The 112,416-nt window shown below is 69.3% G+C and carries 112 protein-coding genes and 2 tRNA genes (2 of these 114 cut by a window edge); 70 read left to right on the top strand and 44 right to left on the bottom strand.

The genetic code is table 11. The annotated features are described in order from the left end of the window. Positions 1–320 carry the 5' portion of a hypothetical protein gene (locus M3195_RS10825; protein WP_251587338.1) on the bottom strand. The gene continues 25 nt to the left of window position 1, outside the view, so only the first 320 of its 345 coding nucleotides appear in the window; its start codon is at positions 318–320; the stop codon falls past the left edge of the window. 165 nt (positions 321–485) lie between these two features. Between M3195_RS10825 and M3195_RS10830 the strand changes: the two genes are divergently transcribed. From M3195_RS10830 to M3195_RS10850, 5 genes are all read left to right on the top strand, one after another. Next, positions 486–2,294 carry an ATP-binding cassette domain-containing protein gene (locus M3195_RS10830; protein ID WP_251587341.1) on the top strand — a complete coding sequence of 603 codons (1,809 nt, stop codon included), beginning with the start codon at positions 486–488 and terminating at the stop codon, positions 2,292–2,294. A 58-nt stretch (positions 2,295–2,352) separates the two neighbouring features. After that, complete coding sequence (locus M3195_RS10835) at positions 2,353–4,164, top strand: Na+/H+ antiporter (protein WP_251587342.1); 1,812 nt, start codon at positions 2,353–2,355, stop codon at positions 4,162–4,164. A 102-nt stretch (positions 4,165–4,266) separates the two neighbouring features. After that, positions 4,267–5,175, top strand: a complete 909-nt coding sequence (locus tag M3195_RS10840) for a MetQ/NlpA family ABC transporter substrate-binding protein (RefSeq protein WP_251587349.1) — start codon at positions 4,267–4,269, stop codon at positions 5,173–5,175. 106 nt (positions 5,176–5,281) lie between these two features. Then, entirely contained in the window at positions 5,282–6,325 is a 1,044-nt protein-coding gene (locus M3195_RS10845; RefSeq protein WP_251587588.1) for a methionine ABC transporter ATP-binding protein, read from the top strand. After that, positions 6,325–6,984, top strand: a complete 660-nt coding sequence (locus M3195_RS10850) for a methionine ABC transporter permease (RefSeq protein WP_251587351.1) — start codon at positions 6,325–6,327, stop codon at positions 6,982–6,984. The genes M3195_RS10845 and M3195_RS10850 overlap by 1 nt, the downstream gene beginning before the upstream one ends. On the opposite strand, the gene M3195_RS10855 is transcribed toward M3195_RS10850, so the two are convergent. Continuing rightward, the gene (locus tag M3195_RS10855; RefSeq protein ID WP_251587353.1) at positions 6,971–7,918 is read right to left on the bottom strand and encodes a pseudouridine synthase; all 948 of its coding nucleotides are present in this window, start codon (positions 7,916–7,918) and stop codon (positions 6,971–6,973) included. The two genes, M3195_RS10850 and M3195_RS10855, sit on opposite strands and share 14 nt — an antisense overlap. 10 nt (positions 7,919–7,928) lie before the next feature. Then, positions 7,929–8,864: a GlxA family transcriptional regulator gene (locus tag M3195_RS10860; protein ID WP_251587355.1), complete on the bottom strand. Its 936-nt coding sequence runs from the start codon at positions 8,862–8,864 to the stop codon at positions 7,929–7,931. Positions 8,865–8,971: 107 nt separating this feature from the next. On the opposite strand from M3195_RS10860, the gene M3195_RS10865 reads away from it, so the two are divergent. Then, positions 8,972–9,913, top strand: a complete 942-nt coding sequence (locus tag M3195_RS10865) for an NADP-dependent oxidoreductase (protein ID WP_251587357.1) — start codon at positions 8,972–8,974, stop codon at positions 9,911–9,913. Between the two features lie 48 nt (positions 9,914–9,961). Here M3195_RS10865 and M3195_RS10870 read toward each other — a convergent pair whose 3' ends face one another. Further along, positions 9,962–10,456: a MarR family winged helix-turn-helix transcriptional regulator gene (locus M3195_RS10870; protein ID WP_251587361.1), complete on the bottom strand. Its 495-nt coding sequence runs from the start codon at positions 10,454–10,456 to the stop codon at positions 9,962–9,964. Between the two features lie 90 nt (positions 10,457–10,546). Here M3195_RS10870 and M3195_RS10875 point away from each other — a divergent pair. The 6 genes from M3195_RS10875 (at position 10,547) to M3195_RS10900 (ending at position 16,132) form a co-directional block, all read left to right on the top strand. Beyond that, a tRNA-Gln gene (locus tag M3195_RS10875) sits at positions 10,547–10,618 on the top strand. Position 10,619: 1 nt separating this feature from the next. Next, a complete protein-coding gene (gene glmU / locus M3195_RS10880) occupies positions 10,620–12,047 on the top strand; it encodes a bifunctional UDP-N-acetylglucosamine diphosphorylase/glucosamine-1-phosphate N-acetyltransferase GlmU (RefSeq protein WP_251587362.1) in 1,428 nt (475 codons plus the stop codon). Positions 12,048–12,055: 8 nt separating this feature from the next. Next, the gene (locus M3195_RS10885) at positions 12,056–13,090 is read left to right on the top strand and encodes a ribose-phosphate diphosphokinase (protein ID WP_251587363.1); all 1,035 of its coding nucleotides are present in this window, start codon (positions 12,056–12,058) and stop codon (positions 13,088–13,090) included. Between the two features lie 95 nt (positions 13,091–13,185). Beyond that, on the top strand, positions 13,186–13,641 hold the full coding sequence (locus M3195_RS10890) for an FMN-binding protein (RefSeq protein WP_251587365.1): 456 nt from the start codon (positions 13,186–13,188) through the stop codon (positions 13,639–13,641). 15 nt (positions 13,642–13,656) lie between these two features. Next, the gene (locus M3195_RS10895; RefSeq protein ID WP_251587366.1) at positions 13,657–14,514 is read left to right on the top strand and encodes an FAD:protein FMN transferase; all 858 of its coding nucleotides are present in this window, start codon (positions 13,657–13,659) and stop codon (positions 14,512–14,514) included. A gap of 43 nt (positions 14,515–14,557) precedes the next feature. Next, a complete protein-coding gene (locus M3195_RS10900) occupies positions 14,558–16,132 on the top strand; it encodes a flavodoxin reductase (protein WP_251587367.1) in 1,575 nt (524 codons plus the stop codon). A 6-nt stretch (positions 16,133–16,138) separates the two neighbouring features. Here M3195_RS10900 and M3195_RS10905 read toward each other — a convergent pair whose 3' ends face one another. The 4 genes from M3195_RS10905 to M3195_RS16955 all read right to left on the bottom strand — a co-directional run bounded on the left by M3195_RS10905 (position 16,139) and on the right by M3195_RS16955 (position 20,153). Next, complete coding sequence (locus M3195_RS10905; protein ID WP_251587589.1) at positions 16,139–17,605, bottom strand: ATP-binding protein; 1,467 nt, start codon at positions 17,603–17,605, stop codon at positions 16,139–16,141. Between the two features lie 47 nt (positions 17,606–17,652). After that, positions 17,653–18,381 carry a response regulator transcription factor gene (locus M3195_RS10910; protein ID WP_251587368.1) on the bottom strand — a complete coding sequence of 243 codons (729 nt, stop codon included), beginning with the start codon at positions 18,379–18,381 and terminating at the stop codon, positions 17,653–17,655. Between the two features lie 112 nt (positions 18,382–18,493). Beyond that, entirely contained in the window at positions 18,494–19,948 is a 1,455-nt protein-coding gene (gene gndA, locus M3195_RS10915) for an NADP-dependent phosphogluconate dehydrogenase (RefSeq protein WP_308211583.1), read from the bottom strand. Positions 19,949–20,027: 79 nt separating this feature from the next. Further along, positions 20,028–20,153: a hypothetical protein gene (locus M3195_RS16955; RefSeq protein ID WP_256999418.1), complete on the bottom strand. Its 126-nt coding sequence runs from the start codon at positions 20,151–20,153 to the stop codon at positions 20,028–20,030. 218 nt (positions 20,154–20,371) lie between these two features. Here M3195_RS16955 and M3195_RS10920 point away from each other — a divergent pair, with 218 nt between their 5' ends. Together M3195_RS10920 and pth are read left to right on the top strand one after the other, a co-directional pair. Further along, on the top strand, positions 20,372–20,995 hold the full coding sequence (locus tag M3195_RS10920; RefSeq protein ID WP_251587369.1) for a 50S ribosomal protein L25/general stress protein Ctc: 624 nt from the start codon (positions 20,372–20,374) through the stop codon (positions 20,993–20,995). A 99-nt stretch (positions 20,996–21,094) separates the two neighbouring features. Continuing rightward, positions 21,095–21,676, top strand: a complete 582-nt coding sequence (gene pth / locus M3195_RS10925; RefSeq protein WP_251587375.1) for an aminoacyl-tRNA hydrolase — start codon at positions 21,095–21,097, stop codon at positions 21,674–21,676. 119 nt (positions 21,677–21,795) lie between these two features. Here pth and M3195_RS10930 read toward each other — a convergent pair whose 3' ends face one another. The 8 genes from M3195_RS10930 to sdhC all read right to left on the bottom strand — a co-directional run bounded on the left by M3195_RS10930 (position 21,796) and on the right by sdhC (position 29,274). After that, complete coding sequence (locus M3195_RS10930; protein WP_251587610.1) at positions 21,796–22,524, bottom strand: hypothetical protein; 729 nt, start codon at positions 22,522–22,524, stop codon at positions 21,796–21,798. 49 nt (positions 22,525–22,573) lie between these two features. Further along, positions 22,574–23,578, bottom strand: coding sequence for a tryptophan--tRNA ligase (gene trpS, locus M3195_RS10935; protein WP_308211584.1), 1,005 nt, complete (start codon positions 23,576–23,578; stop codon positions 22,574–22,576). Positions 23,579–23,614: 36 nt separating this feature from the next. Further along, positions 23,615–24,454, bottom strand: a complete 840-nt coding sequence (locus tag M3195_RS10940; protein ID WP_251587378.1) for an exodeoxyribonuclease III — start codon at positions 24,452–24,454, stop codon at positions 23,615–23,617. Between the two features lie 10 nt (positions 24,455–24,464). Continuing rightward, a complete protein-coding gene (locus M3195_RS10945; protein WP_251587380.1) occupies positions 24,465–25,679 on the bottom strand; it encodes a YihY/virulence factor BrkB family protein in 1,215 nt (404 codons plus the stop codon). An 86-nt stretch (positions 25,680–25,765) separates the two neighbouring features. Then, positions 25,766–26,533: a succinate dehydrogenase iron-sulfur subunit gene (locus M3195_RS10950; RefSeq protein ID WP_096713726.1), complete on the bottom strand. Its 768-nt coding sequence runs from the start codon at positions 26,531–26,533 to the stop codon at positions 25,766–25,768. Positions 26,534–26,535: 2 nt separating this feature from the next. Beyond that, positions 26,536–28,362, bottom strand: coding sequence for a succinate dehydrogenase flavoprotein subunit (gene sdhA / locus M3195_RS10955; protein WP_251587387.1), 1,827 nt, complete (start codon positions 28,360–28,362; stop codon positions 26,536–26,538). A 34-nt stretch (positions 28,363–28,396) separates the two neighbouring features. Continuing rightward, positions 28,397–28,840: a succinate dehydrogenase hydrophobic membrane anchor subunit gene (locus tag M3195_RS10960; protein ID WP_251587388.1), complete on the bottom strand. Its 444-nt coding sequence runs from the start codon at positions 28,838–28,840 to the stop codon at positions 28,397–28,399. Beyond that, the gene (sdhC, locus tag M3195_RS10965) at positions 28,840–29,274 is read right to left on the bottom strand and encodes a succinate dehydrogenase, cytochrome b556 subunit (RefSeq protein ID WP_096713723.1); all 435 of its coding nucleotides are present in this window, start codon (positions 29,272–29,274) and stop codon (positions 28,840–28,842) included. The genes M3195_RS10960 and sdhC overlap by 1 nt, the downstream gene beginning before the upstream one ends. Positions 29,275–29,468: 194 nt before the next feature. On the opposite strand from sdhC, the gene M3195_RS10970 reads away from it, so the two are divergent. The 9 genes from M3195_RS10970 (at position 29,469) to M3195_RS11010 (ending at position 40,157) form a co-directional block, all read left to right on the top strand. After that, positions 29,469–30,626, top strand: coding sequence for a mannose-1-phosphate guanylyltransferase (locus M3195_RS10970; RefSeq protein WP_285885860.1), 1,158 nt, complete (start codon positions 29,469–29,471; stop codon positions 30,624–30,626). 155 nt (positions 30,627–30,781) lie between these two features. Continuing rightward, a complete protein-coding gene (locus tag M3195_RS10975; RefSeq protein ID WP_251587395.1) occupies positions 30,782–31,894 on the top strand; it encodes a BMP family lipoprotein in 1,113 nt (370 codons plus the stop codon). Between the two features lie 138 nt (positions 31,895–32,032). Continuing rightward, positions 32,033–33,547, top strand: coding sequence for an ABC transporter ATP-binding protein (locus M3195_RS10980; protein WP_251587396.1), 1,515 nt, complete (start codon positions 32,033–32,035; stop codon positions 33,545–33,547). After that, positions 33,544–34,854, top strand: a complete 1,311-nt coding sequence (locus M3195_RS10985) for an ABC transporter permease (RefSeq protein ID WP_251587397.1) — start codon at positions 33,544–33,546, stop codon at positions 34,852–34,854. The genes M3195_RS10980 and M3195_RS10985 overlap by 4 nt, the downstream gene beginning before the upstream one ends. Then, positions 34,854–36,137: an ABC transporter permease gene (locus M3195_RS10990; protein WP_251587594.1), complete on the top strand. Its 1,284-nt coding sequence runs from the start codon at positions 34,854–34,856 to the stop codon at positions 36,135–36,137. The genes M3195_RS10985 and M3195_RS10990 overlap by 1 nt, the downstream gene beginning before the upstream one ends. A 22-nt stretch (positions 36,138–36,159) precedes the next feature. Beyond that, positions 36,160–36,558, top strand: a complete 399-nt coding sequence (locus M3195_RS10995) for a cytidine deaminase (RefSeq protein ID WP_251587398.1) — start codon at positions 36,160–36,162, stop codon at positions 36,556–36,558. Next, positions 36,555–37,847 (top strand): thymidine phosphorylase, encoded by a 1,293-nt coding sequence (locus M3195_RS11000; protein ID WP_251587403.1) that lies wholly within the window; start codon positions 36,555–36,557, stop codon positions 37,845–37,847. Before M3195_RS10995 ends, M3195_RS11000 begins: the two co-directional genes overlap by 4 nt. A gap of 69 nt (positions 37,848–37,916) precedes the next feature. After that, positions 37,917–39,032 carry an adenosine deaminase gene (locus M3195_RS11005; RefSeq protein WP_251587405.1) on the top strand — a complete coding sequence of 372 codons (1,116 nt, stop codon included), beginning with the start codon at positions 37,917–37,919 and terminating at the stop codon, positions 39,030–39,032. 18 nt (positions 39,033–39,050) lie between these two features. Beyond that, the gene (locus tag M3195_RS11010) at positions 39,051–40,157 is read left to right on the top strand and encodes a polysaccharide deacetylase family protein (RefSeq protein ID WP_251587409.1); all 1,107 of its coding nucleotides are present in this window, start codon (positions 39,051–39,053) and stop codon (positions 40,155–40,157) included. 22 nt (positions 40,158–40,179) lie between these two features. On the opposite strand, the gene M3195_RS11015 is transcribed toward M3195_RS11010, so the two are convergent. The 7 genes from M3195_RS11015 to M3195_RS11045 all read right to left on the bottom strand — a co-directional run bounded on the left by M3195_RS11015 (position 40,180) and on the right by M3195_RS11045 (position 46,618). Continuing rightward, entirely contained in the window at positions 40,180–40,926 is a 747-nt protein-coding gene (locus tag M3195_RS11015; protein ID WP_251587410.1) for an alpha/beta hydrolase, read from the bottom strand. Between the two features lie 121 nt (positions 40,927–41,047). Next, the gene (locus M3195_RS11020) at positions 41,048–42,205 is read right to left on the bottom strand and encodes a mannitol-1-phosphate 5-dehydrogenase (RefSeq protein ID WP_251587596.1); all 1,158 of its coding nucleotides are present in this window, start codon (positions 42,203–42,205) and stop codon (positions 41,048–41,050) included. Between the two features lie 14 nt (positions 42,206–42,219). Continuing rightward, the gene (locus tag M3195_RS11025) at positions 42,220–42,651 is read right to left on the bottom strand and encodes a PTS sugar transporter subunit IIA (protein ID WP_096713714.1); all 432 of its coding nucleotides are present in this window, start codon (positions 42,649–42,651) and stop codon (positions 42,220–42,222) included. A 73-nt stretch (positions 42,652–42,724) separates the two neighbouring features. Further along, complete coding sequence (locus M3195_RS11030; RefSeq protein ID WP_251587411.1) at positions 42,725–44,353, bottom strand: PTS mannitol transporter subunit IICB; 1,629 nt, start codon at positions 44,351–44,353, stop codon at positions 42,725–42,727. Continuing rightward, complete coding sequence (gene ptsP / locus M3195_RS11035; RefSeq protein ID WP_251587413.1) at positions 44,350–46,032, bottom strand: phosphoenolpyruvate--protein phosphotransferase; 1,683 nt, start codon at positions 46,030–46,032, stop codon at positions 44,350–44,352. The genes M3195_RS11030 and ptsP overlap by 4 nt, the downstream gene beginning before the upstream one ends. After that, complete coding sequence (locus M3195_RS11040) at positions 46,029–46,307, bottom strand: HPr family phosphocarrier protein (RefSeq protein ID WP_251587415.1); 279 nt, start codon at positions 46,305–46,307, stop codon at positions 46,029–46,031. Before M3195_RS11040 ends, ptsP begins: the two co-directional genes overlap by 4 nt. Further along, positions 46,304–46,618 (bottom strand): PTS sugar transporter subunit IIB, encoded by a 315-nt coding sequence (locus M3195_RS11045; RefSeq protein ID WP_251587417.1) that lies wholly within the window; start codon positions 46,616–46,618, stop codon positions 46,304–46,306. Before M3195_RS11045 ends, M3195_RS11040 begins: the two co-directional genes overlap by 4 nt. A gap of 164 nt (positions 46,619–46,782) precedes the next feature. On the opposite strand from M3195_RS11045, the gene M3195_RS11050 reads away from it, so the two are divergent. Beyond that, a complete protein-coding gene (locus tag M3195_RS11050; protein WP_251587424.1) occupies positions 46,783–48,705 on the top strand; it encodes a BglG family transcription antiterminator in 1,923 nt (640 codons plus the stop codon). Between the two features lie 24 nt (positions 48,706–48,729). Here M3195_RS11050 and M3195_RS11055 read toward each other — a convergent pair whose 3' ends face one another. The 3 genes from M3195_RS11055 to M3195_RS11065 are packed head-to-tail and all read right to left on the bottom strand — an operon-like array spanning position 48,730 to position 51,500. Continuing rightward, on the bottom strand, positions 48,730–48,993 hold the full coding sequence (locus M3195_RS11055) for an HPr family phosphocarrier protein (protein WP_251587425.1): 264 nt from the start codon (positions 48,991–48,993) through the stop codon (positions 48,730–48,732). A 6-nt stretch (positions 48,994–48,999) separates the two neighbouring features. Continuing rightward, the gene (locus M3195_RS11060) at positions 49,000–50,670 is read right to left on the bottom strand and encodes a phospho-sugar mutase (protein ID WP_251587426.1); all 1,671 of its coding nucleotides are present in this window, start codon (positions 50,668–50,670) and stop codon (positions 49,000–49,002) included. After that, positions 50,667–51,500 (bottom strand): purine-nucleoside phosphorylase, encoded by an 834-nt coding sequence (locus tag M3195_RS11065; protein WP_251587427.1) that lies wholly within the window; start codon positions 51,498–51,500, stop codon positions 50,667–50,669. The genes M3195_RS11060 and M3195_RS11065 overlap by 4 nt, the downstream gene beginning before the upstream one ends. Before the next feature lie 48 nt (positions 51,501–51,548). Here M3195_RS11065 and M3195_RS11070 point away from each other — a divergent pair, with 48 nt between their 5' ends. Continuing rightward, the gene (locus M3195_RS11070; RefSeq protein WP_251587428.1) at positions 51,549–53,003 is read left to right on the top strand and encodes an NAD(P)H-quinone dehydrogenase; all 1,455 of its coding nucleotides are present in this window, start codon (positions 51,549–51,551) and stop codon (positions 53,001–53,003) included. Between the two features lie 65 nt (positions 53,004–53,068). On the opposite strand, the gene M3195_RS11075 is transcribed toward M3195_RS11070, so the two are convergent. After that, entirely contained in the window at positions 53,069–54,835 is a 1,767-nt protein-coding gene (locus M3195_RS11075; RefSeq protein WP_251587429.1) for an acetyl/propionyl/methylcrotonyl-CoA carboxylase subunit alpha, read from the bottom strand. Positions 54,836–54,913: 78 nt separating this feature from the next. Continuing rightward, the gene (locus M3195_RS11080) at positions 54,914–55,552 is read right to left on the bottom strand and encodes a Maf family protein (RefSeq protein WP_251587602.1); all 639 of its coding nucleotides are present in this window, start codon (positions 55,550–55,552) and stop codon (positions 54,914–54,916) included. Between the two features lie 23 nt (positions 55,553–55,575). Here M3195_RS11080 and M3195_RS11085 point away from each other — a divergent pair, with 23 nt between their 5' ends. The 5 genes from M3195_RS11085 (at position 55,576) to M3195_RS11105 (ending at position 61,238) form a co-directional block, all read left to right on the top strand. After that, positions 55,576–56,805 carry a class I SAM-dependent RNA methyltransferase gene (locus tag M3195_RS11085; protein WP_251587431.1) on the top strand — a complete coding sequence of 410 codons (1,230 nt, stop codon included), beginning with the start codon at positions 55,576–55,578 and terminating at the stop codon, positions 56,803–56,805. A 42-nt stretch (positions 56,806–56,847) separates the two neighbouring features. Then, positions 56,848–57,510: a response regulator transcription factor gene (locus M3195_RS11090; RefSeq protein ID WP_251587433.1), complete on the top strand. Its 663-nt coding sequence runs from the start codon at positions 56,848–56,850 to the stop codon at positions 57,508–57,510. Next, a complete protein-coding gene (locus M3195_RS11095) occupies positions 57,500–58,732 on the top strand; it encodes a sensor histidine kinase (RefSeq protein ID WP_251587435.1) in 1,233 nt (410 codons plus the stop codon). Before M3195_RS11090 ends, M3195_RS11095 begins: the two co-directional genes overlap by 11 nt. Next, positions 58,729–59,736 carry a hypothetical protein gene (locus tag M3195_RS11100; RefSeq protein ID WP_251587437.1) on the top strand — a complete coding sequence of 336 codons (1,008 nt, stop codon included), beginning with the start codon at positions 58,729–58,731 and terminating at the stop codon, positions 59,734–59,736. The genes M3195_RS11095 and M3195_RS11100 overlap by 4 nt, the downstream gene beginning before the upstream one ends. A gap of 269 nt (positions 59,737–60,005) precedes the next feature. Beyond that, positions 60,006–61,238, top strand: coding sequence for an ROK family transcriptional regulator (locus M3195_RS11105; protein ID WP_251587439.1), 1,233 nt, complete (start codon positions 60,006–60,008; stop codon positions 61,236–61,238). 181 nt (positions 61,239–61,419) lie between these two features. Here the strand turns inward: M3195_RS11105 and M3195_RS11110 are convergent, their stop codons facing one another. From M3195_RS11110 to M3195_RS11130, 5 genes are all read right to left on the bottom strand, one after another. Continuing rightward, positions 61,420–61,662: an acyl-CoA carboxylase subunit epsilon gene (locus M3195_RS11110; protein WP_251587440.1), complete on the bottom strand. Its 243-nt coding sequence runs from the start codon at positions 61,660–61,662 to the stop codon at positions 61,420–61,422. Continuing rightward, positions 61,659–63,248: an acyl-CoA carboxylase subunit beta gene (locus M3195_RS11115; RefSeq protein WP_374209320.1), complete on the bottom strand. Its 1,590-nt coding sequence runs from the start codon at positions 63,246–63,248 to the stop codon at positions 61,659–61,661. The genes M3195_RS11110 and M3195_RS11115 overlap by 4 nt, the downstream gene beginning before the upstream one ends. A gap of 116 nt (positions 63,249–63,364) precedes the next feature. Beyond that, the gene (locus M3195_RS11120; protein WP_251587442.1) at positions 63,365–64,342 is read right to left on the bottom strand and encodes a hypothetical protein; all 978 of its coding nucleotides are present in this window, start codon (positions 64,340–64,342) and stop codon (positions 63,365–63,367) included. A gap of 86 nt (positions 64,343–64,428) precedes the next feature. Beyond that, a complete protein-coding gene (locus M3195_RS11125; protein ID WP_251587443.1) occupies positions 64,429–65,121 on the bottom strand; it encodes a phosphocholine cytidylyltransferase family protein in 693 nt (230 codons plus the stop codon). A gap of 276 nt (positions 65,122–65,397) precedes the next feature. Then, the gene (locus M3195_RS11130; protein WP_251587444.1) at positions 65,398–65,898 is read right to left on the bottom strand and encodes a hypothetical protein; all 501 of its coding nucleotides are present in this window, start codon (positions 65,896–65,898) and stop codon (positions 65,398–65,400) included. Between the two features lie 103 nt (positions 65,899–66,001). Here M3195_RS11130 and M3195_RS17115 point away from each other — a divergent pair, with 103 nt between their 5' ends. From M3195_RS17115 to M3195_RS11145, 3 genes are read left to right on the top strand one after another with little or no spacing between them, the layout of a single operon-like run. Next, entirely contained in the window at positions 66,002–67,225 is a 1,224-nt protein-coding gene (locus M3195_RS17115; protein ID WP_251587451.1) for an ABC transporter ATP-binding protein, read from the top strand. Next, the gene (locus M3195_RS11140) at positions 67,201–68,766 is read left to right on the top strand and encodes a hypothetical protein (RefSeq protein WP_251587453.1); all 1,566 of its coding nucleotides are present in this window, start codon (positions 67,201–67,203) and stop codon (positions 68,764–68,766) included. Before M3195_RS17115 ends, M3195_RS11140 begins: the two co-directional genes overlap by 25 nt. Positions 68,767–68,806: 40 nt before the next feature. Then, on the top strand, positions 68,807–69,073 hold the full coding sequence (locus M3195_RS11145; protein ID WP_028503536.1) for a DUF3039 domain-containing protein: 267 nt from the start codon (positions 68,807–68,809) through the stop codon (positions 69,071–69,073). A 9-nt stretch (positions 69,074–69,082) separates the two neighbouring features. Here M3195_RS11145 and M3195_RS11150 read toward each other — a convergent pair whose 3' ends face one another. Further along, on the bottom strand, positions 69,083–70,408 hold the full coding sequence (locus M3195_RS11150) for a nicotinate phosphoribosyltransferase (protein ID WP_251587457.1): 1,326 nt from the start codon (positions 70,406–70,408) through the stop codon (positions 69,083–69,085). A 71-nt stretch (positions 70,409–70,479) separates the two neighbouring features. On the opposite strand from M3195_RS11150, the gene murI reads away from it, so the two are divergent. From murI to M3195_RS11175, 5 genes are all read left to right on the top strand, one after another. Beyond that, the gene (murI, locus tag M3195_RS11155) at positions 70,480–71,307 is read left to right on the top strand and encodes a glutamate racemase (RefSeq protein ID WP_251587459.1); all 828 of its coding nucleotides are present in this window, start codon (positions 70,480–70,482) and stop codon (positions 71,305–71,307) included. Between the two features lie 57 nt (positions 71,308–71,364). Then, complete coding sequence (gene rph, locus M3195_RS11160; RefSeq protein WP_251587461.1) at positions 71,365–72,099, top strand: ribonuclease PH; 735 nt, start codon at positions 71,365–71,367, stop codon at positions 72,097–72,099. Beyond that, on the top strand, positions 72,099–72,692 hold the full coding sequence (rdgB, locus tag M3195_RS11165) for an RdgB/HAM1 family non-canonical purine NTP pyrophosphatase (protein WP_251587467.1): 594 nt from the start codon (positions 72,099–72,101) through the stop codon (positions 72,690–72,692). The genes rph and rdgB overlap by 1 nt, the downstream gene beginning before the upstream one ends. A 61-nt stretch (positions 72,693–72,753) precedes the next feature. Then, complete coding sequence (locus M3195_RS11170) at positions 72,754–73,329, top strand: dihydrofolate reductase family protein (protein ID WP_251587468.1); 576 nt, start codon at positions 72,754–72,756, stop codon at positions 73,327–73,329. A 92-nt stretch (positions 73,330–73,421) separates the two neighbouring features. Then, positions 73,422–74,342 carry a cation diffusion facilitator family transporter gene (locus tag M3195_RS11175; protein WP_251587469.1) on the top strand — a complete coding sequence of 307 codons (921 nt, stop codon included), beginning with the start codon at positions 73,422–73,424 and terminating at the stop codon, positions 74,340–74,342. Between the two features lie 6 nt (positions 74,343–74,348). Here the strand turns inward: M3195_RS11175 and ligD are convergent, their stop codons facing one another. Continuing rightward, positions 74,349–76,313, bottom strand: a complete 1,965-nt coding sequence (gene ligD / locus M3195_RS11180; protein WP_251587473.1) for a non-homologous end-joining DNA ligase — start codon at positions 76,311–76,313, stop codon at positions 74,349–74,351. Positions 76,314–76,371: 58 nt separating this feature from the next. On the opposite strand from ligD, the gene ku reads away from it, so the two are divergent. Then, complete coding sequence (gene ku, locus M3195_RS11185; RefSeq protein ID WP_251587481.1) at positions 76,372–77,241, top strand: non-homologous end joining protein Ku; 870 nt, start codon at positions 76,372–76,374, stop codon at positions 77,239–77,241. A 19-nt stretch (positions 77,242–77,260) separates the two neighbouring features. On the opposite strand, the gene M3195_RS11190 is transcribed toward ku, so the two are convergent. Both M3195_RS11190 and M3195_RS11195 read right to left on the bottom strand, forming a co-directional pair. Beyond that, positions 77,261–78,031, bottom strand: coding sequence for a DedA family protein (locus M3195_RS11190; protein WP_251587483.1), 771 nt, complete (start codon positions 78,029–78,031; stop codon positions 77,261–77,263). A 66-nt stretch (positions 78,032–78,097) separates the two neighbouring features. Continuing rightward, positions 78,098–78,179 (bottom strand) — tRNA-Leu (locus M3195_RS11195). A gap of 119 nt (positions 78,180–78,298) precedes the next feature. On the opposite strand from M3195_RS11195, the gene M3195_RS11200 reads away from it, so the two are divergent. Genes M3195_RS11200 through M3195_RS11230 form a run of 7 tightly spaced genes read left to right on the top strand, consistent with a single transcriptional unit; the run spans position 78,299 to position 82,737 of the window. After that, a complete protein-coding gene (locus tag M3195_RS11200; protein WP_251587485.1) occupies positions 78,299–79,486 on the top strand; it encodes a CpaF family protein in 1,188 nt (395 codons plus the stop codon). Then, a complete protein-coding gene (locus M3195_RS11205; RefSeq protein ID WP_251587492.1) occupies positions 79,483–80,343 on the top strand; it encodes a type II secretion system F family protein in 861 nt (286 codons plus the stop codon). The genes M3195_RS11200 and M3195_RS11205 overlap by 4 nt, the downstream gene beginning before the upstream one ends. After that, positions 80,340–81,278: a type II secretion system F family protein gene (locus M3195_RS11210; RefSeq protein WP_251587495.1), complete on the top strand. Its 939-nt coding sequence runs from the start codon at positions 80,340–80,342 to the stop codon at positions 81,276–81,278. The genes M3195_RS11205 and M3195_RS11210 overlap by 4 nt, the downstream gene beginning before the upstream one ends. A gap of 21 nt (positions 81,279–81,299) precedes the next feature. Continuing rightward, positions 81,300–81,497: a hypothetical protein gene (locus M3195_RS11215; RefSeq protein WP_251587497.1), complete on the top strand. Its 198-nt coding sequence runs from the start codon at positions 81,300–81,302 to the stop codon at positions 81,495–81,497. 13 nt (positions 81,498–81,510) lie between these two features. Further along, complete coding sequence (locus tag M3195_RS11220) at positions 81,511–81,906, top strand: TadE/TadG family type IV pilus assembly protein (RefSeq protein ID WP_251587499.1); 396 nt, start codon at positions 81,511–81,513, stop codon at positions 81,904–81,906. Further along, complete coding sequence (locus tag M3195_RS11225; RefSeq protein ID WP_251587501.1) at positions 81,896–82,330, top strand: TadE family protein; 435 nt, start codon at positions 81,896–81,898, stop codon at positions 82,328–82,330. Before M3195_RS11220 ends, M3195_RS11225 begins: the two co-directional genes overlap by 11 nt. Beyond that, positions 82,327–82,737, top strand: coding sequence for a hypothetical protein (locus M3195_RS11230; RefSeq protein WP_251587503.1), 411 nt, complete (start codon positions 82,327–82,329; stop codon positions 82,735–82,737). The genes M3195_RS11225 and M3195_RS11230 overlap by 4 nt, the downstream gene beginning before the upstream one ends. An 82-nt stretch (positions 82,738–82,819) precedes the next feature. Here M3195_RS11230 and M3195_RS11235 read toward each other — a convergent pair whose 3' ends face one another. Then, on the bottom strand, positions 82,820–83,371 hold the full coding sequence (locus M3195_RS11235) for an NUDIX hydrolase (RefSeq protein WP_251587506.1): 552 nt from the start codon (positions 83,369–83,371) through the stop codon (positions 82,820–82,822). Next, positions 83,368–84,597 (bottom strand): MFS transporter, encoded by a 1,230-nt coding sequence (locus tag M3195_RS11240; protein WP_251587603.1) that lies wholly within the window; start codon positions 84,595–84,597, stop codon positions 83,368–83,370. Before M3195_RS11240 ends, M3195_RS11235 begins: the two co-directional genes overlap by 4 nt. A 108-nt stretch (positions 84,598–84,705) precedes the next feature. On the opposite strand from M3195_RS11240, the gene prfB reads away from it, so the two are divergent. Next, positions 84,706–85,815 carry a peptide chain release factor 2 gene (gene prfB / locus M3195_RS11245; protein ID WP_251587508.1) on the top strand — a complete coding sequence of 370 codons (1,110 nt, stop codon included), beginning with the start codon at positions 84,706–84,708 and terminating at the stop codon, positions 85,813–85,815. Between the two features lie 74 nt (positions 85,816–85,889). Here the strand turns inward: prfB and M3195_RS11250 are convergent, their stop codons facing one another. After that, on the bottom strand, positions 85,890–87,299 hold the full coding sequence (locus M3195_RS11250; protein ID WP_251587510.1) for a DUF2510 domain-containing protein: 1,410 nt from the start codon (positions 87,297–87,299) through the stop codon (positions 85,890–85,892). Positions 87,300–87,455: 156 nt separating this feature from the next. On the opposite strand from M3195_RS11250, the gene ftsE reads away from it, so the two are divergent. The 3 genes from ftsE (at position 87,456) to smpB (ending at position 89,986) form a co-directional block, all read left to right on the top strand. Next, positions 87,456–88,523, top strand: coding sequence for a cell division ATP-binding protein FtsE (ftsE, locus tag M3195_RS11255; RefSeq protein ID WP_251587512.1), 1,068 nt, complete (start codon positions 87,456–87,458; stop codon positions 88,521–88,523). Beyond that, entirely contained in the window at positions 88,520–89,434 is a 915-nt protein-coding gene (ftsX, locus tag M3195_RS11260; RefSeq protein WP_251587520.1) for a permease-like cell division protein FtsX, read from the top strand. The genes ftsE and ftsX overlap by 4 nt, the downstream gene beginning before the upstream one ends. Positions 89,435–89,509: 75 nt before the next feature. Then, complete coding sequence (gene smpB, locus M3195_RS11265; protein WP_050722832.1) at positions 89,510–89,986, top strand: SsrA-binding protein SmpB; 477 nt, start codon at positions 89,510–89,512, stop codon at positions 89,984–89,986. Here smpB and M3195_RS11270 read toward each other — a convergent pair whose 3' ends face one another. Together M3195_RS11270 and lexA are read right to left on the bottom strand one after the other, a co-directional pair. After that, on the bottom strand, positions 89,987–91,852 hold the full coding sequence (locus M3195_RS11270; protein ID WP_251587521.1) for a S9 family peptidase: 1,866 nt from the start codon (positions 91,850–91,852) through the stop codon (positions 89,987–89,989). It abuts the gene before it with no gap. Between the two features lie 51 nt (positions 91,853–91,903). Then, on the bottom strand, positions 91,904–92,590 hold the full coding sequence (lexA, locus tag M3195_RS11275) for a transcriptional repressor LexA (protein WP_251587522.1): 687 nt from the start codon (positions 92,588–92,590) through the stop codon (positions 91,904–91,906). Between the two features lie 290 nt (positions 92,591–92,880). Here lexA and M3195_RS11280 point away from each other — a divergent pair, with 290 nt between their 5' ends. Genes M3195_RS11280 through hisH form a run of 4 tightly spaced genes read left to right on the top strand, consistent with a single transcriptional unit; the run spans position 92,881 to position 95,627 of the window. After that, positions 92,881–93,243: a LysM peptidoglycan-binding domain-containing protein gene (locus M3195_RS11280; RefSeq protein ID WP_251587523.1), complete on the top strand. Its 363-nt coding sequence runs from the start codon at positions 92,881–92,883 to the stop codon at positions 93,241–93,243. A 37-nt stretch (positions 93,244–93,280) separates the two neighbouring features. Further along, on the top strand, positions 93,281–94,375 hold the full coding sequence (locus M3195_RS11285; RefSeq protein ID WP_251587524.1) for a histidinol-phosphate transaminase: 1,095 nt from the start codon (positions 93,281–93,283) through the stop codon (positions 94,373–94,375). Then, entirely contained in the window at positions 94,372–94,989 is a 618-nt protein-coding gene (hisB, locus tag M3195_RS11290; protein WP_251587525.1) for an imidazoleglycerol-phosphate dehydratase HisB, read from the top strand. Before M3195_RS11285 ends, hisB begins: the two co-directional genes overlap by 4 nt. Further along, positions 94,986–95,627 carry an imidazole glycerol phosphate synthase subunit HisH gene (gene hisH, locus M3195_RS11295; RefSeq protein ID WP_251587527.1) on the top strand — a complete coding sequence of 214 codons (642 nt, stop codon included), beginning with the start codon at positions 94,986–94,988 and terminating at the stop codon, positions 95,625–95,627. The genes hisB and hisH overlap by 4 nt, the downstream gene beginning before the upstream one ends. Here the strand turns inward: hisH and M3195_RS11300 are convergent, their stop codons facing one another. Further along, positions 95,628–96,809: a MinD/ParA family ATP-binding protein gene (locus M3195_RS11300; RefSeq protein WP_251587529.1), complete on the bottom strand. Its 1,182-nt coding sequence runs from the start codon at positions 96,807–96,809 to the stop codon at positions 95,628–95,630. 610 nt (positions 96,810–97,419) lie between these two features. Between M3195_RS11300 and priA the strand changes: the two genes are divergently transcribed. Both priA and M3195_RS11310 read left to right on the top strand, forming a co-directional pair. Then, a complete protein-coding gene (priA, locus tag M3195_RS11305; RefSeq protein WP_096713651.1) occupies positions 97,420–98,166 on the top strand; it encodes a bifunctional 1-(5-phosphoribosyl)-5-((5-phosphoribosylamino)methylideneamino)imidazole-4-carboxamide isomerase/phosphoribosylanthranilate isomerase PriA in 747 nt (248 codons plus the stop codon). Next, the gene (locus M3195_RS11310; protein WP_251587531.1) at positions 98,150–98,932 is read left to right on the top strand and encodes an SseB family protein; all 783 of its coding nucleotides are present in this window, start codon (positions 98,150–98,152) and stop codon (positions 98,930–98,932) included. Before priA ends, M3195_RS11310 begins: the two co-directional genes overlap by 17 nt. 84 nt (positions 98,933–99,016) lie before the next feature. Here M3195_RS11310 and M3195_RS11315 read toward each other — a convergent pair whose 3' ends face one another. Then, a complete protein-coding gene (locus tag M3195_RS11315) occupies positions 99,017–99,415 on the bottom strand; it encodes a DUF1844 domain-containing protein (RefSeq protein ID WP_251587532.1) in 399 nt (132 codons plus the stop codon). Between the two features lie 232 nt (positions 99,416–99,647). Between M3195_RS11315 and infC the strand changes: the two genes are divergently transcribed. The 14 genes from infC to M3195_RS11385 all read left to right on the top strand — a co-directional run. After that, a complete protein-coding gene (gene infC, locus M3195_RS11320; RefSeq protein ID WP_308211586.1) occupies positions 99,648–100,286 on the top strand; it encodes a translation initiation factor IF-3 in 639 nt (212 codons plus the stop codon). A gap of 74 nt (positions 100,287–100,360) precedes the next feature. Then, a complete protein-coding gene (gene rpmI / locus M3195_RS11325; RefSeq protein ID WP_096713646.1) occupies positions 100,361–100,555 on the top strand; it encodes a 50S ribosomal protein L35 in 195 nt (64 codons plus the stop codon). A gap of 32 nt (positions 100,556–100,587) precedes the next feature. Beyond that, a complete protein-coding gene (gene rplT, locus M3195_RS11330) occupies positions 100,588–100,974 on the top strand; it encodes a 50S ribosomal protein L20 (RefSeq protein WP_067200962.1) in 387 nt (128 codons plus the stop codon). A 103-nt stretch (positions 100,975–101,077) separates the two neighbouring features. After that, positions 101,078–101,890, top strand: a complete 813-nt coding sequence (locus M3195_RS11335; protein ID WP_251587533.1) for a TrmH family RNA methyltransferase — start codon at positions 101,078–101,080, stop codon at positions 101,888–101,890. Between the two features lie 92 nt (positions 101,891–101,982). After that, positions 101,983–102,651 carry a response regulator transcription factor gene (locus M3195_RS11340; protein ID WP_251587534.1) on the top strand — a complete coding sequence of 223 codons (669 nt, stop codon included), beginning with the start codon at positions 101,983–101,985 and terminating at the stop codon, positions 102,649–102,651. Positions 102,652–102,653: 2 nt separating this feature from the next. Next, entirely contained in the window at positions 102,654–104,030 is a 1,377-nt protein-coding gene (locus M3195_RS11345; protein WP_251587535.1) for a sensor histidine kinase, read from the top strand. Beyond that, positions 104,027–104,995, top strand: coding sequence for a TAXI family TRAP transporter solute-binding subunit (locus M3195_RS11350; RefSeq protein ID WP_251587536.1), 969 nt, complete (start codon positions 104,027–104,029; stop codon positions 104,993–104,995). The genes M3195_RS11345 and M3195_RS11350 overlap by 4 nt, the downstream gene beginning before the upstream one ends. Positions 104,996–105,348: 353 nt before the next feature. After that, the gene (locus tag M3195_RS11355) at positions 105,349–106,098 is read left to right on the top strand and encodes an amino acid ABC transporter ATP-binding protein (RefSeq protein WP_374209321.1); all 750 of its coding nucleotides are present in this window, start codon (positions 105,349–105,351) and stop codon (positions 106,096–106,098) included. 64 nt (positions 106,099–106,162) lie between these two features. Continuing rightward, entirely contained in the window at positions 106,163–107,071 is a 909-nt protein-coding gene (locus M3195_RS11360) for a glutamate ABC transporter substrate-binding protein (RefSeq protein ID WP_251587537.1), read from the top strand. A 70-nt stretch (positions 107,072–107,141) separates the two neighbouring features. Continuing rightward, positions 107,142–107,789, top strand: coding sequence for an amino acid ABC transporter permease (locus M3195_RS11365; protein ID WP_096713640.1), 648 nt, complete (start codon positions 107,142–107,144; stop codon positions 107,787–107,789). Then, complete coding sequence (locus tag M3195_RS11370) at positions 107,786–108,733, top strand: amino acid ABC transporter permease (RefSeq protein WP_251587538.1); 948 nt, start codon at positions 107,786–107,788, stop codon at positions 108,731–108,733. The genes M3195_RS11365 and M3195_RS11370 overlap by 4 nt, the downstream gene beginning before the upstream one ends. 33 nt (positions 108,734–108,766) lie before the next feature. Beyond that, positions 108,767–109,807: a phenylalanine--tRNA ligase subunit alpha gene (gene pheS, locus M3195_RS11375; protein ID WP_251587541.1), complete on the top strand. Its 1,041-nt coding sequence runs from the start codon at positions 108,767–108,769 to the stop codon at positions 109,805–109,807. Continuing rightward, positions 109,807–112,329 carry a phenylalanine--tRNA ligase subunit beta gene (pheT, locus tag M3195_RS11380; protein WP_251587543.1) on the top strand — a complete coding sequence of 841 codons (2,523 nt, stop codon included), beginning with the start codon at positions 109,807–109,809 and terminating at the stop codon, positions 112,327–112,329. Before pheS ends, pheT begins: the two co-directional genes overlap by 1 nt. A gap of 73 nt (positions 112,330–112,402) precedes the next feature. Next, on the top strand, positions 112,403–112,416 hold the 5' portion of the coding sequence (locus M3195_RS11385; RefSeq protein WP_251587544.1) for a DUF402 domain-containing protein. 706 nt of this gene lie beyond the right edge of the window; the window shows 14 of its 720 coding nt (coding positions 1–14); it begins with the start codon at positions 112,403–112,405; its stop codon lies off the right edge, out of view.

A 112,416-nucleotide genomic window follows, 5' to 3' on the forward strand; every position in this document is an offset into this window, starting at 1 on the left:
CCGCCCCGCCCCTGCGCCGCCCAGACCGTCGGGAACTGCTCGACGAGCAGCATCGCGTCGGCCATGCGGCGCTCGACGGTTCGGTCGCTCACGCGCTGTACCGCTCCGATCTCGGCTGCGATCGCTCGGATCGCGTGGTCCCCGCCATCGGGGTGTGCTCCCTGCTTCGCGATGTCGATCGCCAAGCGATTCGCAATCGCGAGAAGCCCGTCGCGCGCCGCTTGCATCGACGCCAGCGTCTGATCCGCGAGGCGAAGCATCTCGACGAGGCCGGCGAGCGCCGTCATCTGCGAGTCCGTCGCGTCGAGGAGTGCTGTCATGACGCGAGTCAACCAGGAACCACCGACATTCGAACAAAGACTCGACCAAGATCTCTGGATGTACCGGCACTCTTCTCTCGGTCGGTCCGACGCCGACGGTCCGCAGGCTGCCGAACGCTCGATAGGGCAAGCCCCACACTCCGCCCGACTACCCTGGAAGGCGACATGGCACATCTTCTCGGGGCCGAAGCCCTGCATCTCGAATATCCGACGAGGGTCGTGTTCGACTCCGTGACCCTCGGCATCGAGGAGGGCGACCGCATCGGCATCGTCGGCCGCAACGGCGACGGCAAGTCGAGTCTGCTCGGCATGCTCGCCGGCACCAAGGAGCCGGACTCCGGTCGCGTCACGGTCCGCGGTGGTACGACGATCGGCGTGCTCTCGCAGGCCGATACGCTCGGCGACGACGTCACGATCGCCGAAGCCGTGGTGGGTGACACCCCCGAGCACGAGTGGGCGGGCGACGCGCGGGTGCGCGACGTGATCGCCGGGCTCCTGACGGATCTGCCCTGGGACGCGCGGATCGGCTCCCTCAGCGGAGGGCAGCGTCGGCGCGTATCGCTCGCGAAGCTGCTCGCGGGGGACTGGGACGTCATCGCGCTCGATGAGCCGACCAACCACCTCGACGTCGAGGCGATCACCTGGCTCGCCGGACACCTCAAGAGGCGGTGGCCGGCCAACTCCGGTGCGCTCCTCGTCGTGACCCACGACCGGTGGTTCCTCGACGAGATCTGCACCGAGACCTGGGAGGTGCACGACCGCATCGTCGAGCCCTTCGAGGGCGGCTACGCGGCGTACATCCTGCAGCGCGTGGAGCGCGACCGAATGGCGGCCGCCACCGAGGCCAAGCGGCAGAACCTCGCGCGCAAGGAGCTGGCATGGCTCCGCCGCGGCGCCCCCGCCCGCACGAGCAAGCCGAAGTTCCGCATCGAGGCGGCCAACGAGCTCATCGCCGACGTGCCGGAGATCCGCGACGCGGTGTCGCTGCAGTCGCTCGCTGTGTCGCGCCTGGGCAAGGACGTCGTCGACCTCCTGGACGTCGGCGTCAGCTATCCGACCGCCGACGGAGGCACCAGACGCATCCTGTCGGACGTCGAGTGGCGCATCGCGCCGGGTGAGCGCACCGGCATCCTCGGTGTCAACGGCGCCGGCAAGTCGACCCTCCTCGGACTCATCTCGGGAACGGTCGAGCCGACGGAAGGGCGCATCAAGCGCGGCACCACCGTGAAGGTCAAGACGCTGACGCAGCGCCTCGACGAGCTCGAGCAGCACTGGACGGACCCGGTGCGCGTGGTGATCTCGGGCCTGCGCACCTCGTACACGATGGGTACCGGGTCGAAGGCGCAGGACCTCACGCCGGGGCAGCTCCTCGAACGGCTCGGCTTCTCCTCGGCGCAGCTGTCCACCCCGGTCAAGGACCTCTCCGGCGGGCAGCAGCGCCGGCTGCAGCTGCTCCTCGTGCTGCTCGACCAGCCCAACGTCCTGATCCTCGACGAACCCACGAACGACATGGACACTGACATGCTCGCGGCGATCGAGGACCTCCTCGACTCGTGGTCGGGAACCCTCCTCGTGGTCAGCCACGACCGGTACTTCCTCGAGCGCGTCACGGATCAGCAGTATGCGATCCTCGACGGACGCCTGCGCCACCTCCCGGGCGGCGTCGACGAGTACCTCCGCCTGCGTCAGCTGCAGGACGCGACTCCGGCGGCCGTGACGAAGACGGATGCCGCAGCGGCGCCGTCCGGTCTCGACGGTGCCGAACTGCGCGCGGCTCAGAAGGAGATCGCGTCTCTCGAGCGCCGGATCCAGAAGCTCACCGACCAGGTCGACAAGGCCAAGCACGCCCTCGCCGACCATGATCAGTCGGACTACGCGGGCCTCGGCGATCGCATGAAGAAGATCGGCGAGCAGGAGTCCGAGATCGAGGAGCTCGAGCTGCGCTGGTTCGAGCTGACGGAGCAGGTCGGCTGACCCGCGCAGATCCGCCCCGCGAGGAATATCCTTCTCCTACCTGCGTTGGGAGGTAGGGATGGAAGGCCTCGAAGTAACCGTCCTCATCGGACTCACGATCCTCGTCGGAGCGCTGCTCGCTCCCCGTATCCGCCTCGCTCTGCCGCTCGTGCTCGTCATCTTCGGTCTCGCGCTGGGATTCGTCCCGCAGCTGCGCGAGATCCAGCTGCCGCCCGAGACGGTCCTGCTGCTGTTCCTCCCGGTGATGCTGTTCTGGGAGAGCCTCACGACGTCGCTGCGGTCGATCCGTCGCGACTTCCGCTACATCCTCCCGATGAGCACGCTGCTCGTCGTCGCGTCCGCGTTCGCGGTCGCCGGGATCGGCGTGCTGTTCGGCATGCCGTGGGAGATCGCCCTGATCCTCGGGGCCGCGGTCGCTCCTCCCGACGCCACCGCCGTCGCCGCGCTCGGTCGTCTGCTCCCGCGACGCATGTTCATGAAGCTCAAGGCGGAGAGCCTCACCAACGACGGCACCGCCCTCGTCCTCTACGCCATCGCGGTCTCCTTGGCACTGGGAGGCAACGTCACGCCCTGGTCGGTCACGCTGTCGGTGCTCATCTCGTATGTCGGAGGAGTGGCCGCGGGCATCGTGGTCGCCGCGCTCGGATACCTGCTTCTGCGCCGCACGTCGCGGACCGTGGTGATCAACGTCACGCTGCTCCTCATCCCGTTCACCTCGTTCCTGCTCGCCGAGATCGTGCACGCGTCCGGTGTGCTCTCCGTCGTGGTGGCCGGTCTGATCGTCGCCTACGTCTCGCCGCGCGTGACGACGGCATCCTCGCGCCGCCAGGCCGATGCGGCATGGCCGTTCGGGGTCTTCCTGCTCAACGGCGCGCTGTTCGTGCTCATCGGGCTCGAAGTCCAGTTCGTCGTCCATGAGATCTCCGGAGCCGCGATCGGACGGCTCGTGCTCATCACCCTGGCCGTGTGGGTGACACTCCTGATCGTGCGCTACGTCTTCCAGCTCCTGAACGCCCTGTTCCAGCGGCAGCCGGGCGCCCGCCAGGCACGGGGATCGCGCTCACGGGCGCGCGCCGTGTCGACGGTCGCCGGCATGCGCGGGGCCGTGTCGCTGGCGATCGCGCTGTCCGTGCCCGCGGCGAGCGCCACGGGCGGCGAGCTCGCCGGGCGCGACCAGATCGTCTTCGTCACGGCTGGAGTGATCCTCCTGAGCCTGCTCGTGCAGGCACCGCTGCTCCCGGCGATCGTGCGGTGGGCGCGGTTCCCCGTCGACCATGCGGAGGACGAGGAGTACGAACTGGCCGAGCGCACCATCTCGGGTGCGGCTCTCGCCGCTCTCGACGACCTCGCGGCCGAGCACGGCGTCGGGCAGGAGATCCGCGACAAAGTGCGAGCCGAGGGCTACCAGATGCTCGAGTTCTCGAACGCGCGAGCGCTGGCGAGAGAGCAGGCGATCGTGGATGCCGAGGCGCGCGCCCTCGACGAGATGCTCGACGAGCCCGACCCGCTCGGCGCCGGCACGGGTGGTGGGCGCGTCGTCACCGGCGCCGGAGAATCCGATTCCCCGTCGGGGATGAACGCCGCGGTGGCCGACGGCGACACCCTGCTCGACGGCGATGAGGGCATGGAGGGCGAGGTGAAGACGCTCCAGATGATCGCCACGTCGCCGGACATCGACGTCATGCAGCGCTCGCCGCTCGTGCGTCACGACGAGCACACCCGCCTCAAGCTCGCCCTGATCGACCGCAAGCGGGAGGTGCTGCTCGGACTCCGCCGATCGGGCAGGGTCGACGACCTCGTGGTGCGGCGCATCTCGGCGCGTCTCGACCTCGAACAGGTGCGACTGCAGGGGATCGAGGAGTTCGACTGACGCGGCGTGACCCGCTGTGACGCTCTGTGACAGCTCGATTGTCGCGTGCGCCCGGCGCCTGCCTAACGTATTCGAGTCCCCCAAGAGAGGAACCCCCACCCCATGTCACGCCGCACCACTTCCCTCATCGCCGCGCTCGCCGCGGTGCCGCTGTTCGTCGCCCTCTCGGGCTGCGCGACCGCATCCTCCGACGCCGGATCCGGCGGTGACGCCGGGGGTGACGAGACCGTCAAGATCGGCGTCGTCGGCAAGGGAGACCCGCAGTGGGCACCGTTCGTCGAGGCCGCGGCCGAGGAGGGCATCACGGTCGAGCTCGTCGACTTCGGCTCGTACGAGCAGCCGAACCCCGCGCTGAGCGAGGGCGAGATCGACCTCAACCAGTTCCAGCACATCGTCTACCTCGCCGAGTACAACAACGCCTCGGGCTCGGATCTGACGCCGATCGGCTCCACCGCCATCTACCCGCTCGGTCTGTACTCGAAGAAGTATGACGACGTGAAGAGCATCCCCGAGGGCGAGACCGTCGCCGTCCCCGACGACGCGTCGAATCAGGCCCGTGCGCTCAACGTGCTGCAGTCGGCGGGGCTCGTCGAGCTGAAGGACGGCGGTACCGCGTACTCCGACCTCGCTCAGGTCGACGAGGCGAAGTCGAAGGTCAAGGTCACGGCGCTCGAGGCCGCGCTGATCCCCACCTCGCTGCCCGACGTCGCCGCAGCGATCATCAACAACGACTTCGTCGAGGATGCGGGACTGACGTTCGACGACGCGATCGCGCAGGACGATCCGGAGGACGCCGCCTCCCTGCCGTACGTGAACATCTTCGCTGCGCGCGCCGAGGATGCCGACAACGAGACCTACCTCAAGCTCGTCGAGATCTTCCAGACCGACGAAGACGTGCAGGCAGGCCTGCTCGAGTCGTCGGGCGACACCGCCGTGCCGCTGCAGACGCCCGTCCAGGAACTCGTCGACACCCTGGCGAAGGTCCAGAAGGACGCCGACGCGAAGAAGTGACTCGGCCGGGGTGAGATCCACCCCGCGCTGATGCGAGAGAATCGGGTGGCGCCGCGTGCGTCGCCCGATTCGTCGTTCCGCCGCCCACCCCATCACCGGAGCATCCATGCCGATCGTGAGCCTGACCAACGTGTCGAAGGCCTATCCCTCCCGCACTTCGCGTGACGCCGAGATCGTCGCGGTCGACGACGTCACCCTCGACATCGAGAAGGGCGACGTCTTCGGGATCATCGGGTACTCCGGGGCGGGCAAGTCCACGCTCGTGCGCCTGATCAACGCCCTCGAGCCGGCCACGTCGGGCACGATCCTCGTCGACGGCGTCGACATCACGACGCTGTCGGAGAGCGCCCTCCGCAAGGTCCGCGGCGGCATCGGCATGATCTTCCAGCAGTTCAACCTCTTCGCGTCGCGGTCGGTGAAGGCGAACATCGCCTATCCCCTCAAGCTCGCCGGGTGGTCGAAGGCCGACATCGAGGAGCGCGTGGCCGAACTGCTGTCGTTCGTCGGCTTGTCCGACAAGGCCAAGGCCTATCCCGAGCAGCTCTCCGGTGGTCAGAAGCAGCGCGTCGGCATCGCTCGCGCGCTCGCCACCAAGCCGGCGATCCTGCTGGCCGACGAGGCGACCAGCGCCCTCGACCCGCAGACGACGCACGAGGTGCTCGATCTGCTCGGCCGCGTCAACCGGGAGCAGGGCGTCACGATCGTCGTCATCACGCACGAGATGGACGTCATCCAGACCATCGCCACGAAGGTCGCCGTGATGGAGCGCGGCCGGGTGATCGAGCAGGGCGACGTGTTCGACGTCTTCTCCGCACCGCAGAACCCGGCATCCCAGCGCTTCGTCGGGACGGTGGTCAAAGGCATCCCGTCGCCCGCCGAGCTGGCCGTGCTGCGCGACCGGCACCACGGCCGCATCGTCACGTTCTCGTTCCGCGACGGCGACTCCTCGCAGGCGCAGGTGTTCCTCGATCTCGCCGCCGCCGGACTCGACTTCGAGCTCGTGTACGGCGGTATCAACGACATCCGCGGTCGCGCGTTCGGGCACCTGACCCTCGCGATCCGCGGCGACGCCGCCGCCGTCGACCGCGCGCTCGCGGCGATCGGTGAACGCGTCGAAGTGACCGAGCTCGCCGGAGAGGAGGCCCGCTGATGGAACGCCTGATCGAACTGGGTCCGGAGTTCTGGTCCGCCGCCCTCGAGACCCTCTACATGACGACCTTCGCCCTGGTGCTCGGCGGGGTGCTGGGACTCGTGATCGGTGTCGTGCTCTACGTCACCCGTCCCGGCGGGCTGATGCAGAACGCCGCGGTCTCGGCCATCGCGAATCTCGCGGTGAACTTCTTCCGTCCGATCCCGTTCGTGCTTTTCGTCGCCGTTGCGCAGCCGTTCGCCCGGGTCGTCGTCGGCTCCGGCATCGGCACGACCGCCGGCGCGTTCCTCATCGGCATCGCCGCCGCGTTCGCGATCGGTCGCATCGTCGAGCAGCATCTCGTCTCGGTGTCGCCCGGTGTGATCGAAGCCGCGCGCGCGATGGGTGCGAGCCCGCTGCGCATCCTCTTCACCGTCGCGATCCCCGAGTCGCTCGGCCCGCTCATCCTCGGCTACACGTTCATCGTCGTCGCCCTGATCGACATGACGGCGATGGCCGGCCTGATCGGCGGTGGGGGCCTCGGAGCCTTCGCCCAGATCTACGGCTTCCGCCAGTTCGAACCCGTCGTGATGTGGGCCGCGATCATCCTCATCGTCGTGTTCGTACACCTCGTGCAGCTGCTCGGTACGCGCCTCGCGCGCCGGATCATGCGCCGCTGACCGCGCTCGCATCCGGCGCGAAGGCGAGGGAGCGCCGCGTGGTGAACTCCCGTGCGGCGCCGCTCAGCGGGTCGACGAAGCGCAGCTCGCGCGCGAGCAGCTGCAACGGCCGGTCGAAGTCGTCGGGGGTCTCGGGCTCCAGCACGGGGTAGAAGCGATCGTGCAGGATGCCGAGGCCCACCGCCGCGAGGTGCACGCGGAGCTGGTGCATCTTGCCGCTGTGCGGACGGAGCAGGGTGTGCACGACGTCGCCGTCGGCGTTCTGGATCTCGATCAGCGTCTCGGCGTTCGGCTCGCGATCGGGCACGACCTCGACGCACAGCTGCGCACGCGGCTTCACGATGTGGTTGCGGTACACGAGCGGGAAGCGCGCGGCATCCTGCTCCCAGCCCTCCGGACGCGCGGACACCGCCTCGTAGGTCTTCCGTACCTCGCGATTCTCGAACATCAGCTGGTACGCGCCCCGCGTCTCCGGACGGGCGGAGAACATCAGCAGCCCGGCTGTCGCGCGATCGAGACGATGGATCGGGGTCAGCTCCGGGATGCCGAGGAGATTGCGCAGCCGCACGAGCGCGGAGTTCTGCACGTACTTGCCGCCGGGCGTCGTCGGCAGGAAGTGCGGCTTGTCGATCACGACGAGGTCGTGGTCCTGATGCAGCACCTCGATCGGGAACGGGATCTCGCGCTCCTCGGGCGGCTCGCGGTAGTACCAGACGAACTCCTCCGCGCCGAGCGGGGTCTCACGCGGGAGCGGCCTGCCGTCGCGCGCCACGATCTCGCCCCGGTCGAACCGCACGAGAAGTCGCTCGGGGTCGAGGTGAAAGAACCTTTCGATCATGTACTCCGCGATCGTCGGCCACTCGCCCGTCAGGGGCACGTGGAGTCGGGTCGCCCCCACGCCGTCGCGCATGGGGAGGGGGGAGAGCATGCCCATTCCGACCAGCCTACGCGGCGCGCGCGAACCGGGAGCGGTACTGCTGGGGCGCGAGCCCGAGCCGGTCACGGAAGTGCTTGCGCAACGCGGCGGCCGTCGCGAATCCCGACCGCGCCGCCACGTCGTCGATCGTCAGGTCGGTCGTCTCCAGCAGCTCGCGTGCGCGATCGACCTTGGCATCGGCGAACCAGTCGCCGACCGTGCGGCCCGTCTCGGCGCGGAAGCGTCGTGTGAGCGTCCGCACGCTCATGCCGAAGCGTGCCGCGACGGCGGCGAGCGAGAGAGGCTCGTCGAGGTGCGCCATCAGCCACCCCTGGATGTCGCCGGACGAGCCCGGGACCGACTGCGGCACCGGCGGTCTGGCGATGAACTGTCGCTGACCGCCTCCGCGGTGCGGGGCGGCGAGCGTCACCTTGGACACCGTCGCCGCCACGGCCGCGCCGTGGTCCGTCGCGATGAGGTGCATCGTGGCATCGATCGCCGCCGACGCGCCCGCGGCCGTCAGCACAGAGCCTGCGTCGACGAACAGCTCGTCCTCGCGCAGCCGGACGCGCGGAAACCGTCGGCCGAACTCCTCGGCGGCGCACCAGTGCGTCGTCGCCTCGCGCCCGTCCAGCAGACCCGCCGCCGCGACCGTGAACGCTCCGGTGCAGAAGCTCACGATCCGTCGATCGGCGAAGTCGCTCAGCCCGATCGGGTCGCCCGCGATCTCGGCGTCGCTCCACGGCGGGATGATGATGGTGTCCGCCGTCTCGAGGACCCTCCGGTCGGCGGCGGGAGTGATCGCGAAGTCGGAGTTCGTCGGCACGGGTGCTCCGTCGAGCGTGCAGGTGGTGACGGAGTAGAGCGCTTCGCCGTCGCGCTGAGCAGCGCGGAAGAAGCGGGCGGGGATGCCGAGCTCGTAGGGGAAGACCCCGGGAAGCGCGACGACGGCGATCTGGTGCATGGCTCTATCGTGACACATGTTGTCCTTCCGGCCACTGGTGGGGTCGGTATCCGATCGCCAGGCTGGTATCTGCAATCACAGGATCAGCAGAACAGAAAGGTAATCCCGTGCGTTCAGCGAAGTACTCCGGCCCCGGCGCGGCCGCCGACGTGATCTCGGTCGTCGAGGTCGACACCCCGAAGCCCGGCCCCGGCGAGGTCCTCGTCCAGGTGGGTGCCGCCGGGCTCAACCCCGTCGACGTGAAGATCCGGGCGGCGGCGCATGACTTCGGGGTCATCCGGTACTCAGACCTGCCCGGATGGGATGTGGCCGGCGTGATCGTCGAGGTCGGCTCCGATGTCACCGGCTGGACGCCCGGCGATCGCGTCTACGCGCTCGCCGCGTTCCCCGCCGCAGCTCATACGCTCGCCGAGTACGCGATCGTCGCGGCCGCCGACCTCGCGCGCACCCCGTCGACGTGGTCGACGGCGCAGGCCGGTGCGGGCCCGCTCGCACTTCTCACCGCCTGGCAGGCGCTGGATGCCGCCGGCGTGCGCGAGCGGCAGCGCGTGCTCGTCCTGGGCGGCGCTGGCGGCGTCGGCCACCTCGCGATCCAGCTCGCCGTCGCGCGCGGCGCGGAGGTCGTCACGACGGGCAGCCCGGCGAAGCACGAGCTGCTGCGTGGGTGGGGAGCGACCGACGTGGTCGACTACCGCGACGAGGACGGGCTCGCCGCCATCGCTCCCGTCGACGCCGTGATCGTCACGGTGGACGACACGTTGCCCCCGCGCGGGGCGGTGAGGGCGGGTACGTCGGTCATCACGATCACCGGGTTCTCCGGCTCGCAGACCGCTCAGCTCACCGAGTGGGGAGCGGCTCCGGTCCAGCGCATCCTCGTGCACGCCGACGGCGCCGAGCTCGCCCAGATCACGAAGCTGGCCGAGGCCGGGCGGGTGGACGTGCACCTCGACTCGAGCTTCCCGCTCGACGACCTCGCTGCGGCGCAGGAGCGCGTGGAGACGGGGCGGTCCACCGGCAAGGTCGCCGTCATCGTCGATCCGACGATCTGACGGAGACGGTGCGGGCCGCGGCGGAGGCCCGGCCCGCACCGGCGCTCGTCAGGCGTCGAAGCTCAAGCTCAGCTTGCGCAGCAGAGCTGCGAGCCGGTCGCGATCACCCCGCGAGAGGCCCTGCAGCAGGTCGGCCTCGACGTCGACGAGACGCGTGATAGCGGCATCAACGCGGATGCGTCCGTCGTCGGTGAGCGTGACGAGCACGCTGCGCCCGTCGGCGGGATCGGCCTCGCGTCTCACGAAACGGCGTCCGACGAGCCGGTCGATGCGATTGGTCATGGTGCCGCTGGACACGAGCGTCTGCTGCAGCAGCTGCTTGGGGGAGAGCTGGAACGGCGACCCGGCCCGACGCAGCGCGGAGAGCACATCCCACTCCCACGGCTCGAGATCGCTGCGGCGGAACACGTCACGTCGAGCGCGGTCGAGCAGGCGCGTCAGTCGGTCGACGCGCGACAGGACCTCGAGCGGCGAGAAGTCGAGGTCGGGGCGCTGGGCGTTCCAGGCGCCGACGATGCGATCGACCTCATCCGCCTGGCTCATCCGTCCATTATCGTCGGTGGGCGGACGCGTGCCGTCGAGACCCGGGTGGACGTGGCAGACTTGACGGGCGGCCGCCCCTGGGCGCCGCGGTCCGCCGTGGTGTAATGGCAGCACGACAGCCTTTGGAGCTGTGAGGTCTAGGTTCGAGTCCTGGCGGCGGAGCATGACTGGGAACAATCTCGCCATCATCGTCCTCGCGGCAGGGCAGGGCACCCGCATGAAGTCGCGGCTGCCGAAGGTGCTCCATCCCATCGGCGGCCGACCGCTCGTCGGGCACGTTCTGACCACGGCCGCGCGTCTCGCCGCCGACCACGTCGAGGTCGTCGTGCGGCACGAGCGCGATCAGGTGGTCGCGGCGCTGCGCGAGGACTACCCGCATGCGGTGTTCGTCGATCAGGACGACGTGCCGGGCACCGGACGCGCGGTCCAGGTCGCGATCGATGCGATCCCCGATTTCGACGGCGACGTGCTCGTCCTCTCGGGCGACTGCCCGCTGGCCGACGTCGACACGCTCAGCGCATTCCTCGCCGAGCACCGGGATGCCGAGGCGGCCGCCACCCTGATGACGGCGGTCGTCGACGACCCGACCGGATACGGCCGCGTGATCCGTGACGCCGACGGAGGCGTCGACCGCATCGTGGAGCAGAAGGACGCGACCGCTGACGAGGCGTCGGTGCGCGAGATCAACGCAGGCATGTACGTCTTCCGCGCCGAGGTGCTGCGGCGCTACCTGCCTCAGGTCGGCGTCGACAACGCGCAGGGCGAGATGTACCTGACCGACGTCCCCGGACTGCTGCGAGCCGCGGGCGACCGTGTGGCGGCATCCGTCGTCTCCGACGTGTCGGTGACCTTCGGGGTCAACGACCGCGCCCAGCTCGCTCTCGTGGGCCGCCTGCTCAACGAGCGCATCGTGCGCCGCTGGCAGCTCGAGGGCGTCACCGTGATCGATCCGGCTACCACCTGGATCGACGACGACGCGACGCTCGCACCCGACGTCACGATCCTCCCGAACACCCAGATCCTGCGCGCCACGAAGATCGGCGAGGGAGCCACGATCGGACCGGACACCACCTTGGTCGACTGCGAGGTCGGGGAGGGGGCCACGGTCCGCCGCACCGACGCGACCCTCGCCGTGATCGGCGCCGAGGCGACGGTCGGTCCCTTCTCGTACCTGCGCCCCAACACCGTTCTCGGAGCCGGGGGCAAGATCGGCGCCTATGTCGAGACGAAGAACGCCGAGATCGGCGAGGGCAGCAAGGTCCCGCACCTGTCGTACGTCGGCGACGCCACGATCGGCCGGGGCGTGAACCTCGGCGCGAGCACCATCACGGCCAACTACGACGACGTGAACAAGCACCGCACGGTGGTCGAGGACGAGGTGCACACCGGCTCGCACACGACGCTCGTCGCGCCCGTTAGGCTGGGTGCTGGCGCCAAGACAGGTGCCGGTGCCGTCGTCCGCAAGGACGTCCCGGCCGGTGCCCTTGCCATGAGCGTCGCCCCCCAGCGCAACATCGAGGGCTGGGTCGAGAACAACAGGGCAGGCACGGGCGCGGCGGATGCCGCAGCTCGGGCCCGAGCGGCGGAGTAGGCGGACTGATGGCGCGCAAGAACAAGACGGTCGTTCTGGATCGAGACAACGGCATCGCTCCGGGTCTCGTCGCCAAGACGAAGAAGCGACTGGTCGTCGCGGGTGGCCGCTCGCACCCCGAGCTGACGGCCGCCGTCGCGTCGGCTCTCGGCACCGAGGTGGTTCCCACCGAGCACCGCACGTTCGCCTCCGGTGAGATCTACGCCCGCTTCGAGGTGTCGATCCGCGGGTGCGACCTGTTCCTCATCCAGACGTTCGGCGAACCGGTCAACGAGTGGCTCATGGAGACGCTCATCATGATCGACGCGGCCAAGCGCGCATCCGCCAAGCGCATCACCGTGGTCGCGCCCTACTATCCGTATTCGCGTCAGGACAAGAAGGGCCGCGGGCGCGAGCCGATCAGCGCCCGCCTCGTCGCCGACCTGCTGAAGACGGCCGGCGCCGACCGCGTCATGAGCGTCGACCTCCACGCCGCACAGATCCAGGGCTTCTTCGACGGCCCAGTCGACCACCTGTTCGCCAAGCCCGTGCTGCTCGAGCACTTCGAGCGCACGCTGAGCGCGGCCGATCGCGAGATCCTCACCGTCGTCTCGCCCGACATGGGTCGGGTGCGAGTTGCCGACACCTGGTCCGACAGCCTCGGCGCCCCGCTCGCGATCATCCACAAGCGTCGTGACCCGAAGGTCGCCAACCAGGTCTCGGTGCACGAGATCGTCGGCACCGTCGAGGGCCGCACGTGTCTGCTCGTCGACGACATGATCGACACCGGTGGAACGATCGTGAAGGCCGCGCAGGCGCTCAAGGCCAACGGCGCGCACCGGGTGATCGTCGCCGCCACGCACGCGATCTTCAGCGACCCGGCGTCGGAGCGGCTGCAGGATGCCGCGATCGACGAGGTCGTCATCACCGACACGATTCCGCTCACCGAATCCCGTCGCTGGGACAAGCTCACGATCCTGCCGATCGCCCCGCTGCTGGCTCGCGCGATCCACGAGGTCTTCGAGGACGGCTCGGTCACGAGCATGTTCGGCGGCGACGCGTAGGACACACGGCGTCACGGCACAGCCGGTCCATAGGACGCATCTCTACGGTCGATTCAACGACATGCAGTTGTCTCGAACAGAGCCGGAGGACCATCATGATCCGCACGACCGTACCGACCACTGTCCGCAAGGGTTCCGCGCTGCTCGGCGTCGCCGGACTCCTCGTCCTCGCCGGGTGCTCCGGAACCGGCGACGCGCAGACGCCCTCCACCGGAGACGACGGCACCGCGTCGGACTCGACCGCTGCGAGCGGCGAGTACAAGGACGGCACCTACGAGGCCGAGGGGTCGTACCAGACCCCCGAGACCGTCGAGACGATCTCGGTGTCGCTGACGATCGCGGACGGCGTCGTCGAATCCGTCGAGGTGACGGGCGACCCTCAGGCTCGCGAGAGCGAGCAGTACCAGGGCCAGTTCATCGACGGAATCTCCGACGAGGTCGTGGGCAAGTCCCTCGACGAGATCGAGGTCAGCCGTGTCGCCGGATCCTCCCTCACGAGCGGCGGTTTCAACGAGGCCGTGGCGTCGATCAAGGAGCAGGCCGCCGCCTGAGGCGCCTGTTTCGCCATGGCGACCTGGCGCTTCGAGGCGATCGGCACCCACTGGGAGATCGAGAGCGACGAGGAACTCGGCGAGTCGACTCGGATGACCGTGACCGCGGAGATCGAGCGCTTCGACCGGGAGTGGTCGAGGTTCCGCTCGGACTCGGCGGTGACACGCGTCGCCCGTGAGGGAGGAAGCATCGCGTCAGCTGACGCGGCTCCCATGCTCGACGCCTATCGAGACGCGTCCGCGGCTACCGGCGGCGGCGTGAACCCTCTCGTCGGCGACAGCCTCTCCGCGCTCGGTTACGACGCCTCGTACTCGCTCGCGGCCGGCTCGCCGGTCTCGGCGCCCTCGGACTGGCAGCGTCTCGTGCGATGGACCGAGGATGGGGCCACGGCATCCGCTCCCGTTCTGCTCGACGTCGGCGCTCTCGGAAAGGGCAGACTCGTCGACCTGGTGACCGACGTGCTCTCCGGCGTGGGCGGCGATCTCGTCGTCGATGCCGGCGGCGACATCCGGGTGCGCGGACGGGCGGTGCGCATCGGTCTCGAGCATCCGTACGATGCGACCAAGGCCATCGGCGTCATCGCGCTGCAGGATGCCGCGCTCTGCGCGTCGGCAGTCAACCGCCGTGCCTGGGGCGACGGCCTGCATCACGTCCTCGACGCGCGCACGGGCATTCCCGTGCGCACTTGGGCGGCGACGTGGGCGATCGCACCGGATGCGATGCGAGCGGATGCCGTCGCCACGGCGCTCTTCTTCGACGGCGGCCCCGAACTCGCCGCCGAGTGGGGAGTGGAATGGGTGCGTATGTCGACCGACGGTCGCGCCGAGCGCTCCGCCGAGTGTCCGGCCGAGCTGTTCACCGTCAGGGCGTAGGGCTTGCGCTCTGCGCCGTCATCGATCAGGGAAGAGGAGAACCGTGATCACCTCCCTCACCGCGCTGCGGCAACGCGTGCTGGCCTTCCTCGGCGGCATCTCGATGTACCGCCTCGTGCTGTTCGCCCTCTTCGCGCTCGCGGTGATCGCGGTCGCGCTGTCGGCGCTCGGCGTGATCGTGTCGCCGACGCCTCTCGAGATCGTCGCGTCGTTCGCGGTGCTCGCCGTCGCGATCTCGGTCGTCGACGCCGCCACGCAGCGGGTCCTCCGGCTGCCCTGGCGTATCGAGTCCTCGCTCGTGACCGCGCTCATCCTGCTGTTCGTGCTGCGTCCCGGCGTCGAGGGCGCCGCGCTGCTGGGGCTCGCGATCGCCGGGGCACTCGCGAGCCTGTCGAAGTACCTGATCGCGTGGCGCGGAAGGCACATCCTCAACCCGGCCGCGTTCGGCGCCGCCGTCGTCTCGATCCTCGGGTCATTCGGCGCGTTCGAGTGGCTGGGCACCTCATCGTCGTGGTGGGTCGGCACGCCATCGTTGTTCCTTCCCGTCGCGATCCTCGGGCTCGCGGTGCTGTGGCGCACCGAGAAGGTGCGCATCGTGCTGACCTTCCTCGTCATCGCGATCGCCGTCTCCGTCGTGCGGCAGGCGGTGCAGGCGCAGGAGTTCTCCATCGCGTTCGACATCGGAGCCGCGCTCTCGTTCGCCGTGCTGCAGTCGCCGTTCCTCTTCCTCGGCGCGTTCATGCTGTCGGAGCCCCTGACGATGCCGCCCCGGCGCTGGCAGCAGTTCTCGGTGGCGGCGCTCGTGGGCGTGCTGGCAGGTTGGCCCATCGCCATCGGGTCGCTGTTCACCCTGGGTCAGGAGCGGGCGCTGCTCATCGGCAACCTCCTGGCGTTCGCCTTCGCGCTTCGGGGGTCGGTGCGTCTGGTGCTCGAAGAGCGGCGATCTCTCACACCCACAGCGCAGGAGCTCACCTTCCGGGCCAGGGGCACGGTGCGCTTCCTGCCCGGCCAGTATCTCGAGCTCGACGTGCCGCACCGCAGGCCCGACGCGCGCGGCACTCGGAGGGAGTTCAGCATCGTCTCGGCCCCCGCCGACCTCCCCATGCTGCGCATCGCCTATAAGAACGGCGATCAGGAGCATCCGTCGAGCTACAAGCGCGCGCTCGCGGCGGCGGAACCCGGTGCGACCCTCGCCGTCACAGGGACGTGGGGTGACTTCCTGCTGCCGCGCTCCGGCACCCCCGTGCTGATGGTCGCAGCGGGGATCGGCGTCACGCCGTTCGTGTCACAGCTCCGCCAGCTGCAGCAGACCGGCCAGCAGCGCGACGTCGTGCTGGTGTACGTCGCCGCCGACAGCACCGAGCTCGCCTTCCGCGACGAGCTCGCCGCGACCGGCGCGCGCGTCGTCGTGTTCACTCGTGACGAGCTCGCCGACCTGCCCGCGCACTGGAGCTGGGCAGGAGGTGCGCGCCTCAGCGGTGCGAGCCTCGAGCAATGGGTACCGGACCTCGACTCCCGTCACGCGTACATCTCGGGCCCGCCGCGGCTCATCGCCGATCTCGCCCCGGCACTGCAGAAGGCCAGGTCGCTCACGACCGACGCGTTCGCCGGGTATTGATCCCGGCTACCGACCGGAGGGCTGGTCTTCCACCGATGATTCCTGGTGCACCGGGATCCGCACCGTGAACGTCGTATCACCGGGTTTGCTGTCGACGGTGATCCTGCCGCCGTGACCCTCGACGATCGCCTTGACGATCGCGAGTCCGAGTCCCGTGCCGCCCGTCTGCCTGGCGCGGGAGGTATCGGCCCTGGCGAACCGGGCGAACAGCTCGTCGCGCACGCTCGGGTCGATTCCGGGGCCGTCGTCGTGCACGCGCAGCACGGCGTCGTCGCCCTCGCGGTCGACCCGCAGGGTGATGTGGGTGCCTGCGGGGGTATGCGTTCGGGCGTTCGCAAGCAGGTTCGCCACCACCTGGTGCAGCCGGCCCGCATCACCGATGATCATGAGGGGCTCGTCGGGCACCTCGATGTTCCAGTGATGCTCCGGCGCCGTCGGCCGGGCGTCCGACAGGCCCTCCAGCGCGAGCTGCGTGAGGTCGACGGTGCCGTGGACGAGCTCGCGGCCCTCGTCGAGCCGCGCCAGGAGCAGCAGATCCTCCACGAGCCGCGACATGCGCAGCGACTGCGCCTGGATGCGCTCGAGAGACGTTGTGGTCCCCTCGATCGCAGCCGGCCCCTGCTGCTGGCTGAGAGCCTTGAGCGAGAGCTCGGAGTACCCGCGGATGCTGGCGAGCGGCGTCCGCAGCTCGTGGCTGGCGTCGGCGACGAACCGGCGCATCCGCTCCTCGTTCTTCTGACGTGCCGCCAGCGACAGGTTCACGTGGTCGAGCAGCTTGTTCAACGACGCGCCGACGAGACCGGTCTCCGTGCGCGGATCGGCCTCGTACGCGGGAACCCGCTCGGTGATCTCGACCTGGCCACGATCCAGTTGCTGGTTCGCCACGCGGGTCGCGGTGGCGGCGACCGCCCGCAGCGGACGCAGACTCACCCTGATCGTGATGGCCGTCGTGAGGGCGAGCAGGATCAGGCCGCCGAGGGTGGCGAGCACGATCACGGTCAGGAGCGTCGTGAGCTGATTCTGGATCTCGTCGCGCGGCAGACCCGTCACCACGGTCGCCCCGGTCTGCGGCGCGGTCGCCACGACGAGGCGATACGACCCGAGCCCGTCGATCGTCACGGTCGCGCTGGTCCCGCCCTCCAACCCCTCACGGATCTGGTCGAGCTGGAGTGAACTCAGCACGGCGGGACCGGTGCTCGTGGCCTCTCGAGGGCTGTCGAGGATCACACCACTCGTGCCGACCTGGTTCGATACCGCGACCAGGAGCCCGGACTCGGGTGAGGTCGTCGTCGTGAAGATGTCGGCGGCGGTCCCGATGTTCGCCGGGAACTTGTTGACGAGGTAGGTCAGCTGTCCCGCGTACTGCTCGATCTTCTGGTCGAGCTGGCCCTCCAGGGTGCGCCCCAGGATCGCGCTCGTGATGATCGAGACGATCACGAGGATGAGCGATACGAACCCGATCACGGCGGTCATCAGCCGGGTCTGCAGGCTCAACGGCCGTGCCGCGAGTCGGGGAGTGGTCACTGAGGTGCCTTGATCATGTAGCCGACTCCGCGCACGGTGTGCAGCAGGGGCGTGCGGCCCGCATCGATCTTCTTCCGGAGGTACGAGATGTACAGCTCGACCACGGAGGACTTGCCGCCGAAGTCGTAGCTCCACACGCGGTCGAGGATCTGCGCCTTCGACAGCACGCGCCGTTCGTTGCGCATGAGGAAGCGCAGCAGCTCGAACTCGGTGGCGGTCAGCTCGATCTCGGTGCCGTCGCGCATGACCTCGTGGCTGTCCTCGTTGAGCGAGAGGTCGGCGACGCGGAGGATCGACTGGCCGTCGTCGGCGGTGGCGTGCCCCGTGCGACGGATGATCGCGCGCAGGCGCGCGATCACCTCCTCGAGGCTGAAGGGCTTGGTGACGTAGTCGTCGCCGCCGGCTGTGAGACCTGCGACGCGGTCGCCGACGGCATCCTTCGCGGTGAGGAACAGCACGGGAACGAGGTTCCCCGTCTCGCGGAGTCGTCGCAGCACCGACATGCCGTCGAGGTCGGGCATCATGATGTCGAGAATGAGGGCGTCCGGCTCGAACTCTCTCGCGACCTGCAGGGCTTCGAGCCCGGAGGAGGCGGTGCGCACGTCCCAGCCTTCCATCCGGAGAGCCATCGCGAGCAGGTCGGTGAGCATCTGCTCGTCGTCGACGGCGAGGATGCGCAGCGGGGAGCCGTCAGGACGGCGCAGGTCGGGCAGGTCGGAGCTCATGCATCCATTCTGCGGAATCTCCTATGTCATTTCTATGGAGAGCGCTATGCGTTGGCTGGGAACGGCGAAGGGCTCCGGATCTCGGATCCGGAGCCCTCGCCAGCGGGTGTGCTCAGTGCGTGTCTTCCGCCTCGATCTCGGTGCGGTCGCCCGACCACTGGGTGTGGAAGGTGCCTTCCTTGTCGATGCGCTTGTAGGTGTGGGCGCCGAAGAAGTCGCGCTGGCCCTGCACGAGGGCTGCGGGCAGGCGGTCGGCGCGGAGGCCGTCGTAGTACGACAGCGACGACGAGAACGCCGGGGCGGGGATGCCGGCCTGGGCGGCCGTGACGACCACACGCCGCCAGGCGGCCTGACCGCGGGTCAGTGCCTCGGCGAAGTACGGCGCGGTCATCAGCACCGGCAGACCGGGCTCGGCCGCGTAGGCGTCGGCGATGCGGTTGAGGAACTGGGCGCGGATGATGCAGCCGCCGCGCCAGATCTTCGAGATCGCGCCGAGGTCGATGTTCCAGTCGTACTCGGCCGCTCCCGCGCGGATCTCGTCGAAGCCCTGCGAGTAGGCGACGATCTTCGAGGCGTAGAGGGCCAGGCGCACGTCCTCGATGAAGGCATCGACGTCTTCCGCGGCGACGGTGAACTCGTCGTCGGGGCCGGGGAGTGCGCGGGCGACCTCGCGCTGCTCGGGGTGGCTGGAGAGCGAGCGGGCGAAGGTCGCCTCGGCGATGCCCGAGACCGGGACGCCCAGCGACAGAGCCGTCTGCACCGTCCAGGCGCCGGTGCCCTTGGCGCCCGCCTGGTCGAGGATGACGTCGACGAGCGGCTTTCCGGTGGCGGCATCCACCTGACGGAGCACCTCGGCGGTGATCTCGATCAGGTACGACTCGAGCTCGCCGCGGTTCCACTCGGCGAAGACATCGGCGATCTCGGCCGGGCTCTTGCCGGTGCCGCGTCGGATGAGGTCGTAGGCCTCGGCGATGAGCTGCATGTCGGCGTACTCGATGCCGTTGTGCACCATCTTCACGAAGTGCCCCGCGCCGTCGTGGCCGACGTGCGTGACACACGGTTCGCCCTCCGCGACCGCGGCGATCGACTTGAGGATCGGACCGAGCGTGACCCACGACTCGTCCGAACCGCCCGGCATGATCGATGGGCCGGTCAGGGCGCCCTCCTCGCCGCCGGAGATCCCGGCGCCGACGAAGTTCACGCCCGTCTCGCGAACCGCCTTCTCGCGGCGGATCGTGTCGGGGAAGTAGGCGTTGCCGCCGTCGACGATGATGTCGCCCGGCTCGAAGACCTCGAGGAGCGAGTCGATCACGGCATCCGTCGGGCGCCCCGCCTTGACCATGATGATCGCGGTACGCGGCTTCTGCAGCGAATCGGCGAACTCCTGATAGGTCTGCGCGGGGAGGAAGCCGGCCTCGGGGTGCTCGGAGACGAGCGTCTCGGTCTTCTCGTAGCTGCGGTTGAAGATCGCCACCGTGTTGCCCTCGCGGCTGGCGAGGTTACGGGCGAGGTTCGACCCCATGACGGCGAGTCCGACGACTCCGATGTTGGCTGATGCTTCGGGCACAGAGGGCTCCTCGATCGTGAAGGTTGGGATGCCCCCAGATTATCGCGGTGCGTGCGATCGAGCCGCGTCTGTGTCGGCGTCAGTCCTTGCGGTAGCCGGAGCGGCCGAGCGAGAAGAGGGCACCGAACGTCGCGGCGGCCGCGCACACGGTCATCGCGCCGATGACCCAGGCGATCACGTGGGAGAAGAAGGCGCCGTCGAACATGGGACTCCGTTTTCTGCAGAGGGGCCGGTGTCCTCAGCCTACCGGGTCGTTTGCTACCATGAGGGGAGTACCTCGGCGAGGGATGCTGCTGCGCGTGCGCGGAACATCCGTTATCGACGCGGCGAAGCAAGCCCGGTGGCTTCCCTCACGTGTCTGCGTTCGAGAACAATTCCAAGACCACCGCGCAGTCTCGCTGCGTGCCCCGAAGGAGAACCCCTATGTCTGAAGACACCAAGGTCGTCGCCGAGCTCCGCGAGAGCTTCGGCAAGGGCTTCGCTCGCCGCCTCCGCGCCGCAGGCAAGATCCCCGCCGTCATCTACGGTCACGGCACCGAGCCCGTGCACGTCGCTCTGCCCGGTCACCAGGTCTCGCTGATCATCCGCCGTGCCAACGCGCTGCTCGAGCTCGACATCGCGGGCAAGGAGCAGCTCGCTCTTGTCAAGGACGTCCAGAAGGACCCGGTGCACCAGATCGTCGAGCACATCGACCTCCTCGTCGTGAAGAAGGGCGAGAAGGTCACGATCGACGTTCCCGTCGTCGTCACGGGCGAGCCCTTCGCAGGCACCATCGCCACGCTCGACGCGACCACGCTGTCGATCGAGGCCGAGGCCACGCACATCCCCGAGAACGTCGAGGTCTCCGTCGAAGGTCTCGAGGAGGGTGCGCACATCACCGCCGCTGACGTCGCACTGCCCAAGGGCTCGACCCTGCTCACCGACCCCGAGGTGCTCGTGGTCGCCGTGTCGGTGCCGGTCCTCGAGGTCGACGAGGACACGACCGCGGAGGAGCCCGCCGAAGGCGAGACCGAGGAAGAGGCGGCCCAGGAGGACGCCGCGGAGTAATCTCCGACAGCTCGAGCACGGAGGGGACGCGAGGTCATCGCGTCCCCTCCGTCGTATCCCGACCCGGACCGCTGTCCGCACCTGTGAGAGGACGACGACATGGCATCCACCTGGCTCGTGGTGGGGCTCGGCAACCCCGGCCCGCGATACGAGTCGACGCGGCACAACATCGGCCAGATGGTCGTCGACGAGCTCGCCGCGCGCCGCGCCGAGACCTTTCGCGAGCAAAAGGCGGGGGCGCGCGTCGTCGAGACGTGGCTGCGCCCCGGGGCCGACAAGCTCGTGCTGGCGAAGCCGAACACGTTCATGAACGTGTCGGGGACCCCTGTCGCCGCGCTCGCGCGCTTCTACTCCGTACCGGCGGAACGCGTCGTCGTCGTGCACGACGAGCTCGACATCCCGTTCGACACGATCAAGCTCAAGAGCGGCGGGGGACACGGCGGCCACAACGGCGTGCGTGACATCGCCAATGCGCTCACGACTCCGGACTTCCCCCGGGTGCGTGTCGGGATCGGGCGTCCTCCCGGCCGGCAGGATCCGGCCGACTGGGTACTGTCACCGTTCGGCAAGGACGAGCGCTCGAACCTGCCCATCCTCGTGTCGGACGGCGCGGATGCGGTGGAGCTGCTCGTCGCCGAGGGCCTCGTCGCGGCACAGCAGAAGCACCACGCGCCGCGCTGACCCCGACCCTGGCCCTCCACGTGACCCATCTCCTGAGATCAGGAGAAGCTACCGAGATCAGGAGGATGCTGTCGCCAAGCTCCTGATCTCGGGACAAGCTCCTGATCTCGGGCGGGTTGTCAGGCGGTCGGCAGGAAGCCCGCGGCCGTCCCCGTCGAGATCGCGAACAGCAGCACGATCCAGAAGATGACGGGCGCGATCACGGCGACGACGAGCGCCGCGATGCCTGCACCCCGTCCCTGGTTCCGACGGATGGCGATGATGCCGATGACGATCGCAGCAATCCCGAGGATCGTGCCCGTCCAGAAGGAGATCTCAGCCCAGAGCACCTGATCTCGGGCGGGCGACAACAGCGACAGGAAGTCGGGGTCGGTCGTGTCCAGGCCGCCGGGGATGCGACGTCCGATCTCGTAGCCGGCGACGCCGACCACGATCGGAGTGACCACCGCTGAGACGGCGGCGAAGATCAGTGCCAGGATGCCGAGCAGCGCCGACTTCCTCTCGGTCGTGCGAGGCACCTGGTAGGCGCCGGACGGTGCGGTGTAACCTCCGACCGGCACCTGGTAGGCCCCGGGAGGAGCGGGCTGAGGGAATGCGGGTGCACCGGGTGCGAGGAAGGCCGGGGCGCCGGCAGGCGCGGATGCCGGCGGGACGTTCGGCGGCGCGGGCGCCTGTGCGCCGGTCGCCGGGTAGGGCGAGGGCGCCGTATAGGGCGGGGGAGCGGAGTAGGCCGGCGGAGCGGAGTAGGCCGGCGGAGACTGCGGTGCGGGTGGAGCCGGAGGGTGCGCGACGGGTGCCGGGGGCACTGCGGGGACGTCTCCGTACGGGGGCTGCTGCGGATCGCTCACGCCCCCATCCTAGGTGCGGTCTCAGGATGCCGACGGTCGGCGCCCCGGGTCAGACGCGGCGCAGCAAGCCGACTCGGTCGTACACGGTCGCGAGAGTCGCGTCTGCCACCTCATCGGCGCGCGCGGCGTTCGAGGCGAGGATGCGGTCGAGCTCGGCGGGGTGGTCGAGGAGCTCGAGCGCGCGAGCACGCACCGGCTCGAACTCGTTCACGACGACCTCGGCGAGACCCTTCTTGAAGTCCCCGTAGCCTCGACCCGCATATTCGTCTTCGATCGCCGGCACCTGGCGGCCCGTGAGGGCGGCGTAGATCGTCAGCAGATTCGAGACCCCGGGCTTGTTCCCACGGTCGAAGCGCACCGACCCCTCGTTGTCGGTGACGGCACGCATGATCTTTTTCGCGGATTTCGCCGGGTCATCGAGCATCCACAGCACGCCGGCGTCGCTCTCGGCGGACTTCGACATCTTCGACGTCGGACTCTGCAGGTCGTAGATGCGGGCGGTGTCCTTCTGGATCACGGGCTTCGGCACGACGAAGGTCTCGCCGAACCGCGAGTTGAAACGCTCCGCGAGGTCGCGCGTGAGCTCGACGTGCTGCTTCTGGTCGTCGCCGACGGGCACGACGTCGGTCTGGTACAGCAGAATGTCGGCGGCCATGAGCACCGGATACGTGAACAGGCCGACGCTGGTCGAGTCCGCTCCGTAGCGAGCCGACTTGTCCTTGAACTGGGTCATGCGCCCCGCTTCGCCGAACCCGGTGATCGTCGAGAGGATCCACGCCAGCTCGGCATGAGCGCGCACGTGCGACTGCACGTACAGCGTCGACTGGGAGGGCTCGATGCCGGCGGCGATGTACTGCGCGGCGGTCCGGCGGGTCTTCTCGCGGAGCTCCGCCGGGTCCTGAGCGACGGTGATCGCGTGCAGGTCGACGACCGAGAAGAACGCGTCGAAGGAGCTCTGCAGCTCCCGCCACTGCAGGAGAGCCCCGATGTAGTTGCCGATCTGGAGGGAGTCGGCGGAGGGCTGCATTCCGGAGTAGAGGCGAGGCTTGGTCACGGTATCAATCCTACGGGCGACGCGTCGCCCGCGAGTTCAGTAGGTGTAGTCGACGACGACGGGTGCGTGGTCGCTCCAGCGCTGGTCATAGGCGGCCGCACGGGCGACGTGGTACGCCGTGACGCGCTCAGCGAGCGCGGGAGTGGCGAGGTGGTAGTCGATGCGCCACCCCGAGTCGTTGTCGAACGCCTGCCCGCGCATCGACCACCAGGTGTACGGCCCCTCCACCTCGCCGTGGAAGCGCCGGCCCACGTCGACCCAGCCGAGACCGACACCCGTCGAGCCGTCGGCACCCTCCACGGTCTCGCCCGCCGGGCCGAGAAAGCGATCGAAGTACGCGCGCTCTCGCGGCAGGAATCCGGCCTTCTTGCGGTTGCCTCGCCAGTTCTTGATGTCGAGCTCACGGTGCCCGACGTTGAGGTCACCGGTCACGAGCGCGAGGGCGTCATCCTGACCGAGCTCGGCGAGCCGCGCGCCGAACGCGTCGAGGAACTTCCACTTCTCCTCCTGCTTCGGAGTGTCGGCCTCGCCCGAATGTACGTAGGCGCTCACGACGGTGAGCGGCCGGTCGCCGATGAGGAAGTCGGCCTCGATCCATCGGCCCTTCGAGTCGAAGTCGGACGGTCCGAACTCGGTGCGGAACGAGAGCGCGGGCACGCGGCTGGCGATCGCGACACCGGCTCGGCCCTTGGCGCTGGCCTCGTCGTGCACGAAGGTCCAGCCGGGAAGGGCGGCCTCGAGGTGCTCATCCTGACCCCGGACCTCCTGGAGGGTGAGCACATCGACGTCGGCGGCATCGAGCCAGGAGCTCATCCCGTTGCGGGCCGCCGCCCTGATCCCGTTGACGTTGACAGAGGCGATACGCAGATGAGGCATGCGGACAAGCCTAACGATCGCCGCCGACATCACGGGTCGCGCCGTCGCGCTCGGCTCGCAGCCTCTCGATGAAGGACGGGACGGGATCGGGGAGGGGCGGCGCCGAGGCCTCGAGCTGGGCGAGATCCGCCTCCGCCTCGCGCACGGCGTGCGTGGCCGACCACGACCGGTACCACGGGGCGTCCTCGCGGGCGGAGCGCGCGGCATCCAGACGGATCTGCGCCGCCGCGACGAGCGTCCGATGCTCGTCGGCCAGCCGTTGCGCATCCGAGCGTCGGGTGAGGGGAAGGTCGCGGTCCCGCGCCGAGACCGCGATCCACGACGAGGCGACCAGCATCACCACGCCGTTCACTCGGAACCACAGCAGGAGCCCGACGAAGATGGCGAACGTCGCCAGCAGGGGGTTGCTCGGGGTGTAGCTCAACAGGAAGCCGGCCCCGTACTGCAGCACCGTCATCGCGGCGCCGCCGAGCAGCGCGCCGGGCCAGATCGTCCTCCACGACAGCGACGTGCCGGTGAGGAAGCGGACCATGGCCGCCAGAGCGCCCGACAACAGGGCGAACGACACGACCACGGTGCCGAGACGGATGCTCAGTCTGAGCCCGGCGGAACCCGTGTCCCACCCGAGGAGGCCGAGCAGCCAGCTCAGGGCGGCGGCACTGGCCGAGCTGAGCAGGGACCCCGCGATCAGCGCGACGCCGAAGATGAGGGCGGCGAGGAGATCACGGGCCTTCAGCATCACGTAGCTGCGCAGATCGGGCGGCAGACCGAAGATGTCGCGGGTGGCTCGGCGAGAGAACGTCACCCAGCCGATGGCGGTCCAGATGACCGTGCCCAGGGCGATGAGGCCGGTGACGCTCAGAACGCCGGTGGTGCTCGCGGCGATCTCCTGAGCCTGATCCGGCGTGAAAAGCCCGCCTTCCGGCTGGATCAGGTTCGGGATGTAGCTGTTGATGACGTCGATCAGGGCGTCGACGGCTTCTTCGCTGGCGCCCAGCCAGAGTCCGGCGACGGCGAAGGCGAGGTAGATCGCGGCGAAGATCGCGAACAGGGCCTGATAGCTGACGCCGGCCGCGAGCAGGAAGCCGTTGTGCTGCAGGAAGTGCCGCCACACCCGCACCGGGAAGAGTTCGAGCGTGCGCTTCGTCAACGTCGCCGCGCGGTCGACGACCGCGTCGATCCGCCCGGGTTCGGACTCGCCCGCCGCTCGATCTCGCTCCGACACGTCTTCACCCTACCGGCGGCCGCGGCGGAGACAGCAGACGGGCGGCCTCCCGAAGGAGACCGCCCGTCGACGGCTGGAACCCGAGATCAGGGGCGGCCGCGCAGCACGGCCTGCTTGACCTCTGCGATGGCCTTGGTGACCTCGATGCCACGGGGGCACGCCTCGGAGCAGTTGAAGGTCGTGCGGCAGCGCCAGACGCCCTCCTTGTCGTTGAGGATGTCGAGTCGGACGTCCGCGTTGTCGTCACGGGAGTCGAAGATGAAGCGGTGCGCGTTCACGATCGCCGCCGGGCCGAAGTACTGGCCGTCCGTCCAGAACACCGGGCAGGAGGAGGTGCAGGCGGCGCAGAGGATGCACTTGGTCGTGTCGTCGAAGATCTCGCGATCGGCGATCGACTGGGTGCGCTCCTTGCCCTTCTCCGGTACGGAGTTCGCGACGAGGAACGGCTGCACCTCTCGGTACGACGCGAAGAACGGCTCCATGTCGACGATCAGGTCCTTCTCGAGCGGCAGCCCCTTGATCGCCTCGACGTAGATCGGCTTCGAGATGTCGAGATCCTTGATCAGCGTCTTGCAGGCGAGGCGGTTGCGGCCGTTGATGCGCATGGCATCCGACCCGCAGATGCCGTGCGCGCAGGAACGCCGGAAGCTCAGCGAGCCGTCGACCTCCCACTTGATCTTGTGGAGTGCGTCGAGCACGCGGTCGGTGGAGTACAGCTCCACGTCGTAGTCGACCCAGTGCGGCTCCGCATCGACCTCGGGGTCGAAGCGACGGATGTTGAAGGTGACGATGAAGGACTGGATGCCGGTGTCCTCCGTGGCCTCTGCGGGGGCCTCGGCGAGTGCGTTCGACATGCTCAGTACTTCCTCTCCATCGGCGGGTAGTTGAACTCGCCCTGCTCGTTCTTGGTGAACACGACGGGCTTCCAGTCGAGCTTGATGTGGTCGCTCGGGTCGGAGGAGTGGGGGTCACCCGTCAGGTACGCCATGGTGTGCTTCATGTAGTTGTCGTCGTCGCGCTTCGGGAAGTCGTCGCGCATGTGGCCGCCGCGGCTCTCCTCGCGGTTCTGCGCCGCGTACACGACGACCTCGGCGATGTCGAGCAAGAAGCCCAGCTCGACCGCCTCGAGGAGGTCGGTGTTGAACCGCTGGCCCTTGTCGTCGACGTGCACGTTCTTGTAGCGCTCGCGCAGCTCGGCGATGACACCGAGGACGTGCTGCAGCGACTCGTGCGTGCGGAACACCTGCGCGCCCTTGTCCATCTCGTCCTGCAGCGTCTTGCGCAGCACGGCGATGCGCTCGGTGCCCTGGTTGTTGCGCAGGCCCTCGAGCATGTCGGAGACGAACGCCGCCGGGTTCTCAGGCAGCGGCACGAAGTCGGCCGTCTTGACGTACTCGACCGCGTTGCGCCCGGAGCGCTTGCCGAAGACGTTGATGTCGAGCAGCGAGTTGGTGCCGAGGCGGTTCGCGCCGTGCACCGAGACGCACGCGCATTCGCCGGCGGCGTACAGGCCGGGGACGACGGTGTCGTTGTCCGCGAGCACCTCGCCGTTGTTGTTCGTCGGGATGCCGCCCATCGCATAGTGAGCCGTCGGCATAACGGGCACCGGCTCGACGACCGGGTCGACGCCCAGGTACGTCCGCGCGAACTCGGTGATGTCGGGGAGCTTCGTCTCGAGGACCTCGGCCCCGAGGTGGGTGCAATCCAGCAGCACGTAGTCCTTGTGCGGCCCGGCGCCGCGGCCCTCCGCGACCTCCTGCACCATGCAGCGCGCGACGATGTCACGGGGAGCGAGGTCCTTGATGGTCGGGGCGTAGCGCTCCATGAACCGCTCGCCGGAGGCGTTGCGGAGGATCGCGCCCTCGCCGCGGGCGCCCTCGGTGAGAAGGATGCCGAGGCCGGCGAGACCGGTCGGGTGGAACTGGAAGAACTCGAGGTCCTCGAGCGGGAGCCCCTTGCGCCACACGATGCCGACGCCGTCACCGGTGAGGGTGTGCGCGTTCGACGTGGTCTTGAAGATCTTGCCGAAGCCGCCGGTGGCGAAGATCACGGCCTTCGACTGGAAGACATGAAGCTCGCCTGTCGACAGGTCGTAGGCGACGACGCCGGCGATCTGGGTCGTGCCCGCGGCATCCTTCACGGTGATGAGGTCGAGCACGTAGAACTCGTTGAAGAAGTTGATGCCCAGCTTGACGCAGTTCTGGAAGAGCGTCTGCAGGATCATGTGTCCCGTACGGTCGGCCGCATAGCAGGCGCGGCGCACCGGCGTCTTGCCGTGCTCGGCGGTGTGGCCGCCGAACCGACGCTGGTCGATCTTGCCCTCGGGCGTGCGGTTGAAGGGGAGACCCATGTTCTCGAGGTCGATGACCGCGTCGATGGCCTCCTTGGCGAGGATCTCGGCCGCGTCCTGGTCGACGAGGTAGTCGCCGCCCTTGACCGTGTCGAAGGTGTGCCACTCCCAGCTGTCCTCCTCGACGTTCGCGAGGGCCGCCGCCATGCCGCCCTGCGCTGCACCGGTGTGCGACCGCGTCGGGTAGAGCTTGGAGATCACAGCGGTCTTCGCGCCGGGACCGGCCTCGATCGCGGCACGCATGCCCGCGCCGCCGGCGCCGACGATGACGATGTCGAACTGGTGGTAGTGCACGCCGTCGCGCACGAACGAGTCCTGGGTCTCTGTAGTCACTTCTTCTTATGCCTTCTCTTCTACTTGCCCAGTGTTAGTTGCCCAGTGTCTGGCACTGTTCCCACAGGGTGCTCGACTCGGTCACGCCGAGGCACGGGTCGAACGTGAAGACCACGAGGGTGCCGAGGATGATGAGCAGCGCCGCGGCCAGGCCGAGAGCCCAGATCAGCGCCTTCCGCGCGGTGGCGTTGGTGACGTAGTCGTTGACGATCGTGCGCATGCCGTTCGCGCCGTGGATCAGGGCGAGCCAGAGCATCAGCACGTCCCACCACTGCCAGAACGGGGTGGCGAACTTGCCGGCGATGAATGCGAAGTCGAGCGCGTGGATGCCCTCGCCGACCATGAGGTTGATGAACAGGTGTCCGAAGATGAGGATCACGAGCACCATGCCCGACACCCGCATGAAGACCCAGCCCCACTTCTCGAGGTTGACTCCGCGGCGTGCACGGGTGGGGGCGGCGACGGTCTGAGCGGTCATCAGTGTCCTCCTCCGAAACCGGCGAACGCGAGCATGAGGTGGCGCGGCACGAAGCCCGCCATGATGATGCCCCACACGAGCAGCACACCCCAGAAGAGCTGACGCTGATAGCGGGCGCCCTTCGACCAGAAGTCGACCGCGATGATGCGCAGGCCGTTCATGGCGTGGAAGACGATGCCCGCGACGAGCACGACCTCGCCGAGCGCCATGACCGGGTTCTTGTACGTGCCGATGACGGCGTCGTACGCCTCCGGCGACACCCTGATGAGCGCCGTGTCGAGCACGTGCACCAACAGGAAGAAGAAGATGGCGACTCCGGTGATGCGGTGAAGCACCCACGACCACATGCCTTCGCGACCCCGGTAGAGGGTGCCGCGGGGGGTCTTTGACGTGGTTTCCGAAATCGACGGTGTCAAGCGAGCGCTCGTGGACACGGTCGTCCTCCCTGGATCGATGTGACTCGGTCGCGTGCGTCGCGTGGTCCGGGCAGGATCCCGTCACTGCGAGGCATGGCCGATCGGAGTCCATCCTATTCCCGTCTGCTGGGCCGGAGCGACGAAGGCGGGCCTAACCGGCTCGACGTCGATAGCGTTCCCGCATGGTTCCGATCCGCTTTCGACATGGTCGGATGCAACCCGGTGTGGGGCAGGCCCGCGGCTACCCTGGCAGGGTGAGCCATCCCATTCCGAACTTCTACGCCGTGATCCCCGCCGGAGGCATCGGCAGCAGACTCTGGCCGCTCTCGCGCGCGGACGCGCCGAAGTTCCTCCACGACCTCACGGGCTCCGGGCACTCGCTGCTCCGTGACACGTGGGACCGCCTGGAGCCGCTCGCCGGACCCGACCGCATCGCGGTCGTCACGGGGCGCGCGCATCGGGCGGCCGTGGAGGCGCAGCTGCCCGGCATCGCCGACCTCAACGTGTTCCTCGAGTCGGAGCCGCGCGAGTCCGCCGCCGCGATCGGCTTGGCGGCGGCGGTCCTGCACCGTCGTGACCCCGATGTGATCATCGGCTCGTTCAGCGCCGACCACGTGATCCGAGGGACGCGCGTGTTCGAGTTCGCCGTGCGGGATGCCGTCGAGGTGGCGCGCGAGGGATTCATCTGCACGATCGGCATCTCCCCGACGGAGCCCGCGGTCGGATTCGGGTACATCAGGAGGGGACCGGAGCTCGTCGTCGAGGGGGCAAGAGAGGCGGCGCTCGTCGAGAGCTTCGTCGAGAAGCCCGATCTCGAGACGGCGAAGGCCTACGTCGCCAGCCGCGACTACCTGTGGAACGCGGGCATGTTCATCGCGAAGGCGAGCGTGCTGCTCGACGAGCTCGCGGCGAACGAGCCGGCCCTGCACGCGGGTCTCGTCGAGCTCGCCGAGGCGTGGGACGATCGCGACCGCCGCGGGCCCGCCGTCGACCGCATCTGGCCCGCTCTGAAGAAGATCGCCATCGACTACGCGGTCGCCGAGCCCGCAGCGAACCGCGGGCGGCTCGCCGTCGTGCCCGGCCATTTCGACTGGGATGACGTCGGGGACTTCGCCTCGCTCACCAAGCTCATCACGAACGGTCGCAAAAACGACCTGGCCGTTCTCGGGCCGCGGGCCAGAGTGCTGTCGGATGCCGCGAGCGGCATCCTGGTCTCCCAGACGACCCGCGTGATCAGCCTCGTCGGGGTGCAGGACATCGTCGTGGTCGACACCCCCGACGCCCTGCTCGTGACGACGGTCGAGCACGCCCAGCGCGTCAAGGGCGTCGTCGAGTCGCTCAAGCTCACCGGGCGCGGTGACGTGCTCTGATGCGCAGATGAGCGCGCATCCGTGCTCACCCGTCGGCTAGATTTCAGCTTTGTAACCATTCCCCACCGCCCCGCTCCTCGATATACGCAATCGTCGAAACAGTAGGTAACTTTGATCGATCCGCGAGGGCCGCGGGTTCGTTGAGGAGGCATGAGTTGACCATCTCCACCACCAAGAAGCTGCTCGGCGCGACCATCGCCGCTGGAGTCGTCTTCGCTCTCGCCGGCTGCGGCCAGGCTCCGACGGAATCGGGCGACAACGGCGGCGGCGACGCCGCATCCGACTTCCTGCCCTGCCTCGTCTCCGACGCGGGCGGCTGGAACGACAAGTCGTTCAACCAGTCCGCCAAGGAGGGCATGGACCGCGCAGCGGGCACCCTCGGCGTCAAGCCGCTCGAGTTCGAGTCGGCCAACGACAACGACTACGCGCCGAACCTCGAGACCGCCGTCTCCGAGGGATGCTCGCTCATCGTCTCCGTCGGCTTCAAGCTCTCGGCGGCCACCGTCGAGTCCGCTCTCGCGAACCCGGATATCGACTACGCGATCATCGACGACTACGCCGACAACGACTTCGACGGCACCACCGACGCGCCGAACATCAAGCCCCTCGTCTTCGACACCGCTCAGGCCGCCTACCTCGGCGGCTACGCCGCAGCCGGATGGTCGGCTCAGGCAGGCGTGAACAAGGTCGGCACCTTCGGCGGCATGCAGATCCCGTCCGTCGCCGTGTTCATGGACGGCTTCGCGCTCGGCGTGGACAAGTACAACGAGGACAAGTCCGGCGCCGTGCAGGTGTTCGGCTGGGATGTCGACACGCAGGAGGGCTCGTTCACCGGCGGCTTCGACGCCAACGACACCGCCAAGCAGACCGCCCAGGGAGTGCTGGACCAGGGCGTGGACGTCATCCTCCCCGTCGGCGGCCCGATCTACCAGAGCGCGGCAGCCGCGATCAAGGACAGCGGCAAGGACACCCTCATGGTCGGTGTCGACAGCGACCTCGCCGTCGCCGACGAGAGCGTGGCGGACGTCACCCTCTTCTCGATCATGAAGGCCATCGACGTGGCCGTCGAGGACGCGACGATCGCGGCCTCGGAGGGCGACTTCGACCCGGCGCCGTACGTGGGCACGCTCGAGAACGAGGGCGTGAAGCTCTCGGGCTTCGGCTCGTTCGAGTCGCAGCTCCCTGACGGGCTGCTCGACGAGATCGCAGCTCTGCAGGAGCAGATCATCTCCGGCGACATCACGGTGGAGTCCCCGAACTCCCCGTAAGTCGCAGCCGGTCCAGGGCGGGGCGAGTGGAGCAAGCAGCCACTCGCCCCGTGCCGTGGGCGGACGACTGTCCGCAGGGCGCGCGCATCGGTGCGCAGCGCCCGAGACTCTTCGGACACTTCTGGATAAGGTGCAGATATGAAGCTCGAACTTCGCGGCATCACCAAGCGATTCGGTAGCCTCGTGGCCAACGACCACATCGATCTGGTGGTCGAGCCGGGGCAGATCCACGCTCTTCTCGGTGAGAACGGCGCAGGCAAGTCCACTCTCATGAACGTCCTGTACGGCCTGTATCAGGCTGACGAGGGCGAGATCCTCCTCGACGATGTCGTGCAGCGCTTCCGCGGCCCCGGCGACGCGATGAACGCGGGCATCGGCATGGTGCATCAGCACTTCATGCTCGTACCCGTCTTCACCGTCGCGGAGAACGTCATGCTCGGCCACGAGCAGACCAAGGGCGTCGGCCGGCTCGACATCGCCAAGGCCCGAGAGCACGTGCGCGCCGTCGCCGCGCGCTTCGGGTTCGACATCGACCCCGACGCCATCGTCGGCGACCTGCCGGTCGGCGTGCAGCAGCGCGTCGAGATCATCAAGGCGCTGTCGCGCGATGCCAAGGTGCTCGTGTTCGACGAGCCGACGGCCGTGCTGACTCCCCAGGAGACGGACGAGCTCATGGGCATCATGCGGCAGCTCCGCGCAGAGGGCACCGCCATCGTCTTCATCACCCACAAGCTCCGCGAGGTCCGTGAGGTCGCGGACACCATCACGATCGTGCGCCTCGGACGCATCGTGGGCGAGGCATCGCCGACCGCCAGCAACGCCGAGCTCGCCTCGCTCATGGTCGGTCGCGCCGTCGAGCTGACGGTGCAGAAGGACGCGCCGCGGCTCGGTGACGGTGGCCTCGAGGTCGAGGGCCTCCGCGTGCTCACGACGACCGGCGCGATCGTCGTCGACGACGTCGACTTCACCGTGCGGCCGGGCGAGGTGCTCGCGATCGCCGGTGTGCAGGGCAACGGCCAGACCGAGCTGGTGGAGGCCATCGTGGGTCTCGCAGCGCGCGTCGAAGGTTCGATCACTCTCGACGGCACGCAGCTCGTCGGCAAGAGCGTGCGCGGCATCCTCGACACGGGGGTCGGCTTCGTGCCGGAGGACCGCAACGAGGACGGACTGGTCGGCGGGTTCTCCGTCGCGGAGAACCTGATCCTCGATCGCTCCGACGACGAGTCGTTCAGCCGTGGAGGAACGATTCGCCGCGCCGCGCTCGAGGAGTTCGCGAAGGAGCGGATCGCCGAGTACGACATTCGGACACAGGGACCGCACACGCCGGCGGGGACGCTGTCGGGCGGCAACCAGCAGAAGGTCGTGATCGCCCGCGAGATGAGTCGCGAGCTGCGGCTCCTCGTCGCCGCTCAGCCGACGCGCGGGGTCGACGTGGGATCGATCGAGTTCATCCACAAGCGCATCATCGAGACGCGTGACGCGGGAGTCCCCGTCGTCGTCGTCTCGACCGAGCTCGACGAAGTCGCGGCTCTCGCCGATCGCATCGCGGTCATGTACCGAGGAACAATCGTTGGCATCGTGCCCGGCGACACCCCGCGCGAGACGCTGGGTCTGATGATGGCGGGCGCCGCCGAAGGAGAGGCAGCCGCATGAGCGGGACCACACCGGGGGCGGATGACGCCGTGAAAGGCGTCCCCGCCGAGCAGCTGCCGCGGGCGACCGGTCCGCTGACCGGCGACGTTCCGCCGCCACCTCGCGGAAACGTCATCCTCAAGGAGATCCTGCGCGGCAGCGCCGTCTCGACCGTCCTCGCCATCTTCCTCGCGCTCGTCGTCGGTGGCATCCTCATCGCGTTCACGAACGAGGATGTGCAGGAGGCCTCCGGGTACTTCTTCGCTCGCCCCGGCGATACTCTCGCGGCGGCCTGGCAGGCTGTCTACAACGGCTACGAGGCTCTCTTCCGCGGCGCGATCTTCAACGCTCGAGGCAACGACTTCGCGGCTCAGATCCGTCCGCTCACGAACACGCTCGGCTTCGCCGCACCGCTCATCGCCGCCGGACTCGGTGTCGCACTCGCGTTCCGCGTCGGCCTGTTCAACATCGGCGCACGCGGTCAGATGCTCATCGGCGTCGCGGTCGCCGGTCTGCTCACGTTCAACCTCGATCTGCCGATCTGGCTGCACATCCCCGTCACGCTCATCGCAGGCATTGCCGGTGGCGCACTGTGGGGCGCGATCGCAGGTCTCATCAAGGCCCGCACCGGCGCGCACGAGGTCATCCTCACGATCATGCTCAACTACGTGGCGTACTACCTGCTGCTGTGGATGATCCGCACCCCGGGGCTGCTGCAGAAGCCGGGGACCAATCAGGCGCTCGGGTCACCGACGCCGGAGACGGCGCAGTTCCCGGAGCTGCTGGGCCCGCGGTTCCCCCTCCTCGACTTCGGCTTCGTGCTCGTGATCGTCGCGACCCTGTTCGTCTGGTGGCTGATCGAGCGCTCGGCGCTCGGCCTGCGCATGCGCGCGGTGGGAGAGAACCCCCATGCGGCTCGCGCGGCCGGGATCAGCGTCCAGCGGGTCTACGTCTACGCGATGCTGTTCGCCGGCGGTCTCGCCGGTCTGGCCGGCATGAATCAGGTGCAGGGCGCGGTCACGACGGGTATCACCGAGACGATCGACGCCGGCATCGGGTTCGACGCGATCACGGTCGCCCTCCTGGGTCGCAGCCGCGCCTGGGGCACGTTCGCAGCCGGCATCCTCTTCGGCGCGCTCAAGGCCGGATCGTTCTCGATGCAGGCGCAGGACATCCCCGTGGACATCGTGCTCGTGGTGCAGTCGCTCGTCGTGCTCTTCATCGCGGCTCCGCCGCTGCTGCGCGCCGTGTTCTTCCTGCCCAAGTCCGATGCGGAGAAGGCCGCCAAGGCGAGAGCCAAGGCTGCGAAGAAGGCGGTGGCCGCATGATGTCGCTCGTTCAGTCAGAGGCCGCCGACGGCACGGTGCAGCTCGCCACCGTGCGGGAGCGCCACCTGAAAGCACCGATCGTGCTCGCCGCAGTGACCGTGCTGCTCGCGCTGCTGTTCCTCCTCGTGCCGCGTAGCGGCACGAGCTCATTCCGTCTGAGCGACCAGTCCTCGGCACTCGCTCTGCCGGATGTCGCGCTGCCGACAGGGCCGACCATCTGGGTGGTCGTCGGCATCCTGGTCGTGCTCACGATCGCAGCGTTCCTCCGTGCATGGAGCTATCGGAAGGCGTCGCTGTGGATCGCCGCCGGATTCGGCGCGATCGCGGTCTTCGGCTTCCTCGTCTGGGCCGGAGCGGGCGGTCTCGTCCCCGTCACCAGCCTGCTGTTCGGAGCGGTGTCGCTCTCGGTGCCGCTCGTGTTCGGCGCCCTGGGTGGAGTGATCGGCGAGCGCGCCGGTGTCGTGAACGTCGCGATCGAGGGGCAGCTGCTGCTCGGCGCGTTCTCCGCCGCTCTGCTGTCGAGCATCACCGGGAGCCCGTTCGTCGGCCTCCTCGGAGCCATGCTCGGCGGCGTCCTCGTCGCCAGCGTCCTCGCTGCGTTCGCGATCAAGTACCTCGTCGAGCAGGTGATCGTCGGCGTCGTGCTGAACGTGCTGGTCAGCGGCCTCACCGGCTTCCTGTACGGCGCGCTCCTGGCTCCGCACGAAGCGGAGCTCAACACGCCCGTGCGCTTCAGTCGCATCGAGATCCCGCTGCTGAGTGACATCCCGATCATCGGACCGGTGCTCTTCAATCAGACGTTCATCGTCTACCTCATGTTCATCACCGTCGCGGTCGTCGCCTGGGGCCTGTACCGCACCAAGTGGGGTCTGCGTCTGCGCGCCGTCGGAGAGCACCCGCAGGCGGCTGACACCGTCGGCATCAAGGTCAACTCCACGCGCTTCTGGAACGTCCTGCTCGCGGGCGCGATCGCCGGTGTCGGCGGGGCCTACTTCACGCTGGTGTCGGTTCCCCAGTTCGGCAAGGACATGACGGCGGGCCTCGGATTCATCGCCCTCGCCGCCGTGATCTTCGGCCGTTGGGACCCGATCCGCGCGACGCTCGCCGCGCTGCTCTTCGGTTTCGCCACGAACCTGCAGAACCTGCTGTCGATCCTGAAGACGCCGATCCCCGGTGAGTTCATGCTGATGCTGCCCTACGTGGTGACCTTGCTCGCCGTGGCAGGATTCGCTGGTCAGATCCGCGGGCCGGCGGCGAGCGGCAAGCCCTACATCAAGTCCTGACACCCGAGGAGTCGAGAAAGACATGACCGATATCGACTGGGACGAGCTGCGTCAGGTCGCGACCGATGCCATGACGAAGGCGTACGCGCCCTACTCGCGCTACAAGGTGGGCGCGGCCGCGCTCGTCGGAGACGGTCGCATCGTCGCCGGCTGCAACGTCGAGAACGCCTCGTACGGTGTGACCCTGTGCGCCGAGTGCGCACTCGTCGGCGACCTGCACATGTCGGGCGGCGGTCAGCTCGTCGCGTTCGTCTGCGTGAACAACAACGGACAGACGATCATGCCGTGCGGCCGCTGCCGTCAGCTGCTGTTCGAGCACGCCATGCCCGGCATGCTGCTGGAGACCGTCTCCGGCATCCGCACCATCGACGAAGTCCTGCCGGACGCGTTCGGCCCCCGAGATCTGGAGGACGCCCGATGAGCGTAGAGCCCTTCGACGCCGTCGACGTGATCCGTGCGAAGCGCGACGGGGGAGCGGTGTCCGAGCCCGCCCTCCGCTGGATGGTCGACGCCTACACGCGGGGCTACGTGTCGGACGCGCAGATGGCGTCGTTCGCGATGGCCGTGTTCCAGCGCGGCATGGAGCGCGACGAGATCCGGGTGCTGACCGACGCCATGATCGCCACCGGCGAGCGGATGAGTTTTGCGAGCCTCGGCAAGAAGACCGTGGACAAGCACTCGACGGGTGGCGTCGGCGACAAGATCACCCTGCCTCTCGCTCCGCTCGTCGCCGTGTTCGGCGTCGCCGTGCCGCAGCTCTCCGGCCGCGGCCTCGGGCACACCGGGGGAACGCTCGACAAGCTCGAGTCCATCCCCGGCTGGCGCGCCTCGCTCACCAACGACGAGATGTTCGCGCAGATGCAGAGCGACGTCGGCGCGGTCATCTGCGCGGCCGGCTCCGGGCTGGCCCCCGCCGACAAGAAGCTGTACGCGCTCCGTGACGTCACCGGGACGGTCGAGGCGATCCCGCTCATCGCGTCCAGCATCATGTCGAAGAAGATCGCCGAAGGCACCGACGCGCTCGTGCTCGATGTGAAGTTCGGCTCCGGCGCTTTCATGCAGGACATCGACCGCGCGCGCGAGCTGGCCCGCACGATGGTGGCGCTCGGCACCGACTCGGGCGTCGCGACCACGGCGCTGCTCACTGACATGAACGTGCCGCTCGGCCTCGCCATCGGCAACGCCAACGAGGTCCGCGAGTCCGTCGAGGTGCTCGCCGGCGGCGGGCCCGCCGATGTCCGCGAGCTCACGATCGCCCTGGCCCGTGAGATGCTCACCCTCGCCGGACAGCCGGATGCCGACGTCGAGGCCGCTCTCGACGACGGACGCGCGATGGACAGCTGGAAGGCCATGATCCGAGCTCAGGGCGGCGACCCCGACGCGGAACTGCCGACCGCCCGCGAGACGCACGTCGTCACGGCACCCGCCGACGGTGTCGTCTCGCGCATGGACGCCCTCCCGTTCGGTATCGCCGCCTGGCGCCTGGGTGCGGGACGCGCTCGCGCCGAGGACTCGGTGATCTTCGAGGCGGGCATCGATCTGCACGCGAAGCCCGGCGACCGGGTGACGCAGGGACAGCCGCTGTTCACGCTCTCCGCCGCCGACGAGGCCCGCTTCCCGCGCGCTCTCGAGGCGCTCGAGGGTTCGTGGGAGATCGGAGACAGTGCCCCCGAATCGGGTCCGATCGTCCGCGAGCGCATCACCGCGTGAGCGCCCTCCGAGGGCGTGCCGCTTCGAGCGATACCCTGAACTGACCGACCCGCGACCGAGAGGAAACACATGTCGATCGACGCGAACGGCGACGTCACCGTCCAGGGAGCGTCTCTGCGCGCCCTGCCCAAGGTGTCGCTGCACGACCATCTCGACGGTGCGCTGCGTCCCGCGACGATCCTCGAGCTCGCCGATGCCGTCGGCATCGACGTTCCCGAGACCGACCCGCGCAGGCTCGGGAAGTGGTTCGCGTCGAAGAGCGACTCGGGATCGCTCGTCGAGTACCTCAAGACCTTCGACCTCGCGATCGCCGTCATGCAGACGAGGGAGGGGCTGACCCGCGTCGCGAAGGAGTTCGTGCAGGACCTGGCCAAGGACGGCGTCATCTACGGCGAGGTGCGCTGGGCTCCCGAGCAGCATCTCACCCGCGGGCTCTCGCTCGACGACGCCGTCAAGGCCGTGCAGCAGGGCATCGAAGAGGGCGAGGATGCCGCGGATCGCGCCGGACACAGCATCCGCGTCGGGCAGCTCATCACCGCGATGCGCCACACCGACCGTGCCCGCGAGATCGCCGAGCTCGCCGTGTCCTACCGCGGCCGCGGAGCCGTCGGGTTCGACATCGCGGGTCCGGAGGACGGCTTCCCGCCGTCGAATCACCGCGCGGCCTTCGACTACCTCGCCGAGAACTTCTTCCCCGTCACCGTGCACGCCGGAGAGGCGGCGGGTCTCGCATCGATCCGCTCCGCACTGCTCGACGGCCGCGCCCTGCGCCTCGGACACGGCGTCCGCATCGCCGAGGACCTGCAGGTCGTCACGCAGGAGGGCGACGAAGTGCAGGTGCAGTTCGGCGACCTCGCGCGCTGGGTGCGCGACCGGGAGATCCCGCTCGAGCTCTCACCATCGTCGAACCTGCAGACCGGAGCGATCTCGGCGTGGGGCAAGACCCTCGCCGACCACCCCCTCGACCTGCTCTACCAGCTGGGCTTCGCGGTGACCGTGAACGTCGACAACCGCACCATGAGCGCCACCTCCCTGACACGTGAGCTCGCACTGCTCGTGGAGGCGTTCGAGTACGACCTCGACGACCTCGAGACCTTCCAGTTCAATGCCGCCTCCGCCGCCTTCCTGCCGGTCGAGGAACGCGAAGAGCTCGTCGAGATGATCGGTCAGGGCTTCTCCGGCTGAGCCGCGAGGAGGAGGGTCGTGGCTTCCGGGGGGAAGAAGAGGCGCCGCATCGGCGTCGTCGTGGCAGTCGGTGCCGTGCTGGTCGTCGCAGGAGCATGCGCCGTCGCATTCGTGTCCCTGAACCGCCCGCCGGAGGTGAAGGTCCCGCGCATCGAGGCACAGCCGATCGAGAGGCCGCTGACGCCCGCGCAGCAGCTCGTGGCGGACGCCGGCGACCCGCTCGCCTGCGCGGTCACGTTCCTCGGCGACGGGGCTCCCGTCGATCCGATGCTGCAGTGGCAGAACGCCCTGTACGCGGCCCTGCCGATCCCCGCTCAGGACGGGCGTGTCTTCGCGGGCTGGTACCCGACGGAGGCCGATGCCGCCGCGCTGTCGGCGGCCATGCGCGTCAACGGCGCCGACCCCGTCGTCTGCGTCGACCAGCAGGTCGAGCTCTTCGCCGGATGGACGACGCCCGAGGCGAACGCGGCCGAGAACGCGAAGATCCCGATCCTCATGTACCACCAGTTCACGACCAACCCCGATGGGGAGTCCGGGTGGCTGCGCGGCAACTACGCCTATATCGGCGACTTCGAGGCGCAGATGAACCACATCGCGACCACGGGTTTCTACCTGCCGACCTGGGACGAGCTGAGCGCCTTCATCGACGGACGGCTCTTCCTCCCCGCGCACTCCGTCATCATCACCGACGACGACGCGGATCAGACCTGGTTCGACCTCGCCGTCCCGGTCATCGACAAGTACAAGCTGCTGTCGACCTCGTTCATGATCACCGCTTACCGGCAGGATCCGGCACCGTCGATGTACGTGCTGCGCCGTTCGCATACGAACGACATGCATCAGGCCGGCGAGAACGGCAAGGGGCGCATGGTCAACTGGACGGCCGAGGAGATCGCGGCGGACATGAACGCCTCCGGCGACATCCTCGGCGTGCGCGAGGTCATGGCCTACCCGTTCGGCCACTACAACGACACCGCCAAGCAGGGCGTGGCGATGGCCGGCTTCGAGATGGCGAGGACGATCGAGCCCGGCTACGTGACCATCGGCACCGACAAGCTCGCGCTGCCGGTGGTCCGCATCGACTACGGCATGGGGCTCGAGGCGCTGATCACGCGGATCGGCTGACGGGAGTCGTCGCCCAGACGCGTCATTCCGCACGCAGCTCGGCGAAGAAGCCGGTCAAGAGCTCGCCGACCTTCGCGTGCATCTCCTCATCGGAGATCGTCGGAGTGCCGTCGCCCGACTGCGGGCCGTAGTCGCCGAACGACGCGTGCGACGCGCCGTCGATCTCCACCATCTCCGCATCGGCGGGCAGCAGGTCTCGGGCGTCGTCGATCTTCGCGGGTGTCGACAGACCGTCCTCGCTCCCCGAGATGCTCAGGACGCGGAGATCGGACGCCGACACGTCGCCGGCGCAGTACGAGCCGAACAGCACCAGCGCCTCGGCGTCCTTCGCGAGTTGGCAGGCGCGCACCCCGCCCAGGGAGTGGCCTCCCACCGCCCAGTCGTCGATGTCGGGAGCCGCCGACGTGAAGGCGTCGAGGCCGCGAAGATCGAAGAACGCGAGATTCAGCCACGGGCGCGTGATGACGACAGTGACGCCGTCCTCGGCGAGACTCTGCAGGATCGGTGCGTACGCCCAGGGATCGACCTTCGCTCCGGGGATGAAAACGAGCCCGAGGTCGGACTCGCCGTCGGCCGGAGTCATCACGATGCCCTGCGCGGCGTCTTCGACCTCGATCGCGCTGTTGGCACGGACCTCCGCGAGGGGCCCCGGCTCGGCGTCCATCACGCCGACCTGGCTCCAGACGACGATGCCGCCTGCCCCGAGCGCGACGATGGCCACCAGACCCCAGACGATGGACTTCAGGACCCGGCGACGCTTCTTCTGCACCGAACCACCGTACGTCCCGAACCTGCGCGACGCCCGGACCCGACGGGTGTGACGGGCCTTCGCCCGCAGAACGCCCCCTGCCGATCAGGCGGCAGGGGGCGTGGCTCCGATCGCGGTCGGCTCAGGAGGCGCGCAGCGCCGTCTGCCGCGAGGCGACGGCGTCGCGCACGGCCGGGAACAGCGGATGCTCGGGGTCGAGACCCGTCGCACGCACCGTGAACGACTCGGCGTCCTCCGCACGCAGCAGCTCCTGCAGCTCGACGGCCTGTTCGTCATCGCGATCGTCGAACTCGAGCGCAGCGGCGACCGCCCCGACGAGGGCGATCGTCGGCAGACCCCGTTCGGCGGCCATCGCTGCCGGGCCGATGAAGCGCTCGTGACGCGAGATCTTGCGCAGCGGCTGTCGGCCGACGCGCTGCACGGTGTCGACGAGGGACGGGTTGCGGAACCGCTCGAGGATCTTCGCCCGGTACTCCGCCAGTTCTGCGGGATCGAGGCCGTGTTCGGCGACGAGGACGGCCGAGGTCTCTTCGAGAGCCGCGGCCACGCGAGCGGCGATGTCGGGATTGTCGAGAGCATCCGAGATCCGCTCGATGCCGGCGCGGGCACCGAAGTACGCGGTGGCCGCGTGGCCGGTGTTCACAGTGAAGAGCTTGCGCTCGATGTACGGGGCGAGGTCGTGGACGAAGTGCGCTCCGGGGATGCTCGGCAGACTCCCCTCGAACGCGCCGGACTCGATGGCCCACTCGTAGTACGGCTCGACCGTGACGTCGACCCCGCCGTCCGCGGGCTGGCCGGGGACGATGCGGTCCACCGCTGTGTTCGCGAACACCGCGCGGGAGAGCAGCTCGGCGGCATCCGCCCCTGCGGCCTTCTCGACCTCCGCCCGCAGGGTGTCCGTCGCGCCGATGGCGTTCTCGCAGGCCATGACCTGCAGCGGCGCGGCGTCGGGGGAGCGACGGGCGAGCCCTGCCACGATCGTCGGGGCGACGAAGCGCAGCACCGTAGGACCGACCGCGGTGGTGACGACCTCGGCCGTCGCGATCTCGTCGGCGACGCCCTCGGGATCGTGCTTGCTGTTCACGGCGCGGAAGCCTGTCACGACGTGGTCGGTGCCCCCGGGGCCCGCCTCGTGCACGGTGTACGAGTCGACGGCGTTGATCGCGTCGACCAGAGCGTCGGCGACGTCGGAGAAGACGACCTCGTACCCGCCCTCGTGGAGCAGCAGGCCGACGAATCCCCGGCCGATGTTGCCCGCGCCGAAGTGGACGGCCTTCATCGAACGGTCGCCCATCACTCGTTGACGGCCGAGAGCAGCGCGAACAGCTCGTCGGGGGTCTGCGCGGCGTTGAGCTTCGCGACGTCGTCCTCGTCGGAGAAGAGGATCGCGATCTGCGACAGGATCTCGAGGTGCTCATCGCCCTTGCCGGCGATGCCGATCACGAACGTCGCCTGCTCCCCGGCCCAGTCGACGCCGCCGTCGTAACGGACGACCGACAGCGCGGACCCGAGGATCGCGTCCTTGGCGTCGTTCGTGCCGTGCGGGATTGCCAGGCCGTTGCCCATGTACGTCGACACCGTCTCCTCGCGCTGCCGCATGGCGTCGGCGTACGCGGGCGTGACGGCGCCCGCCGTGACGAGGATGTCGGTCGCCTCCTGCAACGCGGCCTCCTGAGTGCTGGAGCCGGAGTGGATGCGGACCTGGCCGAGGGTGAGAACGCTCATGGTGATTCCTTTCCGAGGATTCTGCGGAGATGGGGGCGGGGCGGATGCCGTGGCACCCGCCCCGCCCGGTCTGTCATTCGCCGGATTCGCGCTGCTCGCGCACCATCTCGACGACTTCTTCATACTGCGGCGCGTTCATGAAGTTGTCCACGGACACGTGCACCGAGTTCGGCGACTGCGCCTTCGCGCGGTCGGTGAGCTGCTGCTGCGTGATCACGAGATCGGCCGTGCCGTCGAGGTTCGCGATCGCCTGGTTGGTCACCGTGACGCCTTCGATGCCCGCCTTCTTGAACTTGTTGCGCAGCACGCTCGCGCCCATCGCAGACGAGCCCATGCCGGCGTCGCACGCGAACACGACGTTCTGGATCGGCGTCGTGGCGACTGCGGTCGCCGTGGCTGCTCCACCGGCCGCGCCGGTGCCCGACGAGGCGCGGAGCGCGTCCATGGCGACGGAGGACTTGCCCTTGTTCGCCTCGGTCTGAGCGATCGCATCGCCGAAGGTGTCGCCCTCTGCCTCGAGGTCGCGCTTGCGCGATGAGCGCAGGATGACCGCGGTGATGAGGAACGTGACCGTCGCGGCGATGAGCACCGAGAGGTACACGACCAGGACGTTCGCGACGCCGCCGCCCAGCGCCGCAGCGGTCACGGCGATGATGCTGCCGGGAGCCGCAGGGAAGCCGAGGCCGCCGCCGAGCACCATGTTCGTGGTGACGCCGGCCGCGCCACCTGCGATGAGCGCCAGGATCGTGGTCGGCTTGCTGAGCGCGTACGGGAAGTAGATCTCGTGGATGCCGCCGAAGAACTGGATGATCGCGGCTCCCGGAGCCGAGGCCTTGGCAGCGCCGACGCCGAAGAACGTGAAGGCGAGCAGCAGACCGAGGCCGGGGCCGGGGTTCGCCTCGATGAGGAACAGGATCGACTTGCCGGTGTCGGCGGCCTGCTCGATGCCGAGGGGAGTGAACACGCCGTGGTTGATCGCGTTGTTGAGGAACAGCACCTTGGCCGGCTCGACGATGATCGAGACGATGGGCAGCAGGTTGAGGGAGACGAGCCAGTCGACGGCGGCACCGAGCACCGCGCTGACGCCGAGCATGACAGGACCGAAGGCGAAGAACCCGACGATCGCGAGGACCATGCCGAGGATGCCGGCGGAGAAGTTGTTCACGAGCATCTCGAAGCCGGGCCGGATCTTGCCGTCCCAGAGGCGATCCATCTGCTTCGTGATCCAGGCCGCGATCGGACCCATGATCATGGCGCCGAGGAACATCGGGATGTTCGTGCCGACGATGACGCCCATGGTCGCGATGGTCGCGACGACGCCGCCGCGCTCACCGTAGACCATACGACCGGCGGTGTTGGCGATCAGCAACGGCAGCAGGTAGGTGACCATCGGGCCGACGAGGCCGACGTAGGCGAAGAAGTTCCCGCCGTCGCCCTCGGCGAGAGCGGTCATGGCACCGTTCCAGTTGATGGCGGCTGCGTCGCCCCCACCGCCGATGATCTCGGCGACCGGCGCCCAGTGCCACCCGAACGGACTGTCGGCTCCGAAGAAGCCTGCGGGGATGAACAGCATGGTGATGAAGCCCCAGGCGATGAACGCCGCGATGTTGGGCATGATCATGCCGGACAGGAACGTGCCGAAGCGCTGCACGCCTGTTCGGAGGCCGCCTGATCTCGTGGCGGCTGGTGACGTCGTCGTCATGATGTCGTCTCTTTCTGGTGAGGGAGGGTAGCTGTGGCTTCGACCACGGCGTGACGCGCACCGGCGGCGTCGTCGGCCGCCAGTGCCAGTTCGGCGAGGCGGCGCGCCTCGTCGAGGGTTCGCTGGGACAGGGTGTGGCGCACGTCAGCCAGAGCCGACGGAGCCATCGAGAGGCTCGTCGCGCCGAGGCCGACGAGCACGACGGCGAGCAGAGGGTCTGCCGCCGCCTCGCCGCAGATTCCGACGGGCTTGCCGAGGCGGGCGCCTGCGGCTCCGACTTCCCTGACCAGGCGCAGCACGGCGGGGTGCCACGGGTCCTGGAAGCCGGCGACCGATCCGAGGAGGCGGTCGGCGGCCATCGTGTACTGCGTGAGGTCGTTGGTGCCGATGGAGGCGAAGTCGGCGTGCGCGAGCACACGATCGGCGAGGAGAGCGCTGGACGGCACCTCGACCATGACGCCGGCCGTCTTGAGTCCGTACTCCCGCGCGAGAGCGGTGAAGTAGGCGGTCTCCTCGACGGTGGCGACCATGGGGGCCATGACCCACAGCTCGGCCTCGGTCTCGGCATCCGCCTCCGCGAGCGCGGTGAGCTGCTCGCGGAGGATGTCCTCGCTGGCGCGGAGCGCCCGGAGCCCGCGGAGTCCGAGCGCGGGGTTCTCCTCGTGCGCGTCGTTGAGGAAGGCGAGGGGCTTGTCGGCGCCGGCGTCGAGCATGCGCACGACGACCTTCTTGCCCGGGAAAGCCGCGAGCAGTTCGCGGTAGGCCTCGCGCTGCTGCGCCACTGTCGGTGCCTGCGACGACGACAGGAAGAGGAACTCTGTGCGGAAGAGCCCGACGCCCTCGGCCCCACGTTCGACGGCATCGGCTGCGTCTGCGGGCTTTCCCAGGTTCGCCAGCAGCGGGATCAGCGTGCCGTCGGCGAGGGCGCCGGGAGTCAGGGGAGCGGAGTCCGCCGAGCGGCGGGCGGCGGCGCGCTGCTCAGCTCGCTGCTTCTCGTCGTCGGTCGGATCGACGGTGACGATGCCGGCCGCGGCGTCGACGATGACCGGCTGGCCGGTCGAGAGTTCGGATGCCGAGGCCGCCCCCACGATCGCGACGATGCCCTTCTCGCGAGCGAGGATCGCTGTGTGCGAGGTGGGACCGCCGTCGAACGTGACGAGCGCGAGTACCTGGTCGAGGTTCAGCAGTGCCGTGTCGGCCGGCGCGAGGTCGCGCGCGACGAGAACGAACGGGTGCCCGGGGTCGGGGACGCCGGGTGCATCGACCCCGCGCAGACGGGCGAGAACGCGCTGGGCGATGTCGTCGAGGTCGGCGGCGCGCTCGCCGAGATACCCGCCGACGGCCTCGAGGGACGCGCGGAAGCTGGCGAACGCGTCGTGCACAGCCCACTCGGCGGTGGCTCCGTCGTCGATTCGCGCATCGACCTCGTCCTGGAGCGTCGGGTCCTCGGCGATCATCGCCTGGGCCTCGAGCACTTCCTGAGCCGATCCGCCGGCGGTCTCCCCGCGGGCGTTGAGCTCCGCGGCGACGGCGGCGATCGCCTCGCGCACGCGCGCGCGTTCGGCATCGGCGCTCTGCGTGCTCGGGGTGTTGTCGGGCGCCGGCAGCGCCTCGGTCATGCGGACGACGGGCCCCTGGGCCACTCCGAGACCGATGCCGACGCCGCGGAGCTCGGTCATACGGTCGCCTCGTCGTGGTCGGTCGTGAGCAGCTCCGTGAGCGTGTCGAGCACGTTCTCGGCGTTGTCGCCGTCTGCGGTCAGCGTGACGTAGTCGCCGTGCTCGACAGCGAGGGCGATGACGCCGAGGATGCTGGCGGCGTTGACGGCCTTACCCGAGTCCTTCGCGATCGTGACGGGGATTCCCGCCTCCTTCGCCGCCTGCGCGAAGAGCTTCGCCGGGCGTGCGTGGAGGCCGTGCGAGGAGCCGATCCGAACGGTGCGTGAAACGGTCATGTTGTTCCTTTCGGGGTGTTCCTGACGTCGATGATCGAGCGGGCGAACGCGAGCGTGCGCGTGCCGTCCCTGTCTGCGAAGACGTCTGCGGGCAGCACGGCGACGGGCGCCGTGACGGCATCGCGGATGCTGTCGAGACGGTCGGCGAAATGGGGACCGAGGAGGACGAGGTCGTGATCGCCGCCGTACACGGACTGCGCGGTGCCGGCCTTCGCCTGCCATTGCAGCCCGGCATCGGCCGCTGCACGTCGCAGTCGTTGCGCGACGAACGTGCTCGACGCGCCGGCGCCGCACACCACGAGGATCCTCATCGATGCCACCTTCCTGAGAACATTCTGGGAACTGACGCCTCCGGGGTGCCAACACGTTCTTTTCCGCCCCTGCGGAACACCCGTTCCGACGCACACCGACGCGGTAGCTGACATCATGGGAATCACGTCACGGACAGTGCAGTCAGCACGGGAGCGGGAGGATCATGTCGCGTCAGCGCCAGGACCAGCTCCTCACCACCCTGCTGCGTCAGGCGTCGTGGGCGACGGCGGCGAGTCTCGCCGATCAGCTGGGTGTGACGCCGCGGAGCGTCCGTTCGTACGTGTCGTCCGTGAACGCACGCACGACGGGTGCCGACGCGATCGAGTCAGGGCCGGCGGGATACCGGGCGGGTCCGGCGGCGCGTGACGCGCTGCGCGCGCGGCAGGCGGGCGAATCGGCGCCGCGCGATCGGTTGCACTCGCTCATCCGGGCCCTGCTCGATGACCCATCGGGCATCGATGTCTTCGCGATGGCAGAGCGGCTGCACGTCAGCGAAGCGACCGTGGAGTCCGATCTCGCCCGTGTGCGCGGCCTGCTCGACGACACCGACCTCGCCCTCGAGCGGGACCGCGAGGTCGTCCGATTGCGGGGCAACGAGGCCGCTCAGCGCCGACTGCTCAGCAGGCTCGCACACGACGAGATGGATGCCGCGTCGTTCCACCCCGAGACGTTCCGCCGCGCCCTCGCCGGGAGTGCCGTGTCGGCACAGGCCGTCGCTCCCTTCAAATCAGAGCTGGTCCGCGAGCTGGGAGCCCTCGGCTACTTCGTGAACGAGCTCGCGATCTCCGACGTCCTGCTCCACATCGCCATCGCGGCCGATCGAGTGGCCTCCGGACACGCCCTCGAATCGGCATCCACAGGCGCGCGGCCCGAGATCCCCGAGGTCGGCGCGATCATCGCCCGCCTCGCCCAGGAGCACTTCGCCGTCACGCTGGGAGAAGGTGACAGCGGGCACCTGGCCTCGCTCGTGCTCACCCGCATCGTCGCGCCGGGTCAGGACGCGACGAGGGAGGTCGCGCGCAGCGGTGTCGACCCGGCGGTCGAGTCGGCCGTGCGTGAGGAGATCGCCCGCGCCGCCGAGGACTTCCAGGTCGATCTGCTCGACGAGACCTTCGTTCTGCGGCTGGCCCTGCATGTCCAGAATCTGCTGCGGCGGGCGGAGGAGAGCGCGCTGACCCGCAATCCGCTCACCCGGTCGCTCAAGTCGTCGTACCCGATGATCTTCGAGGTCGCGGTGTCGATCGCGAGCGGCCTCCACGACCGGCTCGGCACGCCGATCCACGACGACGAGATCGCCTACATCGCGATGCACGTGGGCGGGAGGCTCGAGCGCAGCCGCAAGGCGGAGTCCATCCTCACCGCCACGATCGTCTGCCCCGGGTACTACGAGCTGCACGAACTTCTGCGCTCCAGCGTCGACCGCTCCCTCGGCTCGGCGATCGAGGTCACGAGCGTCGTGACGAACGTCGATCCCGACTGGGCGTCGTTCGACACCGACCTCGTGCTCAGCACGATCGAGCCGGGGGCCGCGGGCGATCGCTTCGTGCGCATACAGCCCTTCCTCACGGATGCCGACGTCGACCGCATCCAGCAGGCGGCCGCTCGCGTGCGGCGTGCTCGTCGCCTCGCCCGACTGCGGACCGAGCTCGCTCGGTACTTCGTCGCCGAGGCGTTCGTGTACCCGCTCCCCGACGAGGGGGAGGAGGCGATCATCCGGCGCCTCGGCGGACTCCTCGCCGACGCAGGACTCATCGGCGCGGACTACATCGAGAACACCATCGCCAGGGAGCGGATGTCATCGACCGCGTTCACGGATGCGCTCGCGGTGCCCCACGCGCTGCAGATGACGGCAGCGCGCACCGCCATCGCCCTCGGCGTCGCCGACGGATCGGCGGCCTGGGGTGACGGGCGCGTGCAGGTGGTCGCGCTCGCCGCGTTCAGCGAGAGCGACCGCGCCGCGTTCCAGACCGTGTTCGAGCAGCTCGTCGAGGTATTCAGCGAGCGAGACAGCGTGCAGCGCATCGTGCGCCGGGGCACCACTTACGAGGCCTTCCTCGACGAGCTCGTCGCCGTCATCGACGGCTGATCGCAGTCGGAGCGTCGGAGACGGTCAGCGGCGGGGATCGAGCACCTCGACGAGTGTGTCGAGCACGGCATCCGCGCGCGTCGACTCGGCCGTCTCGAGCACGACGGCGTCGCCCTCGGCGAGTCCCAGGTCCATGATCGCGAGCACGCTGCTGAGGTCGACCACCGAGCCCGTCGTCGTCGTGAGCGTCACCGGGTGGGGGTGCGCCTGCACGAGTCGGACGAGCTCGGCGACGGGTCTGGCGTGCACGCCGTTGTGCGCGCTGATGACCACGTGTCTCTTCGGCATGGCGTCCTAGGAGCGCTCCGCGAGGAGTGCCCGCACCGCATCCTCGAGTTCGTGGACCCTCTCGGCCGCCCGCGCAGCGGAGTCGCCCGCCGCGTCGATGTAGACCTTGAGCTTGGGCTCGGTGCCGCTGGGGCGCACGATGATGCGGGAGCCGTCGCTGAGGCGATAGCGGAGGACGTCGCCTGCGGGCTGCCCCTCTGCGGCGCGCAGCAGATCGTCGGCGGAGGCGATCGCCAGCGAACCGAAGCCTGTCGGCGCGTCGGCGCGCAGCGAGGTCATGACCCTCCCGATCACCGACAGGTCCTCGACGCGCACCGACACCTGGCCGCTGGCGTAGTGCCCGTAGGTGTCGCCGAGCTCGGCGAGCAGGCCCGCGATGTCGGTGCCGCGGTCCCGCGCTTCCGCCGCGAGGCCGAGGATCGCGACGACGGCCGAGATGCCGTCCTTGTCCCGCACGGTCTCCGGGTTGACGAGGTATCCGAGCGCCTCCTCGAAGCCGAACACGATCCCGGGCGCACGAGAGATCCACTTGAAGCCCGTGAGCGTCTCGTGGAAGTCGAGGCCGTGGTGCGCGGCGATCGCTCCGAGACCGGGGGAGGACACCAGCGAGCAGGCGAGCGACGCCCCCGCTGCGCCGGCCGCGGCTCGGGCGGCTCGGGCACCGAGGAGGAGGCCCACCTCGTTGCCGGTGAGTCTGCGCCAGCCGTTCTCGGCATCCGCGTCGGGAATCGCGACCGCGAGACGGTCGGCATCCGGGTCGTTGGCAAGGATGAAGTCCGCCTGCACACGGCGCGCCTTCGCGAACGCGAGATCCATCGCGCCCGGCTCCTCCGGGTTGGGGAACGACACGGTGCGGAAGGTCGCGTCGGGCTCGAGCTGCTCGCCGACGACCATCGGCTGCGGGTACCCGGCGGCGCGCACGATCCGCGACACCGTCTCCCACCCCACTCCGTGCATGGCGGTGTACACCCAGCGCAGACCGGATGCCGACGAGGGCGCCGGAGCCACGGACGCCGTCGCGGCCGCGTACGCCTCGACGACCTCTTCGCCGGCCGTCTCGTACGACGTCGAGCGCGGGAGCGACGTGACGTCGCCGGCGTCGGCGATGCGCTGGATGTGCGCCGCGATCTCGGCATCCGCGGGGGAGACGATCTGCGAGCCCTGGTCCGCTCCGCCGAGGTACACCTTGTAGCCGTTGTCGTTCGGCGGGTTGTGCGATGCGGTCACCATCACGCCGGCGTCCGCACCGAGGTGCCGCACGGCGAACGCGAGCACGGGGGTCGGGAGCAGACGGGGGAGGATGATCGCCCGCAGGCCGGCCCCGGCGAACAGCTCGGCGGAGTCGGTCGCGAAGACGCGCGAGTTGCGGCGGCCGTCGTAGCCGATCACGACGGTCGGCGTGGCGCCGTGCGCGCGCTCACGGAGGTACGACGCGAAGCCGGCGGCCGCCTGGGCGACGAGAACGCGGTTCATGCGGTTGCTGCCGGCGCCGAGCGCGCCGCGGAGTCCCGCCGTGCCGAACGCGAGGCGGGAGCCGAACCGGTCGTCGAGGTCGGCGAGCGCGGCCTCGTCGCCCGAGGCCGCCCGCGTGATTACGCCGGCCAGCTCATCGCGGGTCTCGTGGTCGGGGTCCTGCCGCAGCCAGGCGCGCGCCTGCTCGAGGCGCTGCTCGCTCACAGCGCCTCGACCACTCGGGCCAGCAGTGCCGAGATGACGGGCTCGGCCTCGCGGCCCGCCTCGATCACCTCCGCGTGGCTGAGTGGTGTCTTCTGGATGCCGGCAGCGAGGTTCGTGATGAGCGAGAAGCCGAGGATCTCCATGCCCGCCTCGCGGGCGGCGATCGCCTCCAGGGCGGTCGACATGCCGACGATGTGCCCGCCGATGTGCTTCGCCATCTGCACCTCGGCCGGGGTCTCGTAGTGGGGGCCGCGGAACTGCGTGTACACGCCCTCGTCCAGAGACGGGTCGACACCGCGTGCGATGTCGCGCAGGCGAGACGAGTACAGGTCGGTGAGGTCGATGAAGGTCGCGCCCTCGAGCGGCGAGTCGGCCGTCAGGTTGATGTGGTCGCTGATGAGCACCGGCTGACCGGGCTTCCAGGTCTCGCGCACGCCGCCCGCGCCGTTCGTGAGAACCATGATCCGGGCGCCCGTGGCCGCTGCCGTGCGGACCGAGTGGACGACCCGGCGGACGCCGTGACCCTCGTAGTAGTGCGTGCGAGCTCCGATGACGAGGACGTTCTTGCCGTCGGGCGTGCGGATGCTGCGGAGAGTGCCGACGTGTCCCTCGAGCGCCGGCTTCGAGAAGCCGGTGACCTCGGTCGCGGGGATCGTGGCGACGGTCTCGCCGATGATGTCGGCGGCCTTGCCCCAGCCGCTGCCGAGCGTCAGGGCGATGTCGTGCTTCTCGACGCCGGTGAGCCGGGCGATGTCCGCGGCTGCTGCGGCTGCGACCTCGAAGGGGTTCGCATTCGGGTCGTCGAGGGGGTTGCTGTGGTTTTCAGGCATGGTTCCACTCTAGGAAGGTGGACGGCCTGGTGCCAGGATTGCGGGAGAATGGGAGGCATGTCTTCCACCCCCTTCGAACGCACTCAGCGCGTCGCCGTGCTCGGCGGCGGCCCCGGCGGATACGAGGCGGCCCTCGCGGCAGCCCAGCTCGGAGCCGAGGTGACTCTCGTCGAGCGCGTGGGCGTCGGTGGAGCGGCCGTGCTCACCGATGTCGTGCCGTCCAAGAGCCTCATCGCGACCGCCGATGCGGCCGTCGCGATCTCCGAGGCGTCCGACCTCGGGGTGCAGTTCTACGCCAAGGGCGAGAACGGCAAGCCGCTCAAGCCCGAGATCGCCATCAACCTCGCCGCCGTCAACAAGAGGCTCATCGCGCTCGCCGGCCAGCAGTCCGAGGACATGCGCTCGACCCTGCTCGAGGCGGGGGTGCGCATCCTCTCCGGGCACGGACGCCTCGAGGGTCCGAACGCCATCGTCGTCTCGACCGGGCAGGACGGCACGGACTTCGACCGGGTCGAGGCCGACACGATCGTCGTCGCGGTCGGCGCGTCGCCGCGTGAGCTCGATTCCGCGAAGCCCGACGGCAAGCGCATCCTCACCTGGACGCAGCTGTACGACATGAAGGCGCTGCCCGAGCACCTCATCGTGGTCGGCTCGGGTGTCACCGGGGCGGAGTTCGCATCGGCGTACATGAACCTCGGATCGAAGGTCACCCTCGTCTCCAGCCGCGAGCAGGTTCTACCGGGCGAGGATCAGGACGCGGCGAAGGTGCTCGAGAAGGTCTTCAAGCGCGGGGGCATGGAGCTGCTGTCGAAGGCCCGCGCCGAGAAGGTCGAGGTGATCGATGACGGTGTCCGGGTGACCCTCGCCGACGGTCGCACGGTCGAGGGCAGCCACTGTCTCATGGCGGTCGGCTCGATCCCGAACACGAAGGGAATCGGGCTCGAGGACGCGGGCGTCGAGCTCACCGAGCAGGGCAACATCCGGGTCAACCGCGTCGCTCGCACCTCGGTGCCCAACGTGTACGCGGTGGGGGACTGCACGAACTTCTTCCCGCTCGCCTCGGTCGCGTCGATGCAGGGCCGCACGGCGGTGTTCCACGCCCTGGGCGACATCGTGATCCCGTTGGAGCTCATCAAGATCACCTCCAACATCTTCACCGCTCCCGAGATCGCGACCGTCGGGTACTCGCAGAAGGACGTCGAGGAAGGCGTGGCCGACGGCCTCGTCTACAAGCTCCCGCTCGCCGCGAATCCCCGAGCGAAGATGATGGGCATCAAGGACGGCTTCGTGAAGCTCATCGCTCGCAAGGGGTCGGGCACGGTCATCGGCGGCGTCATCGTCGCCCCGAAGGCGTCGGAGCTCATCTACCCGATCGCCGTCGCTGTCGAGCGCCGACTGACGGTCGACCAGGTCTCGCGCGTCTTCGCCGCGTACCCGTCGCTGTCGAGCAGCATCACCGACGCCAGCCGCGCGATGCACCTCGTCAACGCGAAGATCAACTAGCGCGTCGGCGTCGTACGCAGAAGAGCCCCCGCCACGGCGGGGGCTCTTCTCATCGGCGGATGCCGTCAGCTGATCGTGAGCAGCTGGTGGCCGGCGGACACGGTGGCACCGGCATCCGCGTTGATGTTGCCGATCACACCGTCCTTGTGCGCCTGCAGGGGCTGTTCCATCTTCATCGCCTCGAGGACGACGACGAGGTCGCCCTTGACGACCTGCTGACCCTCCTCGACGGCGACCTTGACGACCGTCGCCTGCATGGGCGACTTGACCGCATCACCGGATGCGCCGGCGCTGACGGAGGTGGCGTGGCTGCGGCGCGACGGCGGCACCGCGGCCGGGCGTCCGACGGCGCCTGCGGCGACCGCGACGCGATCGGGCAGGCTCACCTCGAGGCGCTTGCCGCCGACCTCGACGACCACCGTGTGGCGGCCCGACTCGGCGGCGGGGGTCTCCAGCTCGCCGTCCCACGCCGGGATGTCGTTGACGAACTCGGTCTCGATCCAGCGCGTGAAGACGCCGAACTCGCCGTTCTCCGCGGTGAAGGCCGGGTCGTTCACGACCTTGCGGTGGAACGGAAGCACGGTGGGGAGGCCGGCGACCTCGAACTCCTGGAGCGCGCGGCGCGAGCGCTCCAGGGCCTCGGCGCGGTCCTTGCCGGTCACGATGATCTTCGCGAGCAGCGAGTCGAAGGCGCCGGAGACCGAGTCGCCGGCGGTGACGCCGGAGTCCAGGCGGATGCCGGGGCCGCCGAAGGTCTTGAAGACGTGGACGGGTCCGGGCTGGGGGAGGAAGCCGCGACCCGGATCCTCGCCGTTGATGCGGAACTCGAAGGAGTGCCCGGTGGGTGCGGGGTCGTCGTAGTCGATGGTTCCGCCGGCCGCGATGCGGAACTGCTCGCGGACCAGATCGATGCCCGTGACCTCCTCCGACACCGGGTGCTCGACCTGCAGGCGAGTGTTCACCTCGAGGAACGAGACCGTGCCGTCGGCGCCGATGAGGAACTCGCAGGTGCCGGCTCCGACATAGCCGACCTCCTTGAGGATGGCCTTCGACGCGGCGTAGAGCTGCGCGTTCTGCTCCTCGGTCAGGTACGGCGCGGGTGCCTCCTCGACGAGCTTCTGGTGGCGGCGCTGCAGCGAGCAGTCGCGGGTCGAGATGACGACGACGTTGCCCGCGGCATCCGCGAGGCACTGCGTCTCGACGTGGCGCGGCTTGTCGAGGTACTTCTCCACGAAGCACTCGCCGCGGCCGAAGGCGGCCACGGCCTCGCGTGTCGCCGACTCGAACAGCTCGGCGACCTCGTCGAGTTCGCGGGCGACCTTCAGCCCGCGTCCGCCGCCGCCGTAGGCGGCCTTGATGGCGATGGGCAGCCCGTACTCCTTCGCGAAGGCGACGACCTCGTCGGCGCCGGAGACGGGGCCGGGCGTTCCGGGGGCGAGCGGCGCGCCCACCTTCTCGGCGACATGACGAGCGGTGACCTTGTCGCCGAGGGCCTCGATGGCTTCGGGGGAGGGTCCGATCCAGGTCATGCCCGCACCGATGACCGCCCGCGCGAAATCGGCGTTCTCGGCGAGGAAGCCGTAGCCCGGGTGCACGGCATCCGCGCCGGCGCGTCGGGCGACCGAGAGGATCTTCTCGATCTGCAGGTAGGTCTCCGCGCTGGTGGCGCCGCCGAGGGCGTAGGCCTCATCGGCGAGACGGGTGTGCAGCGCATCGCGGTCCTGGTCGGCGTAGACGGCGACCGACGCGATACCGGAATCCCGGGCGGCACGGATGATGCGTACGGCGATCTCGCCGCGGTTGGCGATGAGCACCTTGGCGATAGCAGGCATGGTTGCCAGCCTAGCGAGAAGAGGGCCGATCGCTTTGACGACTCCCCACAAGAAAGATCGGGAAACGTGGAGGGGACCCTACGACCAGAGGTCGGTCCAGCGGACACCGAGATCAGCTGCCAGCCGCCGAACGGTCGAGAGCGACATGCCCACCACCGTCGACGGATCGCCCTCGACGCGGGTGATGAACGCGCCCCCCAGGCTGTCGACGGTGAAGGCGCCCGCCACGTGCAGGGGCTCGCCGGAGGCGACGTAGGCGGCGAGCTCGGCGTCGTCGATGTCGTCGGCGAACGTCACCGCCGCCTGCGCCGTCGCCGTGGCCTCCACGGGTTCCGTGCCGGGCGAGACGCGGAACACCGAGTGCCCGGAGTGCAGGATGCCGGTCGCGCCCCGCATCTCCCTCCAGCGTCGAGTCGCCTCCTCCGGCGTGTAGGGCTTGCCGTAGACCCGGCCGCCGAGCGCGAACATCGAGTCTCCGCCGATCACGATCCCGTCGAACGTGCCCTCGGCCGCGAGCCGGAGCGCGACGTCCGCGGCCTTGGCCCGGGCGAGCAGCAGGACGAGCTCTTCCGGGGGGAGGTCGGATCCGCGCGCGGACGCCGCGGACGCAGCCAGCGCCTCCTCGTCGACCCCTGGCGCCTCCGTGAGCGGCTCGATGCCCGCCTGCCGGAGCAGCATGAGGCGAGCGGGAGACGTGGAGGCCAGGCAGACGCGCATGTGCACCACCGTATCCTCGAAGGATGACTTCTTCCCCGGACCTGCTCGATCTGGACATCACCGGCATCGCGCACGGCGGCACCTTCATCGCCCGCCACGAGGGCCGCGTCGTCTTCGTCTCCGATGCGATTCCCGGTGAGCGGGTGCGCGCACGACTCGACCCCGAATCGACAGGCTCGTCGAAGAGCTTCTGGCGCGCCGAGACCGTGGAGGTGCTCGACGCCTCACCGCACCGTCGACCGCACGTGTGGGCCGAGTCCGATGTCTCACGAGTGCCGGAGCAGCGCGCCGGCGGCGCGGATCTCGGACACATCGACCTCGCGCAGCAGCGCGTGCTGAAGCGCCGGGTACTCGGTGAGGCGCTCGACCGTTTCGCCGGGCCGGGGCTCGACGCGCCGGAGATCGAAGCCGTCGACTCGGGTGACGGAACCGGGTGGCGCACCCGAGTCACCCTGCACGTCGACGATGACGGCCTGGTCGGCCCCTACGCCGCACGCAGTCACCGCGTCATCCCCGTCGATTCGCACCCGCTCGCCCGCCCGGCGGTCGCGGAGGCGGCTCTTCGGCTGAAGGGCGCTCGCCCGGGGAGCGTCGACCTCGTCGAGCCCGAGGACGGCGACGTCCGCGTCATCAGGCGTGACGCGCGGCCCGAGCGTCCTCGGCGCGGCACGAGCCGCAGGCCGACACCGGAGATCGTGCACGAGCGGGTCGGCGATCGACGGTTCCAGCTCGACGCCGGCGGATTCTGGCAGGTGCACCCGCGCGCGGCCTCGGTTCTCGATGCGGCCGTGTACGGCATCCTCGACGGACACGTCGACGAGGGCCGGACGCACTACGACCTCTACGGCGGAGTCGGGTTGTTCGCCGCGACGCTCGCGGACCTCGGCGGGACCGATATCGTCACCGTCGAGTCCAACGCGCGGGCGACCTCGCATGCCGCTGCGAACCTCGCCCCGCTCGATGTGACCGCCGTGACCGCGCGCGTCGACCGCTACCTCGCGGGTCTGCCGTCGGATGCCGCGGCCGGCGCCGTGGTGCTCGATCCGCCGCGGGCGGGAGCGGGACGCCAGGTCGTCGATGCGCTCAACGCGCTCGCGCCGGAAGCGATCGCCTATGTGGCGTGCGACCCGGTCGCGTTGGCGCGCGATCTCGGCTCTTTCCGGGAGCACGGCTGGCAGGTGCCGCGGCTCCGCGCCTTCGACCTCTTCCCGCACTCGCACCACTTCGAGGTCGTCGCCCTGCTGACCCGCTGAACGGCGATCTCCAACGACTCGACTAATCAGTAGGCTGGGCGGATGAGCAGGGTCGCACTGATCGACGATCACGAGTCCGTCCGTCTGGGACTCGAGGCGGCATGCGCGCGTGACGGCGCGGGAACCGTGGTGTTCTCGGGCAGCACGGTCGGCTCATACCTCGACTGGCGCGCGGCGACCTCTGCCGCGCCCGCCGACGTCGTCGTGCTCGACCTGACGCTCGGCGACGGCACCACGGTGACCGAGAACGTGTCGTCGCTCGTCGCCGACGGCGCGAGCGTCGTCATCCACAGCGTCGCCGACCGTCCTGCTGCCGTCCGGGAGGCGCTCGTCGCCGGAGCCGCAGGCGTCGTGAGCAAGTCCTCCGCGCTCGACGACGTGCTCGAGGCCATCCGCACCGTGGCGCAGGGCGACGCGCTGAACAACGTGGAGTGGGCGAGCGCCATCGACGGCGACCGCGACTTCGCCGACGCGCAGCTGTCGACGCGAGAGCGCGAGGTGCTGCGGCTGTACGCCACGGGCCTGCCGCTCAAGGCGGTCGCCGAACGCCTCGGCGTCGCGTACTCCACGGCGAAGGAGAACATCACCCGCATCCGCGTGAAGTACGTCGAGGTCGGTCGCCCGGCACCCACCAAGGTCGACCTGCTCCGTCGAGCGATGGAGGACGGGATCGTCGCCGCCGACGGGACGTCGAGTGCCCACTGAGCCGCTCAGCATCCGTGAGGCCTGGAGTCAGATCCCCTCTCCGGGCAGCGTGGAGACCGAGTTCGAGCGCTTCACGGGCAAGCGCATGGAGCGCATCCTCGCGACGGTGGTCGCGATCGGCTCGTCGGCCCTGGGCGTTCAGGCGCTGTTCGCCGCCATCCCGACGACATCCTGGAGCGACGCGCCTCGCGTGATCACGCTCCTCGCCGTCTACGTCCCGTTCACACTGATGCTGGTGACGTGCGTGATCGGACGCGGCGTGCGCGCGGCATCCGGTCTCTTCGCGATCGTCTACGTGGTCGCGCTCGGCGCATGGCCGAGCCTGGTCGGCGTCTCCGCAGGCTCCGCCACCCAGCCCTGGATATTCTTCCTCGTCAACGTCGGGGTCGTCGCGGCGATGCTCGCGTTCCCGCTGTGGCTCCAGTTCTCGTGGGCCGTCGCGCTCCCCTTCGTGTACGGGTACGTCCGGCTCGTCGAGGGCGGTTTCTCCCGCGACTTCTGGGTGACCACGGCCTTCGACGTGTCGTTCACCCTGATCCTCGGCATCGTCATCATCTCCCTCGGCTGGATGTTCCGGTCGGTCGCGGCAGGCGTCGATGAGGCGAGAGCGCGTGCCGTGTCGTCGTATGCGGATGCCGCGGCCGCCGCCGCGGCGGAGGAGGAGCGCGTGGCGATGTCGGCGCTCATGCACGACAGTGTGCTGGCCGCCCTCATCGCCGTGGAGCGCGCGGAGGGCGAGCGAGCACGGGAGCTCGCCGTCGGCATGGCGCGCGAGGCCCTCACCCGATTGGCGAACACCGAGGCCGCTGTCGCACAGGAGGGCAGCGACGATCCGGTCGCGACCGAGCAGATCGTCGCCGAGCTGCGGCGCGCACTGTCGGAACTCGGCGCCGACGCGATCGTCGAGGAACGGGGCGGTATCGGACTCGTCCCCGGACGGGTCGCGCGGGCGCTCGTGCTCGCTGCGCGTCAGGCGCTGGGCAACTCGGTCGCACATGCGCACGGACGGGGACTGCACATCCTGGTGGAGGGACGCGGCGACGAGGGCATCACGGTGACGGTCTCGGACACCGGACCCGGTTTCGACCTCGAGACGATCGGCGCCGACCGTCTCGGCATCCGCGCCTCGATCCTCGCGCGCATGGCCGGCGTCGCCGGGACGGCCGACATCGAGTCGTCGGAGCTGGGCACGACCGTCACCCTCGGATGGGACCGCGCGTGAACAGGACGGTGCGCAGCGTCGCGACCTCGCTGGCCGTCGGGTTCGCGATGTACTTCGTGGCGCGAGGGGTGTGGTGGATCGAGCAGCCGACCGCGCCGCTGCTCATGGTGGCCGCGATCGGTCTCTACCTCGTCATCGTGTGCGCGGCGATCCTGTGGGACTCCGCGACATCGGTCAGGATGCCGCTGTGGACGGCCCTGCTCGCCCTGGTCGCGAGCGGGGTCATCCCCGCGCTCGTCACACTCTCCCTGGATCCGGCCACGCTCACGGCCCCGTTCGCCACCTGGTACATCGGAGCCCTCGGCCTGCTGGGCATCGTCTGCGTGGTGCGGCGAAGACTGGCGATCGGATGGCTGGTCATCGTCGTGCTGATCGCGGCGTCGTCGGCCGCGCTCGGGTTCGTCGTCGCGCTCTCCCTGGGCCTGGTCGGTTCGGTGATGTGGGTGGCCGTGGCCCATCTGCTCGTCATGTTCTGGGATCGGGCCGTTCACGACACCGAGCGGCTCGCGGGTATCCAGCAGGCGGTCTCGGCCTGGCACGCGACGCAGCAGGTCCGGCAGAAGGAGCGTCGTCTGCGTACCCAGTTCGCCGTGGCCGTCGCCGGGCCGCTGCTGAGTCGAGCCGTCGCCACGCAGGGCGAACTCGATGCCGGCGAGCGTCTGGAGGCGCGCCTCGCGGAGGGCCGGCTGCGTGACGAGCTCCGGGGTGCGGACCTGCTGAACGACGCCGTGCGGGACGCGATCGAGGAGGCGCGGCGCCGCGGCGCAGTGGTCACGGTGTTCGACGAGGGCGGTCTCGATGAGCTGACCGAAGAGCGGCGGGGCGAGATCCGCGACGAGCTGGCCGACGTTCTGCGCGAGGCGCACGCCGAGAGATGGATCATCCGCGCGGCGAGGGACCCCAGGACGGCCGTGACCGTCGTGGGCAGGGCGAGCGCGGGCAGGGCCAGCGACGACGATGCCGTCGACGTGTGGCACGAGATCCCGCGCGAGAGTTCGCGCTGAGTCGAGCCGCGCCTCGACTCCGACCGGGGGAGGTGATCGGAGGCGAGGGCGGAAAGAGAATGGGCGAGGGGCGGCGAATCCGCCAGCCCCTCGCCGTGCGGAACAGTTACCCGAAAACCGTCCGCCGATGACCGGTCTGCGTCTATCTACCCTGGGACAGAGAGACCAGCCGAACGCGAAGCGTCCCCTTCAGTCTCACGGTTCTTCGCGACGTTGTCTGTAGGTATTTTGGGGGACACGGAATCGGCCTCGATGCGAGAAGATGAGACATGCCGATGCGCCGGGGTACCAACCTGCCGCGGATGGGCGACTTCAATCAGTCCGTGATCCTCGAAGCCATCCGCCGCTCGGTCGACGGGCTCAGCCGCATCGAGCTCGTCGAGGCGACGGGGCTGTCTGCGCAGACCGTGACCAACATCACGCGTCGACTGCTCGACGACCGGCTGATCGCAGAGGCCGGCCGCACGATCAACGGGCCGGGCAAGCCGCGGATCACGCTGCGACTGGTCCCCGAGAGCCGTTTCGCAGTGGGGGTCCACCTCGATCCCGCCGTGATCACCGCCGTGCTCCTCGACATGTCGGGCGCGGTCAGGCGGCGTCGCTCCGTGCGCACGAGCGATATGGACCCGGGGCGGATCGCGGAGACGATGGCGGGTGCCGTGGACGCGGTCATCGCGGATTCGGCCGTCGACCGTCGACTGGTCTCGGGGGTGGGCATCGCGGTGCCCGGTCCGCTCGACGCGGAGAGGGGCACTGTGATCGACCCGCCCAAGCTCCAAGGCTGGCACCGGGTCCCTCTGCGCGCCGTGGTGGCCGAGGCGTCGGGGCTGGAGGTCATGCTGGAGAAAGACACGGTCGCCGCGGCGGTGGGGGAGCAGTGGACAGGGCGATGGGCTGCAGACGGCTCGTTCGTCTTCGTCTACCTCGGCACCGGCATCGGTGCCGCACTGGTCCGGGACGGGGACGCGATCAGAGGCAGTTCGCGGAACTTCGGCGAGATCGGGCACATCGTCGTCGACCCGGGGGGCCCGGAGTGCGCGTGCGGATTGCGCGGATGCGTCGACGTGGTCTGCACTCCCCAGGCGATCGTGGAAAGAGCCGAGCGCGATGGGCTGTTCCCGGATGCGGTGGACCCGGGCGATCTCGGTGCGGTGGAGGAGCGATTCACGCGACTGTGCGACCGCGCGTCCGAGGGCGAACCGGGGCCCGTGGCGGCGCTCGAGGTCGCTGCAGCGCACCTCGCCGTGCTCATCTCCGTGCTCACCGACGTCCTCGACGTGGATCGTGTCGTGCTCGGAGGGCCCTACTGGGTAGCGCTCTGCGACGTCTACCTGCGCCTGCTTCCCGAGATGGTCCACCATCGCAGCGCCACCCGAGCGCTGAGGTCCATTCCCATCGACGGCACGGTCGTCGGTGCCGACGTCGGCGCGGTAGGCGCTGCCTGCGTCGTACTTGACGCCGTGCTCACTCCGCGCGCATCGGATCTGTATCTGAGCGACTGAATCGCCCTTCATCTAAATTCCGATGTATCGGCGCTGGAGCCGGAATCATAAGTCCAATCGATGTACTATCGATAGCGGTGCGCCAACTGGGGTGAATCCGGAGGGGGTGAGTCCCTCATGTGCAGGAGGGGCTCACTGCGCGGCCCGTGAGCTGGGGGGTTCACGGGCCCGCAGACTCCGTTCAGCCCGAGAAACGGCCCCAGGGGATGTCGCGCCGGAGTGGGCTGCGCATCGATCGCTGCGTCTTGATCCACGCCGACACTCGCGGCTCCTCGGCCACGGCATCCGCCGACTCCTGCGCGTAGGCGTCGCTGACGACGGCGATGAGAGCGGCGAGCTCCTCCTCGGTGGCGTTCCCGCGGGTGATCTCGATCGTCGGCGGCTGCTCGCCCGCTGCAGAGACGGCGTCGGATGGCGCGCTCACAGCGGGATGTTCCCATGCTTCTTCGGCGGCAGCTCGGCGCGCTTGCCACGCAGGGCGCGGAGAGCCTTCGCGATCGACACGCGCGTGTTCGCGGGTTCGATGATCCCGTCGATCTCGCCGCGCTCCGCTGCGAGGAAGGGGGAGGTCACGCTATAGGTGTACTCGTTCGCGAGGCGCGTGCGCACGGCGGCCACGTCTTCGCCCGCCTCCTCGGCTTTGCGGATCTCGTTGCGATAGAGGATGTTCACGGCGCCCTGTCCGCCCATGACTGCGATCTCCGCCGTCGGCCATGCCAGGTTGACGTCGGCGCCCAGCTGCTTCGAACCCATGACGATGTACGCCCCGCCGTACGCCTTGCGCAGGATGACCGTGACCATCGGGACGGTTGCTTCGGCGTACGCGTAGATGAGCTTCGCGCCGCGGCGAATCACGCCGGTCCACTCCTGGTCGGTGCCCGGCAGGTAGCCGGGGACGTCGACGAGCGTCACGATCGGGATGGAGAACGCGTCGCAGAAGCGCACGAAGCGGCTCGCCTTCTCCCCGGCCTCGATGTTCAGCGTGCCGGCCATCTGCGACGGCTGGTTCGCGATGATGCCTACGGAGCGACCCTCGACGCGGCCGAAGCCGATCACGATGTTCGGCGCGAACAGCGGCTGCACCTCGATGAAGTCGCCCGCGTCGACCACGTGCTCGATGACCGAGTGGATGTCGTAGGGCTGGTTGGGCGAGTCGGGGATGATCGTGTTCAGTGAGCGGTCGGCATCCGTGGTCTCCCATTCGAAGCCGCTCTCGTAGCCGGGGATCTCGGCCATGTTGTTGTCCGGCAGGAAGCTGAGCAGCGTGCGCGCGTAATCGAGCGCGTCGTCCTCGTCCTGGGCGAGGTAGTGCGCGACGCCGGAGCGGGTGTTGTGGGTCAGCGCGCCGCCGAGCTCCTCCATGCCGACGTCCTCGCCGGTCACCGTCTTGATGACGTCGGGACCGGTGACGAACATCTGGCTGGTCTTGTCGACCATGATGACGAAGTCGGTGAGCGCCGGGCCGTACACGGCACCGCCGGCGGCCGGACCCATGATGATCGATATCTGCGGGATGACGCCGGACGAACGGGTGTTCAGACGGAAGATCTCGCCGTACTTGCTGAGGGCGAGCACCCCCTCCTGGATGCGGGCGCCGCCCGAGTCCAGGATGCCGACGATCGGCATCCCGTTCGTGAGCGCGAACTCCATGATCTTGATGATCTTGTCGCCGGACACCTCGCCGAGCGATCCGCCGAAGGTCGTGAAGTCCTGGGAGTACACGGCGACCGTGCGGCCGTGGATGGTGCCCACCCCGGTGACGACCGAGTCGCCGTAGGGTCGGTTCCGGTCCATGCCGAACGCTGTGGTGCGGTGGCGCACGTACTCGTCGAACTCGACGAAGCTGCCGGGGTCGACGAGCAGCTCGATGCGCTCGCGGGCGGTCATCTTGCCCTTGGCGTGCTGCTTCTCCTGCGCGATCTTCTCGGCGTCGACAACGGCTTCGTTGTAGCGAGCGCGGAGGTCTGCGAGTCTGCCGGCGGTGGTCGAGAGTTCGGGCTGTTCCGTCACGGATTCCACCTTATCGTCGGCTCGTCGCGCCCCGTTAGATGCTCGCCACAACGGCATGCTCGATCCTTTGGTGATCGGATCTCAGTGCTCGTATCGCTGTCGCGGCTGCGCCCGGGTCAGTGCGATGACGACGAGGTGTCGGGAAGTTCGTGTCCACCGCTGGACTCGATGCCGTCGGGCGTGGTGTCGCCTCTACCGCGGCGCGTCGTGAGCTCGCCGAGGCGGCGTCCGGCCCAGCCGACACCGCGGGCGGCCGTCGAGGCCGCGCCTGCGACGGCGCTGCCGACGTACTGGGCGCCGTGCAGCATCCGGAACTCGAGCTTCTCCGCTCCGGGGACGGGCTCGAGCTCGACCGGAAGGTCGACGGGAGCGGCGCCGAACGCCCGGCGCGACGTCGTGAGCACCCGTCGGCCCAGAATGTGGTTGCCCGCTCCGCCGACGGCGGCGCCGACGCCGAAGGGCAATGCCTTTCCGACGAACGACGCGCCGCCCTTCGCCGCGAACTGACGGACGAACGCGCTCTTGAGCCGGTCCGCGAGCGGACCCACCGCCGCTCGCGGCAGCGACTTCGTCACCAGTTCCCCCCAGTAGGACGAGCGGGATCCTCCCCGTCCGGCGGCCTGACCCGCGAGATGACTGACGAGATCGACGCCCTCCTTGCCGAGCATCAGCGTCATCACCAGCGCTCGTGCCCGGTCGGGGTTGGAGACGGGGATGCCGTGCACCTCGGCGACGGACTGCGCGAACAGGGCCGTGGACTCGACGAAGCCGACCGTCTCCACGCCGGAGAGGGCGAGGGTGATGCCGGTGCCGATCCCGGGCACGACCGCTGTCGCACCCACGGCTGCGCCTCCCGCGGTGACCGCAGCGAGGTAGCGCCGCTCGAGGATGCGGATGATCTCCGCCGGGCTTGCCTGCGGGTTGCGCAGTCGGATGCTGCGGATGTGGGCGAGGACCAGCGGGCGTTGAATGGCCAGCACTCGGTCGAGACCGCGCACCATCAGCGGATGCTCGGTCGACCCGACCGGCGGCACCCCCTTGTCCCAGGGGGAGTCGTCAGGCAGGGAGTGGATCTTGTGCACCTTCGGAACCATGTGCCGATCATAGGAATCTCCGCCGCGAAAAACCCGAAAGCCCGGCTCCCTTGACGGGGCCGGGCTTTCGTGCAGAGATCGCGTGATCAGACGAAGAGGTTCGCGCGCTCCAGGTCTTCCGCGAAGTCGATCTCGACCGCGTAGAGGTCGGAGACGTCCATCGGCTCGAGCAGGAGGCCGTTCTCGGCGATCGCGAGCTCGAGCCCCCGCTCGAAGTAGTCCTGGTCCTCGACCCGCTGCAGCTGGCGCATGAACGCCTTCTTGTCGGCGGACGAGATGTAGTTGATGCCCACGGCCTCGCCGAGGCCGCCCTTGACGGTCTTGGAGAGCTCCTTGATGAAACCCTCGGAGGTCACGGTGTACTTGACCTCCTCGTCGCTCACCTTCGAGGTGTTCACGGTCACGAACGACTGGTCGCGCTCGATGTACGCGGCAGCGCGGCCGAGGATCATCGGGTCGAACACGACGTCGCCGTTCATCCAGAGGACGCCCGCTCGGCCGGTCGCGCCGAGCGCCCGGAGCAGGCTCTTCGAGGTGTTCGTCTCGTCGTAGCGCTCGTTGTGAACGTAGTTGACGTTCGGGAACGCCTCGATGATGGTCTCTGCGCGGTAGCCCACGACGGTGGTGATGCGGGCGTCGGTGCCGAAGGCGGCGCGGATGTTGTCGTGCTGCTGACGCATGATCGTGCGGCCGTCGCTCAGTTCGGTGAGCGGCTTGGGCAGCGCACGACCGAGGCGCGAGCCCATGCCTGCGGCGAGGATGACGGTCTGAAGAGTCACGAGTGCTCCTAAAGGATCGGTGTTCACGGTCGGTTCACCGACCGGACACTTCGTCGTGCCGGATGTCATGCTAGCGATACAGCCTGGGAAGGCCCGCTGTCGGGCGCTCCTGTTGCCGTTTCGTGACCCACTACACACCGGACGCTCAGATTCGTCCAGAGGCTTGCGCGACGGCATATCGTGTGATCCGCGGGGCAATGTTGCGGTCGGCCGTGGGAAATGTCGTGCCCGTTGATACCGTAGGACGGTGACTGCTTCCCCCGACGACCGCACCGATCAGGTGGCTGACTCCGCGAGCTCGTCTGAGAAGAAGACGCCCGCTCGCACGGCTCCCGCGAAGAAGACGCCGGCGCGTCGCACGCCGAAGCGGTCGGCGGACGAGAACGCCGCTCCGACCGTCGAGGTGATCGCCGAACCCGTCGCGCGCCCGGGGGCGGGTGAAGCATCGGCGAAGCCGAGTTCCGCTGCCGCAGCCCGCGCTGCAGCGGCCAAGAATTCGGCCAGGACCGGCGCGGCGGCGAAGGCGGGTGCTGCGAAGAGGACGGCGGCATCCAAGAGCTCTGCGCGCACAACGCCGGCGGCGAAGGCGTCCCCGGCGAAGAGCGCGACCGCGCGGACGCCGAAGACCGCCGCGTCCGGCGCCCCGAAGACCGCAGCCGCGAAGTCCGCGGCGGAGAAGAGCGCAGCAGCGAAGACCGCTGCCCGGACGACCGCCGCTCGGACGGCGGCGGCGAGATCGGCGGCCGCGAAGAAGGCGGCGGCGACCAGGGCAGCCAACGCGGCAGCGGCGAAGGCCGCTGCGGAGGCGGCGGAAGCCGAGCGAAAGGCTGCGGAGACAGCCGAGAGAGAGCAGACGACCGCACTCGCCCAGACCGAGGTCGTGTCGGCGTCGGGGCAGGCGCCGGCTCAGGCCTCCACCTCGGAGCCCGCACGCGAGACGACCTCCGTCTCTGAAGTCACGCCCGAGATCGCGACGGAAGTGCCGGTCGAGTCGGACGCGCCGATCGAGTCGGGCGACCCCGTCGAGCCGGAAGTCCCGGTCCAGTCGGGAGCCGCGGTCGAGCCGGAGGCATCGGTCGAGCCGGAGGCGCCGGTCGCGGCGGAAGAATCGGTGGACACAGAAGCCCCCGTCGAGTCGGACGCCGCTTCCGAGCCGCAGCCCGTCGTCGCGGTCGAGACGGCCGAGGGCGACGCCGTTCAGACGACCGACGCTGCGGTGTCGGATGTCGAGGCTCCCGCCGCGGCGGCCACATCCGTCGAGACGGTCGACGCGGCATCCGACGCCGCGGCGCAGTCGACCAGCCCGCAGGCGCGTGCGGCGGGCGAGCCCGCAGCGGAACCCGGCGGCGAGGCGATCCGTATTCGAGGACTCGTCAAGAACTTCGGCGATCATACCGCGGTGAACGGCATCGATCTCACGGTTCCGGCCGGATCGTTCTACGGCATCGTCGGCCCGAACGGCGCCGGAAAGACCACGACCCTGTCGATCGTGGCCGGGCTGCTCCGCTCCGACAGCGGCAGCGTCGTCATCTGCGGCATCGACCAGGCGACCAAGCCGACGGCGGCGAAGCGCATGATGGGTGTTCTCCCCGACAGGCTCCGCACGTTCGATCGGCTCACCGGACGGCAGCTCCTCTACTACTACGGACTGCTGCGCGGGCTGGCCTCCGACGTGATCGAGAAGCGCGTCGGCGACCTCGCCAGGGCCTTCGACCTCGGCGATGCGCTCGGCCGCGTCGTCTCCGATTACTCCGCCGGCATGACGAAGAAGATCATGCTCGCGGGAGCGATGATCCACTCGCCCCGAGTGCTGGTGCTCGACGAACCGTTCGAGGCCGTCGATCCCGTGTCGTCCGCAGTGATCCTCGACATTCTGCGCGCATACGTCGCGCACGGGGGCACGGTCATCCTCTCCAGTCATGGCATGGACCTGGTCGAGCGTGTGTGCTCGCGCGTGGCGATCATCGTCGGTGGCGACGTGCTGGCCGAGGGGACGATCGACGAGGTGCGCGCGGGGCAGACCCTCGAAGCGCGCTTCGTCGAGCTGTCCGGCGGCATCGGCGAGGTGGAGGGGCTCGAGTGGCTGCACACGTTCTCCGACTGAGGGCGGCGCTTCTGGTCGGTTCGCTCCGCGGAGACCGACGGATGCGCACCCTGCTGATGTTCGTCGTCGTCCTGGCGGTTACCGCCGTTGTGTGCACGGCGATCCTGAGCCTCGACGACGCACCCGTCGAGGTTGCGCGCACCGTGACGGTGCTCGGCAGCGGCGCGCTCTTCCTCGGCTTCCTGGTCGGTCCGCTGCTCGTGGGGGCCACTGACCAGCTCGACCCGCGTCGCTTCGCCGTCTTCGGCGTCGACGAGCGGCAGATGCCGTGGATCCTTGCGCTCGCCTCTTTCGTGAGCGTGCCGAGTCTCGCCGTCGTGGCCGTGCACGCGAGCGTGTGCACAGTCGCCATCCGTCTGGGAGCGCCGTGGCCGGCAGCGGTGCTGATGAGCATCCTCGCCGCACTCTCGACCGTCCTCGTCGCCCGCATCGGGATGGCCCTCAACGCCCTCCTGCTGCCCGAGCGCCGTTCGCGCGAGCTCACCGCCCTCTTCGCGCTCGCCGTTCTGGTCGTCGCATTCCCTGTCGCGGTGTTCCTGGCGTCGCTGAACTGGGAGGGACAGGTCCCCGCGTCCGTGGCGAACGTCGCCGCGATCGTGGGTCTCACCCCGATCGCGGCCGCCCCGCGGTTCCTCTTCTCGGCGGCGGCGGGCGACATGTCGAGCGCCTGGGCCAGCGGCCTCATCGCCGTTGCGACCGTCGCGGTGCTCTGGGTGCTCTGGACGTGGCTCGTCCGTCGGTTGCTCACGACCACCGAGCGTCCGGCGGCATCGCGTGAGCGCACCGGGCTCGGCTGGTTCGGTCTTCTGCCGTCCAACGCCTTCGGCGCCATCGCCGCGCGCAGTCTCGTGTACTGGCTGCGCGACCGCCGCTACATCATGAACGTGATCGTCGTGCCGGTCGCGGGTGTCCTCACCGTGCTCCCGCTCCTCGTCGCCGGTGTGCCCCTCGAGATCGCAGCGCTGTTCCCGGTCCCCGTGATGGCGCTGTTCTTCGGCTGGCTGCCGCACAACGACGTCGCCTACGACTCCACCGCGCTGTGGACGCACGTGGCCAGCGGCGTCCGCGGCGCTCCCGACCGGCTCGGGCGGCTGGTCCCCGTCGTGCTGGTCGCGGTTCCGGTGCTCGCGATCGCCGTGCCGCTCACTCTGCTCTGGATCGACGACTGGCGGCTGCTGCTCCCGCTCGTCGGTCTCGGAGGGAGCCTCCTGCTCGCCGGCCTCGGGCTCTCGAGCATCGTCTCGGCCGTCGCGCCCTACGCGGTCTCGCGCCCCGGCGACAGCCCGTTCCAGCAGCCGCAGCGCTCGGCCTCCCGCGGGATCTTCGGGCCGGCAGCCGCGTTCCTCGGTGCGATCGTCGTCAGCGCCCCGACCGTGTGGCTGTTCGTCCTGACCGTCTTCGAGGGCTCGGGATATGCGTCGGCGACGTTCTGGAGCGGGCTCGGGACGGGCATCGCGGTACTCGCGATCGGTGTGACGGTGGGCGGTCTGATCTTCGAGCGCGGCGGTGAGAGGCTGATGGAGTTCGTCGAGACCGCATGACGCCCGCCCGACCCCGTGCGCGCGCGGCTAGAATCTCGTCATGAGTACTCCGCTGGACAGCCCCGATCAGGGCGGCGTGGCAACGCTTGATCGCGAACTGGAAGAGCTCCTCCGGGAGGAGAATCTCGAACCGGGGGACCACGAGCGCTTCTCGCACTACGTGAAGAAGGACAAGATCCTCGAGTCCGCGATCACCGGCAAGCCGGTGCGCGCGCTGTGCGGCAAGAAGTGGACTCCGGGCCGTGATCCGGAGAAGTTCCCGATCTGCCCCACGTGCAAGGAGATCTACGAGTCGATGGTCGGCTGACCGGCCGAATCACTCGGCGTCGACGAAGACCGTCGGGATCGCGGGATCCGACTTGCTGAGCGCGAGCGCGCGCACGGGCAGTTCCTCGCGTACGCGCAGGTGGTGCTGCCTCGCGGCGGCCGTACCGGGCGCACCCTCGAACGACCGGTCGATCGCACCGTGGTCGACGAACGTCGTCTGCAAGGCGCGACCGTCGGGGTGCTCCGCTGCGGTTCCGAGTTCCTCGAAGCCGTCCGAGACGACGACGGTCTCGGTGGTGGCCACGCCGTCGGTCAGTGTGCGGAACGCGGCCTTGCGTCCGCCGTGGGACGCCTTGTCGGTGGAGGCCTTCGCGACGCCGACCCACGACCCGTCGGAATCCTGTCGTGCCACCAGCTTGTAGACCATGCTCGCTGTGGGGTACCCCGATCCGGTCACCACCGACGTGCCGACGCCGTAGGCGTCGACGGGGGAGGCGGCGAGGGCGGCGATGGCGTACTCGTCGAGGTCGCTCGTCACCGTGATGCGGGTGCCGGTCGCGCCGAGCTCGTCGAGCTGCGCGCGTACCTCCGCGGCCACGATCGGCAGATCGCCGGAGTCGATGCGCACTCCGCCGAGTCCGGTGCCCGCGACGCGGATCGCCGTCTCGACCCCGGTGCGGATGTCGTAGGTGTCGACCAGCAGCGTGGTTCCGGTGCCGAGGCTCTCGATCTGCGACCGGAACGCATCCTCTTCGTTGTCGTGCAGCAGCGTCCAGGAATGCGCCGCGGTGCCCATCGTCGGGATGCCCCACTGCCGCCCCGCCTCGAGGTTGCTGGTCGCTCCGAAGCCGGCGATGTAGGCGGCTCTGGCGGCGGCGACGGCCGAGCGCTCCGCCGCTCGTCGCGATCCCATCTCGGCGAGCGGACGCTCTCCCGCGGCGATGCTCATCCGCGACGCGGCGGTCGCGACAGCGGAGTCGTGGTTGAGCACGCTCAGAGCGAGGGTCTCGAGCACGACGGCATCGGCGAAGCTGCCCTCGACGGTGAGGATGGGGGAGCCGGGGAAGTACAGCTCGCCCTCGCGGTAGCCGCGGATGCTGCCGGTGAAGCGGTAGGCCTCGAGATACTTCAGCGATTCGGCATCCACCACGTGGTTGTCGCTCAGGAACCGCAGCTCATCGTCGCCGAAGCGGAAGTCCCGCAGGAGTGCGAGCAGGCGCCCGGTGCCGGCCACGACGCCGAAGCGGCGTCCGCCGGACAGCCGCCTCGAGAACAGCTCGAAGACACTGGGCCGAGCGGCCGTCCCGTCGCGCAGGGCGGCGGCGAGCATGGTGAGCTCGTATCGATCGGTGAGCAGCGCCGTGGACGTCGTCATGCGCTCAGCTTAGTGACGGCGGGCTCGGCGGACGCCGCGCATGTCGGTGCGCCCGAGTAGGCTGGGGAGTCATGAATGACGCGCCGATCGGAATCTTCGACTCCGGTGTCGGCGGGCTCACGGTGGCCAGGGCCATCCGCGCCCAGCTGCCCCGTGAGTCGTTCGTCTACATCGGCGACTCGGCCCACTCGCCGTACGGGCCGAAGCCCATCGCCGACGTGCGCCGCTACTCGCTCGAGGTGCTCGACACGCTGGTGGATCAGGGCGTGAAGATGCTGGTGATCGCCTGCAACACGGCATCCGCCGCGATGCTGCGCGACGCCCGCGAGCGCTACGACGTGCCGGTGGTCGAGGTGATCGGTCCTGCGGTGCGCCGAGCCGTGTCGACGACGCGCAACGGCCGGGTCGGGGTCATCGGCACGGTCGGTACGATCGGCTCGCGCGCCTATCAGGACATGCTCGAGGTCAACGAGCGGTTGCGGGTCTTCACCGCGGCCTGCCCGCGGTTCGTGGAGTTCGTCGAGGCGGGCATCACCGGGACGCCCGAGGTGCTCGCCACCGCCGAGGAGTATCTCGCTCCGCTCAGGGAAGCCGACGTCGACACCCTCGTGCTCGGATGCACGCACTACCCGTTCCTGCGCGGCGCAATCAGCTACGTGATGGGCGAGGGAGTGACGCTGGTGTCGAGTGACGACGAGACCGCCGGTGATGTGTATCGCCAGCTGGTGCGGGGGGACCTCCTCGCGCCCGCCGACGCGACCGCCTCGTACGTCTACGAGGCCACGGGCGCCTCGACCGCCGAGTTCACCGCTCTCGCCAACCGTCTGATGGGACGCGAGGTTCGCGACGTGCAGCTCGTGCAGACCGGTGTGATCACACTTCCCGACGCCGTCCACTGACCTGACCGCAGGCCCCCGCCCTCCGCCGCCCCCGCGTCCCCCATCGAAGGAATCCCCATGTCAGACACCGTCCGCGCCGACGGGCGCTCCACCGACCAGCTCCGCGAGGTCACGATCGAGCGTGGCTGGAGCGCTCACGCCGAGGGATCGGCACTCATCAGCTTCGGCGGAACCAAGGTGCTGTGCACCGCGTCGTTCACCAACGGCGTGCCGCGATGGCTCACCGGCAAGGGCAAGGGCTGGGTCACGGCCGAGTACTCGATGCTGCCCCGCGCCACCAACAGCCGCAACGACCGCGAGAGCGTCAAGGGGCGCATCGGCGGCCGCACACACGAGATCTCGCGTCTCATCGGGCGCGCGCTGCGCGCGGTCGTCGACACCAAGGCGCTCGGCGAGAACACGATCGTGATCGACTGCGACGTCCTGCAGGCCGACGGCGGCACGCGCACGGCCGCGATCACCGGTGCATACGTCGCCCTCGCGGACGCGATCGAGTGGGGTCGCGAGAAGAAGTTCATCGGAAAGAACTCCACGCCGCTGATCGACTCCGTCTCGGCCATCTCGGTCGGCATCATCGACGGCGAGCCGATGCTCGACCTCGCCTACGTCGAGGACGTGCGCGCGGAGACCGACATGAACGTCGTCGTCACCGGTCGCGGTCTCTTCGTCGAGGTGCAGGGCACCGCCGAAGGAGCTCCGTTCGACAAGCGAGAGCTCGACGCGCTGCTCGACCTGGGCGTCACCGGATGCAACGATCTGAAGGACGCTCAGCGGAAGGCGCTCGCGGGCTGATGCGGGTCGTCCTCGCCACGCACAACCCGCACAAGGTCACGGAGTTCCAGCAGATCGTGTCGTCGACGCGGCCCGATCTGGAGATCGTCGCGTACGACGGGCCTGAGCCGGTCGAGGACGGTGTGACCTTCGCCGAGAACGCGCTCCTCAAGGCGCGCGCGGCGTCCGCGCACACCGGGCTCCCTGCCCTCGCCGACGACTCCGGGATCTGCGTCGATGTGCTCGGCGGATCTCCCGGCGTCTTCTCCGCGTACTGGGCCGGTCAGAAGAAGGATGCCGCGGCCAACCTCGAGCTGCTCCTCGACCAGCTGCACGACATCGCCGACCCGCACCGCTCGGCGCACTTCACCTCGACGATCGCTCTGGTGATCCCGGGTGGCGCCGAGCACGTGGTCGAGGGCATCTGGCCCGGTCGACTCGCTCACGCGGCATCCGGAGTAGGCGGGTTCGGTTACGACCCGATCTTCGTCCCCGACGGGCAGCCGGCGGGCGAAGAGCGCTCGGTGGGGGAGCTCTCGGCCGAGGAGAAGCAGTCGCAGTCGCACCGGGCCCGGGCGTTCGCCGAACTCGTACCCCTGCTCGCCGCCCTCTAGCTGATCCGACGACAGTCACTACGCTTGACGTACTTCAATTGTAGTGGTTACTGTCGTGAGCATGAGAGAGCTCACCTACTACATCGGCGTCACGCTCGACGGGTTCATCGCGGGGCCGGCTGACGAGGTCGACTTCTATCCCGTGACGGAGGGCTTCGCCGAGATGCTCGGCACCGAGCTGTCCGACATCCAGCCGGCTTTCGTGCGTGCCGGTCGAGGAGGAGCGGATGAACCGCTGACCCGCTTCGACACCGTGGTGATGGGGCGACGCACGTACGAGCCGGCGCTCGCGCAGGGGGTCGTCGATCCCTATTCGCATCTGCGCACGATCGTGGTGAGCACGACGCTCGACGATCCGCGGCACGACAACGTCGAGATCGTTCGCACCGACCCCGTGGCGCGAGTCCGCGAACTCAAGGTCGAGGACGGCCTCGGCATCTACCTGGCGGGCGGAGGCGGTCTCGCCGGCGTTCTCCTCGGCGAGATCGACCGACTGATCGTCAAGAAGTACCCGGTGATCGCCGGCTCCGGCATCCCCATGGTCGACCACGGGTTCCGGCCGACACCGTTCGCGCTCGACCGCGTGCGCACGTTCGACAACGGCTGCGCGGTCATGGAGTACACGCGGTCGCGCTGAATCGACGACCCGCGAGCCTACTGAGAATCATCACCATTCCCGAGTAGCGGGATCCGCCCCGAGCGGACGGATCCCGCCTCTAGCCTTGTCACATGCATGATCACGCGCCCGCCGCTGGCGGCATCCGCTCGGCCAGCCATCGTCGCCTCCTGGCGATCTCGCTGACGTTGACGGCGACGATCATGGTTGTGCAGGTCGTCGGCGCGATCCTCACGGGATCGCTCGCCCTGCTGGCCGACGCGGCGCACATGTTCACCGATGCGTCCGCCCTGGTGATCGCGCTCATCGCCGCAGCGGTCGCCGCACGGCCCGCCGACGACCGGCGCACGTTCGGCTATCAGCGGGCCGAGGTGTTCGGCGCCCTCATCAACGCGATCATCCTCATCCTCCTCTCCGGGTGGGTCGGCGTCGAGGCGATCGGCCGTCTCGTCGACCCCGGCGACACGGAGGTCGCCGGCGGCCTCATGCTCGTCGTCGCCGCGGTCGGGCTCATCGCCAATGCCATCTCGATGTGGCTGCTGAGCCGCGCCCAGCGCAGCAGTATCAACGTGCGCGGCGCGTACCTCGAGGTCATGGGCGACCTCATCGGCTCGGCGATGGTGATCGTCGCCGCCATCGTGATCGTCACGACCGGGTGGATGCCGGCCGACGCGATCGCCTCGCTGGCGATCGCCGTCATGATCATCCCGCGCGCGATCGCCCTGCTCCGGGAGGTGTTCTCCGTGCTCTCCGAGTCGGCGCCGAAGGGGACGGCGGTCAGCGACATCCGCCGGCACCTGCTCGACTACGACGGCGTCGTCGGGGTGCACGACGTGCACGTGTGGCAGCTCACAAGGGGCGCGCCGGTGTTCAGCGCGCACGTGAGCGTCGAGCCGGCTCTGCTCGCCGACGGCCGCTCCGCGCGGCTCCTCGCCGACATGCAGTCCTGTCTCGCCGAGCATTTCGACGTCGAGCATTCGACCTTCCAGATCGAACCGGCGGAGCAGTCGGACTGCGAGCCGCACCACGCGTGACCGCTCTCAGGACTCGATGACGACCTCGTCGGGACTCTTGTCGGGACGCAGTCCTCGCCACCGCGCATGCCGCAGGACGCCGTCGGGTGTCCAGTTCGCGAACTCGACCTCTCCGACCAGTTCTGCGCGCACCCACAGAGCATCCGAGGCGTCCGGCGCCGGCACGCCGTCGAGCGGGGCGTCCGCCACCCGCAGCGGAGCGAGCCGGGCGAGCAGATCCCGCAGCATCCGGTCGGTGAAGCCTGTGCCCACCCGACCGACGTAACGCAGGGGTCCGTCATCCGGCACGGCGAGGAGCAGCGACCCGAAGGTGCCCTCGCGATCTCCCTTGCCCGGGCGGATGCCGACGATCACCACCTCCTGCATGCGGGTGTTCTTGAGCTTCAGCCAGGAGGGCGACCGCTGACCCGGGCGGTACCGGGAGCGCGGATCCTTGACGACGACACCTTCCAGCCCGAACTCGTCGCTGGCGGCGAGAGCGGCATCGACGTCGTCGAAGACGGGCGGCACCTGGATCGGGGCATCCAGGTCGGAGACGACGTCTTGTAGAAGAGTCCGCCGCTGCGACAACGGCAGGGACGAGAGATCGTGCCCGTCGAGACGCAGCAGGTCGAACACCATGTACACGATGGGGGTGCGGACGACTTCGCGCTCTATCTCACGCGGTCGGGTGAGGTGCATGCGGTTCTGCAGCAGTGAGAAGCTCGGGTGACCGCGCGCGTCGAAAGCGACGATCTCGCCGTCGAGGATGGCGTCGTCCACCGGAAGGAATGGGGCACCGTCGGCGGTGAGCTCGGGATATCGGGCGGTGATGTCTATGCCGCTGCGGGCGTGCAGCAGCATCCTTCCGCTCGCCCAGGTGCCGATCGCGCGGATGCCGTCCCATTTCACCTCGACCCAGGAGGGATCGCTGAGACCGCGAGCGATCGCGGGCGTGCCGTTCTCGGCGAGCATCGGGGAGACGGAAGCCGGCGTCGAGCCGCCCGGCGACGGGGACTGCGCGGCGGCTATGCGGGGGCGATGTTCCTTCCGCGCCGGCGGCGCAGGGGGCGGCGCCTCGGAGGTCGCCGTCACCGCATCCGTCCCCGGACGCAGCGTGACGAGCGGGTCCCCGCCCGACGCCACCCGCTCGAGAACCTCCTCGAAGTCGAGCTGGCGCAGATCGGGGTCGTCGAGCTCGTCCCACGTGCGCGGCGCGGCGACCCAGGGCTGGGCGCGACCCCGCATCGAATACGGCGAGATCGTGGTCTTGCGGCCGTTGTTCTGGCTCCAGTCGAGGAACACCTTGCCACCGCGCGCGACCTTGGCCATGGTGCTGGTCGCGAGGTCGGGGTGGTCGTTCTCGATGAGGCGCGCGACCTCCTTCACGACGGCGGAGATCTCGTGGCTCGTCTGCTGGCCGGGGAGGTTCGCATAGAGGTGGATGCCCTTGCTTCCGCTCGTGACCGGAATCGGTTCGAGCCCGATACCCGTCAGGATGCCGCGGGCGATGCGCGCGACCTCCGCGCACTGCGCGAGCTCGACGCCGGGGCCCGGATCGAGGTCGAGCACGAGGCGGTCGGGGCGTCCCGGAAGTCCATCGGGAGTGAAGCGCCACTGCGGCACGTGCAGTTCGATGGCCGCGACCTGGGCGAGCCACACGAGCGTGGGCACGTCGTCGACGAGCGGGTAGTCCTTCGGTCCGTCGGAGTGCTCGATGGGCTGGCGGGGTATCCACTTGGGTGCCCCGGGTTCGAGCTGCTTCGTGAAGAAGGAGTCCTCCGGGTTCCGTGCGGTGCCGACGCCCTCGACCCAGCGCTTCCTGGTCACCGGTCGGCCGTCGAGCAGGGGGAGCAGCACGGGCGCGATCGCCGTGTAGTACGCGATGACCTCGCCCTTGGTGGTGCCGGTGTCGGGGTAGACGACCTTGTCGAGGTTGGTCACGCGCAGGCGGCGGCCCTCGATCTGCACGTTCTGCGCCTCCGGAGCCATGACGCCAGCGTAGTCAAGGGACTGGTTGTGACAGGTGCGACTGGTGTTCACTGATCTCATGAGGACGATCTGGAAGGGCGCCCTGACGTTCGGGCTCGTGAACGTGCCGGTCAAGGTGTACTCCGCGACCGAGGACCACGACGTTCCGCTGCACCAGGTGCACGATAAGGACGGCGGGCGCATCCGCTACCAGCGCACATGCGAGGTGTGCGGCGAGACCGTCGCCTACTCCGACATCGATCGCGCCTACGTCGACGACGGCCAGACGGTCGTGCTGACGAAGGACGACCTCGCCGCGCTGCCCGCCGAGCGGAGCCGCGAGATCGACGTCGTCGAGTTCGTGCCGTCCGAGCAGGTCGACCTGCTCACCCTCGACAAGGCGTACTACCTGGAACCCGACTCGAAGTCGCCGAAGGCATACGTGCTGCTGCGCAAGACCCTCGAGCAGACCGACCGCACCGCGATCGTGCGGTTCACCCTGCGACAGAAGACCCGGCTCGCGGCGCTGCGCGTACGGGGCAAGGTCCTCGTGCTGCAGACGCTGCTCTGGGCCGACGAGGTGCGCGAAGCCGACTTCCCCGCCCTCGACGAGGACGTGCGCATCTCGAAGAAGGAGCTCGAGCTGTCGTCGTCTCTCGTAGACAGCTACTCGGCCGACTTCGATGCCGAGTCGTTCGTGGACGAGTACCAGAAGGAGCTGCGCACCCTCATCGACGCGAAGATCGAGGCGGGCGACACGTTCGACGTCTCCGACACGTTCGGCGAGGAGGATGCCGACGCCAAGAGCGGCGAGGTCATCGACCTCATGGAGGCGCTCCGCGCCAGCGTCGCGAAGTCGAAGGCCGCGCGGTCGGGCGGCACCGACGCGGAGGACGACGAGAAGCCGAAGAAGTCCTCGAAGCCGGCGGCGAAGAAGAAGGCCGGCTGACCGGCATCCGCCCCGCGGGTCAGTGCTTGCCGTCGCCGTCGAAGTCGGGTGCGCGGTCGAACACCTCGGGCTCGAGCGCGAGCTCCTCAGCCTCTGCCGCATCGGTCGTGGCATCGCCGGCCGCCGCCGCCTTCTTGGCCTTGTGGCGCTCGGACAGGTAGTGCCACAGCGTGACGAGCGCGGTGCCGCCGACCGCCGCGAGCAGGATCAGGTCGATGTAGCTCTCGACGAAGTGCGCGACGGGCGGGATGAAGCCGATCAGGTAGCCGAACATGGTGAGTCCGAAGCCCCAGAGCACGGCGCCGATGAGGTTGTAGAGCGTGTACTTGCGCCATGGCATGTGGCCGACACCCGCGGCGACCGGGGCGAAGGTCCGGACGATCGGCACGAAGCGGGCGAGGATGACGGTGATGCCGCCGAAGCGCTCGAAGAACGCGTTCGTGCGTTCGACGTTCTTCTTGCTGAAGAGTCCTGACTCCTTGCGCTCGAAGACCGCGGGGCCGCCCTTGTGGCCGATGACGTAGCCGACTTCACCGCCGACGAACGCCGCGAGGCCGATGAGCAGAGCCACGAACCACACGTTGACGCCGAACACTCCGTGCTCGGACCCGGCCAGAGGGTGCGACAGGAGGCCGGAGATAACCAGCAGGGTGTCGCCGGGGAGCAGGAAGCCCACGAGGAGTCCGGTCTCGGCGAACACGATGAAGCAGACCACGAGAAGCGCCCAGGGGCCGGCCGTGCCGATGATCGTGGCCGGGTCGAGCCAGGGGATGAGGGCGGCGTGGTGCATGGAGTTCCCGTCGTCGAGCTGTGTGCGGCGGTCTGGTCGTCGGCCGCGGAGGATGCGACTGATCGGTGCGGAAGGTGGGACTTGAACCCACACGCCCTGAGGCACAGGAACCTAAATCCTGCGTGTCTGCCAATTTCACCACTCCCGCGCGGTGGCATAAGTCTACTGACCGGGGCATCGCGCGTGGCTGAGGATCCGCCCGCAGCCGTATGAGGACAGTGTGGATAAGTCCGGCGGCGCGTTCGGCATCCTTGCGAGGATGCTCGGGTGAATCAGCCCTCCGTCGTCATCGCCGAGCGCGTCCGCGCGCGATTGCGCAGTCAGGGCATCGAGCCGGCCCTCGACGCGGATGCCGCCCGCGCGGTGACGCAGGCCGAGGTGCGTCGCTTCAACGACATGGCGTTGATGCAGGGCGGTGTGCTCGTCGAGGACGAGGCACGGTGCCTCCGCGACGTGCTGGCATCGCTCGGCGGGTTCGGTGCTCTCCAGCCCCTGCTGGACGACCCCGAGATCGAGGAGATCTGGCTCAACGGCCCGGATAGCATCCACGTCGCCCGACACGGGATTGCTGAGCGGATCGATCTGAGCCTGACGGCGGAGGCGCTGCGCGATCTCATCGAGCGGATGCTGCACTCCACCGGCCGCCGGGTCGACATCAGCCAGCCGTTCGTCGACGCGTCGCTGCCCGACGGGTCGCGCCTGCATGTCGCTATCGCCGATGTGGTGCGGGGAGGCACGGCGGTCAACATCCGGAAATTCCTTCCCCGCTACCGAGCCCCGGAGGCGCTGGTCGCGCAGGGGGCGCTCCCCGGCCATCTCGCGGCGACGCTCGCGACGGCGATACAGCAGGGGCGGAGCATCGTCGTCTCCGGCGCGACCCACGCGGGCAAGACGACGATGCTCGGCGCCCTGCTTGCCAGCTGCGTCGGCCGTCAACGCGTCGTGACCGTGGAGGAGACGTTCGAGCTCGCTCTCGAGGGGCCCGATGTCGTGGCGCTCCAAGGACGGCAGGCAAGCCTCGAGGGAACCGGCGAGATCACGCTGCGGCGCCTCGTCAAGGAGGCGCTGCGCATGCGGCCCGATCGGCTCGTGATCGGGGAGGTTCGTGATGCGGAGGCGCTCGATCTCGTGCTCGCCCTCAACACCGGTGTGCCCGGGGCGGCGACGGTGCACGCGAACTCGGCGGTCGAGGCGCTCGAGAAGCTGGCCCTGTTGCCGCTTCTCGCGGGTCGCAACATCGACCGGAGCTTCGTGGCCCCGGCGCTCGCACGCGCGGTCGACCTCGTCGTGCACTGCGCGCGGGACAGCGAGGGAAGACGGTACGTGGAGGAGGTCGTCGAGCCGACCGGCGAAATCGTGCACGGGCGCATCGTCTCGAGGCCGGTGTACCGGCGTGGAGACGACATCGTCCGGCCCGGACGCGCCGACCTCCGCCGCGTGGGGGCAGCCCCGTGACGCTGCTTCTCGGGGCATTGCTGGCCGCGGGCGTCCTCCTCGGCTCGTCGCCGTGGATGTGGCCGCGTCGGGAGGAAGCGAGCACGAACGCCGAGCGGAGGGGGCCTCTCGCCAAAGCGCTCGAGGAGGCAGGGTTCGCGGCCGTGACGCCGCGCGCGCTGGTCCTGACGATGACCGCGCTCGCCGCGGCGACGGCATCCGTCGCCTGGCTCGTCGTCCCGATCCCGGTTCTCGCCGTGCTCGCCGGGATCGCAGCGGGCGCGGTGCCCGTGATGTTCCTGCGCTCTCGCCGCCTGCGACTGCGCAAGCTGCGTCGCCAGGTGTGGCCCGATGTCTGCGACCTGCTGATCGCTTCCATCCGCGTGGGGCTGTCGCTGCCGGATGCCGTCGCGAGTCTGGCGGAGTCGGCACCCGGGATGATGCGGCCCGCTTTCGGGGTGTTCGCCCGCGATCTGCGCGCGACGGGGCGGTTCGAATCGAGCCTCGACCGACTCAAGACGTCGCTCGCCGATCCCATCGCGGATCGCATCATCGAGACGCTGCGGATGGCCCGCCAGGTCGGCGGCACGGAACTGGGGGCGGTGCTTCGCGCTCTGTCGGCGTCCGTGCGCGCCGACGCCGCGCTGCGCGGAGAAGTGGAAGCGCGGCAGTCCTGGATCAGGGGCGCCGCGGTGCTCGGGGCAGTCGCGCCGTGGGTGATCCTCGGCCTGCTCGTGACGCGTCCCGAGGGAGCCTCCGCCTATGGAACGCCCGAGGGGGTGGCCGTGATAGCCGTCGGGGCCGCGATCTCGGTGATCGCCTACCGGATCATGATCCGAATCGGTCGGCTTCCCGAACCCGAGCGGTGGTTCGGATGAGCGCCCTCTCGGCCGCGGCCGTCTCGGTCCTCGGCGGCGGAGCGCTGGCCACCGGCCTGCTGCTGACGCTCTCCGCTCTGCCGAGGTGGTCGGCCACGCCGCTGATGACGCGGCTCGCGCCGTACGTGAGGGATGCGGTCGTGGACGACGCGTTGCCGCCGTCCGTGCTTCCCGCCGCGGGGTGGCTTCCCGCGTCCTCGCGCTCGCAGCCCGAGCGACTGAGGGTCGTGCTCGAACGTGCGCTCGGCGCGAGCAATGCACTGCGGCGTCGTCTTGCGCAGGCAGGGAGCGATATGCCTGCGAGCGTGTTCCGGAGTCGACAGCTCGGATGGTTGGTAGCGGGGATAGGACTCGGCGCAGCGATCGTGGTGACCCTCGTTCTCGCAGGGCGGATGTCGCCGCCGGCGGCGCTGCTGCCCTTCCTGCTCGGCGCGGGCGCGACCGTCGGATACGACATGAGGCTCACGGCCCGCGTCGCGTCCCGCCGAGCGCGCCTGGCCGACGAACTGCCGACGACCCTGGAGTTCCTGTCGCTCTGCCTGTCGGCGGGAGAAGGTCTGCTGGACTCGCTGCGGAGGGTGGCGACGGTGGGCACGGGGGAGCTCACGGTCGAGCTGCGCCGTGTGGTCGTGGCGGTCGGCACCGGATCTCCGCTCGGTGACGCGCTGCGTGAGCTGGCGTCGCGCCTGGACCTCCCGGGACTCAATCGAGCCGTCGATCAAGTGATCGCGGCTCTGGAGCACGGGGCGCCGCTCGCGGGCGTTCTGCAGGCTCAGGCCGGTGACGCGCGGGAAGACGCCAAGCGCGTGCTCATCGAGCAGGCGGGGCGCAAGGAGATTCTCATGCTCCTTCCCCTCGTCTTCCTGATCCTGCCGCTGTCGGTGCTCTTCGCCATCTACCCCGGCCTCTTCATCCTGCGACTCGGCATCGGCTGAGCGCTCATTCGAAAGGACGCCATGAACGACTCTCCACTCCGTACCTCCCGATCCGTGCGCCTGATCGAGCGTCTGCTCGACGACGACACGGGCGACGTCCCCGGTTGGGTGCTCGTGACGCTGATGACCGCCGGGCTGGTCGTGCTGATCTGGGCTGTCGCCGGTCCGGCGTTGAGCGCTCTTTTCGAGCAGGCGATCCAGCGCGTGTCTGGTCTGTGAGCCCGAGCGCCTGATGCGCGGTCTCCGGGGAGACGATCGTGGATCCAGCCCGGTCGAGTTCGTGCTGGTCGGTACGATGCTGACCGCGCTGACGCTCGCGGTGCTGCAGCTCGCACTCGTCGTATACGTGCGCAACGTGGTACACGATGCGGCGATCGAAGGCGCCCATCACGCGGCGCTCGCTGACGTCGCTCCGGAGGAGGGCGCCGCCCGCGCACGCCAGGTGATCGCGCAGTCGATCGGCTCGGCTTACGCCGACGACGTCGAGGCGGCGCGGGTGGAGCGGAGCGGGCGCGAGGTCGTGGTGGTGCGCATCCGCACGGCGCTGCCGGTCATCGGACTCATCGGCATTCCATCGGCGATGAACATCGCCGCGCAAGCCCCCGCGGAGTCGTTCGATGCACGATGACCGCGGCTCAGCGGCACTCGAGTTCATCACGGTCGGTGTGATCCTGCTTGTGCCGCTCGTGTACCTGATCGTCGCGCTGGGGAGCATCCAGGAGCACACCCTCGGTGCCGAGGCAGCGGCCCGTCATCTCGCGCGCGTGATCGCGAGCGCACCGGATGCCGAGACGGCAGCCGCGCACGGCGACCGCGTCGTCGAGAACATCGCCGACCAGTACGGGATCGAGCGCGGGTCGCTGGAGGTGTCGGTGACATGCGCCCCGCGCGCCGCCGAATGCCCCGCGCCCGGCGCGCTCGTCACCGTGACCGTCGCCACCCGGGTCCCGCTCCCGCTGGTCCCGTCGGTGCTGGGGCTCGACCTTGCGGCATCCATTCCGGTCGAGGGAGTGGCGGTGCAGAAGGTGTCCCGCTTGTGGGGTGCGTCGTGAAACGAGACGACGATGCCGGCAGTGTGCTCCTGCTCGCACTCGGCTACGCCCTGCTCGCCATCGCGCTCATTTTCATCGCCGCCACAGCCACCGATCTGTACATCGCGCAGAAGCGCCTCGATTCGCTCGCCGACTCCGCCGCGCTCGCCGGAGCCGACGGCTTCACGGTCGTCGTGGAGGGGGACGTCGTGCGTGCGCAGCTGACGGACTCCGGCGTACGCGAACAGGCGACAGCCGTGCTGGACGGGATGCCGGGGCGGGCAGCGCTGGTCGCGGCGACCGCTCCCGACGGCGTGTCAGCGCGCGTGACGCTCACGACGGACTGGCACCCGCCGATCGTGTCACTCTTCGTGCCGGAGGGGGTGCGCCTCGAGGCCACCGCCACGAGCCGCACCGCGCTGCGCTAGCTCGGAGGCGGTTTGCGGGACGGGGGTTCAGAAAAGAGCGGCCCCGTCCGGTGGTGATACCCGCGTCAGACCCGCGCTTGAGTCAGCCGCGCAGGAGCGCGAGCACGTGCTCCACGCGGCGGTGGAACTGCGGCGGCACCTCGTCGGGGAGCGCGTCGATCGGCCACCACCGCACGTCCTCCGACTCGTCGCTGACCCGCAGTGCGTCATCCCCGGCGACGACGAACGCGACGCCGATGTCGAGGTGCGAGGCGCACCGGCCGAACGCGGCGGACAGCTCGTGGTGGTCGAGGTCGTAGACGTAGTCCTCGCCGGGCCGCGGGGCGACGATGCCCGTCTCCTCGGACAGCTCGCGGAGCGCGGCATCCGCTATCGATCGATCTCCCGGTTCGAGGTGCCCGCCCGGCTGCACCCAGAAGCGCCCCTTGCCGTGGAACACGAGCAGGATGCGGGAGAGCGACCGGTCGAAGACGAACGCCGACGCGGTCGCATGGCGAGGTCCGTCGTCGCGCTGCACCGGTCCGTCGTCGTCGGAGAAGAAGGAGGCGAAGTCCTCCTGCGCCGCCCGATCCTGCTCCGAGGTCACCGGGAAGTCGGCGACCAGTCGGCGGACATCTGCGCCGAGCGCGCTCATGCGTCATCCTTCGTCCGCGGCACGAACCGGGGGATCCATCGGATGAAGCCGACGGCGCCGACGAGGCCGATGACCCCCATCGCGGCTGCGGCGATCGGCAGCGATGCGACCGCGGTGATGCCCGAGACGAGCAGTGGCGCGACCGCGCCGCCGGCATCCGTCAGCGTCCGCCACGAACCCAGGAACGCCGCCGGCTCGCGCTTGGGAGCGACGTCCGCCCCGAGTGTCAGCAGGATGCCGCTGGAGAGCCCGTTGCCGACGCCGAGGACGGCGGCGAACATGCCGAACCAGAGCACCGCGGCATCCAGATCGTGGGTGAGGGAGAGCGCGACGAAGCCGGCGCCCATCAGGAGCATCGCAGGCATGGCCGCCCAGAGCCGGCCGAACCGGTCCATCACCTGACCGCTCGCATAGAAGAGCGCGAAGTCGATCGCGCCGGAGACCCCGACGACGAGGGCGATCGTTGAGGCGTCGAGTCCGAGGGAGAGACCCCACAACGGCAGCACCACCTGGCGGGCGGAGCGTACGGCGGACAGAGAGGCGGCAGCAAGTCCCAGTCGGGAGAGCACCGTACGCTGCCGCCACATCGTGCGGAGGACGCCGGTGCGCGGCGCGGTGGGGATGGATCCGCTCACCGGCTCGCCCGAATCCGACACCAGGGGAGCGGTGCGTACCGGCGTGGTCGGCGGGATCGTCTTCTCCGGGTCGGGGCCGAACAGCACGAGCACGACCATCACGACGAGACAGGCGAGGAAGAACCAGATCGCCGCGATCTCCGATCCGAAGAGCTGCAGAAGACCGGCGGCCACGAACGGGCCGATGAAGACGCCGAGGCGGAAGCTTCCGCCCAGCAGAGACAGGGCGCGCGCACGGAAGGCGATCGGAACACGGGTCGTCATGAAGGCGTGTCGCGCGAGACCGAACGCCGCCGCGCAGAAGCCGAGCAGGAAGACGGAAGCCGCGAGCACCGCGGGTGACGGCGCGAACACCATGCCGATGCCTGCGCCGATCGCCACGACACCGGCGATCACCATCGTGAACCGCTCGCCGATCTTGGCGACCGCCCAGCCCGCGGGCAGGTTGCCGCACAGCTGGCCCACGACAAGCGCCGAGGCGACGAGTGCGGCGAAGGCGACATCGGCGCCCATCGAGGCGGCGATGACGGGGATGAGGGGGATGACCGCGCCCTCACCGAGCGAGAAGAGGATTGTCGGCAGGTACACCATCGGCCCGAAACGCCTCAGGACCGTGGATGCACCGCTCACTCCTTTCACGCTACTCCCGTTCGCGGACCGTCCCCGCCCGAGCAGGCGGCACGTTAGGCTGGATGCGCCATGCTCGAACTCGATCTCTCCGCCGACATCCAGGCCCTCCGCGTCACCTACGGTGACATCCGCGAGGTCGTCGATGTCGATGCGCTCCGCTCCGACATCGCCAAGCTCAGTGAAGAGGCCGGCGCTCCGGACCTCTGGGACGACACCGAGCGTGCGCAGAAGGTCACGAGCGCCCTCAGCCACCGCCAGTCCGCCCTCGCACGCGTGGAGGGCATCGGACGCCGCCTCGACGACCTCGAGGTGCTCGTCGACCTCGCGAACGAGATGGGCGACGAGGACTCCGCGACCGAGGCGCGCAACGAGCTCGCGGCACTGACCAAGGTCATCAACGAGCTCGAGGTGCAGACGCTCCTCGACGGCGAGTACGACGACCGAGCGGCCATCATCACGATCCGCTCCGGCGCCGGCGGCGACGACGCCACCGACTTCGCCGAGATGCTCATGCGCATGTACCTGCGCTACGCCGAGCAGCACAAGTACCCGGTAAAGGTCATGGACACGTCGTACGCCGAAGGTGCTGGCATCAAGTCGGCGACGTTCGAGATCGATGCGCCCTACGCGTTCGGCACGCTGTCGGTCGAGGCGGGAACGCACCGCCTCGCGCGCATCAGCCCGTTCGGTTCAGCCGACAAGCGCCAGACGTCCTTCGCCGCGGTCGAGGTCATCCCGCTCATGGAGGAGGCGACCGAGGTCGACATCCCCGAGGGCGACATCCGCGTCGACGTGTTCCGCTCGTCGGGCCCCGGCGGCCAGTCCGTGAACACGACCGACTCCGCCGTCCGCATCACGCACCTCCCGACCGGCATCGTCGTCTCCATGCAGAACGAGAAGTCGCAGATCCAGAACCGCGCCGCCGCGATGCGCGTGCTGCAGACCCGCCTCCTGCTGCTGCAGAAGGAGGAGGAGGCGGCGAAGAAGAAGGAGCTCGCGGGCAACATCACCGCGAGTTGGGGCGACCAGATGCGCTCGTACTTCCTCTACGGTCAGCAGCTCGTGAAGGATCTTCGCACGGGACACGAGTCGGGCAACCCGGCTGCGGTGTTCGACGGCGACCTCGACGGGTTCATCTCGGCCGGCATCCGCTGGCGCAAGCGCAAGGAAGAGGCCTGAGCGACTCAGCCCCCACGCCGTCGAGAGAGGGCCGGTATCCCCGCGGGGATACCGGCCCTCTCTCGTGTCGCTGCTCAGCCGGCGGTCGGGCTGACCGTGATGCGCGCGACCTCCTGGAACATCTCGTCGGTGACGATGACGGTGTACGAGGCGCTCTGCGCGACGTCGAAGGTGACCTTGCCGCTGACGGAGTCCCCGGCCTCGAGGTCGTCACTTCCGAGCTGTCCGTCGGCGAAGTAGTCGTAGGTGCCCTCGGCGCCCTCGGCGGTCTCGATCGCGAAGTAGATCGGGTTGACGTAGCTCGTGCCCTCGAGCCCGGTGACGGTCACATCGAGGGTGACGAAGCCGCCGTTCGTCGACGGGATGCTGGTGCCGTCGGTCGTGCTCCACGTCGCCGTCGCGATGGTGATCTCGCTCGTGCCCGAGTACTGCTCGATGGTGACGGGCTCGCCGAGCGTGCCCTCCACGACCTCGGTCGGGGTCGAGGTGCCGTCCTCGGAGCCGTCGGTGCTGGAGTCGCTCGAGGGCGGGGAGGTCGGGAAGTCGCGCACGCTCTCCGTCGCGACAGCCGCGACGAAGAACACGAAGGCGACGACGGCGGCGATGATCGAACCGACGACCGAGACGATCAGGCCGGTGATGCCCGGCCATTTGCGGCCCTTCAAGAACAGAGAGATGAGGGAGACGATGAATCCCGCGCCGAGCAGGATGAACCCGATGATGTTGACCACGGGGATGAAGCCGAGGATGAAGCCGAGTGCGGCCAGCCCGAGACCGATGATCCCGACGACGGAGAGCGGCTTCGGTGCTGCGGGAGCGGAGGGGTAAACGCCGGGGTAGGCACCTGTCGGCGCAGCCGCCGGGTAGGCGTCCGCTCCCGGATAGGACGGTGCGGAGCCGGGGTACGTCGGAGCGCCGCCATAGCCGGGTGCCTGCGGCGGCTGTGGCGATCCCGGGTAGGAGGCCGCGGCTCCCGGGTACGACGGCGCAGGGTTCGCGTACGGGGGCACGTCGGTGCCGGATGTGCCGTATGCCGACGTGTCCGCGGCATCCTGGGCATTCGGCGCCGACCACGACGCCGCCGGTTCGGGAGCGGAGACCTGCTCGGCGGAGGCCTGGTCGGTTCCCGCCGACTGATCGGCAGCGGCAGAGGAGTGGGTAGAGGCGATATCGCCGGAGGGTGCATGCCCGGACTCCGACTCGGAGGACGGAGCCGGGGCGCCGGTGGACGGCTGCTCCCAAGAAGCGCTCTCGACGGCGGAGATCGACTCCACGGCAGCCGCCGTCTCGGCGGCCGCGGCCGATTCCGGCACGCTCGGCTCGGCGGCGGACGAAGCAGGGCTCGAGGCGTCGACGGCGGACGACGAGTCCGTGGTCTGCGAGGCACCGGGGTCGGCCGGAGCGAAGTGCTCCGTCCACTGCGTGCCGTCCCACCAGCGCTGACGTCCGGATCCGTCGTCATACCAGCCTGCGGGCGTCGTCATGGGGTCCCCCTCGAAGAATCGTCCGTGCGATCGGCACGGATCGGCAGCGCCGCTGAATACCGGCACATCATGTATAGCAGTGCGCCATGACGCGCAGGGGGCCACAGGGGTGTCGCTCGCGGGTGGAGTGATCCCCGCACTTAGGCTCGTATCGCCATGATTCGGTTCGAGAACGTCACGAAACGCTATCGCGGGACCACCAGGCCTGCTCTGTCCGGCGTCGACTTCGAGGTGCAGCGCGGGGAGTTCGTCTTCCTCGTCGGCGCCTCCGGGTCGGGGAAGTCGTCGTGTCTGCGACTGATCCTGCGCGAGGACGTGCCCACCTCGGGCCGGGTCGCCGTGCTCGGTCGCGACCTGCGGTCCCTCGCCAACCGCAAGGTCCCGTACTTCCGTCGTCACATCGGATCGGTCTTCCAGGACTTCCGACTCCTCCCGTCGAAGACCGTCTACCAGAACGTGGCCTTCACTCTGCAGGTGACCGGGTCGTCGCGCGGTTTCATCCAGCAGGCCGTGCCGGAGGCCCTCGCCCTCGTCGGCCTCGACGGCAAGCAGAAGCGAATGCCGCACGAGCTCTCGGGTGGTGAGCAGCAGCGCGTCGCGATCGCGCGAGCGCTGGTCAACCGCCCCCAGGTGCTGCTGGCCGACGAGCCGACCGGAAACCTCGACCCCGCGACCTCCGTCGACATCATGCAGCTGCTCGCGCGCATCAACGCGGGCGGCACCACTGTGCTCATGGCGACACACGAGGCCGCCTTCGTCGACCAGATGCAGCGTCGCGTCATCGAGCTCCGCGACGGGGTCATGGTGCGCGACGAGGTGCACGGCGGCTACGGCGACACCTCGCAGATCCCGCGCCTCGTGCCGGAGGAGGTGCGAGGCGCTGCTGCTGCCGCCGCCCTCACCGCGGTGCAGGAGGTGCAGCGTCAGACCGCCGACCTCTCCGTCGTCCGCGCCGCCCTCGCCGAGGAGCTCAGCGCGCAGCGCAGAGCCGCCGCCGCTGCGCCGGACGCCGTGCCCACGGCATCCGAGACGCCGGAGGCGCAGGCCGTGCCCGCGGTGCCGGCCGTCGAAGAGGTTCCGGTCGTTGTGGAAACACCCGCCGCGCAGATTCCGCCGCGCACGCACCCCATCGTGCTGCCCGAGGTCGACGTCGCAGAGCTGGGGGTCGCCGATCGCCTCGGCCTCTCGGACGACGGCGACGAGAAGGTGGGGCCGACGTCATGAGAATCGGACTCATCCTCATGGAGGCGCTCGTCGGCCTCCGCCGCAACATCTCGATGGTCATCTCGGTCGTGCTCGTGACCTTCGTGTCGCTGACCTTCGTCGGGGCGGCCATCCTCATGCAGTCGCAGATCGGCACGATGCGCGGCTACTGGTCTGAGCGCGCCCAGGTCGCGGTCTACATGTGCTCGTCGATCTCGGAGTCGGAGACGTGCATCGATGGAGCGGCGACCGAGGACCAGGTCACGGCGGTACGCGATCAGCTGGAGGGCGACGCGCTGGCTCCGCTCATCAGCGAGGTGACCTTCGACAGCAAGGAGGACACCTACGCGAAGCTCGTGGCCCAGCTCGGGGAGGAGCAGGCCAGCGTCATCACGCCGGACCAGGCGTTCGAGGTGTTCTTCGTCACGATGAAGGATCCGGGGCAGTCGCAGGTGATCGCCGAGGCTTTCAGCGGGGTCGCGGGGGTGGAGCAGGTCAGGGATCAGCTGCAGTACCTCGAACCCCTCTTCTCCGCCCTGACCGTCGCCACGTACATCGCGGTCGGCATCGCGGTGCTGATGCTCGTCGCCGCGATCCTGCTCATCGGGACAACGATCCGCCTGTCCGCATACGCGCGGCGCAAGGAGATCGGCATCATGCGTCTCGTCGGCGCCTCGAACCGATTCATCCAGACGCCCTTCGTGCTGGAGGGCGTGTTCGCCGCCTTCCTGGGGTCCGTTCTCGCCAGCGCAGCGGTCGTGGCGGGCGTGCACTTCGGCGTCAACGGCTATCTCCGCGGCCGGGTGCCGTTCATCACCACCTGGATCGGAATGCAGGATGCCGCGGTCGTCGTGCCCGTGCTGATCATCATCGGCGTCGTGCTCGCCGCGCTCTCGGCCGGCTTCGCGATCCGTCGGTGGCTTCGCACCTGACCCGGCGCGGTATAGACTGACAGGCTGCTCGGTGACGGATCGCGTCACCGACGTCGTCACGCACAGGAGAGAATCATGCCCAGGGAACGCGGGGAGAAGGTCATCGCGACCAATCGTCGCGCACGTCACGACTACAACATCGAGAAGTCGTACGAGGCGGGGATGGTGCTCACCGGCACCGAGGTCAAGTCACTGCGTCAGGGACGCGCGAACCTCAGCGACGGGTACGCGTTCGTCAAGGGTAACGAGGTCTTCCTCGACGCCGTGCACATCCCCGAGTACTCGCAGGGACACTGGACCAATCATTCGGCCAAGCGCATCCGCAAGCTGCTTCTGCACCGCGAGGAGATCGCGAAGCTCGCGCACGCCGTCTCGGCGGGCGGCTACACGCTCATCCCGCTGAAGCTCTACTTCTCCGACGGTCGAGCCAAGGTGGAGATCGCTCTCGCGAAGGGCAAGCGCGAATACGACAAGCGGCAGACCCTGCGCGAGAGGCAGGACACACGCGAGGCCGAGCGCGCCATGCGCCTGCGCAATCGCGTGGGCGAGTGATCAGTCGGCCGGTCTGAATCCGAACACCCGGCCGAGGAACGCGAGCTCGCGTTCGAGAGCGTCGATGATGGTCTCCGCGGCCCGGAACCCGTGCCCCTCGGACGGATAGAGCACGTACTCATGGTCGACTCCACGCGCTGCCAGCGCATCGCGGATCGCCTCCGACTGCGCCGGCGGTACGATGCGGTCGTCCCCGCCCTGCATGAGCAGCACGGGCACGTCGATGCGATCGGCGTGCGTGAGCGGTGAGCGCTCGACGTACAGCTGCTCCGCCTCGGGGAGCGGGCCGACGAGCCCCTCGATGTAGTGCGCCTCGAAATCGTGCGAGTGCTCGACGAGCATCCGCAGATCGGCGACGCCGTACCGACTGATACCGGCCGCGAACGTGCCTCCGCGCACCAACGCCGACAGCACCGTCCAGCCGCCGGCAGAACCGCCCTTGATCGCGATGCGCGCCGGGTCGGCCATCCCGGCTGCGACGAGCCCACGGGCCGCGGCGACCACGTCGTCGACGTCCGCGACGCCCCACCCGCCCTCCAGTCGCTCTCGATACGCGCGCCCGTACCCGCTCGAACCGCCGTAGTTCACGTCGAGCACGCCGATGCCCCGACTCGTGTAGAACGCGATGGACGGGGACGCGGCTCCGGTGACGTGAGCGGTGGGACCGCCGTGCACGAGCACGACGTACGGTGGCAGCTCGCCCTCGGGGGCGGTCGCCGAGGGGTTCGCCGGCGGGTAGGCGAAGGCGTGCACGGGCCCGCGGGCGCCGTCGACGACGAGGGCGGATGCCGTCGGCATCCACGCCGGGTCGGCCGGCGTGCCGCCGGCGACCGGCGCGATGCTGCCGGAGTCGACATCGACGAGCCACAGGCCGGGCGAGCCGGCCGAGCTGGAGCCCGACAGCAGCACGCGCGACCCTGACGCATCGTCCACGCTCACATGCCCGTCGGTCGGGACGATCAGCGGGCGGGCGCTGCCGTCCGGGGACACCACGACGACGGCATCTCTGCCGTTCGTGCGCACGGCGACGATACGCCCGTCGTCGAGAGGCCGGAACCAGCGGTTGCCGAGGACCCAGAGTCCGTAACCGGTATCCGCATCCGCCTCCGCGCCTGTCGCGGGCTCCGGAGCGGCGGGATGTCCGTCGTGATCCATGCGCACCCTGTGCAGGGTCCATCGGCCGGTGGGGTCATCGGCGAACACGAGCTCGTCATCGCTGGTCCACTCCGGCTGCAGGGCGGCGCGTGTCGGCACGACGCTCGTGTGCGACCCGTCGGCGATCGCGAGACGCGCCGACTGCCACGGCATCCGCGCCGCGTCCCACTGGACCCACGCGACCCGGCCTCCGTCGGGCGACGGTGCAGGATGCGCGAAGAAGCCCTCACCCTCGACGATCACTTGTACCGCTCCGGGGTCGTCCGCCGCCGACGCGTCGGTGGGGATCTCGACGATGGCTCGGCGGTGCGGGTCGACGGTCAGGTCCTCGCGCACCGCGAACAGCCGCCCGTGCTGCAGGCGGAGTCCGCCGTGGGCAGGCCCGGGCGGGGTCAGCTCCACGGGATCGCCGCCTCGCGCCACCTTCCGCACGCGCTGGTCCTTCGCGTCGACGAAGTAGAGCGTTCCATCGTCGTCGGCCGTCCAGGCGCCTCCACCGTACTCGTGCACTCGTGAGCGCGCGCTCCACGGCGCAGGAAGCACCTGGGCGCCGGTCGAACTCCGCACTGTCACGCGCCCGCCCTCGGCCGGGACCGACTCGCCCCACCAGATGTCGTCGCCGACGAACCGTGCGCCGTCGATGCGGGGCGATGAGGCGGCGACGGATGCCGGAGTGAAGGGTGAGGGCCAGGAGCCGAACGGTGCGGACATGCCTCGAGCCTAGGCCGCGCCGATCTCCCGGCGCGGCTCGAGCGGATGCCGTCAGACCGCGCGCAGGACCGCCACGACCTTGCCGAGGACCACGGCTTCGTCGCCGAGGATGGGCTCGAACGCCGAGTTGCGCGGTAGCAGCCAGGTGTGGCCGTCGCGGCGGCGCAGCACTTTGACGGTCGCCTCGCCGTCGAGCATCGCGGCGACGATCTCGCCGTTCTCCGCGCTGTTCTGCGAGCGGACGACGACCCAGTCGCCGTCGCAGATCGCGGCGTCGATCATGGACTCGCCGGAGACCTTGAGCATGAACAGGTCGCCCTTGCCCACGAGCTGGCGGGGGAGCGGGAAGATCTCCTCGACCTGCTGGTCGGCGGTGATCGGCACGCCGGCGGCGATGCGACCGACGAGCGGGACGAGGGCGGCGTCGCCCACCGGGGTGGCGACATCGGCCGGGTTCTCGGTGCCGGTGCCCGGCAGGTCGATCAGCACCTCCATGGCGCGGGTCTTGCCGGGATCGCGCCGTAGATAACCGCTCAACTCGAGCTGTCCGAGCTGATGGGTCACGCTGGAGAGCGACTTCAGCCCCACCGCGTCGCCGATCTCGCGCATACTCGGCGGGTACCCGTAGCGGCTGATCGACGTCTGGATGACCTCGAGGATCGCCATCTGCTTCGGGCTGAGGCTCTTCCTCCGCCGAGTGCGCGGCGCCTCGGACTCGGGGGCGGAGATCTCGCTCATGGTGCTCCTCAGGTGTGCGGTATCGCGGTCCGGATTCGAATGTCGGTGGTCCGTGATGGGGTGTGCGTATCGAAACCGTATCCGAGAATCGCGCCGATCTGGAAGATCTGTTCGAGCGTGTCGGCCGATTCGGAGGTCGGGTTTCGAAGAACTCTTGACAGATGTTCGAATTCGAAGATACCTTCGGAACGTAGCTTCGCATTCTCGGCTCCCGGCCGAGTCGCGGATGCGAACGCTACGCCAACTTCACCGCTGACGCGGATGCGCAGCGGTAGAGCAGAGGAGCAGAGATGAGCACCATCACCTTCAGCAACGCAGCGGTCCTTCCGGCACGTCCGGCGACGCGGCTCCGGCTGACGGCGCGCGGTCGCCGCTTGCTGCTCGCTCTCGCTGCCGTCCCGCTCGCCGGGGGCATCGCGTTCGCTGCTCTGAGCGGGGGCACCGCCCTCGCCTCGAACGAGAGCGTCGTGACGGCCTCGTTCGAGACCGTCACGGTCATGCCGGGCGACACCCTGTGGTCGATCGCGGAGAGCGTCGCCCCCGGTGCGGACCCGCGAGAGGTCATCGGCGACATCACGCGACTGAACGTCCTGCAGGGCGGCGCGCTGCAGATCGGGCAGGAGATCGCGATCCCCGCACAGTACTCCGAATGACGTCACTCGGCAGCCCGGCATCACTGCGCGGCCTACCATGGGAAGGGTGACCGCATCACTCGCCGACCTGCCGCTTCGTGACGATCTCCGAGGACTCACGCCCTACGGGGCTCCCCAGGCGCCACTTCCCATCGCGCTGAACGTGAACGAGAACACGCATCCGGTTCCGGATGCGGTGGCGAGCGACATCCTCGACGACATCGCCGTGGCGCTGCGCGACGTCAACCGCTATCCCGACCGCGAGTTCACCACCCTGCGCGAGAGTTTCGCGGAGTATCTCGGTCACGGCCTTGTGGCTGAGCAGATCTGGGCCGGCAACGGCTCCAACGAGGTTCTGCAGCACATCCTGCAGGCGTTCGGCGGGCCGGGGCGCACCGCCTTCAGCTTCGCGCCCACGTACTCCATGTATCCGCTCATCGCGAAGGGTACGGGGGCGACCTGGATCGCCGGCACGCGACAGCCCGATTACTCGCTGACCCCCGACGACGCCGCCGCACAGGTCGAGGATGCCGATCCGGATGTGATCCTGTTGTGCGCGCCGAACAATCCCACCGGCACACCGCTGTCGCTCGATGTGATCGAGGCGGTGTACGAGGTCAGTCGCGGAGTCGTGGTCGTGGATGAGGCGTATCAGGAGTTCGCTCCGCACGACGCGCCGTCGGCGTTGACCCTGCTCGACGGGCGCCCCCGTCTCGCGATCTCGCGCACGATGAGCAAGGCCTTCGCCTTCGCCGGCGCACGTGTCGGCTATCTCGCGGCGGATCCCGCCTTGATCGACGCCCTGCGCCTCGTCCGGCTGCCCTACCACCTGAGCGCGCTCACGCAGGCCGCCGCCATCGCCGCGCTGCGAAACGCCGACGTGATGCTGGGCATGGTCGAGGAGATCGTCGAGCAGCGGGACCGCATCTCCGCGACGCTCGAGGCGCTCGGCTACACGCCGCACGAATCGTGGTCCAACTTCGTGCTCTTCGGCGGTGTCTCCGACCCCGCCTCCGTCTGGCAGCAGCTGTACGACCGCGGCGTGCTGATCCGCGACGTGGGCATCCCCGGTCACCTCCGCGTCACCGCCGGCACGGAGGCGGAGACGACCGCGTTCCTCGACGCACTGGCCTCGATAGGATCGGCTTCATGAGCAGTACCGCCCTGACCCCGCGCACCGCGACGCGTGTGCGCAGCACATCGGAGTCCACCGTCGAGCTCGAGCTGAACCTCGACGGCACCGGTGCGAGCCGGATCGACACGTCGGTGCCGTTCTTCGACCACATGCTGACGGCTTTCGCGAAGCACTCGCTGACCGACCTCACCGTCCGCGCGTCGGGCGACACGAACATCGACGCGCACCACACCGTGGAGGACATCTCGATCGTGCTCGGACAGGCGATCCGCGATGCGCTCGGTGACAAGTCCGGCATCTCCCGCTATGGCGACGCTCTGGTCCCTCTCGACGAGGCGCTCGCTCAGGCCGTCGTCGACATCTCCGGGCGTCCGTACCTCGTCCACACGGGCGAGCCGGCGGGTTTCGAGCACCACCTGATCGGCGGCCACTTCACCGGCTCGCTCGTACGACACACGTTCGAGGCCATCACGTTCAACGCCGGCTTGACTGTGCACGTCCGGGTCCTGGGCGGGCGCGACCCGCACCACATCGCCGAAGCCGAGTACAAAGCGTTCGCGAGGGCGTTCCGTCAGGCCAAGGCGCTCGACCCGCTCGTCGACGGCATCCCCTCGACCAAGGGCGCACTGTGACCGGCGCACCCCGCGTCGCGGTGTTCGACTACGAGTCGGGCAACGTCCACTCGGCCGTCAAGGCGCTGGTCGCGGCGGGCGCGGACGCTGTGCTCACTCGCGACCGGAGCGAGGCTCTGGAGGCTGACGGTCTGCTCGTGCCGGGAGTCGGCGCGTTCCAGGCGGTCCGCGATGCGCTCCACGCACACGGCGGGGACGACATCATCGATCGTCGTCTCGCGGGCGGGCGCCCCGTGCTCGGCATCTGCGTCGGCATGCAGGTGCTCTTCTCCCACGGCGTCGAGCGCGGTCGCGACACCGAGGGCCTCGGCGAGTGGCCGGGAGCCGTCACCGAGCTCAACGCCCCGGTGTTGCCCCACATGGGGTGGAACACGGTGGAGCCGGGTAGCGACAGCATCCTGTTCCGTGGCATCGAAGACGAGCGGTTCTACTTCGTGCACTCCTACGCGGCGCAGTCGTGGGAGCTCGACGTGATCCCGCCGTTCCCGCAGCCCGTGCTCACCTGGTCGACGTACGGCGAGCCGTTCCTCGCGGCCGTCGAGAACGGTCCGCTGTCTGCGACGCAATTCCACCCCGAGAAGTCGGGGGAGGCGGGCATCCAGCTGCTGCGCAACTGGGTGAAGAGCCTGCGCGACTGATCAGAAACCGCGTGCCACCGCTGCGGCGGCCGACAGCCACGCCCGTTGCGTCGGCGCGGCCAGAGCCCGCAGACGCAGGTGGCCGTCTACCATCTCGCGGTCGAACGGGATCTGCACGACGTCGCGCGCCAGCGGCTGGTACCCGGCGACGACCTCGGCGACATCGGCCGACGAGGCCTTCGGGTCGGCCTGACTGACGACGACCACGGACTCGCGCGCCAGACGCGCCGACCGCTCGTCGCGGTCCTCGAGGGCCTCGAGCAGGAGCGCACCGGCCTCCGCGTGGTCGTCACGGGTGGTGGTCGCGACGACGATCTGGTCGGCGAGCTCGATCATCCGCAACCACATCGGGTCGGACTCGTCGTTGCCGGAGTCGATGATGATGAGGCGGTAGAACTTCGCAGCCACCGCGTGGATCGCATCGACGTCGTCGGGGCTCAGTCGGTTCTCGTGCGCGAGGCGGATCGGCTTCGAGCGGAGCACGTCGTACTTCTCCTGCGGCTGGTGATGCACGAAGTGCGCGAGATCCGCCGACTGACCCTGGGCGCCGAGGAGACGCTGCGTCTGCGGAAGCAGTTCGAGCAGAGTCCTGTCGTGGGCGCCGGTTTCGGTGCGCCAGCCGAGCGTGCCGCGCGTCTGGTTGTTGTCCCAGGCCAGCACACCCGCGCCGCCGTACTGCGCGAACACCGCGGAGAGGAGGACCGTGGCCGGGGTCTTGCCCGCCCCGCCCTTGCCGTTCACGACCGCGACCGTGCGAGGGCCGGGCCAGTGTCGGCTCACGGCGTGCTCATCCTCGCGGACCGCGCGCTCCTGCGCGTTCGGGGCGAGCGAGAAGCCGAGGCGGTTGAGCACGCCGCGGCCTCCATGACGCGCAGGTTCCTCGCGCGGATCCTGCTGCAGGAAGGAACGACGCTCGATGCCCTGCTCGCGCTGAAGGCGGCGGGACGACGCGAGGGGGCCGGTGGCCGGGGTGGGACCAGCAGGTCCCGGCGCACCCTGGAGAGCAGGCGGGGGCGATGGGGGCGAGGCGGGCGCCGACGCCGCGGAGGCGATCGGCTGCACGGGCTGCGCGCCGGGTGCGGCCGGAGCAGGTCGCGTCGGAACCGGGGCCGTCGCGGGCGCGGACGTCGGGGCAGACGGCGCGGCCGGAGCGGGAAGCGGCGTCGGGACGGAGGAGACCATGGGCGGACCCGCGGGGGCGGCCGGCTGGGCAGGCCCGGGATGCCGGGCGGGAGCGGTCGGCTGAGCGAGAGGGGCCGGCCGAGCAGGCGCGGGATGCTGGGCCGGTGCAGTCGGCTGAGTGGGTGGGGCCATGGACGCTCCAGGCATGGGGGGCGTGGCGGCAGAAGCGCCGGGCGCCGGCGACGCGGGCGCCTCGGGGCGCGCGGGGGTGGCGGGCGCTCCTCCGGATGCGGCGGCCGCGGCCTCGGCGCGCGTCGACGGCGCCGTTCGTGCGTCGCCATGGGGTTGGTCCCCGGCCTCAGGCCGCGGGCGGAGGGCGCTGGCCGGAACGGTGGGCCAGTCGTCGTCATCCTGCGGCGAGAGGGGCACGTGCTCGACGATCTCGGGTGCCGGCGGCGGGGGAGTGTTGCCCCGCCGCAGGGGACCTCCGCCGTATGCTTCCCCGTCGCGCGCCATGAACCAACTCCTCATCGACCGAATAGACGTGGTATCGAGGCTACCGCGTGCAGCGCTTCCCTCACCGTCATGTCATTTGGAGCGGACTCCCGCGAAGGCTAGTGTCGTTTCTCGTGCCGGTGATCAGGCGCATCCCATCTCACCTGAGGACGTCATGAACGACTTCGCGCAGTCCCCCTCTCTCACTCTGCTTCCCGCGGTCGATGTGGCCGGTGGCAAGGCCGTGCGGCTGACGCAGGGCGAGGCCGGCACCGAGACCAGCTACGGCGACCCGCTCGACGCCGCCGGGGAATGGGTGTCGCAGGGCGCGAAGTGGATCCACCTCGTCGACCTCGACGCGGCGTTCGGACGCGGCAGCAACGCCCCGATCCTGCGCAAGGTCATCAAGCAGTATCGCAACGTGAACGTGGAGCTGTCCGGCGGCATCCGCGACGACGCGACGCTGGAAGCCGCCCTCGAGAGCGGTGCAACGCGCATCAACCTCGGAACCGCGGCACTGGAGAACCCCGAGTGGGCCGCCGACGTCATCGGTCGCTACGGCGAGGCGATCGCCGTGGGGCTCGACGTGCGCGGCACGACGCTCGCCGCGCGCGGGTGGACGAAGGAGGGCGGCGATCTCTGGGAGGTGCTGGAGCGCCTCGAGGATGCCGGGTGCAGCCGCTACGTCGTCACCGACGTCACCAAGGACGGGACGCTCAAGGGCCCGAACCTCGAACTGCTCCGTGAGGTGACCTCGCGCACCCCGAAGCCCGTCGTGGCATCGGGCGGCATCTCGAACCTCGACGACATCATCGCCCTGCGGGAACTCGTGCCGCTCGGCGTCGAGGGTGCGATCGTCGGAAAGGCCCTCTACGCCGGCGCGTTCACGCTGGCCGAGGCTCTGGATGTCGCGGGGGACTGACGACCACGGCCACCACCACGGCGACTCGGCCGGGGTGCCGTGGGAAGGACGCAGCTTCGAGTCGAATCCGCACGCCGGCGACGACGGATCCGCTGACCCCGCGCTGCTCGCGGCCTTGACGCGCTTCCGGGCGGGAGAGGGGTCGCAGGTCGAGGTCGTCGACGCGTTCCGCGGCGCGCGGGTGCTGATACCCCTGATCGCCGAGAAGGGCGAGGAGGGCGTGGCGCCCAGCGGTCTCGCCGTCGACAAGACGCAGGAGCTGTCGATCGTGACGGTCGCGGCGCCCGACGGACGTCGAGTGCAGCCCGTGTTCTCCTCGGTCCAGACGATGCAGCAGTGGGATGCCACGGCGCGGCCGATCCCGGTCGAGGCCGTGCGCGTGGCTCTGTCGGCATCGGCCGAGGACACGGATCTGATCGTGCTCGACCCGACCGCCGAGACCGAGTTCGTCATCCGGCGCCCTGCCGTCTGGTCGATCGCGCAGGGGCACGCGTGGGAGCCCAGCTTCCTGTCGCCCGAGGTCTTCCGCGCGCTCCAGGAGAGCGTCGCGCACGAGCTCGCCGTGATCGACGTGTCGGTGGCGGCCGGCGATCCGGACGCGCGGCTCCGCGGTCCCGAGCTCATCGTCGTGCTCGAGCTCGTCGACGGGCTCGAACGCGAGGTGCTGGATGCCGTGCTCGCCCGTCTCGCGCAGCGGTGGGCGGCCGACGACCGCATCGCCGTGCTCGCCGACTCGCTCACCGTCAAGCTCCGTCGCTCCGCCTGACGACGGGGACGCCGTCCGGCGCGAGGCGTTTCGTCTCGCGTCGCTCGCCCGACGACCCGGACGGCTCCCTGGCGAACGACAGGGTCAGTTGACCGGGCCGGTCCACTTCTCGCCAGGGCCCTTGCCGATCGGGTCGGGGATGGTCGAGGCCTCGCGGAACGCGAGCTGGAGGGAGCGCAGTCCGTCGCGCAGGGAGCGGGCGTGCATGTCGCTGATCTCCGGTGCGCCGGCGGTGATGAGCCCGGCGAGGGCGTTGATGAGCTTGCGGGCCTCGTCGAGGTCGAGCTGCTCGGCCGCATTCGGGTCGTCGGCGAGGCCGAGCTTGACGGCGGCGGCGCTCATGAGGTGCACGGCGGCGGTGGTGATGACCTCCACGGCGGGCACGTCGGCGATGTCGCGAGTGGCTGACGATGCGGCCTCCTCCTGCCGTGCCCAGCGCTCCTCGCGCTCGCGTGCGGAATCGTCCGATACCTGGTTCGTCACTTCGCCTTGCTCTCTGTTAGACTATGTCGGGCTCCGGAGCGTCATGCTCCGGCACGAAAGAGGATTCACTTCCCACCCGCGCTTGCCGTTCCAGGCTACCGGGTCTTGCACTCCGCCGGATCGCGTCGTCAGATGCGTCCGGTAGACAGGGTGCGAAGCCGGCGTCTGACTGCCGGCGGGTGGGGGACGATTCCGATTTCGCTCGGGATGCAGACAGCATCCCGATGGCCGAATCCCATCGTCTAAGGAGTTCCGCATCAGCGATCCCCGCACCAATGAGCGCATCCGCGTCCCCGAGGTCCGCCTCGTCGGCCCCGCGGGTGAGCAGATCGGCGTCGTCCGCATCGAGGCGGCGCTGCGCCTTGCGCAGGAAGCCGACCTCGACCTCGTCGAGGTGGCCCCCAACTCGAAGCCCCCCGTGGTCAAGATCATGGACTACGGCAAGTTCAAGTACGAAGCCGCCCAGAAGGAGAAGGAAGCTCGCCGCAACCAGGCGAACACCGTTCTCAAGGAGGTCCGCTTCCGTCTGAAGATCGAGGCGCACGACTACACGACGAAGCTCAAGCGCGCCGAGGGCTTCCTCAAGGCCGGTGACAAGGTCAAGGCCATGATCCTGTTCCGCGGTCGGGAGCAGTCGCGTCCCGAGCAGGGTGTGCGTCTCCTGCGCAAGTTCGCCGAGGACGTCGCCGAGCTCGGCACCGTCGAGTCGAACCCGACGATCGACGGTCGCAACATGGTGATGATCGTGGCCCCGCTGAAGAGCAAGTCCGAGGCGAAGCAGGAGCAGAACGCCGTCCGCGATGCCAAGAAGCAGGCAGCCCGTGACGCCAAGCACGAGGCCGATGCTCCGGCCGACGCCGCGGCGGAGTGACGACCGCCCCCACCGACTCCCGCACCGCGGGTTGACCCCGTCGCCTGAGAAGGCGCCATACGAAGGAAGAGAAGATGCCGAAGCAGAAGACCCACTCGGGTGCTAAGAAGCGCTTCAAGATCACCGGCAGCGGCAAGCTGAAGAAGCAGCAGGCGAACATGCGCCACAACCTCGAGCACAAGTCGAGCCGTCGCACCCGTCGCCTGAACCAGGACCAGGTGCTCGCGAAGGCCGACTTCAAGGTCGCCAAGAAGCTCCTCGGCCGCTGACGCGCCGAACGCACGAATAGGAACACACGAAAATGGCAAGAGTCAAGCGGGCAGTAAACGCCCACAAGAAGCGCCGCGTCATCCTCGAGCGCGCGTCCGGCTACCGCGGTCAGCGTTCGCGCCTGTACCGGAAGGCCAAGGAGCAGGTCATCCACTCCCTGGTCTACTCGTACCGGGACCGTCGCAAGCGCAAGGGCGACTTCCGTCGCCTCTGGATCCAGCGCATCAACGCCGCTGCACGCCAGAACGGCATCACGTACAACCGCTTCATCCAGGGCCTCGGCCTCGCGGGCGTGACGGTCGACCGTCGCATGCTCGCCGACCTCGCGGTCAACGACGCGGCCACGTTCGCGACGCTCGTCGAGACGGCCAAGAAGGCTCTGCCTTCCGACGTCAACGCGCCGAAGTCGGCCGCGTAAGCAGCTCGTCAGTACAGAGGGCGCCTTCCTCCGGGAAGGCGCCCTCTGTCGTTCCCCCGCTGTTCTCCGCGGATCCGCGTCCGTCGTTCCCTAGACTGAGATCGTGCTGGAGAACCCCCGGTCCCCCCGAGTCCGTGCCGTCGCGAAGCTGACCAAGCGCAGTGCGCGCGCAGAGACGGGTCTGTTCCTGTCGGAGGGACCGCAGGCGGTCCGCGAGGCGCTCACGTACAGTCCCGAGGCGATCGTCGAGCTCTTCGCGACTCCGACGGGCTGGGACAAGCACCCCGACATCCGGGCGAAGGCGTCGGATGCCGACGTCAGAGTCGAGCTCGTCACCGAGTACGTGCTCAACGCGATGGCCGACACGGTCACGCCGCAGGGGCTCGTCGCCGTCGTCCGGCAGACGCCGACCTCGGTGCGCGCGATCTTCGACGCGTCTCCGCGCCTCGTCGCGATCTGCGAGGAGATCCGCGACCCTGGCAACCTGGGAACCATCATCCGGGCGGCGGACGCGGCCGGCGCGGATGCGGTGGTGCTCACCGGCCGCACGGTCGACCCGTACAACCCGAAGGTCGTGCGCGCGACGACGGGATCGCTCTTCCATCTCCCGGTGTCCGTGGGCGCCGAACTCGACGACGTCGTCACGCGCGCGCACGACGCCGGACTCACGATCCTCGCCGCCGACGTCAAGGGCGACGATCTGCTGCAGGCACGCGCTGAGGGGGTGCTCGCTCAACCGACGGGGTGGCTGTTCGGAAACGAGGCTCGTGGACTCGACGACGACGCCCTCGACAGGGCTGACCGGGTTCTCAAGCTGCCGATCTTCGGTCGAGCGGAGTCGTTGAACCTCGCCACCGCGGCGAGCGTGTGCCTGTACGAGAGCGCCTTCGCGCAGCGCGCCGGCACCGCTGGCTGACCTTCTTCCTGAGACCGCCCTCGAATCTTCGACGGACACCCTGACTGGTAGGGTTTGTCCCTGCGCGTGGGCGGAGAAGGGGACCGGGGTCGATGCGGATTCTGATCGTGGAGGACGACGAGCGCGTCGCCGCCGCCCTCGACGCATTCCTCGCGCGATCCGGCTACGCGACGGTCCGCGCGGCTGACGGAGCCGCGGCGCTCGACCTCCTCGGCGCCGACACAGAGGTCGTCCTTCTGGATCTCGGCCTTCCCGACGTCGATGGCATCGATCTGTGCCGCCGCATCCGCGGCCGCTCCGACGTCCCCATCGTGATCGTGACGGCGCGCAACCAGGTCACTGAGCGTATCAAGGGGCTGCGCGCCGGTGCCGACGACTTCGTGGTCAAGCCGTACGACGTGCACGAGCTGCTCGCCCGCATCGAGGCGGTCACGAGACGGTCTCGCCCCGTGCGCCCGGAGTCGGAGGGCCTCGTCGATCTCGAGGGCGGCGCGGTGCGCATCGACCTCGTAGCCCGTCAGGTGGTTGTCGACCGAGAGCCCATCGAGTTGACGCGCAAGGAGTTCGACATCGTCGCAGTGCTCGCGCGGTACCCCGGCGTCGCCGTGCCGAAGGAGCGGTTGATCCGAGAGGTGTGGAACACCGATTGGCGGGGCTTCGGCCACTCGCTGGAGGTCCACGTCGGGGCGATCCGTCGCAAAGCGGGGCAGCGTCGGCTGATCGAGACCGTGCGCGGCGTCGGCTATCGGCTGGCGGGCTGACGGTGCGCAGGCGCCTCGTCGTCGTGTTCCTCGTCCCGCTGGTCGCGATCCTCGTGTCGCTCGGCGGCGTCACGGCGTGGAGCGCGACACGCAGCATCCAGCAGACCTTCTACACCGAGCAGCTGGGCGACCTCGCGTACTTCGTGACCAGTGCGAGGCAGGCCCTTCGCTCGGGCAGCGCCACCGTGATCGATGCGGAGGTGCGCCGGTTCCACGAGGTGTACGACATCGATGTGCGGGTCTTCGATCTGACGGGCACGGCGTGGGCGAAGGGCGACCGTGAGGGCGATGTGCTCTCCGACGAGGAGACGGCGCGCGTGGGCCTCGCATTGTCCGGCCGGCGGGCGGAGGCTCCGGCGCCGGTTTTCCCATGGAGCATCGCCGAGTCTTCGCTGGTCGAACCGGTCTTCGACGATGGAGACGTCATCGGCGCGGTCATGGTGTCGGCCGACACCGCCGCGCCGCGGGCGGAGATCGTGCAGCAGGTCATCGTGCTCTCGCTCGTGTCCGTCGTCACGGTGGGCCTCGGCATCCTGCTCGTGATGCAGCTCGCGCGGTGGGTGCTCTCGCCCGTGCGGCGACTCGACGAGGCGATGATCGCCATAGAGCGCGGCGAGATGGACGCGCGCGTCGCGGAGGACACGGGGCCGCCGGAGTTGCGTCGGATGACGCGGGTGTTCAACGGCATGGCCGACGAGATCGAGCGGGTGATGACGAGGCAGCAGGAGTTCGCGCTCAACGCGTCGCACGAGCTGCGCAATCCTCTCAACGCGCTGCTTCTCCGCGTCGAGCACCTGTCGACGGGACTCGGCGACGACTGGCGCGACGATGTCGAGGAGACACGGGAGGAGGGTCGGCGCCTGGTGCGCATCCTCGAGACGCTGCTGAGTCTCGCCAGGGGCGGCCGCGGCGACACCGCGATCTCGGCGGTGGACCTGACCGCACTCGCCGGGCGACGCGCGGAGGCGTGGCGCGACGTGGCCGGTCAGCGGGGGATCTCCGTCGTGGCACCGAGGGGCGAGCCGGTGATGAGCGCGACCGACCGCACGATCGTCGAGAGCGCTCTGGATGCCGTGATCGACAACGCCGTGAAGTACTCGACGCCCGATTCGGTCGTGGTGGTCGCGGCGCAGCGAGACGAGAGCGTGTGCCGGCTGACCGTGCGGGACCAGGGGCCGGGTCTCACCGAGGCGCAGGCTGCTGCGGCGACCGATCGGTTCTGGCGCAGCGACGACAGGGGAGACACCCCGGGGTCAGGGCTGGGGCTCGCGATCGCGAGCGATCTGCTCGATTCCCTGGGGGCCGAGCTGCTCGTCGAATCCCCCGAGAGCGGCGGACTTCTCGTCACCCTCCTCCTGCCGGACGGAGTGCACTCATGAGACGTCGTCTCCTCGGGCAGCGCATCGTCGCCGGCGTGATCGCCGTGCTGATGGTCGGGTCGATGAGCGCGTGCTCGCCGCGGTCTGCGGAGTGGGGCGACACCGACTACGAGATCGCGGGAGGCGGGGCGAACGGCGTCTACTTCGCCTACGGTGAAGGGCTCGCCGCTGAGCTCGGGTCCGGCTTGGACGTGCGCATGACGGCCGTGCAGACCGCCGGTTCGGTCGACAACCTGCTCCGCGTCGGTTCGGGGGAGGCTCTGCTCGGCTTCGCGCAGGGGGACGCCGCAGCGGATGCCGTGGAGGGCGAGGGTGTGTTCCGGGATCCGCTTCCCGTGCAGGCCGTCGCCCGCCTCTACGACGAGTACTTGCACGTCGTGGTGCGCGCGGACTCGGACATCGACGGGCTCGACGACCTCGCAGGTCGGGTCGTCTCGCTGGGAGCGGAGAACTCGGGCGTCAACGTCATCGCCTCGCGGGTGCTGGATGCGGCGGAGGTCGACCCCGCATCGATCAGCGACCCGGAGCTCGGACTCGCGGCATCGATAGACGCGCTGCAGAGGGGCGGGATCGACGGGTTCTTCTGGGTCGGGGGCGTTCCCACCCCCGGGATCGCCGAGCTCGCGCAGACGACCCCGGTACGGCTTCTGCCGATCGAGCAGAACTGGGTGAACCGGGTCAACGAACGCTACTCGTACGCCTACCGACCCTCCGACCTCCCGGTCGGCCTCTACGGGCTGGAGTCGTCCGAGCCGACGCTCGCCGTGCCGAACTACCTGGTGACCTCGGGCGACACTCCGGCCGGTGTGGTGCGCGACGTGCTTCGGGGACTCTTCGACGGGCGCACCCGGCTCGCACACGATGTGCCGGCCGCCGCACTCCTCGACCGCATCCAGGCGATCTTCACCGGTCCCGTTCCCCTGCACCCCGGCGCGATCCAATACTTCCGCGAGCAGCGCGACTGACGCCTCAAGAAATCCTCAAGAAGTTCTCGTCCCGGCGTCGCGCTCTGCCAATCTGGGGTCGATCGCGCATGATTCGACGGAGAATTCCTATGCCACAGTCCCGACGCCCTGCCCGCAGGCGAGGACCTCGGCATCCCGTCGTCTCAACGCTCGATCGCATCGGATCGGAGGCTTGCTGCCTCGAGCTCCTTGGGGGAGGAGCACGGCAGCAGGGACGCCCCCACGGTTCGCGGGGGCGGACCGGGGGGGCACTCCGCCACCGAGGCGGAACCGCCGCGATCAGGGGATTACGAACGTGTAAATCTCCCCGAGTCCGCCTGGAGCCGCGTCACACACGTGGTTAGTTTGGAGAAATGATGACCTCTGATAAGCCCCTCGTCGTGGTCGACGACGTGCAGAAGCACTACGGCGACTTCCAGGCGCTCACGGATATCAACCTCACGGTGAACGCCGGCGAGGTCGTGGTCGTGATCGGACCTTCGGGTTCCGGCAAGTCCACCCTGTGCCGCACGATCAATCGCCTCGAGACCATCACGAGCGGAACGATCAGCATCGACGGCAAGGCCCTGCCCGCGGAGGGCAAGGGGCTCGCGAACCTCCGCGCCGACGTGGGCATGGTCTTCCAGTCGTTCAACCTCTTCGCCCACCTGACGATCCTCGAGAACGTGACGCTCGGCCCGATCAAGGTCCGCGGCATGAAGAAGGCGGATGCCGAGAAGGAGGCCATGGCCCTGCTCGAGCGGGTGGGGGTCGCGCAGCAGGCGTCCAAGCTTCCCGCCCAGCTCTCCGGCGGACAGCAGCAGCGCGTCGCGATCGCGCGCGCCCTGGCGATGCATCCCAAGGTCATGCTCTTCGACGAGCCCACCAGCGCGCTCGACCCCGAGATGATCAACGAGGTGCTCGACGTCATGGTCGAGCTCGCTCAGGAGGGCATGACGATGATCGTCGTCACGCACGAGATGGGCTTCGCGCGCAAGGCCGCCGACCGCGTCGTCTTCATGGCGGACGGCCAGATCGTGGAAGAGGCGAAGCCCGAGGAGTTCTTCACGAACCCGAAGAGCGACCGGGCCAAGGACTTCCTCTCGAAGCTCCTCACGCACTGAAACCCTCGCGCACCCCGCACACACTTCACAGACCCTGCACCCACAGCACACGAAGGAGACGCACATGCGACGCACACGGACACTGGCAGGACTCGGTATCGCAGCCGCAGCACTGCTCGCCCTGACCGCCTGCAACAGCGGCAGCCCCTCGAACCCCGGCGGAGGCACCGGCGGCGACGAGGGCGGAGAGGACTCGACCTGGTTCGAGGTGGCGACGGACGTCGACCTCGAGGGCAGCCCGACGTTCGACGCCATCAAGGAGCGCGACAAGGTCGTCATCGGCGTCAAGGAGGACCAGCCCGGTCTCGGCTACCTCGACGTCACGACCAACGAGCGCACGGGATTCGACGTGGACATCGCTCGCTGGATCGCGGCGTCGCTCGGCTACGACGAGGACAAGATCGAGTTCAAGCCGATCGCCTCGGCCAACCGCGAGCAAGCGATCACGAACGGTGACATCGACTACTACGTCGGCACGTATTCGATCACCGACAAGCGCAAGGAGCAGATCGCGTTCGCAGGTCCGTACTTCATCACCGGACAGGGCCTCCTCGTCGCCGCCGACAACGACGACATCAAGAGCGAAGCGGACCTGAACGCGGACACCACGGTGTGCTCGGCGACCGGCTCCACGCCGATCCAGAACATCCGCACGAACTACCCGGAGGTTCCGACCAAGGAGTTCGACCTGTACTCCGCGTGCGTCGAGGCTCTGCTCTCGGGCGAGGTCCAGGCTGTCACGACCGACCAGGCGATCCTGATCGGCTACGCGGCGCAGGACCCCGACAACCTCAAGGTCGTCGGCGAGCCGTTCACGGAGGAGCGCTACGGCGTGGGCCTCGCGAAGGACGACGCCGCGCTGCAGGAGTTCATCAACACGATGTTCACCGACGGTGGCGACATCTGGCAGGCGATCTTCGACAAGAACCTCGGCTCCTCGGGCATCGAGGTCACCCAGCCGGCCGTCGACTGATCGACTGAACGACCCGAGGGGGCGGCTCGAGTGGCCGCCCCCTCCTCAGAACCCAGAAGGGGAGGACGGCGTGGACGTCATCTTCGGAAACACCGACCTGTGGGGGAGGGCGCTGGGCAACACCCTGCTGATCTTCTTCGGCGGCGGTGTCCTCGCTCTCGTCCTCGGCATCATCGTGGGCGCCATGCGGGTCTCGCCCGTCCCGATCGCGCGCGGCGTCGGCACGGTGTACGTGAACCTCATCCGCAACACCCCACTGACGCTCGTCTTCTTCTTCTTCGTCTTCGGCTACCCCCAGCTGGGACTGCCGAAGCTCAGCACCACCATCCTCGGCATCCTGGCTATCGGCATCTACACCGCGACCTACGTCGCGGAGGTGCTGCGTGCCGGCATCAACACCGTTCCCGTCGGGCAGGCCGAGGCCGCCAGGGCGATCGGCCTCCCGTTCGGGCAGGTCATGTCTCTGGTCGTCCTCCCGCAGGCCTTCCGCTCGGTCGTCCCGCCCATGATGAGCGTGTTCATCGCCCTGCTCAAGAACACCACGGTCGCCGCGGGCTTCTCGGTCCTCGAGCTGGGAGCCATCCGCTCCTACCTCAGCGAGCGCGGTGAGAACGCGCTCGTCGTGCTCCTGTGGGTCGCGGCGATCTTCGTCGCCCTCGTCCTGCTGCTCAGCTGGCTCCAGCGGTATCTCGAGAACAAGTGGAGGATCGCGCGATGACTTCCGTCCTGTACGACGTCCCCGGTCCCAAGGCGATCCTCCGGAACCGCCTCCTCGGGGTGGCGACCGTCGTCGTCATCCTCGCCCTGCTCGGCTTCATCGTCTGGCGCTTCGCGGTCAGCGGGCAGTTCGACGCATCGCGCTGGTACGTCTTCACCTTCAGCGCCGTGTGGACGCAGATCTTCGGCGCCCTGGGGCGCACCCTCGCGGCATTCGCCCTCGCAGGTGTGCTGAGCCTCGTCGTCGGGTTCGTCCTCGCCATCGGTCGTCTGTCGGATCACGCGTGGATCCGCGTGCCCGTGACCGTCGTCACCGAGGTCTTCCGCGCGGTTCCCGTGCTCGTGCTCATGATGCTGCTGTACTACGGACTGCCGACGGTCGGCGTCAAGATGGAACCCTACTGGGCCGTCGTGATCGCCCTCATGGTCTACAACGGCTCCGTGCTCGCCGAGGTCATCCGCGCGGGCGTCGAGTCGCTGCCCCGTGGTCAGAAGGAGGCCGGCTACGCGATCGGCCTACGCAAGAGCGGCGTCATGCGCCTCATCCTCCTGCCGCAGGCGATCCGCGCCATGCTGCCCGTGATCGTCGCCCAGCTTGTCGTGACGCTCAAGGACACCGCGCTCGGGTTCATCATCACGTACCCCGAGTTGCTGTACTTCGCGAAGCAGCTGACCTCGCAGCAGGGACGCCCCGTGCTGCAGTCCGCGTTCGTGATCGGCGGCATCTACATCGTCATGTGCCTCATCCTGTCGGGCATCGCTCGCTGGCTGGAGATCCGCACCCGGCGGTCGCCCAAGCTCCGCGGAGGAGCAGGCGCACCCGGCGGCCCGAATGAGGGACCGGACCCTCGTCAGCACGAGGGTGGCACGAACACCGAGCTGATCGCCATGCAACGCGGCGCAGGCAGGTTCGACGGCACGAGTACCGGCGCAGGCGGCGTCTGATCGCTTCGCCGCCCGCCGGTAGACTCGACTCTCGTGTCTGAGTCTCTCGAAATCACCCCGGAGGCGGTCGAAGCCGCTGTCGCGGCGGCGCTCGATGCCATCGCCGCGGCAGGCGACACCGCCGAGCTGAAAGCCGCCCGAGCGGCGCACGTCGCGGAGGGGTCGCCGCTCGCGGTGCTCAACGCCTCGATGCGTCAGGTCGCCCCCGAGAACAAGGCGGCGTTCGGCAAGCTCGTGGGGCAGGGACGCGGCCGCGTGACCCAGGCCCTCGCCGCCAAGGAGTCGGAGCTGGCCGCCGCCGAGGTCGCGGCCCGGCTGGAGTCCGAGCGCGTCGACATCACCGCGGTCTCTTCGCGGTCGCGCGTCGGCGCCCGGCACCCGCTCACCCTGCTCAGCGAGCAGATCTCCGACATCTTCGTCGGCATGGGGTGGGAGATCGCCGAGGGCCCGGAGCTCGAGCACGAATGGTTCAACTTCGACGCGCTGAACTTCGACGTCGATCACCCCGCACGCCAGGAGCAGGACACGTTCTACGTCGACCCCACTTCGCGTCACCTCGTCATGCGCACGCACACGAGTCCGGTGCAGGTGCGCTCGATGCTCGACCGCGACGTTCCGATCTACGTGCTCTGCCCCGGCCGCGTCTACCGGACCGACGAGTTCGACGCGACGCACCTGCCGGTGTTCACGCAGTTCGAGGGCCTCGTGATCGACAAGGGCATCTCGATGGCCCACCTGAAGGGCACGCTCGACCACGTCGCGCGCCAACTCTTCGGCCCGGAGGCGAAGACCCGCTTCCGCACGAACTTCTTCCCGTTCACCGAGCCTTCGGCGGAGCTCGACCTGTGGCACCCGACCTTCAAGGGCGGCGCGCGCTGGATCGAGTGGGGCGGATGCGGCATGGTGAACCCGAACGTGCTGCGCGCGGCGGGGATCGACCCCGACGTGTACAGCGGCTTCGCGTTCGGAATGGGCGTCGAGCGGGCACTCATGTTCCGCAGCGACGTGCAGGACATGCGCGACATGGCCGAGGGCGATGTCCGTTTCAGCGAGCAGTACGGGATGGTGGTGTGATGCGCGTCCCGCTCTCGTGGCTGCGTGAATACGTCGATGTCGCAGCCGATGCGACGCCTGAGGACGTCCTCGCGGCGATGGTCTCCGTCGGGTTCGAGGAGGAGGACGTCCACCGCTTCGACCTGGAGGGTCCGATCGTCGTCGGCCAGGTGCTGTCGCTCGAGCCGGAACCCCAGTCGAACGGCAAGACGATCAACTGGTGCCAGGTCGACGTCGGCGAGGAGAACGGCGGCGTCCGCGGCATCGTCTGCGGCGCGCACAACTTCGTCGTCGGCGATAAGGTCGTGGTGACGCTTCCCGGAGCCGTGCTGCCAGGGCCGTTCCCCATCGCGGCGCGCAAGACCTACGGGCATGTGTCCGACGGCATGATCGCCTCGGCGCGCGAACTCGGCCTTGGCGACGAGCACAACGGCATCCTCGTGCTGTCGGATCTCGGCATCGACGCCCCCGTCGGCGCCGACGCGATCGCGCTGCTCGGCCTCGACGACGTCGCGGTGGACGTGAACGTCACGCCCGACCGCGGCTACGCGTTCTCGGTGCGCGGCATCGCCCGCGAGTACTCGCACGCGACGGGCGCGGAGTTCCGCGACCCCGCCGAGCGGGACTTCGCCGAGCTGCAGCCGGGAACCGGCCACACCGCCATCGTCGACGACTCCGCTCCCATCCGGGGCCGGGTCGGGGCGAGCGAGTTCGTCACTCGCGTCGTGCGCGGGGTCGACCCCTCGCGTCCTACGCCCCCGTGGATGATCGCGCGCCTGTCGCTCGCCGGCATGCGGTCGCTCGGCGTGCTGATCGACATCACCAATTACGTGATGCTCGAGCTCGGCCAGCCCCTGCACGGCTACGACCTCGACAAGCTCCAGGGCGGCATCACCGTCCGCCGCGCGACGCCCGGCGAGAAGATGACGACCCTCGACGGTCAGGAGCGGAAGCTCCACGTCGAGGACCTGCTCATCACCGACGACTCCGGCCCGATCGGCCTCGCCGGGGTGATGGGAGGCGGCACCACCGAGATGAGCGAGACGACCGCGAACGTGCTGATCGAGGCGGCGACCTTCGATCCCGTCACGATCGCCCGCACGGCCCGCCGGCACAAGCTGCCGAGCGAGGCGTCCAAGCGCTTCGAGCGCGGTGTCGACCCGCTCGTGCCGTTCGTCGCGGCCCGTCGCGCCGCCGACCTCATGGTCGAGCTGGCCGGAGGAACGCTGACGGACGAGGGCGGCGCGCTCTTCGCCGAGATCTTCGTCGCCGAGATCGAGCTCCCCGCCGGCTTCGTGCAGGGGCTCATCGGCGTGGATTACACGGATGCCGAGATCACGGACGCTCTGACGATGATCGGAGCCGAGGTCGCTCCCGTGACGGGCGAGAGCGCGGAAGAAGCCGGCTGGACCGTCATCCCGCCGACCTGGCGTCCCGACATCACCGACAAGTGGTCGCTGGCCGAGGAGGTCGCGCGCATCCACGGGCTCGACCGCATCCCGTCCGTGCTGCCCACCCCGCCGTCCGGGCGGGGTCTGACCGCCCACCAGCAGGGGCGTCGTCGCGTCGCGAACGCTCTCGCCGCGGCGGGTCTCGTCGAGACGCCGTCGTTCCCGTTCACGACGGAGGCGCAGAACGATCTGCACGGGTCGGCATCGGGTGAGCACCTGCCCAGCATCCGGCTGGCGAATCCGCTCGACGGGTCGGCGCCGTACCTGCGTCGCTCGCTCGTCCCCGGGCTGCTGCAGACCGCGCACCGCAACATCTCGCGCGGCCTGACCGATCTCGCGCTGTTCGAGACCGGTGTCGTCTTCCTTCCCGAGCCCGGCGTCACGTACGGCACCGACGAGGTGCCGCCGCTGGGTGAGCGTCCCTCGGACGAGACCCTCGCGCAACTGAACGCGTCGATCCCGCCGCAGCGCCGCCATGTCGCCGTGCTGCTCACCGGCAATACGGCGGCGCGCCAGCCGGGCCGCGCAGCAGAGCCCTCCGGCCTTTCGGAAGCGCTGGATGCCGTGCGCGTCATCGGCGAAGCGGCCGGCGTCACGATCGACGTCGCCCAGTCGCAGCGCGCGGCGCTGCACCCGGGACGCACGGGCCTGCTCACGGTCGACGGCGCCGAGGTCGGGTACGTGGGCGAGCTCCACCCCGACGTCGCCTCCGCCGCGGACCTGCCCGGCCGCGCGACCGTGGTCGAGCTCGACCTCGACGGCATCCTGTCGCTCGCCGGCGCGAAGTCCGTCGCGCCTTCGCTGTCGACGTTCCCTGCGGCGACGCAAGACGTCTCGCTCGTCGTGCCCGCCGAGGTGCCGGCGGGTGATGTTCGCGCAGCCCTCGTCGTGGGCGCGGGCGAGCTGCTCGAGTCCGTGCGTCTCGTCGACGACTACCGCGGCGACGGGCTGCCGGACGGTGCCAAGAGCCTCACGTTCGCGTTGCGTTTCCGCGCCGACGATCGCACGCTCACGGCCGCGGAGGCGACCGAGGCCAAGCTCGCGGGTGTCGCCGTCGCCACCGAGCGCTTCGGAGCTTCGATCCGGGACTGAACCCGAGCCACGTGCCGTATCCCGACAGCGGATGCGGCACGTGTTCGAGCCCGCTCACCGTTATCGTGGCGAGATGACGACAGTGAA

The sequence above is a fragment of the Microbacterium hydrocarbonoxydans genome, assembly GCF_023715885.1.
Classification (GTDB): Bacteria; Actinomycetota; Actinomycetes; order Actinomycetales; family Microbacteriaceae; genus Microbacterium; species Microbacterium hydrocarbonoxydans_C.

Coding starts and splice junctions, on each gene's coding strand:
- M3195_RS10830 (WP_251587341.1), top strand. CDS start 486: ATGGCACATCTTCTCGGGGCCGAAGCCCTGCATCTCGAATATCCGACG.
- M3195_RS10835 (WP_251587342.1), top strand. CDS start 2,353: ATGGAAGGCCTCGAAGTAACCGTCCTCATCGGACTCACGATCCTCGTC.
- M3195_RS10840 (WP_251587349.1), top strand. CDS start 4,267: ATGTCACGCCGCACCACTTCCCTCATCGCCGCGCTCGCCGCGGTGCCG.
- M3195_RS10845 (WP_251587588.1), top strand. CDS start 5,282: ATGCCGATCGTGAGCCTGACCAACGTGTCGAAGGCCTATCCCTCCCGC.
- M3195_RS10850 (WP_251587351.1), top strand. CDS start 6,325: ATGGAACGCCTGATCGAACTGGGTCCGGAGTTCTGGTCCGCCGCCCTC.
- M3195_RS10855 (WP_251587353.1), bottom strand. CDS start 7,918: ATGGGCATGCTCTCCCCCCTCCCCATGCGCGACGGCGTGGGGGCGACC.
- M3195_RS10860 (WP_251587355.1), bottom strand. CDS start 8,864: ATGCACCAGATCGCCGTCGTCGCGCTTCCCGGGGTCTTCCCCTACGAG.
- M3195_RS10870 (WP_251587361.1), bottom strand. CDS start 10,456: ATGAGCCAGGCGGATGAGGTCGATCGCATCGTCGGCGCCTGGAACGCC.
- glmU (WP_251587362.1), top strand. CDS start 10,620: ATGACTGGGAACAATCTCGCCATCATCGTCCTCGCGGCAGGGCAGGGC.
- M3195_RS10885 (WP_251587363.1), top strand. CDS start 12,056: ATGGCGCGCAAGAACAAGACGGTCGTTCTGGATCGAGACAACGGCATC.
- M3195_RS10890 (WP_251587365.1), top strand. CDS start 13,186: ATGATCCGCACGACCGTACCGACCACTGTCCGCAAGGGTTCCGCGCTG.
- M3195_RS10895 (WP_251587366.1), top strand. CDS start 13,657: ATGGCGACCTGGCGCTTCGAGGCGATCGGCACCCACTGGGAGATCGAG.
- M3195_RS10905 (WP_251587589.1), bottom strand. CDS start 17,605: ATGACCGCCGTGATCGGGTTCGTATCGCTCATCCTCGTGATCGTCTCG.
- M3195_RS10910 (WP_251587368.1), bottom strand. CDS start 18,381: ATGAGCTCCGACCTGCCCGACCTGCGCCGTCCTGACGGCTCCCCGCTG.
- M3195_RS16955 (WP_256999418.1), bottom strand. CDS start 20,153: ATGTTCGACGGCGCCTTCTTCTCCCACGTGATCGCCTGGGTCATCGGC.
- M3195_RS10920 (WP_251587369.1), top strand. CDS start 20,372: ATGTCTGAAGACACCAAGGTCGTCGCCGAGCTCCGCGAGAGCTTCGGC.
- pth (WP_251587375.1), top strand. CDS start 21,095: ATGGCATCCACCTGGCTCGTGGTGGGGCTCGGCAACCCCGGCCCGCGA.
- M3195_RS10940 (WP_251587378.1), bottom strand. CDS start 24,454: ATGCCTCATCTGCGTATCGCCTCTGTCAACGTCAACGGGATCAGGGCG.
- M3195_RS10950 (WP_096713726.1), bottom strand. CDS start 26,533: ATGTCGAACGCACTCGCCGAGGCCCCCGCAGAGGCCACGGAGGACACC.
- M3195_RS10960 (WP_251587388.1), bottom strand. CDS start 28,840: ATGACCGCTCAGACCGTCGCCGCCCCCACCCGTGCACGCCGCGGAGTC.
- M3195_RS10970 (WP_285885860.1), top strand. CDS start 29,469: ATGCAACCCGGTGTGGGGCAGGCCCGCGGCTACCCTGGCAGGGTGAGC.
- M3195_RS10980 (WP_251587396.1), top strand. CDS start 32,033: ATGAAGCTCGAACTTCGCGGCATCACCAAGCGATTCGGTAGCCTCGTG.
- M3195_RS10985 (WP_251587397.1), top strand. CDS start 33,544: ATGAGCGGGACCACACCGGGGGCGGATGACGCCGTGAAAGGCGTCCCC.
- M3195_RS10990 (WP_251587594.1), top strand. CDS start 34,854: ATGTCGCTCGTTCAGTCAGAGGCCGCCGACGGCACGGTGCAGCTCGCC.
- M3195_RS10995 (WP_251587398.1), top strand. CDS start 36,160: ATGACCGATATCGACTGGGACGAGCTGCGTCAGGTCGCGACCGATGCC.
- M3195_RS11000 (WP_251587403.1), top strand. CDS start 36,555: ATGAGCGTAGAGCCCTTCGACGCCGTCGACGTGATCCGTGCGAAGCGC.
- M3195_RS11005 (WP_251587405.1), top strand. CDS start 37,917: ATGTCGATCGACGCGAACGGCGACGTCACCGTCCAGGGAGCGTCTCTG.
- M3195_RS11020 (WP_251587596.1), bottom strand. CDS start 42,205: ATGAAGGCCGTCCACTTCGGCGCGGGCAACATCGGCCGGGGATTCGTC.
- M3195_RS11025 (WP_096713714.1), bottom strand. CDS start 42,651: ATGAGCGTTCTCACCCTCGGCCAGGTCCGCATCCACTCCGGCTCCAGC.
- M3195_RS11030 (WP_251587411.1), bottom strand. CDS start 44,353: ATGACGACGACGTCACCAGCCGCCACGAGATCAGGCGGCCTCCGAACA.
- ptsP (WP_251587413.1), bottom strand. CDS start 46,032: ATGACCGAGCTCCGCGGCGTCGGCATCGGTCTCGGAGTGGCCCAGGGG.
- M3195_RS11040 (WP_251587415.1), bottom strand. CDS start 46,307: ATGACCGTTTCACGCACCGTTCGGATCGGCTCCTCGCACGGCCTCCAC.
- M3195_RS11045 (WP_251587417.1), bottom strand. CDS start 46,618: ATGAGGATCCTCGTGGTGTGCGGCGCCGGCGCGTCGAGCACGTTCGTC.
- M3195_RS11050 (WP_251587424.1), top strand. CDS start 46,783: ATGTCGCGTCAGCGCCAGGACCAGCTCCTCACCACCCTGCTGCGTCAG.
- M3195_RS11055 (WP_251587425.1), bottom strand. CDS start 48,993: ATGCCGAAGAGACACGTGGTCATCAGCGCGCACAACGGCGTGCACGCC.
- M3195_RS11065 (WP_251587427.1), bottom strand. CDS start 51,500: ATGCCTGAAAACCACAGCAACCCCCTCGACGACCCGAATGCGAACCCC.
- M3195_RS11070 (WP_251587428.1), top strand. CDS start 51,549: ATGGGAGGCATGTCTTCCACCCCCTTCGAACGCACTCAGCGCGTCGCC.
- M3195_RS11075 (WP_251587429.1), bottom strand. CDS start 54,835: ATGCCTGCTATCGCCAAGGTGCTCATCGCCAACCGCGGCGAGATCGCC.
- M3195_RS11080 (WP_251587602.1), bottom strand. CDS start 55,552: ATGCGCGTCTGCCTGGCCTCCACGTCTCCCGCTCGCCTCATGCTGCTC.
- M3195_RS11085 (WP_251587431.1), top strand. CDS start 55,576: ATGACTTCTTCCCCGGACCTGCTCGATCTGGACATCACCGGCATCGCG.
- M3195_RS11090 (WP_251587433.1), top strand. CDS start 56,848: ATGAGCAGGGTCGCACTGATCGACGATCACGAGTCCGTCCGTCTGGGA.
- M3195_RS11105 (WP_251587439.1), top strand. CDS start 60,006: ATGCCGATGCGCCGGGGTACCAACCTGCCGCGGATGGGCGACTTCAAT.
- M3195_RS11120 (WP_251587442.1), bottom strand. CDS start 64,342: ATGGTTCCGAAGGTGCACAAGATCCACTCCCTGCCTGACGACTCCCCC.
- M3195_RS11145 (WP_028503536.1), top strand. CDS start 68,807: ATGAGTACTCCGCTGGACAGCCCCGATCAGGGCGGCGTGGCAACGCTT.
- M3195_RS11150 (WP_251587457.1), bottom strand. CDS start 70,408: ATGACGACGTCCACGGCGCTGCTCACCGATCGATACGAGCTCACCATG.
- murI (WP_251587459.1), top strand. CDS start 70,480: ATGAATGACGCGCCGATCGGAATCTTCGACTCCGGTGTCGGCGGGCTC.
- rph (WP_251587461.1), top strand. CDS start 71,365: ATGTCAGACACCGTCCGCGCCGACGGGCGCTCCACCGACCAGCTCCGC.
- rdgB (WP_251587467.1), top strand. CDS start 72,099: ATGCGGGTCGTCCTCGCCACGCACAACCCGCACAAGGTCACGGAGTTC.
- M3195_RS11170 (WP_251587468.1), top strand. CDS start 72,754: ATGAGAGAGCTCACCTACTACATCGGCGTCACGCTCGACGGGTTCATC.
- M3195_RS11175 (WP_251587469.1), top strand. CDS start 73,422: ATGCATGATCACGCGCCCGCCGCTGGCGGCATCCGCTCGGCCAGCCAT.
- ligD (WP_251587473.1), bottom strand. CDS start 76,313: ATGGCTCCGGAGGCGCAGAACGTGCAGATCGAGGGCCGCCGCCTGCGC.
- ku (WP_251587481.1), top strand. CDS start 76,372: ATGAGGACGATCTGGAAGGGCGCCCTGACGTTCGGGCTCGTGAACGTG.
- M3195_RS11190 (WP_251587483.1), bottom strand. CDS start 78,031: ATGCACCACGCCGCCCTCATCCCCTGGCTCGACCCGGCCACGATCATC.
- M3195_RS11210 (WP_251587495.1), top strand. CDS start 80,340: ATGAGCGCCCTCTCGGCCGCGGCCGTCTCGGTCCTCGGCGGCGGAGCG.
- M3195_RS11215 (WP_251587497.1), top strand. CDS start 81,300: ATGAACGACTCTCCACTCCGTACCTCCCGATCCGTGCGCCTGATCGAG.
- M3195_RS11220 (WP_251587499.1), top strand. CDS start 81,511: ATGCGCGGTCTCCGGGGAGACGATCGTGGATCCAGCCCGGTCGAGTTC.
- M3195_RS11225 (WP_251587501.1), top strand. CDS start 81,896: ATGCACGATGACCGCGGCTCAGCGGCACTCGAGTTCATCACGGTCGGT.
- M3195_RS11235 (WP_251587506.1), bottom strand. CDS start 83,371: ATGAGCGCGCTCGGCGCAGATGTCCGCCGACTGGTCGCCGACTTCCCG.
- M3195_RS11240 (WP_251587603.1), bottom strand. CDS start 84,597: ATGGTGTACCTGCCGACAATCCTCTTCTCGCTCGGTGAGGGCGCGGTC.
- prfB (WP_251587508.1), top strand. CDS start 84,706: ATGCTCGAACTCGATCTCTCCGCCGACATCCAGGCCCTCCGCGTCACC.
- M3195_RS11250 (WP_251587510.1), bottom strand. CDS start 87,299: ATGACGACGCCCGCAGGCTGGTATGACGACGGATCCGGACGTCAGCGC.
- ftsE (WP_251587512.1), top strand. CDS start 87,456: ATGATTCGGTTCGAGAACGTCACGAAACGCTATCGCGGGACCACCAGG.
- ftsX (WP_251587520.1), top strand. CDS start 88,520: ATGAGAATCGGACTCATCCTCATGGAGGCGCTCGTCGGCCTCCGCCGC.
- smpB (WP_050722832.1), top strand. CDS start 89,510: ATGCCCAGGGAACGCGGGGAGAAGGTCATCGCGACCAATCGTCGCGCA.
- M3195_RS11270 (WP_251587521.1), bottom strand. CDS start 91,852: ATGTCCGCACCGTTCGGCTCCTGGCCCTCACCCTTCACTCCGGCATCC.
- lexA (WP_251587522.1), bottom strand. CDS start 92,590: ATGAGCGAGATCTCCGCCCCCGAGTCCGAGGCGCCGCGCACTCGGCGG.
- M3195_RS11280 (WP_251587523.1), top strand. CDS start 92,881: ATGAGCACCATCACCTTCAGCAACGCAGCGGTCCTTCCGGCACGTCCG.
- M3195_RS11285 (WP_251587524.1), top strand. CDS start 93,281: ATGGGAAGGGTGACCGCATCACTCGCCGACCTGCCGCTTCGTGACGAT.
- hisB (WP_251587525.1), top strand. CDS start 94,372: ATGAGCAGTACCGCCCTGACCCCGCGCACCGCGACGCGTGTGCGCAGC.
- M3195_RS11300 (WP_251587529.1), bottom strand. CDS start 96,809: ATGGTCTCCTCCGTCCCGACGCCGCTTCCCGCTCCGGCCGCGCCGTCT.
- priA (WP_096713651.1), top strand. CDS start 97,420: ATGAACGACTTCGCGCAGTCCCCCTCTCTCACTCTGCTTCCCGCGGTC.
- M3195_RS11310 (WP_251587531.1), top strand. CDS start 98,150: ATGTCGCGGGGGACTGACGACCACGGCCACCACCACGGCGACTCGGCC.
- rpmI (WP_096713646.1), top strand. CDS start 100,361: ATGCCGAAGCAGAAGACCCACTCGGGTGCTAAGAAGCGCTTCAAGATC.
- rplT (WP_067200962.1), top strand. CDS start 100,588: ATGGCAAGAGTCAAGCGGGCAGTAAACGCCCACAAGAAGCGCCGCGTC.
- M3195_RS11340 (WP_251587534.1), top strand. CDS start 101,983: ATGCGGATTCTGATCGTGGAGGACGACGAGCGCGTCGCCGCCGCCCTC.
- M3195_RS11350 (WP_251587536.1), top strand. CDS start 104,027: ATGAGACGTCGTCTCCTCGGGCAGCGCATCGTCGCCGGCGTGATCGCC.
- M3195_RS11355 (WP_374209321.1), top strand. CDS start 105,349: ATGATGACCTCTGATAAGCCCCTCGTCGTGGTCGACGACGTGCAGAAG.
- M3195_RS11360 (WP_251587537.1), top strand. CDS start 106,163: ATGCGACGCACACGGACACTGGCAGGACTCGGTATCGCAGCCGCAGCA.
- M3195_RS11370 (WP_251587538.1), top strand. CDS start 107,786: ATGACTTCCGTCCTGTACGACGTCCCCGGTCCCAAGGCGATCCTCCGG.
- pheT (WP_251587543.1), top strand. CDS start 109,807: ATGCGCGTCCCGCTCTCGTGGCTGCGTGAATACGTCGATGTCGCAGCC.